Origin of the sequence: Rhizobium sp. PL01 (assembly GCF_033447125.1) — a bacterium.
Taxonomy (GTDB): Bacteria; Pseudomonadota; Alphaproteobacteria; order Rhizobiales; family Rhizobiaceae; genus Pararhizobium.
In genome coordinates this window covers 114,473-211,264 of record NZ_JAWQUM010000013.1, presented here as the reverse complement: position 1 = coordinate 211,264, position 96,792 = coordinate 114,473, and the positions used below count along the sequence as shown (strand labels likewise).

The window sequence follows — 96,792 nt, the reverse complement described above, 5'->3', positions numbered from 1 at the left end:
CTCGGGGGAAGGCAGCTACCCGGCAAGAGGAAACATAACTGTTCATTCGCTGTCAACGGCGGTTAATGCTGTCCGGGATTTGCTCAAATCGCCGTTTGCATAATCTAATTTATGGAACTTTTGGCATCATCCACCTTGGCTTTTGCGGGGCGAATATCTCTTCACATCACAATCTCCATTCAATTTTCAAAAGGCAAACTATCGCTGTAAAGGACAGATCTTCGCAAGGTCGTTGCGAATGGAAGTCGCGGCAACAGCGGCTTGCCCCATCGCATGGCAAATCTGATCGAGGCCAAGCACCAAATCGCCTGCAGCGTAAACGCCTTTGACCGTGGTCCTTTGATGTGAATCGACGACCGGGCATCCGTCGTTCGAAATACGTGCACCAACATCGATTGCGAGATCTGACTGGATCATCGTGCCAAGGGCAGGATAAAGGCTGGCGAAGGATCGGTTGCCCTCGGGAATGGAAACTTCTATTCGATCTGACCTAAGACTGTATCCGAGACAGGCACCATCAAGAAGTTCAATGCCTGCAGCCTTTGCTCGGGCACGCTGCATATGGTCGAGCTCGTGAGGGGCATCCGGGGAAATAAGTGTCAGGTTGGAAGTAAAACCTCTCAAAAATTCTGCTTCGCAAAGCCCATGTTCGCCGGTTCCAATCACACCGATCTGACGATCGGTAACCTCATATCCATCGCATACCGGACAGTAGCGCAAAAGACCGCGTGCCAAGGCTTCATCATGAATAGATTCAGACATTTTCGGGCGCTTGTTGACGACACCGGTGGCGAGCAGCACCGTTTTTGCGCGCCGTTCGCATCCTGCCGCACCTACCACCAGTAGCGGTCCAACTTCCAGCTTCAGCGACAACACTTTTCCGGCCTCAAAACTGGTACCGTATTGAAATGCCTGATCTCGCATACGCGACAAAAGTTCAATTCCGGCAATGCCTCTGGGAAATCCTGCATGATTATGGGTAACTGGGATCATGGCTGCGCGGCTTTTGCCACCGTCGATGACAAGAACCGAAAGGTGAAATCGCGCGAGATAGATTGCCGCGGTCAGTCCGGCTGGACCGGCGCCGATGACGATGCAGTCAAAAGCTCCAGCATTCTGTTTTATATTCATAGCAAACTTCCAGTTTAGGCCGTCCGAAGTCAGCCATACAAAAGAACAATCAAGCCGGCATGGTTTTGAGAGGCCAGCCGCAGGACCTAGTGGTTTGATCGAGACAAAGGAGTCCGATTTGGGATTCCAATTTTTGCATGAATGTGCGACGATCCTGCATGCGCACAGGTGTCACATTTGAGGTTTCCGCTGCCGACCGGGTTCGGCTGAACGCAATCGTTTCGGCAGGCAGCTCGCCGCAAAAGCATGTGTGGCGGGCGAAGATCATCTTGATGACCGACGAGGGCCTGGGAACGGTCTCGATCATGGAGGCGACGGCTAAGTCGAAGACCTGCGTCTGGCGTTGGCAGGAGCGCTTCATGACGGAAGGCGTAGACGGCCTTTTGCGCGACAAGAGCCGGCCGCCCGGCACTGCGCCGCTTGAGGTTGACCTTGTCGACCGGGTTGTTGCTCTGACGCAGGAGCCGCCCACGCAGGAAGCCACACACTGGACGGTTCGTGCGATGGCAAAGGCTGTGGGGATTGCGGCATCCTCAGTCGTCAAGATCTGGCATGAGCATGGTCTCGCACCCCATCGGTGGCGCAGCTTCAAACTATCGAACGACAAGGCTTTCGCCGAGAAGCTTCATGATGTGGTCGGTCTCTATGTCTCGCCGCCTGCCCATGCGATTGTCCTTTCCGTCGATGAAAAAAGTCAGATCCAGGCGCTGGATAGGACGCAGCCGGGTCTTCCCATGAAGAAGGGTCGTGCCGGCACGATGACCCATGATTACAAGCGCCACGGCACCACCACACTTTTCGCTGCCCTGAATGTTCTCGACGGCTCCGTCATCGGCCGCAACATGCAGCGCCACCGGCATCAGGAGTTCATCCGCTTCCTCAACACGATTGAGGCTCAGTTGCCGAAGGATAAGGCGGTTCACGTCATCCTGGACAACTACGCCACACACAAACAGCCCAAAGTCCGGGCCTGGTTGGCGCGGCACCCACGCTGGACCTTCCACTTCGTTCCGACATCATGTTCCTGGTTGAATGCCGTCGAGGGTTTCTTCGCAAAACTCACCCGCCGTCGGCTGAAGAACGGCGTCTTTCATTCGGTCGTTGATCTTCAGGCAGCCATTAACCGCTTTATCAAAGAGCACAACGAAGAGCCGAAGCCGTTCATCTGGAAAGCAGACCCTGACGACATCATCGCAGCCGTCAGACGAGGGCACCAAGTGTTGGAATCAAACCACTAGCGGGCTGAAAAGGGATCAGCCAACGCTGCCGCAGGACGACTTATAGGGTAGCTGATGTCCGATACACGTTGGGCAAGCTTGATGTCGCCATTCTGCTTTAGGAGCGTCCTGAAACTCGGATGCATCCCGCCGTCCTGGTACGCAAGCGGCTCCAACGATTTATTGGACAGAGAGTTGAAGGCATCCTCTTCCTTCTGACTTTTCGCAGCCACCAATAGGTCGGGCGCATCAATCCTCACCGGACACGTCGCCAACGGATTAGCTGGTTGTTGTCCGCCAAAATCGGCATTGAACACGTAGCGTTTTTCGCACACGGCGGCCTCTGGCTCACGCCTTGTTACATCGAAAATGTCAGAACCCTCCTTAAGGTTTTTCCAGAACGCCAGGTTTTCGTCGTCTCTGTGTGCCGCAAGGTTTCTCGGCGTCATATGGAAAGGAAACGCCTGAACCTGGACGGCCTTCTGCCCCCCTTTCAATGCTCTATCCATCACCGCGTAAATTTCCCCGACACCTTGGTCGGTCAAGGCAAAACAACCTGAGGATGAGCATGCGCCATGCACCATCAGGGCCTCTCCGGTATGGCCAAGCGCAGCTTCGAGCCGGTTAGGATATCCAAGATTGAAGGATAGATAGAATTGCGATTTTGGGTTCAAGCTGCCCTGGGTGACCCGGTAAAAACCTTCCGGCGCCTGACGATCACCCGTCTTGGTTTTAGGCCCGAGCTTCCCAGACCATCGACAGATGGGAAAAATCTTGAGAAGCGCGTATTTTCCACTTCCATCGATTTTCCAGACCTCAAGTTCACTTTCCATCTTGAAGATGCGGATCAAAACAGGGCTGTCCGGTTGCATTCCTTTTTTCCGCATATCAGCGAGAAGGTTAGCTGGAATTTCCTGAGAAGGCTGACCAAGATCGTCCAACGACATTTGAACGCAACCGCTGAGGCTCGCTGAAATCATCATGAAAACAACGACAGCGGTCAGCAATCCGCCGATCCTGTATGCCCTATTCGTAAACTTCGTAAATCGCACCTGCTGATGCCAGGATGCAAAGACAGACCCATGCAAGGCCATAATGTCCCTCTTCAAAAACCTAAAAATCCAAACGGAGATTTAAGCTCAAAGAATGGGAGGGCGTTGAGCAACAGACAATTGTTGACCGGGGAACGCGCGCGTCGATTCAGGAACAAAAAGGGCAGTCTCATCGTCATCGGCGCGTTGAGTAGAAAAAGCTACAAACAAGCCATCTGGCTGGCAATGATTGCCAGACCGACTTTCGCCACCTTTTGTATGATGGCGGGCTGCCTCCACCGAATTCTGATAAGCGATTGATGCATTCGGCCCAACATTCTGCCGTTCAAGTCCAATATCGCTGGCGTTGCATGGCACGTACAGTGCGGCAAAGAGCATGACAGCGATGATTGCTTTGATCAGTCCGCGCATCTGGTCCGTTGGAACAATAATGATTCACTCCAGTGACCATGAGCAAAAATGGGACGCGCGTCAATGCTACCAGAACCCAGCAATATTATCCTAGGACAGCAAATATTCTCATATACGACTTTACGGTATGCCTGTTCCAGACATCCACCCATCCTAGGATAGAAAGCACTCCCCTTTGAACGACAGCTGAAATCGCGTCTTATAGGAGCGACAAAAACATGTTCATCCAGCCTATCGATTACATTCTTTTCGGCTGGTTCGTCGGCACGGGTTTGAGTACGCTCTGCGTCGCGTGGGATCAGTTTCGAAACCACCCGGAGCCCACTGTCATGAAGTGTGGTTTCATCCCGCTTTATCTTGGCCCCGTGGGCTCCTACTCTACGCCCTTGCCGACAAGGGACCGGTGTCCGGGAACCCACAAACGCTTCATCAAACTCTTGTGGAAATAAGGCCACGCAACAAACAAGAACATTGAGGTGCAAGGCGCCGCCTTATGCCGTTGATCCATGTGCAAGCCTAGTTTTAAGCCGTTGAGCATCTGATAGCGCCTGCGAAAACCGGCCTTTTGATATTCTGGCGATCTTTAACTCATGTTTGGCCTTAGGCTTTGCGGCGCACTTGCAAGTATACCGAGTGCGATCCAGTTTTCCCCACAGCATAGACATCATATTCTGCTTTGGGGTCCTCTCCCATGCCAAGTGTACCCGCTGGCATGCCGGGAACTGCGATCCCCGCAATACCGGGCGCTTCCTTTAATATTTTCTCGACCGCCTCCAAAGGCACATGGCCTTCAATGAAGAAGGGGCCGATGACCGCGGTGTGGCAACCTTGCATCACGTCTGGAATGCCGTACTTCATCTTGATGGAGCTCAGGTCTTCCATATCCCGTATGGTGACCGCGAAGTCGGCATCCTTCATTGCCTGGGCCCAGGCATGGCAGCACCCGCAATTTGGGTCCTTGTAGACCGTCATTTCAAGCTGGGATGCCCGTGCCGGGGCGGTCTTCGTTGCAGCAAGGCTGGCGACTGCCGAGCAGAGGAATTGTCTCCGGTTCATACGATTTTTCCTTTCCGTAATGACAGCATATCTGGCTCGATTGCGTTCTGTGTCGATGAATTTTCATTCGAGAGTGTGGCGTTCGGCAGTCGCCAGCCTTTGACACTTCCGTAGACGGCCGGAATAACGACAAGCGTGAGAAGGGTCGATGATACCATACCGCCGATCATCGGCACGGCGATTCGTTGCATAATTTCGGAGCCGACACCCGTGCTCCAGAGGATCGGCACCAATCCCGCCATGATAGCGACGACGGTCATCATCTTTGGCCGAACACGTTCGACCGCCCCGACCATGATCGCCCTATTGAGGTCTTCTTTTTCGAATGTCCTGCCTTCGGCCACGCATTTCGCCCTCTCGTCCCTCAGAGCCTGGTCGAGGTAGATGAGCATGATCACCCCGGTCTCCGCGGCGACGCCGGCGAGCGCGATGAAGCCGACTGCGACGGCAACCGACGCGTTGAAGCCGAGCCACCACATCATCCAGATGCCGCCGACCAGCGCGAACGGCAGCGACAGCATGACGATCAGCGTCTCTGTTAGCGCCCTGAAGTTCAGGTACAGCAGCAGGAAAATCAGCGCGAGCGTCAGCGGAACGACGATCATCAGACGAGCCTTCGCCCGTTCGAGATATTCGAACTGGCCGCTCCATGCGACGGAATAACCCGCGGGCATCTCGACGCTTGCGGCGACGGCAGCCTGGGCTTCCGCTACGTAACCCCCGAGGTCGCGGTTGGCGATATCGACGAAGATGTAGACGGCAAGCTGGCCGTTCTCCGTCCGGATGGTCGTAGCACCGCGGGTGAGCTTGACCTCCGCGACTTCGCCCAGCGGAACTGTACCGCCGCCCGGCAGGGAGACCTGAACGTCGCGGGCGATGGATTGCGGGTCGCTGCGAAAGGCCCGCGGGTAACGGATGGCGACGCCATACCGCTCCCTGCCCTCGACTGTCGACGTGACAACCTCGGACCCCAGGGCCATCCCGATGACGTCCTGCACGTCGTCTATGGTGAGACCGTAGCGGCCGAGCGCGTTGCGGTCCGGGATGATGTCGAGATAGTAGCCGCCGATGACCCGTTCGGCGTAGGCGCTCGACGTTCCCGGAACCGCCTTCAGGACAGTCTCGATCTTCCTTGCGACCTTTTCCATCTCCTTGAGGTCGGTGCCATAGACCTTGACGCCTACCGGAGTTCTGATCCCTGTCGAGAGCATGTCGATGCGGGCGCGGATCGGCATGGTCCAGGCGTTTGAGACGCCGGGAAACTGCAGGGCAGCGTCCATCTCCTGCTTGAGGCTGTCGGAGGTGACGCCTGGCCGCCATTCGGATTTCGGCTTCAACGTGATGATGGTCTCAAACATTTCGGTGGGAGCCGGATCGGTTGCCGTCAACGCACGCCCCGCCTTGCCGAACACTGTCTCCACTTCCGGGAACGACTTGATGATGCGGTCCTGCGTCTGCATCAGTTCGGCGGCTTTGGTCACCGACAAGCCCGGAAGCGTCGTCGGCATGTACATCAGCGTACCCTCGTCGAGATTGGGCATGAACTCGCTGCCGATATGCTGGACGGGCCAGGCGGTAACCGCGAGAACCGCGACGGCTGCGAGGATCGTCAGGGTCTTGGCCTTCAGGACGCCCGCAATGACCGGACGGTATATCCAGATCAGCAGACGGTTGAGCGGGTTCTTGTGTTCCGGGACAATGCGGCCCCGGACAAATAGGATCATGAGTGCCGGCACAAGCGTGATGGACAGCAGCGCGGCCGCTGCCATCGCGAAGGTCTTGGTGAAGGCCAGCGGTCCGAACAGGCGTCCTTCCTGCGATTCCAGCGTGAAAATCGGCAGGAACGACACCGTGATAATCAGCAGGCTGAAGAACAGCGGCGGGCCGACTTCGCTTGCCGCTTCGATCAGGACTTCGGTTCGAGGCTTTCCCGGTGGCGCGCGCTCCAGATGCTTGTGGGCGTTTTCGATCATGACGATGGCGGCGTCGATCATCGCACCGATGGCGATGGCGATACCGCCGAGGCTCATGATGTTCGCCCCCAGGCCGAGCGCCCGCATCGCCATGAAGGCGATCAGGATGCCGATCGGCAGCATGATGATCGCCACCAGCGCGCTGCGCACATGCAGGAGGAAGGCAATCGTCACCAACGCGACGACGATCGATTCCTCGATCAGCGTGCCCTTCAGAGTCTCGATCGCCGCTTCGATGAGTTTCGAACGGTCGTAGACGGGAACGATCTCGGTTCCGGCAGGCAGGCTGCTCTGGATCGCCGCAAGGCTCTCCTTGGCGTTTTCGATGACAGTCAGAGCATTGGCTCCAACGCGTTGAAGGACGATGCCGCTTGCGACCTCGCCCTCGCCGTTCAGCTCGGTGATGCCGCGCCGCTCGTCCGGGACCAGCTCGACCCTCGCGACGTCCGACAGACGCAGCGGGATACCAGCATTCGTCTTCAGGACGATGTTCTCGATGTCCTTGATACCCTGCAGGTAGCCCTTGCCGCGCACCATGAACTCAAACTCGGAGATTTCCACGGTCCGGCCGCCGACGTCGCGGTTGCTGGAGCGCACGGCGTCGGCGATATCCGACAGCGAGACGTTCTGTGCCTTCAAGCGCGCGGGATCAACGACGATGGAATACTGCTTGACGAAGCCGCCGACACTGGCGACTTCCGCCACGCCATCGGACTTGGAGACGGCGAAGCGCACCACCCAGTCCTGAAGCGACCGAAGTTCGGCCAGCGACAGTTCCTTGGCGACAACGGCGTACTGGTAGACCCAGCCCACGCCGGTCGCATCCGGGCCGAGGCTCGGTGAAACACCGTCCGGCAGACGGCTTGCGGCCGCGTTCAGATATTCGAGCACGCGGCTGCGCGCCCAGTAGGGATCGGTGCCGTCCTCGAAGATCACATAGACGAACGAAACGCCGAAGAACGAGAAGCCGCGCACGACCTTCGACCTCGGCACGGTCAGCATCGACGTGGTCAACGGATAGGTGACCTGGTCCTCGACAACCTGCGGAGCCTGTCCCGGATAGTCGGTGAAGACGATGACCTGGACGTCGGACAGGTCAGGGATTGCATCAAGCGGCAAGGTGCGCAACGCATAGACGCCGCCCGCGATGGACAGCGCCGCGCCGAAAAAGACCAACAGGAGATTGCGGGCGGACCATGCGATGATATGCGCGATCATGGTTTCACCTCGTCGGTCGTCAGGGCGCTCAACGCGGCATTCAGGTTGCTTTCGGCGTCCAGCAGGAAGTTGGCGGAAACGACGACGCGGTCGCCTGTGGCGATGCCTTTGGTGATCTCGGTCATATCCTCGCCTCGAACGCCCAGTCCGACATCGATCGGTTCGAACCTGCCCTCGCCCTTGTCGAGGAAGACGATCTGGCGGTCGCCCGTATCGATGACCGAACTGTTGGGAACGGCGACGACCGGATTCCCGGCTCCGGCTTCGATCTCAACCTCTGCATACATGTTGGACATTAGTTGGCCGTCCGGATTTGGAAGCTCGATCCTCACCTTCGTGGTCCGGGTTTGCATCTGGATCTCAGGATAAATGAGGTCAACCGTTCCCTTGAACGTCGTGCCAGGCAGATTGCGAACGGCCACGGAGACGATAGCACCCTTGCGGACGGAGGCCAGCTCATATTCAGGAACGTCTGCGATCACCCAGACCTTCGAGATGTCGGCGATGCGAAAGAGAATGTCTCCAGCCTCGGCCATCATGCCACTCACGGCCATGCGCTCCAGCACGACCCCGTCCCGGGGCGAGGTGTAGGCGATGCTCTGGGGCACCTTCCGCTCAGTAGCGATGCTGGTGATCGTTGCCGTCGGCACGCCCAGATTCTTCAGCCGCAGAGCGGACCCGGTATAGGGGCCCAGCTTGCCGCCGTTGCGCATCTCGGTCGCGTATTCGGCCCCAGCAGTGGCGATCTCCTTCGAATAGAAGTGAAAGAGGTCTTCTCCCTTCGCGATCCGGTCGCCCGTGGTGACGTCTGAAACCTCCTCAACGAAGGCGTCCGCCCGCATAGAGACGATGCTGACCATGCGCTCATCGAGTGTGACGGTTCCGGGCACCCGGATTTTCCGGCTGACGCTCATCTTTTCGGCGAGCGCGGTCTTCACTCCCGTCCGCTGGAGTTTGCCGAGCGTAACCTCGACGGTGGAACTGTCGCTGACTTCGCCGTCATAGACAGGGAGATAGTCCATTCCCATGGAGTCCTTCTTCGGCACCTTGGAAGTGTCGGGAAGGCCCATGGGGTTGCGGTAGTACAGGACCTTCCGTTCGGGTGTAACGGCTGCCGTGCCGGCCTCAGGCGCGACTGAGCCGGTCGCACCGAGGCTGATCTCCTCGCTTCCCCGGACGGGCGTGAACGGCCGCCCGTCATCCGTGTTCGCCGGTTTGGCGGAGTATTCGGCCGCGCCGTCCGGGTGGCGATAGTAGATCACCGCTCCCGTCCCTTCGCGGCGCGGTTCCGCCTCTGCGGCCATCCCGGTGCCTTTGACGTATCGCTGCAAGTATGCACCGACATCGTTCTTTCCGGCCCAATAGCCTCCCCCGCCGACGATCGCGGCGAGGGAGAGCGTGGCAATGATGCGCGAGGTGCTCACGGGACAGCCTTGAAGACGACTTCGCCTTTGACCGTCTCAGGCTCACCCTGAACCTTGGCGGCGACCTGGAACCGCCATCCGCCTTCCATGGAAAGGTTCGTCGTGAAGGCGTAGACGCCCGGTTCAGCGGAGGTTGACGGGTCCACAGTCGTAGTCATCATCTCCATGCCTTCTGGAGCCATATCCATACGGGTGGTAAAGATGACTGCATCTGGGACCGTCTTGCCAGTTCGCTTATCGATCAGGCGGACGGATACTGATTGCCCAGCCCCCTGTTTGATGTCCGTCCTGACGGCCTGGAATTCGTAGTCCTGCGCTCCGGCGAAGGAAACGGTGGCGGTGCTGGACAGCATTGCGCCAGCAAGGAGCGCGATCCTCGCGTAAAATGTGGTCTGTTTCATGATTCAATGTCTCATCCTGACGGGTCTGCGACCTCGTCTTCAGTCAATATGGATCACCATCGGTACCGCGTGGATGCAACCTTGCGACCGTGCGGAATCGACGACGTGTTCGATGACCTGGGATCAGACTCTTGGAGGGCGCACTGGCGGATCAACCAGCGAGGAGACAAGCTCGGCATGTGGAGAAATAAGGAATCGATGGGCGGTCCACCCGACGTTCAACGACCACGAATGTGAGGTCGTCACCTGAGCGACGATCGCCGTCGTGCAGAGCACTGCAAGCGGGCAGGATTTGCTCCCGCAGTCAGGCTTGGTCGGTTGTTCGTCGGGACAGCACGGCATGTCGTCAGGCATATCCATGCCAGCCATACCGTCCATCGCGACAGGTCCCGAGGCGGCCATGACACTGTCAGCCGCCCCGATACTCATGGGACCGACGATGATCCCGAGCATGGCGGTCACGAACAGCAGTCGATGGATGACCTTCATGAACCTCATGGTGTTAGTCTGGCACGGAGCCACCTTCATTGGAAGACATCTCACGAAAAAGTGCAGTTGCTTGGTTCCTCGTGGGGAAACATGGTCGCAAATGGTTGATATTCCTTCGCGTGTACGGAAATGCAAAAAAACGTTATATTCTGACCGGGGCCCCTTGACCCTCCCATCGTTGGAAGCCCTACATTCATGGCAACACATCGAAAGGAGACAACAGATGTACGAGTTCGATATCCCCAACATGACATGCGGCCACTGCAAGGGTACCGTGGAGAAAGCTATCAAATCCGCCGACCCGAGCGCCGCTGCTACAATCGATCTAGCGTCAAGGAAGGCGAAGGTGGAGACAGCTCTTGATCCTTCCGTGATTGGCCAGGCGATTGAGAAAGCTGGTTATCCTGTGACTGTCAGCCGACTTTATTGAGCAAGGTGATGCCTCCGCTGACGAGCGAGGGCATCACCTGCTGCGATATATCCGTGAGTTTGCCATGGCAATTATGCGATGAAGTGGTATCTGCCTGGCCGAGCCATGCGGAAACGGCGAGTTTACCGGCTTGCTTCGGACAGGACTGAATGAATTCTTCGAGCTACCCGACGGTCAATTCATTATATGTCGATGTTGGACGCACGGCATCGCTGCCGTTGAGGTGTAACGGCGCGAGGTCGAAGCACAGAGGCTGGAACTGGAGCGTCCTTGCCTCTGTTATCGCCCACTTGGTTTTCGGTTGTATCGTTTTGACCATCATTCCCAGCGTGCGGAAATTTGTCCCACCGGATGACGAGGGTATCACCGTTGAAATGGTCTCACCGCAAAATGTGGACCTCGCGGTACAGCCGCCAATAGCCACCGAGCGCATTGGCCCTGTTGCGGAGGCCCCAGCTGTTCAGGCCGAGGAAACCAACAAGGCGAGTGCCGAAGAACTGCCGCCTATCGGAAAACGCGATGTCGAGCCCGCGCGAATGGTTGCTGCGAGCCAGCTGTATGCCGCCAAGATACTGGCGGCCCCAAGGAGCAAGAAGGTTCGAGAAGCTCTCCGCAAATTGGCGACCGAAGAGCATATGATTCAGCTGTGCAACATCGAAGCGATGGAGCAGGTCCATAGATGGAACAAAACGTTTCAACCGGACTATCTCGTGGCCTACGCGATGTCAGACCCGAAAATGGCAGCCACCGCAATTGACGCCGGCGGCGGTGCATTTCGAAGTAGAAGTCATTGGTACAACATCGGTTTCAAATGTGCCGTGACCGCCGACATCAGTAGGATTGTCTCGTTTGCGTTTTTGGTGGGTAGCGAAATCCCCAAGCAGGAATGGCGAGCCCACAATTTGGCTCCCGATGACGGACCGGACGACTAATACGCCGAGCGGACTCTTGCACACCGTTGGACATCGGTGTCGGTCGATTATTACAGCCTTCGCAGTGATGTTTAAGGACGCTGTCTGGAACCGGCTCGACCGAGCGCGAAAAACCCGGCTGCTGAGGCCGGGTTCTCGACTATAAGGGGCAGTTTGAACCCGCTAGTGCGTGGTGCTGTTGATCAGTGCGTCGATGAGCGCGATCTGTGAACGATTGCCGCGCTTGTATTCATTGATCAATATTTTCGCTTCGGTAGTCGCATCCTTGCGCAGAATGCGATGCTGAGTGCACCAAGCGTCAAGAACCGTCTGGAGCATATTAAGGTCTTTTGGCGGTATTGCGATATCGGATTTTTGCATCATTTCCCTCCCAAGAATTGACATCTTTTTTTGCGAAAAGCCGCCTCCCAACGGCATGCAACTTTAGTCTAAAGTATCAGGGGTTCAAGATGAAAATGTGACATTCTGGTTGAGGTACGCACCCGTTGTCTACCAGTGGTAATCGCCGCCCACGACCCCTTGTCGGCGAGATAAAACCCTGTGTTCTTGCATTTAATTCAACGAATTGCTGTTTCGCTATTGACCTTACCATCATGGGAAGGATTACTTATATGTGCAGTTCAATGAGGATAGTCCCATGACTGCATCATCAAAAATAGAAATCGCGGCCGCGACGCCGATAGCTGCGGACTTTGGTATCGAAGGGATGTCCTGCGCCTCCTGCGTCGTTCGCGTGGAAAAAGCGATTGCGGCCGTCCCTGGCGTTGCTTCGGCCAACGTGAACTTGGCTACGGAACGAGCAACCGTTCGCTTCACGGGAGCGCCGGATACCAATGGGGTACTCCGCGCAATCGAAAATGCCGGATACGAGCCCAAGATTGTCACCCAGGAACTCGGCATCGAAGGCATGACCTGTTCCTCGTGCGTGTCCCGCGTCGAGAAGGCTTTGAAAACCGTTCCAGGTGTGAAGGACGCCTCGGTCAACCTCGCGACCGAGAGGGCGACCGTCCGTATTGTCTCCGGGACTTCCGCACTCTCCCTGGAGGATGCCGTGCGCGCTGCGGGCTATGAGGTGCGCAGGATCACCACGGACCGCTCCACGGATAACAACGAGGATCGTCGAGACCGCGAGGCCAACCGCCTGAAGATGTCGCTGGCTCTGTCAGCCGCGCTGACGCTTCCCCTGTTTGTCCTCGAGATGGGGTCGCATTTCATCCCGGCCATCCATGACTGGATCATGGTGAACATCGGCATGGGCAACAACCTTGTCATCCAGTTCGTCCTCGCCACCATCGTCCTGTTCGGACCTGGCCTCCGCTTCTTCAGGAAGGGCGTTCCCAACCTGCTTCGTTGGACCCCCGACATGAATTCGCTGGTGGTGCTCGGCACCTCGGCCGCCTGGAGCTATTCGGTCGTCGCGACGTTCCTGCCGGGCGTGCTGCCTTCTGGCACGGCCAACGTCTACTACGAGGCGGCCGCCGTCATCGTCACGCTGATCCTGCTCGGCCGCTACCTCGAGGCGCGCGCCAAAGGCAAGACCAGCCAGGCGATCAAGCACCTCATCGGCCTGCAGGCGAAGACCGCGCACGTGAAGCGAGGCGAGGACTTCGTCGAGATCGAAATCGGGGACGTGGCCCTCGGCGATTTCGTCCGCATCCGCCCCGGCGAAAAAGTCCCGGTCGACGGCCGCGTCACCGACGGCACGTCCTACGTGGACGAGTCCATGATCACGGGCGAACCCGTTCCGGTTAAGAAATCCGCTGGCGCCGAGGTGATCGGCGGCACGATCAACAAGACCGGGTCATTCACCTTCGAGGCGACGAAGATCGGTTCGGACACGCTGCTCGCCCAGATCATCAAGATGGTCGAGGCCGCGCAAGGCTCCAAGCTACCGATTCAGGCGCTGGTCGACCGCGTGACAGGCTGGTTCGTGCCGGCCGTGATCGCAGCGGCAACCCTCACCTTCATGGCATGGCTTCTCTTCGGCCCCTCGCCTGCGCTGACCTTCGCGTTGGTCAATGCCGTGGCGGTGCTGATCATCGCCTGCCCCTGCGCTATGGGCCTGGCGACCCCGACATCCATCATGGTCGGCACGGGCCGCGCGGCCGAACTCGGCATCCTCTTCAGAAAGGGCGAAGCTCTCCAGACCCTGCGCGATGTCGACGTCGTGGCACTGGACAAGACCGGCACACTGACCAAGGGCAAGCCGGAATTGACAGACTTCGTTGTCAGCGCTGGCTTCGACCGTGCCGAAACGCTTCGACTTGTGGCCAGCCTGGAGACGCAGTCCGAGCACCCGATCGCCGAAGCCATCGTCGCCGCAGCGAAAGCCGATGGCCTTTCACTCCCCGACGTCTCGGATTTCGAGGCTTCGCCCGGCTACGGTGTCAGCGGTCGGATCGACGGTCGGTCGGTGCTAGTCGGCGCGGACAGGTCCATGACGAGGAGCGGAATCGATATCTCATCGTTCTCGGACCAGGCCGCCGCCCTGGGCAATGCGGGCAAGTCTCCGCTCTATGCCGCCATCGACGGCAGACTGGCCGCCATCATCGCCGTGTCCGATCCCGTCAAGGAAACGACGCCACAAGCGATCAAGGCTCTGCATGCGCTCGGCCTGAAGGTCGCTATGATCACGGGGGACAACAGGCGCACTGCGCAGGCGATCGCCCGCCAGCTCGGCATCGACGAGGTCGTCGCCGAAGTCCTGCCCGACGGCAAGGTCGAAGCGGTCCGCAAGCTGCGGAGCGGCGGGCGCAAGGTGGCTTTCATCGGCGACGGCATCAACGATGCACCCGCCCTGACAGAGGCCGACATCGGTCTTGCGGTCGGAACTGGAACAGACATCGCTATCGAGAGCGCCGACGTGGTGCTGATGTCGGGCGATCTCAACGGAGTGCCGCGAGCGATTGCCATCAGCAAGGCGACGATCCGCAACATCCGGCAGAACCTGTTCTGGGCCTTCGCCTACAACGTCAGCCTCGTTCCGGTGGCGGCGGGCGTCCTCTATCCAGTGAACGGCACGCTGCTGTCGCCGATCCTCGCCGCTGGCGCGATGGGCCTGTCCAGCGTGTTCGTGCTGGCCAACGCGCTGCGCCTGCGGCGCTTCAAGACAACCTGACGGAAGGAAACCACGATGAACATCGGTGAAGCATCCAAGGCCTCGGGCGTCTCGACCAAGATGATACGCTACTACGAGCAGATCAAATTGATCACGCCGGCGCACCGTACCGAGTCGAGTTACCGCACATATGGCGACAACGACGTTCATACGCTGCAATTCATTCGCCGTGCTCGCGACCTCGGGTTCTCGGTCGAACAAATGAAGACGCTGCTAGCCTTGTGGCGGGACCGTTCGCGAGCAAGTTCCGACGTCAAGGCGATCGCGCTTGAACACATCGCGGAACTCGAGCGCAAGGCTGCGGCGATTGCCGCGATGACAAAGACGCTCAAGCATTTGGCCAGTCACTGCCACGGCGACGAGCGGCCGGACTGCCCGATCATCGAAGGTTTCGCCGACACCCTGGAGGACAGCGGGACTGGCGTGCCGTCCAAGTTCGGCCTCGCCAACGTTGTCTAAATGAATTTGATCAGTCCGTCTTGACCCGGAACTTCGCGTGGCACGATGTGCAAGTTTGAAGCATCATGTGGAAAGCATGTTCTGCCGGCATCGATGCTGCATCTCTCGCTGCATCGACCTTTCTTGCGAACGGTCCGCCTCCCATGGCATCTCCCGTTTGCATCCGCATTCCGGGGCCGAGCGTGTCAGGATTTCGATCCGCTGCGACGGACAGGGCCGACGCGTAAATGCCAAGATCGTTTGCCAGCTTGTCGAACTGTTGGCGGTCGGTTTCAATGCTTGGGCTAGCTTTTGAGACAGCCGTGGTGCCGGAACCGTCGAACAGCGCCGACAGGGTAGCTCCCGAGTGAACCCGAATGGTCTCGGCGGCCGCTTTGAACGCTCTTGCGTCGTAGGGCGACGTGTCCTTGAACATGGCGTTGATGGACTTGGCGGCGTTTGCCATCGCCTTCATGCCGTCCTGTCTTTGGACAACGTTGCCGGGCGCGGCGGTCTGGGCGGTTGCTATGGAGATCGCCGTGGCGAATACGGCTATCGGAAGCACAAGAACGGCTAGTTTCTTCGCGCTCGCATTCATCCCCATGCTACACTCCATTTTCCCGGAGGCTGTTCCTCCCGCTTTTGACCATCCCGGCAGACGGACGCCCAACCTTCGGTGTCTGGAAACGTCCTCGCGTTTGATCAAGATCAACGCAACTCTTGCAACGGCACGGCACTGTGCTTGAATACGATAATAGGGTCCGAGCGAAAACATGTTCGCCGTAAGCCAAACCATTCGACGATACGTGAAAGAATTGCTGGCCGTTTTGGTCGCAATTATGTTCCTCGTTGCGCCGATGGCCGAGGCTGCTCCCGTTATTTGCGATAACGGCTCACCTCAAGTTGCACATATCGAAACGTCCATGGGCGACGTAGCTGGACAAGGTGATTTCCACCCTGCCGAGCAGAAGGGTTGCTGCAAAAACGTATGCAGCCTATGCAACGTCATTCTTCCGGCTTCGGACCCTGTTGTTTTTCACCTGGATTCTGGCGCTCAGCGATACTTTGATCCGCAGCAGTCCATCACCGGCCTCCGCTCCTCACCTGCTCTCGGCCCTCCCCGAACCATTGGTTGAATACCTCCGCTCAACGGCGGAATGATCGTCGGTTGCCTGCGATACCGCGCGGCGACCATTTCGGTGACAATTGCCGACACCTCGATACTGGGTCTCCTTGCAAAGTCTTGGGTCAGCCAGGTGGAACGTTCGGAATGAGACGAACCAATAGGGAACTAAATCCAATGGACGTTCAAAAGGGCCATAAAGGTCTCCACCACCATCATCACGGCCACGATGCTCAGGCCACGCTGGCAGCCGAAAAAAGTCCGGTCACCGATCAGACGGAAGGCGTGATTTACACTTGCCCTATGCACCCGCAGGTAAGGCAGATAGGGCCTGGAAACTGCCCAATCTGCGGGATGACGCTGGAACCGGAAGTGGTCACAGCAGAAACCGGACCCAGCGCGGAATATCTCGACATGAGACGCCGTTTTTGGATCGGGCTCGTTCTGTCCGTGCCTGTGCTCATGCTGGAGATGGGTGGCCACCTCACCAATCTCCACATGGTGCTTGGTGCGCAGACTTCGAACTGGATTCAGCTTGTTCTTGCTACACCTGTCGTCCTATGGGCAGGCTTTCCATTCTTCGAGCGAGCATGGAAGTCGCTCGTCACTATGCGCCTGAACATGTTCACATTGATAGCAATGGGGACCGGTGTCTCATGGATTTACAGCGTCGTTGCCACGCTTTCACCTAGTCTTTTTCCGGCGACTCTTCGCTCGGCGGACGGTTCTGTCGCCATCTACTTCGAGGCGGCCGCCGTCATCACGGTACTGGTGTTGCTTGGACAGGTGCTGGAACTGCAAGCACGTGAGCAGACCGGTGGTGCCATCCGTGCACTTCTTGACCTTGCTCCCAAGACGGCACGCCGGGTCCGCGATGGTGTCGATGAGGACATCGACCTGGAGATGGTTGTCGTCGGGGATCGGCTTCGGGTTCGCCCCGGTGAAAAGGTCCCAGTCGATGGCAGCCTTATCGAAGGTCGCAGTTCGGTTGATGAATCGATGATCACAGGCGAATCGATGCCCGTCACCAAAGAGGCCGGTGCAAAGCTGATCGGCGGCACGATGAACCAGACCGGTGGTTTCGTCATGGAGGCAGGAAAAGTTGGCCGAGACACAATGCTATCGCAGATCGTCCGGATGGTCGCAGATGCCCAGCGCTCGCGAGCACCGATCCAGCGCTTGGCCGACGAGGTGTCAGGTTGGTTCGTGCCTGTGGTGATCGGGATTGCCATCGTGGCATTCGCAGCGTGGATGATATGGGGACCAGAACCGCGCTTTGCCCACGGCCTTGTAGCCGCAGTCGCAGTGCTCATCATCGCATGCCCCTGCGCATTGGGTCTTGCGACCCCAATGTCGATCATGGTCGGCGTCGGCCGAGGTGCAGGTCTTGGTGTCCTGATCAAGAATGCCGAAGCGTTAGAGCATTTCGAGAAGATCGACACGCTGGTCGTCGACAAGACTGGAACCCTGACCGAGGGAAAACCCAAGGTAACGTCGATGGCGGCGATAAATGGGTTCACAGAATCCGAACTGCTGCGCCTGGCGGCAACACTGGAACGGGCGAGCGAGCATCCACTGGCAACCGCTATTGTCAACGCGGCGACGGAACGGCAGCTGGTTCTCGGCGTCGCGCTCGATTTCGATAGCCCGGTTGCGAAAGGGGTCACGGGAAGTGTCGACGGACGCAGGCTCATCATAGGCAGCCACCGCATCATGGAGGAAGCTCATATCGATGTCTCGGCTCTTATCAGCCAGGCCGAAGCGATGAGGGGTGAAGGCGCAACGGTAATCTTCATCGCGATAGACGGCCGGGTTGGAGGCCTCTTGGCGATCTCCGACCCGATCAAGACGACGACGCCAGATGCAGTTCAAGCTTTGCTAAAGGCTGGGGTCCGGGTCGTCATGCTGACGGGCGACAACAAGACGACGGCCGACGCAGTTGCGCGAAAACTCGGGATCACCGAGATCGAGGCTGAAATCCTGCCGGAAGACAAGAGCAAGATCGTCAAACGCTTGCGGGAAGAAGGCCGAATCGTTGCTATGGCTGGAGATGGAGTGAACGACGCCCCTGCCCTGGCTGCTGCAGATGTCGGAATTGCTATGGGAACCGGCACGGATGTCGCGATTGAGAGCGCAGGCGTTACTCTGCTCAAAGGCGATCTGCAAGGGATTGTGCGGGCTCGCCAACTGAGTCATGCGACAATGAACAATATCCGGCAGAACCTGTTCTTCGCCTTCATATATAATGCGGCTGGCGTCCCAATTGCCGCCGGAGTGCTCTACCCCTCGTTCGGACTTTTGCTGTCGCCGATCATAGCAGCGGCCGCCATGGCGCTCTCGTCAGTTAGCGTGATTGGCAACGCCCTGAGATTGAGGAGCGTACGGATATGAAATGGGATCGCAAATGGACGCTGATTGCTGCGTCACTGGGCGTCATTCTCGCCTTCTTCCTGCTGCGTGAGCACTGGGCGCATGCATTGGGTCTCGCCCCCTACATTCTCCTGTTAGCTTGCCCCGTCCTGCATCTATTCCATGGTCACGGTGGGCACGGTGGTCACGGCCGCAGCGACGACCGCGTAGGTAAGGATGAAACACGTTGATCTACACACGCTCGGCGCAGACAGATGTCGAGGTGACGACGTCGGCAGAACGGCTATTTGACTACATGGACGACCAGGCAAACCCCGGCACGCACATGGAGAGATCGTCGGCAATGATGTTGTGGGGGAGCATGGCATATGATTTTGACGAAGCTCGCGGCCGAAGTGTCGGCTCCGTAATCAAGATGACCGGAAAAGTAGCTGGTTTGAAACTATATGTGGAGGAAGTCGTCATTCAGCGGCAACCACCGTTTCTAAAATCATGGGAAACGGTAGGAGAGCCGCGCCTTCTCGTTATCGGAAGTTACCGGATGCGCTTCCAAATAGAGGATAACGGGCGTCTCTGCCGTCTCCACGTGTTTATCGATTACGACTATCCTACTTCCGTGGTTGGCCGGATCGCTGGGACCTTGCTAGGTGCAATCTACGCAAGATGGTGCGTCAAGCGGATGGCGGCGGCTGCAAAAGCAGCATTTTCGGCGAAACTCGGCCCGGACTGACGCAGCGGCAGTCGTGAGGGCGATGGGCGTATTAACGAGAGCGGCCTGCTTTGAGGAGAAGACGATGCTCGATAGACGTAAGTGGACACCTTCAGCACTGCTTCTGACGATGACTGCGATCATCGTGGTCGGCATCGGAATTTATTTTGTTCTCTTTCGCCCGCCGATGCTGCCCGAAGACGTGCGTTACATGCAGTTGACGGAAGCCGACCTGTTGGCGGTCGGGCCCAGCTTGAGAGATTGGCTTGGGTTTGTCTTTGCGGTCCTTGGAGGCTTCGCAATGGCGACGGGTATTCTTATGATCACGCTTGCCGCTGAAGCCTTCCGTTCGCGAGAGCCCATAGCAGTGTTCGGTGCCATCCTTGGAGGCGCGGCTTCGATTGGGACGATGACGGTTGTCAATTTCGCGATCAACTCCGACTTCAAGTGGGCACTGCTTGGTCTCTTCGCGCTTTGGGCCGCGAGTTTGATCACCTACTGGTTGGAAGGGGCAAAGGCTAACAACGCCTGATGACACAGGGTGTTGGTGGAGAGCACTCTCATCCGTGCTCTCCACCATCTTTTCAAGCCGCCATTTTTGTGCAGCTCTCCGCACAGCGACGGCAAGCCGCTACACACGACTCCATGTCCCCGACACGCTCACAATCCTCCGCGCACTGAGCGCAGATTTCGGCGCACTCTCGGCAGACGTGCTTGTGATGCTCTGAACCAATGAGCATGAAATGAGCCGAAGTTCGGCAGATTTCCGCGCAGGCCATCATGAGCTTGAAATGTTGCGGTTCGGTGTGCTTGCCGCCCATTTCCAGGCAGTGCCCCATGGCCATCGACAAGCACTCACGATAGCAAGCGAGACAATTGTCGATGCAGGCTTTCATTTCGTCTGAAAGGTGATGCATGCTCGTGCTCCCTTCCCTACTTCGCTTCCTTGTCGAGCCACTCATTCATCTCGGCGATTTCTTTGGTCTGCGCCTCGATGATCTTCTGGGCAGCCTTTTTGGCCCATTCGTTGTCACCATATTTCACCTCAACCTCGGACATGCTGATCGCGCCCATGTGATGGGCGATCATCCCGCAAACGAAGGCGACGTCGGCGTCCTTTTTCATCATGCCTTGCATCATGTTCATGTGCATCGACTTCATGCCTTCCATTGATGCCTTCTGATAGTCGGTCATCATGTCGCCCATGCCCATGTCACCGGACATCATATCCATCTTTGACATGTCCATCTCGGACTTGCACTTTTCCGGATAGGCCATCTCCGCGAAAGAGGCGGCAGGCATAATCACGAGTATTGAAAGAGCGCCTGCTGCAGCGAGCGAATATTTTACGAGAGTTTTCATCTCTATTCTCCTGTTTGGATTCACATATTTGGATTCAGCAAATCAGCTAAGGAGCTTTGGAGGGGGATGGAACGCACGCACGAGCAGGAACGGACTGGGTTCGTTCAGGATTGGCGTAGCAGGTCGGGGACCGACTGCACGGGCGTCCGCACACGGCGGCACTGCCAAAATCGGGCAGCAGTGCAGATTGGTGCAGCAACCGGCATGATGAACGGATGCTGGATTGCGGTGGCCGGGCTCGGTAATCGACGGGCAATTGTGATTGGCGCTGAATTGGCCAGCCGCCGCCGCGCCGTGGAGGTTCACCACCATGAGGCACAGGGCCGCAATTCGTGCCAGGCGGTAAAATGTTCTCAACAGAGGCATTGGAGACGCAATTCCTTTCGCCTTAAACGCGTCTTCCAGAAGAATGTTCCCGTCTCCGCTGGTTGATACCTCGGAACGCCAAGGCTGAGGTTGTCCCGAGCGTCAGCGCCGCGAGGACAAGATAGCGGCCGGTCTTTGCGACTGTAACGAGTATCAAGGAGGACCACAGGGGCTCACGCAACACTCCGGCTATCACCGTCAGCGCATCCCCGAACAGGGGCATCCAAGACAACAGCAGCGACCATCGGCCATACCGCCGATACCAACCACTGGCTCTTTCTAGCGAAGGCTTCTTCACTGGAAACCAAGCCCTGTCCTGAAAACGATCAATGAACCGGCCGAGAATCCAGTTGCACACTGCTCCCAGAATGTTTCCGACACTTGCGACGATGCGCAAGTAGTGCACAGAGAATTTGCCCGAAGCGAGGAGTCCAATGAGCACGGGCTCGGACTGAAATGGCAAAATCGTCGCTGCGCCGAAGGCGACCAGGAAAAGCCCGATATAGGCCGTTAAGCTACTCACTGAATGTAACCCGCATATCTCCCATAAATTCCACACTCCCCTTTAGAGCCCTGTTGACCTTGCCATCGTTGGAAGCTCTACAAGGTTTCTTCATGGTCCTTCGTTGGGATGGTTCCTTGTGCAGCGCCACATAATCGACGCGAATCATCGGCTAGATGAAGCTCGCAATTGACACCTTCAGGACTAATGGTAGTCCTCGGGCATGGGTATGTATCGAATCACATTGGCCAAAATGCTGGTTCTGCTTCGGTTGGTGATCATCGCATCACTGGCGGGATACTCGTTGCCCGCCGCTTCGGCAGCAATGCATGGGTCGATAGCGAGATCGACGGCTGTCCAACCTGACGACCACCACGAGATGACAAACGGCGACCACGTCCATGGAGACGAAAGCGCCTCTCCGGATGACATTCAAAAAATTGCGAAGCAGGAGTGTTGCAAAGACTTCTGCGTGAGTTTTGCGATTGTCGCGACCGCCGATGTGGACGGTGGCCCCGTCGAGATGGATTCCATCCGCAAATTCATCGACGACAATCGCGTCGTCGGAGAACTCGTGCCGCTGCATCGCCCCCCGAATATCTGAATAGGACACGCCCGTCCTTACGGGTCTGAACGTGCGTAGGTGGGTGTTATTGCCCGCTGCGCCGCTGCCATCTCCTATTCGGATTACACCATGAAACCTATATTTCTGGTGGTTGCCTTGCCGCTTATCGCAAGCGGTTGCGCTTCCACGTTGCTTCCTGAAGTCATTGCTTCGGGCGACCTTGCCGACCTCCCGGTCGACGTTCGCCCCGTTCATTACCAAAGCCCCGTTACGGGCTACACGCACCGCGCCCCGGTCAATCCCAAACCGTGGCGAAACCAGAACGACGCGCAGGCTCCAGACGGAGGCGCGTCATGAACGTTACGAAACTCAAGCTCGCGGCGACTGTGGCGCTCCCACTCATTCTCGGTGGATGCGTCTCGGCGGCGGAGTATTCCCAGAAGAACTCCGGATTCTCGTCCGTATCCAACAAAACCGCAGAAGCGACCGGAAAAGACACGGTCTGGATTCAGAACCGCCACGATGCCCAGGCCGTCTCGGGTCGGGTGAAGACGTTGCTGGCGAAGAAAAACGTCGACGTTGAGACAGCGGTGCAGATCGCCCTCCTCAATAACAAGGGCCTCCAGGCAGCCTATGCCGATCTCGGTGACTCTGCTGCGGATGCATGGCAGTCGACTATGCTCGTGAACCCCACAGTCGAAGTCGGATTGATCGGAATCGGCACACCCGGGCTTGAAGCATTCAAGACCGTCGAAGGCGTGATCGCCACCAACATCCTGGCCCTCGCCACGCATAAACGGAACGTGGGCATTGCCGAGACCGAGTTCCGCAAGGCCCAGCTCAATGCGGCCCTGCAAACCTTGCAACTCGCCGCTGATACCCGGCGGGCGTGGCTCAGTGCCGTTGCCTCTTGGGAAACAGTCGCCCAGCTCAACCAAGCGCAGGCGGCGGCAGACGCAGCTTCGGACCTTGCGCAAAAACTCGGCGAAACGGGTGCGCTGACCAAGGGCGGCCAGGCCCGTGAGCACGTGTTCTATGCCGAATTGGCAGGTCAGACCGCCAAGGCCCGGCTTGAAGCTCGCCTCGCGAAAGAAGAGCTGACACGGCTCATGGGACTTTGGGGATCGGACACCGACTACCAGATTCCCAATCGCCTGGCGCAGCTCCCGAAGGGTCTGATCAAACGAGACCTGATCGAGGCGGAAGCCCTGCAACGTCGCGTTGACCTGCAGATGGCCAAGCTCGATCTCGACGCCACGGCCAAGTCCTACAACCTCACCGAAGCAACGCGGTACGTGACCGATCTCGAAATCCTGACGGGGTTCGAGACAGAACGGGAACTGGAGGACGGGGAGAAGAAAGTCGACACGACCGGCAACGTCGCGCTGGAGTTCGTCATTCCGATCTTCGATTCCGGCAAGGCCCGAATGCGGAAAGGCGAGCTGGCCTACATGCGTGCCGCGAACCTGCTGGCGGAAAAGGCAGTGAACGTCCGCTCGGAGGCGCGGTCCGCTTACCAGGCCTATCGCTCGAACTACGATATCGCCCGACACTACCGCAACAGCGTCGTACCGTTGCGGACCAAGATCGAGGAAGAATCCCTCCTCACCTACAACGGCATGATCACCAACACGTTTGAACTGCTCGCCGACAGCCGGGAGAAGGTCAACTCGATCCTCCTGGCCGTCAACGCAAAACGCGATTTCTGGTTGGCCGAAGCCAATCTCGTGCCTGCCATTTATGGCGGCGGCGCGGGCGCAGCCGGTGGCGAAACGGAAGTCGCAGCGGCTGCCGAAAGCGGCGGCGGCGGTCACTAGGAAAGGACACGGACATGTTCAATAGAAGACAGATAATCGGCGCAAGCGCCGCTTTGGTATCGACCGCCGCCTGGGCAAAGACCTCCAATATGGGTCTGCCTGAGGCTGCGATCATGGAAACCGCCGAAACGCAGACGCCTGTACGCCCCTCCTCAGGACCGGATTACACGCCGGTCGTGACACTTAACGGGTGGACGCTACCCCATCGCATGAACAACGGCGTCAAGGAATTCCACCTTGTCGCCGAACCTGTCGAGCGCGAGATGGCGGAAGGCATGACCGCCCATCTCTGGGGTTACAACGGCCAGTCGCCGGGTCCGACCATCGAGGCGGTTGAAGGCGACCGAGTTCGCATCTTCGTGACCAACAAGCTGCCGGAACATACCACCATCCACTGGCACGGCATGATCCTGCCGTCGGGCATGGATGGGGTCGGCGGCCTGTCGCAACCGCACATCCCCGTCGGCAAGACCTTCGTCTACGAGTTCGACCTCGTGAAATCGGGCACCTTCATGTACCACCCGCATTCCGACGAGATGGTCCAAATGGCAATGGGCATGATGGGGATGTTCATCATCCATCCGAAGGACGAGAAGTTCATGCCGGTGGACCGGGATTTCGTGTTCCTGCTCAGCGCCTATGACATCGATCCCGGCACTTACGTTCCGCGCATCATGGAGATGACGGACTTCAACCTCTGGGCCTGGAACAGCCGCATCTTCCCAGACATCAGCCCGCTTGTGGTCTCCAAGGATGACAGGGTCAGGGTCCGGGTGGGCAATCTGACCATGACGAACCATCCGATCCACATGCACGGGTACGACTTCGAGGTCACTTGCACGGACGGGGGCTGGGTACGGCCGGAGGCTCGCTGGCCGGAGGTCAGCATCGACATCCCGGTCGGCGCGATGCGGGCCTACGAGTTCGATGCCAAATACGTCGGTGACTGGGCAATCCATTGCCACAAGTCGCACCATACGATGAACGCCATGGGACATGACATCCCGACCTTCATCGGTGTCGACAAGAAAGAAGTCGCGGAAAAGATCAGGAAACTACGTCCCGAATACATGCCGATGGGAACCGCTGGCATGGCCGACATGGGCGAGATGGAAATGGAAATTCCGGAGAACACCGTTCCGATGATGACCGGATGGGGTCCGCACGGTCCCATCGAAATGGGGGGCATGTTCTCCGTCGTCAAGGTCCGCGAGGGGATTGCGGCCGACGATTACACCGATCCCGGCTGGTACGAAAACCCACCCGGTACGCAGGCCTGGGAGTGGACGGGTGAGCTTCCCGACACAACCAAGGCGAAAGACGCAAAGACGCAGATCACCCCGAAACCCATGAAGCACGGTTGATCGTGAACTCTATCCCATCAAACAATCAAAGGACTGAATCATGAAGACTGCAATTCTCGCACTGTTCCTCGCGGCGCTCGCGTCTCCGGCCCTTGCCTCCGGTTCACACGCTGGTGGACACGGTGAAGCCATGGCTGTCGGCGAGCCCGGCAAGAAGGCGCAAGCCACCCAGACCATCCGCGTTTCCATGAAGGAGACGGACGACGGCAAGATGATCTTCACGCCGAACACCTTCAAGGTCCGCAAGGGTCAGACCATCGTCTTCTCCATCAAGAACGCGGGCGAGTTGGACCACGAGTTCGTCCTCGACCAGGAAGACAAGATCATGGAGCACAAGGCCGTGATGGAGAAGTTCCCGGAGATGGAACACGACGACCCTAACGCGATCCGTTTGGCCGCTGGAAAGTCCGGCGAGATCATCTGGAAGTTCACCAATGACGGCACGTTCAAGATCGCCTGCCTCGTTCCCGGTCACTACGACGCCGGGATGCATGGCGACGTGACCGTCGCCAAGAAGTGAGCCAACCCAAGGAGATAAGACAATGAGATCAGTTTTCACACTTGCAGCCACCGCCATGGTCGCAATCGCCCTCGCCTCCGGCGCTTTCGCGGCGGAATTCACCAAGGGCACCGTCAAGAAAGTCGACGCCAAGGCAAAGAAGGTCACCCTCATTCATGAGGAACTGAAGTCTTTGGAAATGCCTGCCATGACCATGGTGTTTCGCGTCAAGGACGATGCAATGCTTGAGAAGCTCAAGGAAGGCGCGAGCATCGAGTTCGTCGCCGAGCGCGTCGAGGGCAAGCTGACCGTCACGGAAATCAAGTAACGCGATCGGGCCGAGCCTTCCAAACGCTCGGCCCGCCCAACCTCATCCTCCGGATCGACAGCTGTCGATCGTGCCGACCTGGATTAATGAATCAAAAAACATCGCCCTTCAGCAACAGTGCGTCGACGCGGGAAATACGATCGGCCTCGCTGCGATTCGTCGTTCTTGCAATCCTGTTCGCCAACCTGGTGTTCGGCGACGACCTCGCCAGTTTTACGACCCATGTCATCGTGAGTCTGGTTTATTTGGTCGTGGGCATCGCATCCGTCGCGGCGGCTGTCTATTTCCCGAAACAGAAGCACCTCGGCACTACGTTCGTGATGCTCGATGCAGCACTCGTCGTGGTCGTTCTCTATGAACACATTCTGGCTAGTCCGATCACGGAAGACCACAATCTTACGACATCGAGCCTGGTCGTATCCTTCATCCTCCTGAACCACGTAGCCCTGAAGCTCGACCGGAGGCTGATCGTCTTGTTTTCGGCGATAGTGGTGTCGGCATGGGTACTGATGCTTGCCGTGATGGCGCTTCGTCACCACTCCAGTATCCCAGGGACAATGCTCTCTAACTTCTTCAATCAGGACCTCGGTCTGACGCTGAGTTTCGCTTTCACCGCGCTGGCCGTGTATCTGTTGGCTCGCGATCACGACCGCACCATGAGGCAGGCTTTGAGGATCGAGGAGAAGCGAATGAACCTGTCGCGCTTCTTCTCGCCGAGGGTAGTCGCCGATCTTCAAACCGCCAGCGCCACGCTAGACCTCGAGCGGCGGGACGCGGCGATCATGTTTGTAGACATCCGTGACTTCACGTCATATGCGGAAACTGCTTCCGCAGCCGAGCTTGCCCGCGTCCTCGGCGGGTATCGGCACATCGTCGCCGGCACTGTGTTCGCCTATGGCGGGACTGTGGACAAGTTCATCGGCGATGGCGTGATGGCGGTGTTCGGGCAACCGAGGCCGAAGGCGGACGATGCGCAGCGATCATTGGCGTGTGCGTTGGCTTTGACCGCGGCACTCGACGACTGGCGCAACGACAACATCGGCAAGGGTGGCCCCCGTTTGGATGTGGGGATCGGCTTGCACTATGGCACGGTTCTCGGCGGCGTTCTTGAAAGCGGCTTCCATGACGAGTTCACCGTGATCGGAGACGCCGTTAACGTCGCCCAACGCCTCGAGTCGCTGGCGAGTCTCTTGAAATCGCCACTCGTGGTTTCGGAGCGCATGATCGAAGAAGTCCCGAATATGTTTGGGGCCGATGAATGGGTGTACAGAAAGGGCGTCAATATCACCGGTAGGAAAGCGTCGCTCAACATCGCCTACATTCGTCGCGCTGCCGGTCTCGCATCGACTGCCGCCTATGAAACCGGGGATATACAGACCGATTTCCAGAGGTCTTCTTTCCAGTCGCTTCCGGCGACACCATTGGTTGGAACGTAAACCGCGCCACCAATGAAGACCTTGCCTGGGCCATCGCATTTCACACGGACGTCGTGGCTTCCCCGGTCGATGTACCTGACCGATCCCGCGCTATCGAATTCGGTCAGGCCGACGGTCACATCGAAGTCGTAGTCTCGGACAAGCGATGTCTGCAGCGATGTCACAGTTAGATTGACGGTAACGTCGTCCTGGAAATGCGAAACGTGAAATGGCGGCCGTTCTGCGGCCTGTGCCGCAAACACGGATGAGATAACTGCGGCAGGAAATAGGAAGATCGCACGGCTCCACATTGACCCCTCCCAAGGCAAGCGAAGAAAACAGTATAACACCAATCAAACGAGGCGACGTTATTTATAACAGATGTGCGAGCGGCGGTCGAAGATTTGCTATGCGCCGCAATTGGTCCGTCAGTTTGGATGTGACGAACGTCCACAGCTAGCCCGTGGTTGATTTCAACAATCGCGTGCCTCGGTACTCACCGCCAAAATCATTAAAGGTCAGGTCGGTGTTGTGCTTGCCAACGATTAATCTTGCCATCCAGTCGCCAAATTGGAGGATCCGCGACCGAAAACAAAGCAAACCAGATGCTCGACGAGCCCCTGTTTGTAGTCAGCACCAATGAATCCGGCATGTCATACTACCAGAACCGGGGCAAAGCCGCCGCCCGGCGTCCTGAAATTGGTAGTCTGGCCCTGGTAAAGCCGAGCGGCCGAGAGCAGCATCTTGCCATCGTAAGTATAGAGCCGCACGTCCATCTTGCGCGAAGCGGGTGCTCCATCGATCTCGATCATGCGGTGCCCGGGTGCGGCAAAGGCTTGAGCCACGTAGCCACCCCGGGCGATCTCGGCCCACACCCCTTTCGTCACCTTGTCGCCGCGGTAGACGGCCTTGCTGCCATGGCCCGAGAATGGCTTGAAGAACATGTCCTTTCGAGACCGCCAAAGAAAGTCCGCATTGTCGGGCGTGACCAGAACGGTCTGCGGAACACCGGCAAGACGCAAGCGCATATCTGCAGACAGGCCAACGGCTTCCAGCGCGGCCGGATCGGACAACAGTGTCAGATTGCGCTTGGCCGCAAGAAGCGCATAGTTATACGGACTGGGCGTAACCACCACCGAGCCGTCCCGATACGCCGCTCTGAGTGCTGCATGCTGCGGGCGGTCCAGCGCAAAATCGACCAGGCGATTATAGACGAGGTCGATCTCTTGGCCGGCGAGCCGGAGCCTGCCGCCATCATAGTGCAGTTCGCTCGCGTCGCCAATCACGGCGTCGATACCGTGCTTCAGCAACAATTGTCTGGCAAGCACGAATTCAGGATAGAGATATTGCTCCTCAGGCCGATCATCGACGATAGCGATTCTTCGTGGCGAACCGGCGCCGCGCTGGCGGCGCCATTCGTCACCGAACATGGCAACAACCCTGGTTTCGAAATCATCGTCGCTGGCGACTAGCAGCCCCTGTTCGAGTTCCGCGCAGCAGGCCTTCTGAGCTTTGGCCAGCAGCGCATTGAGGAACGCACCGCCGGCATTGGTGTTCACTTCGATCAGCTTGGGACCATCATTATCGAGATGGAAATCGTAGCCCATTAGCGCGCCAGCGGGGCCAAAATCCTGTTGCGCGATTTCGGGGGCCCAGGAGAGGACGGTGTCGCGGTAGCCCGGCAATTTTGTCGCTGCCTCAATGGCCTCCACAATCCCACCCATCTCTGCTATGGCGGACCTGGAGAGGAAGACCGGGACATTGGAAAACAGATGCGACCGGGACTTGATGAAAGCTTCATAGAAGCCGGTTTCGGCGGCCTCGTGATCCAGCGCCGCCCCAAGTGCGGCGCGGTCGAGGGTAATGCAGAAGCAATTCCGGTTAAACCGTTCTGTCGCGGAATGGCTGGCCTCTGCCAGACCGGGATCGTTGACGTTCATGTCTCGTCCTCGCCTGCTGTTGGCCATTCTCCTGAAGAGGAGCGGTGGCAACTTGTCGCATTAACTGCTTGCTGTCGAGACTCCGTGTCATCCAGCCGCGCGATGATACTCGTGAACTATTCCGAGCTTTACCGTTCAGAATGTCAAAACAGACATCCAATCAGGGCTCCAAACATCGCTTGGCTACTTACGTCGCTCCACGTGTTCTGACTTTGATTTGGATCAAAGTGGTTATCGTGATATGCCTTATACTATAAAAATGGAACACACGCTGACCCAACTCCGCGTCTTGCTCGCCGCGATCGTCCTGATCGCAGGCAGCCTGATGGTCAGCAGTTCACCTGGTCTTTCCGGACAAGCTTCCGGTATCGCTGTCAAATTCGGTGTTGCCTGTGACAGTACAGCGCACCCCGCCAGCGGTTCACACCAAGTGACAAACCGGGTTGCGGCAACGAACCAGGACAGCCAGCAAAACGGTTGCAGGCACGACTGCAGCATGAATTGCATGCCCTCGGCCGGATCAAGTTGTTGCGCTACGGCCGTTTCCCCAGCCAGGGGATGCAAGACTCTCGATCGGGAGGCAATCGCCGCATACGGCATCGTGGATGCCGAGCTCTTGGCAGCAGGCATCGATCCCGAGGCTCTTCTACGACCTCCACAAACTCCCTCCACAAACTTCGGCTGAAGGTGCGGTATCGCGGTTCTCGGATCCGTTTGGCTGACAGAACCAGTAGACTCGTCATTCCACCAATGACCCGCGAAGCGGCGCCTGGTTCGGCGAAGCGAGTTGCTCGCACACCGATCACCGGATGGGCGAACGGCCCGAATTACGGGCCAAATAAGGGGAGAAGTCCCAATGAATAAGCTTATTACACTGTCCGTCGGCATCGCAATGGGCATTACGCTCGCTCTTCTGAGCGTGTTGTGTGCTCTGACTTTCGCGCTTTGGCCGAACACTACACTCGATTTCTTCAGCGCGTTCACCCACGGGCTGGGTCATGGCGCGATCAAATCAACTGCGCCGATGAGCGCTGGTCGTGTTCTCGACGGCATTGTCGGCCTTGGACTCGTCGGCTTGATCGCGGGTGTGGTGTACGCCTCGATCTACAATGCCGTCGCCAGCGGGCGCCGATATTCCCAAGCAGCCGCCGGGAAGCAGCGCCCGCCAAGTTGAGGATCGCTTATGATACCTGCAGGCAATTCATGGACGTTTTCGTCGGTATTTTTCGCCGTGGCTGGCGTGATAGTCGCCAGGCCCCCGCGCACGAATCTCTATCAATTCTCCAGTGGAAGGAGCCCAATCTATGGACCCGCATACACAACATCCGGCTGATCACCCGGCCGGGCATGAGCCGGAGCGCGAACTTGAGCCAAGGCCGCGTGGGTTTTTGACTTCGAAGGCGGGGCTGGTCACGATTGCGTTCCTGCTGATCGCCGCCTTTTTCCTTCTCTCTGAGCACCGGGTGCATGCCCTCGGTGTCCTTCCCTTCCTGCTGCTGTTGGCCTGTCCTCTGCTGCACATGTTCATGCATGGTGGCCACAGGGGGCACGGCGGTCACGGAGGGCATAGCCAGCAAAAGGATACCGAGCCGAGCGCGCAAAACGGTTCGACACGCGGAAAGGGAGCATGACCATGGTCGAGCAATCTCAAGCCTATGGCCTCTGGGGCCTGGTCATCGTCAATTCGGCGGTTTTCATCGTGTTCGCCTTCAGCTTCTTCAAGCCGCGAACAGGCCGTGACTGGCGCTCCTTCGGTGCGTTCAGCGCCTTCTTGGTGGCGCTGTTCGCGGAGATGTATGGTTTTCCGCTGACGATCTATCTGCTTTCAGGTTGGCTGCAATCGCGGTTCCCCGGCATCGACTGGTTGTCGCATGATGCTGGTCATCTCCTGGAGATGATGTTCGGATGGCGGCTGAACCCGCATTTCGGCCCGTTCCACATTGCTAGTTTCATCCTGATTGGTGGCGGATTCGTGCTGATCTCGGCCGCATGGCGAATTCTCTACGAAGCACAGCGTCAAGGCCGCCTCGCGACTGGCGGCCCGTACCACTATGTCCGCCACCCGCAATATGTCGGCTTCGTTCTGGTCATGCTGGGCTTCCTGGTCCAGTGGCCGACATTGCTGACCCTTGCGATGTTCCCGATCCTGGTAGCGATGTATGTGCGGCTTTCCTTCGTGGAAGAGCACGAGGCAAGAAAGGAGTACGGCGAAGCATACGGCCGCTACGCCGCCCGGGTGCCAGCCTTCTTCCCGCATTTGAATAGGCTGTTCGGTGCTTCCGACAGACCCAGCACACATTGATCACCCTCACTGCGGCATCCTTGGCAAGGATGCCGCAGTGAGGGCACCTCTGCCAGGTCGAATGTTGGCCTTGTTGTCCTAAATGAAACCCTGAGTTCCGAGATTTCAGGAGCTCGAAACTGAAGGAGGCGATGATGAAGCGCCGAGATTTCCTTAAAAGCGCATTTACTGGCGCCGCAGTTCTTGCGGCGCCAGCGTTCTCGCTAAGGCCGACCTTCGCTGGTCAGTCGGGCGACCAAATGCGGCTTGGTATTATCCGCCGCACGATCGAGGTGAACGGCAAGGCTGCCAGCGTCTTCGGCCTCCAACGGGCCGACGGCACCCCGGGCCTCCGGTTGCGGGCGGGGGATGCCTTCAATGTCCTGCTCCGCAACGAGACTGCCGAGTCAACGATCATGCATTGGCACGGGCTGACGCCGCCCTGGGCGAGCGACGGCGTGCCGGACGCGCCGCTCCCGCTCATCGCCGCCGGAGCCGAACGTGGCTATAACTTTCCGGTCGGCAAGCCGGGCACCCATTGGATGCATGCCCACACCCTGCAGGAGCAGACCCTCCTTGCCGCCCCGCTGATCGTCGCCGATTCCAACGATGATGAAAGGGACGAGCAGGAGATTGTCATTCTCCTTCACGACTTCTCGTTCTCACCGCCGGAAGAACTGCTGGCAGCGTTGCAGGGCAAAAATATCGACGCCGCGATCCCGATGGACCATAGCGGGATGGGCATGGCGGGGGCGGAAACGGATGCGATGGCCGGGATGAACCACGGCGGTCAAGCCATGGCAATGGACATCAACGACATCGAATACGACGCCTATCTGGCGAATGATCGCACGCTGGACGATCCCGAGGTCGTCTCCATGGAGGCTGGCGGCCGCGCGCGGGTGCGTATCATCAACGGCGCGACCGCGACGGCGTTTACGATCGATTTCGGCGAACTCGAAGGCGAACTGATCGCTGTCGATGGTCAGGAGATAGAGCCGGTCAAAGGCCGTCGATTTCCGATGACGATGGGACAGCGCATCGACGTCCGGCTGCAACTGCCGAGCGAACCCCGCTCCTTCCCGATCCTGGCGCTGCGCGAGGGGAGCAGGGAAAGGACCGGAATCATCCTGCGCCCGGCCGGTTCGGCGGTGGCCAAGATCGCGACGGCGGGAGATGACGACGGCCCGGTCCTCGATTTGCTGCTTGAGGCGAAACTACGCGCCGTTGCGTCACTGCCATCCCGACCGGCGGACAAGACGTTCGACATGGCGTTAACTGGCGACATGGCCGCCTACCGCTGGGGGTTGAAGACGAATGAACCGATCCTGGTGGATGTGGGCGACCGCGTGGAAGTGACGCTGCGCAGCACCAGCATGATGGCGCATCCAATGCACCTGCACGGCCATCATTTCCAGGTAGTCGCGATCGATGGCCAGCGCTTCGCAGGAGCGATGAGAGATACCGTTCTGCTTCCTCCGATGCGCTCTGTGACGATCGCCGTCGATGCCGAAAATCCCGGCCAGTGGGCCTTCCACTGCCATCACCTCTACCACATGGCGACAGGGATGATGTCGACCTTCGGCTATCAGGCTTAGGATAATTGCAGTCGCCGTCATGTCCTGCGGCATAACGGATCCGCGGCGCGCTGCGCGGGAACCAAAGGAGACGAACGTGAAAAAGACAACGCTGGAAGTACGTGACCTATTTGGAATACTGGATTTCGCGGCGGTCGAAAAGCGTCTCGCCGCCTTACCGGGTGTGGCCAGCGTTGCCATGAACGCTGGCTCAACAAGCGCAACCATCGAATTCGACGAAGCGCGGACGAACACTGAGAGTCTGGCCCGCGAAATCGAGATTTGCGGGTTTCACTGCAGGGGCGAGACTGTGCCACGGCATCTCTGCTTGCCCGGCAGCACAACGGTTCCCCCCGGGCATCCGCGCGCGCCCTCAGGACACATGCACGGCCACGCGGAGCCCGCCGCCGCGATCCACGCGGCACCAGGCAAAGGGGAGGGAACGGCCGCAGCCGAGGTGCCCCGTGACGCTATCGCCCATGAGATGGGACACGGCGCCGGAATGGACATGCAGGACATGGTCAGTGACATGCGCAATCGCTTCTGGATCGCGGTCGCCTTCAGCTTGCCGATCTTCTTTTTCTCGCCGATGGGCATGGACTTCATTCAAGTCACACCACCATTCGGCCTGCGGCTCGACCTCGTCCTGTTCGTGCTGGCGAGCGGGGCAATCCTTTATCCGGTCTGGCCTTTCGTGGTCGCGGCTTACCGCTCACTTCGCAACGGTGTCGCTAATATGGCGGTGCTGGTTGTCCTCAGCGTGGGCGCTGGATACCTGTTCAGTGTCGGGTCGACCTTCATTTACGGCGGAGACCAGTTCTATGAAGCCTCGGCGATTCTGCTGGTCTTTATCCTTCTCGGCCATTGGCTTGAAATGCGCGCCAGGGCAGGCGCGTCTGCGGCGATCCGCGCGCTGATGAATCTGGCGCCTGCGACAGCAAATGTGTTTCGCGACGGTAAGGAGTTGGAAGTGCCGACGGCACAGATCGTGTCCGGCGACACGGTTGTGATCCGGCCGGGTAATAAAATCCCGGTCGACGGCACGGTGTTGGAAGGGGCATCGGCGGTCGACCAGTCAATGCTCACAGGCGAATCGATGCCGGTGGAAAAGAAAGTCGGCGATACGGTAATTGGAGCGACGATCAACAAGAGCGGCACGTTCCGTTATCAGGCGACAAAAGTCGGAGCGGATACGGCGCTCGCCCAGATTGTCAAGCTGGTCCAGGAAGCGCAGAATTCGAAGGCGCCGGCGCAGTTGCTGGCAGATCGCGCTGCGCAATGGCTGGTCCTGGCAGCGGTTGTCGTGGGTCTGCTCACTTTCGCCGTTTGGTATTGGTGGATCGGCGAGACCCTTCTATTCGCTATCAGCCTCATGATTACAGTTTTCGTGATCGCCTGCCCAGACGCGCTCGGGCTGGCCACCCCGATGGCAATCATGGTCGGCACAGGACTTGGCGCCGTGAACGGCATCCTGTTCAAGAACGCGTCGGCACTGGAGGACGCGACCAAGTTGAATGTCATCATTTTCGACAAGACCGGCACGCTGACGATGGGCAAGCCCGAAGTCGTGGACTTGGTGACGGCTGCGGGCGCTACGGAGGCTCAGTTGTTGTCCGCCGCAGCCGCCGTGGAAGCCGGATCGGATCATCCGTTGGCACAGGCAATCCTGCGCCGTGCGGCCGATGAGAAGGCCCCTAAGGCGACAGGTTTCAAGAATATCGAGGGCAAGGGCGCGCAGGCCGAGATCGACGGCAAGACAGCCTTCCTCGGCAACAAACTCCTGATGAGCGAGAACAAGATCGATCTCGGCGAACTTGGGGTCAGATCGACAGAAATGCAGGGCGCTGGACGGACGGTCGTACATCTCGCGGTCGATGGCAAGCTCATTGGCTTGATTGGCATCGCCGATGCGGTGCGACCATCGGCGATAGAAGCGGTCAAGGCGCTGCGGGGACGCGGCGTAGAGGTGTTTATGCTGACTGGCGACAACCAGGGCACCGCCGAGCGCATCGCCAAAAGCCTTGGGATCGACAGCGTGTTCGCCGACGTGCTGCCGGGCGATAAAGCAAGCAAGGTCAAGGAGCTTCAGGCTCAAGGCAAGAAGGTCGGCATGGTCGGCGACGGCGTCAACGACGCTCCCGCGTTGACGCAGGCCGATGTCGGCTTCGCCATAGGCGCTGGCACCGATGTCGCGATCGAGAGTGCCGATATCGTGCTGATGAAAAGCGACCCGTTCGATGTGGTCGGCGCCATCGAGCTGTCCCGTGCGACGTTGAGAAAGATGCATCAGAACCTTTACTGGGCAGTTGGGTACAACATTGTTGCTTTCCCGCTGGCAGCAGGCGTGCTCTTTCCGTTTTTGCTTAGCCCGACCATCGCAGCCGTGGCAATGTCCGGCAGTTCGGCTGTCGTGGCGATCAACGCCCTGATGTTAAAGCGGACCAGGTTAACGGGTCTCAAGGTTCGAGGCGATTACGAACCTGCTCCAGCGCTCAAACACGCGACGGCGACATCATGATCGGTCGTGTCTTATCTACAGGCATACCCCTGAGCACGATGGCTGTGTTGATGCTGTCAGTATTCACGGTGTCGATCGGCTATGGCGTTATATTGCCACTGCTGCCGTTTCTGATCGAGCGTCTGCTCGGCGCGAGTGGCGATGCTGCAGAGATTTCCCGCGCAACCGGCCTGCTCACCGGCCTGTACATGCTCTCGCTCTTTGTGTTTGCGCCGGTATGGGGACGCCTGTCTGACCGTTATGGACGCCGCATCATCCTTTTGATTGGACTCGTCGGCTTTAGCATCACAATGTTGATCTTCGCGTTCATCGAGAACTTGGTCGCCGTCTACGCCGAACGCTTCCTAAGTGGAATGTTTTCCGCAGCGGTCACCCCGGTTGCACTGGCCGTTATCGGGGATATTGCGGCGACCGAGGATGTGCGGGCGCGCCGCCTCACCTTCGTCAGCCTGGCGGGAATCAGTGGGTTTCTGCTCGGACCGATGCTGGGTGTGGGGGTTACGAGGGCCGCAGGCAGCTTGCTCCCTTTCTTCAGCGCGGACGGGGCATTAACCCTACCTCTCGCGGCAACAGCGATACTGGCGCTTCTCGTGGCATTTGCCACGGCAATAACAGTTCCAGGAACCAGACCGCGCGATGCCGCCGCCAAGCGTGGCCAACCTGCGTCCGAGACGCTGCCCCGCCTCATGCCCCGCCTGCTATTGCTGGCCTTCATCGTTGCGGCCGGGATCGGCGTATTCGAGGTCGGACTAGCGCTCCGCGGCAAACAGGAGTTGGGGCTGACCCAGTATCAGATCGCCATGATGTTCACTCTATGCAGCGTGGTAATGTTCGTGGTTCAAGCCATCGTATTCTCGCCTTTGATCAAGGCCGAGACGACGCGGTGGTTCATCGCTCCGGCGCTTAGCGTGCTGGCGGCCGGATTGTTCCTTGTTCCTCGTGCTTCCGACTTCACGCTGATGCTCGTGGTGATCGGCGCAGTGGCGGCCAGCGCCGGAATCCTATCGCCGATCCTGACGTATTGGATTTCGAACAGGGCCGGCGAGGCACAGGGCGCGCAACTGGGCAAGCAAACGGCTGCGGCGAGCCTCGGCGCGGCACTCGGTTCGGTCGCCGGTGGTCTTTTATTCGATGTGACTTGGCTCCCCGATGCCCCTTTCCTGCTCATGACTGTCCTCACCCTAGCAGGCATTCTCCTGAGCCTCAGCCTGCCGAAGTTGCTCGTTCGGTGTATCCATACGCTGAAGGCCGCGGAACTGCCGCGCGCGCGAATGTACGGGTTGATGTATGGTAAGGCTGTCGTTAGGCGATAGGCTGGACCTGCGCCTTTTCAGGCTCGCGGAGCCTTTTCCATTGCCACGGCAGCAGCTCATGCAGACGAGAGGCAGGGTGCTCGGCGATGCGGTCCAGCACGTCGGCGAGCCAAGCCTTTGGATCGATGTCGTTGAGGCGGCATGTTGTGATGAAGGTGAGCATGACGGCGGCACGATCTGCCCCACGCTGGGAACCGGCGAAGGTCCAGTTCCGACGACCAAGTGCTATGCCTCTCAGGGCTCGCTCGGCGGCATTGTTCGTGAGACAAATTCGGCCATCGTCAAGGAAACGGGCAAAACCATCCCATCGCTTCAGCATATAGTCGATGGGCCCGATCACCTCGGAGGATTTACTGAGCGTCGCACGCTCCCGTTTTAGCCACTCGTGCATGTCATCGAACAGCGGCTTGCTCTTCTCTTGCCTGACAGCCATTCGTTTTTCAGCACTCAGTCCGTTGATCTGGCGCTCGATCTCGAACAGCGCGTCGTAGCGTTGAACGGCCTCCAGGGCGATCGGCGAGATGGGCTTGCCCTTCCGCTTTCGGTCACGAGCACTCTTCTGGATATCGGCCAGCTCAAAGAATTTGCGTCGTGCATGCGCATGGCAAAAGGCAAAGGTGATGGGCACCGCTTTCGTTTCGGCAACACTGAGTGGCTCGAAGCCATTGTAGCAATCACTCTGCAGAATGCCACTATAGCTTGCCAGGTGCTTTTGCGGATGCTCGCCGCGCCGGTCACTTGAAGCGTAATATATTGCGGCTGGTGCTGCCTTGCCCCCGAAGGGCCGATCATCACATACATAGGTCCATATGCGCCCGGTCGTGCATTTGTCTTTGGCCTGGACGGGAATAGTCGTGTCGTCGCCATGAAGGCGCTCAGCCGCAAAGACATGAGATTCGATCAGATCAAAGACCGGCATAAGGGCCGCCGCCCCAAATCCAACCTGATCGGCTAGCGTCGAGGTCGAAAGCTCGATGCCCTCGGATTTGAACCGGGTGCTCTGGCGGTTGAGAGGGCTATGCATGCCGAACTTGTCGAAGAGGATTGTCGCCAGCAGATGAGGGCCGATAAAGCCGCGCGGCGTGGCATGGAACGGCGCTGGCGGCTGGCTAATCGCCTCGCAGTCACGGCAGGTAAACTTCTCCCGCACGGTCTCAATCACGATAAACCGACGCGGGATTTCTTCCAGCGTCTCGTTGACGTCCTCGCCCAGCTTCGACAGACGCTCCCCGCCGCAACATGCGCAGGTGGTCGGAGGATCGATGATCCGGCGCTCGCGCTCGACATTCTCCGGCCAGGGCTTTCGCACCGGCCGTTTGCGCGTGAACGAACGCACGTTAGAAGCCTTGGCGGCAGCCACTTGAGCTGCAACCTCATCCTCTGTTGCCGCCATCACCAGCTCTTCGAGCTGCAACTCCATCTGGTCGATCAGGCGCGCCGTGCGCTCGGATCGCTGGCCGCGCAGCTCGCGCCTCAGCTTCTCGATCGCCAGTTCCAGGCGGACGATCAGCGCCTCACTGTCCGACAGCATGGCTTGCGCAATGGCGGCGTGTGCCACCGCCGTATTGCGCTCAGCTGCAACGAGATCGCGCTCGGCCTGCAGCATCTCACGCTCGGAAAGCAGCGCCTGATAGGCGCTAGCAAGGTCCGCAGGAAGATCGATGCGCTTCGAACTCATAAAGCTATTCGATCATATTCCTTCAACATTTTCAATGGAATAATGCTATCCGACCCGCGTTGGACGATAGGTTTCCTGCGGATTGCGCCAGTCGATCCCGGACAACAAATAGGACAATTGCGCCGGTGAGATTGCGACTGCACCGCCCTCCACATTCGGCCAGATGAACCGACCCTTTTCCAGTCGACGGGTAAAAAGGCATGCCCCCAGGCCATCATGCCAGATGATCTTCAAGATATCAGATCGGCGGCCGCGAAAGACGAACAGATGTCCTGACAAAGGGTCATGCTTCAGAACCTCCTGTACTCGAAGTGCCAGAGAGGGAAAGCCGCAGCGCATGTCCGTATATCCCGTCGAAAGCCAGACCTTGACCGCAGTCCCCATCGGAAACGGGTTCACCGTAACGTCTCCAGTCCCCGCATGATCCGGATCAGAGCCTCCACGTCGACATCGCGGTCCACGATCACACGGTGGCCATTTGCGCTGACAACCTCAATCCGGCTTGTCTGCGGAAACGCTCCTGCTGCAGGCCCTATCTCTGGAACAAGCAGTGCCGGGATAAAACCCACGTCAGCCGAAGCTTCCAACTGCCACGCTCGTGCCAGCCGTCGCCATTCATATAATTGCGAACGTGAAATTCCATGTCGCCGCGCCGTCGTCGCACACAAGCCAGGTTCCAGATAGCTCTCGGCGACAATCTGCAGTTTCTTCTCTTTGCTAAACCGCCGCCGCCGGCCGTTATCGATAATCTCAAGCCGTTCCATTCCGCACTGTCCCTATTGACGTCAATACGGACAGTCAGTGCCAAATCTCATGATTTCTACAAGACGGCCTTGCCCGGACGGATACCGTTCGGTCGCCGCACACCGGAGCCGTCGATGATGGCACGATTGGGAAGCTCGCCTCTCCAGCCCCCAAAAAGACGGGAAGTTAGTAAGGCAGCGCGCGGCGGCCCCGCACTTGAACTGATGAACATTAGCGAGTTTTCTTGGTTGCCGAAAGCGACTGATCACGAAGTCCGCGTTGCGATCAAACAGGCGCGTCGGTGGCATACGAAGTTTCCTAATGCAGGAGCCACCATAGAAGCACTGATGGAGTTCCGTCTTCGGAAGAAGCTAAATGACCGCTGCAAGTAAGAGCCAACATTTCCACATTTTAGTTGGAGGGAGAACACAATGACCAAGAAAAGATGACACGTCTCATCCTGAGCGTCACGCTGTACCATGAACGGGTAGCATCAGTTCCTGACCAGGATGATTTAGCCAGCCGCCGTCGAATCCCGCCATGCACAGTCCAGTGCGGATATAAGGGCAAGCGCGCATTAGCCGCCACAACAGGCCACTGCGTTCGTTCTCGATCATGAGCACGATAGGGCCTTCATTCAAACCGAAGTGCCAAGACGAAACCCAATAGCCAAAGGTACTGTCGGGGGTCCCTGGGTGCGTAGGATTGAAAGCTGCTTTGAAGCCATATGCGTTGGACGCCTTTAGTTTGGCTTGGTGAATGCAGAAGCTTATCGCTGGCCGGACAATCTCCGGCGCAAACGGCAAAGAAGCGACGACTGACCACGGTGCGAGTGTGCCGTCATCAGGGCCGTACGGGACGCCACGCGCGACATAGTCTTCAAAGCGACGCTCGATACCGTTGAGCTTGAGTGAAGACGGGCCGGGGCCTTCGCTGGCAGTGATACCCCAACAATGTTCCCCATATCCCGCAAAGCCGAGTGGATTTTCAATGGCGTAGCGCTGCTGAACGAAGGTCGCGCGCCGACTGTTCTCGAAATAGTCGCTTGACTTTCCGCGCATGAATGAATCCCGAATGCCTCTAAAATCGATCCACACGTGCGAAAGCTGGTGGATGAACAATGGCCCCGCGTAAAGATACTCGTAGCCGTAGCAGCGCTCCCAACGGAAGGTAGCCGTCCAGGCCTTGTAGCTGCTTGGCGGGAGGGGATAAGTAGGCGAGCCTAGCCCAAGGACATAGAGTAAAAGTGCCTCGTCATAGCCTTCCCATCGGTGCTTAATAAATCCGCTCTCGGGCGTCCAGCCGTGTGTGACGGTTTCTCCTCCGTCCTGCGCCCACCGCCAATCGGTTCTGCTGTAAAGAGCATTCGCTAAGAGGCGTATCTCGGTTTCAGCATCGGTATTTGCGTCGAAAAAGGCTGCGGCGGCCAAAGCACCAGCTAACAGAAAGGTACTGTCAATGGTCGATACCTCACATCCCCATGCTCGCCGGCCCGATTGCATATCAAGAAAATGATAGTAGAAGCCATGATATCCAGTGGCGTCCGGTTCCTGTCCTTGTGCACTGTTCCAGAAAAAGCGTAGCGTAGCCAAGGTGCGTTCAATGCCGGCGCTCCGCGTCATGAACCCGCGCTTGATGCCAACAGGATAGCAGGCGAGCGCAAGACCGGTAGCAGCAATGCTTGCGGGCCAGTTCGCTTCAGTTTTGTCACGAATAAGACCATTTGTTGGATTCGCCTCATTGACGAAGTAATCGAATGTCTCTCGCTGCAACGTTTCTAGATCGTCGTACATCTCAGAGATGTTCACGATGTCACCTTCGGTTGGGTTTCGCCCTGTGGTGCTCCGTTTTCCAATGCGTCCTACACGCGATCAGAGAGTGTCAGGTGGTCGTACACACCATTGACACCCCTCACACCCTCAGCAACTACGCGCGGAAGGTCCCGTTCACTCTCTGAATTAACCACTCCCCATAAATGGACCATGCCGTCGGTAACCGTAATGGTCAGGTTGACGCCCGTTACGTCTGAGTTCTCTTTTAACCTTGTAAGAATGCTACGACGGATCGCATAGTCGCCTGGAGCCGTGTCGTCGAGCTTAGCCGTAATAAGAGCATTTAAGAGGTCAGCACGGCTAACGATGCCCACCAGATTATCTCCCCTCATCACTGGTACTCGCTTGATGTCGCGCTCCTCCATCAACGCCGCGATTTGAGTGAGCGAGGCTCCCTCGTCAACCTGAACCAGATTTGCGGTCATCACATCTGCCACTTTCCAGCTGTGACTTTTCACATAACTACGTGCCCTCTCCCCGTTGGTACCGAGGTGCTGATCATCCGGCGAAAGTGCGGGGAGACCGAGTTCCGATCGACGTAAGAAGTCGCCCTCGGTCACAATGCCAACCAAGCGTCCTTGATCATCAAGTACGGGTAAGCCGCTGATGTGGTGGTCCAGCATAATTTGCGCCGCATGGCTGACGCTGTGGTCCGGCGAAACGGTTACCACATCCACCGTCATAACATCCCTCGCTATCATCTGTCTTGATCCCATATGTTCAGTTGGAGTGCGACGTTGGGAGGATCCTACCACCTCCCGCCTCTGGCGTTGCACGAAATCCCGCAGTGGGACATCAAGCTGGGTGCGATCGGTCGCTTTTTACACTGACCGAACCGCATGATGATTTCGCGGCCGAGCCGACCTCGTTAAACGTCTCAGAAACAGCATGGCGCGTAGTATTGAACACTTATCCGCCTGCGCTATGAGATAGGCACGATCTTCAACGATCCGATGTTCTCGCCCCTCTTTCCGGCCTGCGGCCAGCCAGCCCAAAGCCTTCGGCGTCTGGCCACATCACGGTAATGCAATTGCCGAGGGTCTGTCGGATCGTCGAGCGGTTCGTAGCCGGACCGACTGGAGATACGCATTGGGCTTGGAACCGACGCACACGAGCCCGCTTGTAGTGCTTATATGCTGAGGCTGCATTCGGGAAGCGTCCACCAATATGTTGAGCTCGCGTATCTCGGTAACGCCGATCCCGCGAGATCGCCAATCACCCAGCCATCGACACGGGTTCGTCCACCCACTGCCAATCGCGGATTTCCGGCATGTCCTGGCCGTGCACGCGAATATATGCCCGGTGCTCAAGCAGTTTGCTGTCCATCACTTGCTTCAACCCGACGCGGACGCTTTTCAGTTCCGGCACCCAATCCAGCACGCTATGCACAATATGGTAACGGTCGAGACCGTTCAGCACAGTCATGTCGAAGGGCGTCGTCGTCGTGCCTTCCTCGTTGTAACCGCGCACATGGATGTTGTTATGATTGGTTCTGCGATAGGTGAGACGATGGATCGTCCAGGGATAGCCGTGGTAAGCGAAGATGACTGGCTTGTCGGTGGTAAACAGCGCGTCGAACTCCTTGTCTGAGAGGCCGTGCGGATGATGCTCTTTTGGCTGCAGCGTCATCAAATCCACGACGTTGATGACCCGGATGGCCAGATCCGGCGCAAGCTCCTTGAGGATCTGCACTGCGGCAAGCGTCTCCAGCGTGGGAACATCGCCGGCACACGCCAACACCACGTCGGGCTCGCTTCCGTTCTTCGTCGAAGCCCAGTCCCAGATGCCTATCCCCGCCCGGCAATGAACGATCGCCTTGTCCATGGACAGCCACTGCCAGGACGGTGGCTTGCCCGCGACGATGATGTTGATCCGATTCCACGTGCGCAGGACATGATCCGTCACGCAGAGCAGCGTGTTCGCATCCGGCGGCAGGTAGACGCGTACGATGTCAGCTTTTTTGTTGAGGGCGACATCGATAAAGCCCGGATCCTGATGGCTGAAACCATTGTGTTCCTGATGCCAGACATGGCTCGATAGAAGATAATTCAGCGACGAGATGGGTCTGCGCCATGGAATATCTTGGCACGCATCCAACCACTTCGCGTGCTGGTTGAACATCGAGTCGACGATGTGAATGAATGCCTCGTAACAGGAAAACAGCCCGTGCCGACCGGTGAGGAGGTAACCTTCCAGCCAGCCCTGACACGTGTGCTCCGACAGGATTTCCATAACTCTGCCGTTGCGGCCAAGATGTACGTCCTCCGGAAGGATCGTTTCCATCCACGCGCGTTCTGTCACTTGAAAGACATCCTGTAGCCGGTTCGACGCGGTCTCGTCAGGACCGACGATCCGGAAGTTCTTGGCAACTTCGTTAAGTTCCATCACGGCTCGCAGGAAATCGCCCATCGCTTTTGTCGATTCGGCTTTCATGGACCCCGGCTGCCCGGTTTCCACTGCGTGATCCTGCAATCCGGGGAGATTGAGAGATTTGCGCAAAAGACCACCATTGGTATGTGGGTTGGCGCTCATCCGGCGCAGGCCTTGCGGCGCCGTTTCCCGGATTGACGCCAAGGGAGCGCCTGCCGCGTCAAACAGCTCTTCGGGCCGGTAGCTTTTCAGCCATTCCTCCAAAAGCCTCAGATGCTCCGGATCTTTCGCGATCCCCGACAGCGGTACCTGATGCGACCGCCAGAACCCTTCGGTCTTCAGGCCATCAACCTGTTTCGGGCCAGTCCAGCCCTTCGGGCTGCGCAAGACGATCATCGGCCATTTGGGACGGGACGACTGTTCAGAGCCGCCCCGCGCGGTATTTTGAATGTCATGAATTTTGTCCATCGCCTGGTCGAGAACAACGGCCATTCGCTCATGCATCAGCGCAGGATCGTGCCCTTCGACAAAGAGCGGCTCATAGCCGTAGCCGATAAATAGCGCGCGCAGTTCGTCCTCGGGTATACGCGCCAGGATGGTGGGATTGGCGATCTTGTAGCCGTTTAAATGCAAAATCGGCAGAACGGCGCCGTCGCGCGCAGGGTTCAAGAATTTGTTCGAATGCCATGCGGCTGCCAGCGGCCCGGTTTCAGCTTCGCCATCGCCGACCACGCAGGCGACGAGGAGATCCGGATTGTCAAAAGCAGCGCCAAAGGCGTGTGAAAGTGCATAGCCGAGTTCGCCGCCCTCATGGATGGATCCGGGGACATCCGGCGCTGCATGGCTGGGTATTCCGCCCGGAAACGAAAACTGTCTGAATAGTTTTCGCATTCCCGCCTCATCGAGCGTGATGTCTGGATAGAGTTCGCTATACGTGCCTTCCAGATAGGTATTGGCGACCATTGCCGGGCCGCCATGGCCAGGCCCGCAGACGTAGACGACGTCCTCGTTGCGTGCTCGGATAATGCGGTTCAGATGTGCGTAGATGAAGCTCAAGCCTGGTGATGTACCCCAGTGGCCTAGGAGCCGTGGTTTGACATGATCGAGCCGAAGTGGTTCGCGCAACAGTGGGTTGTCCATCAAGTATATCTGGCCGATCGTCAGATAATTTGCAGCCCGCCAGTACGCGTCGATGTCGTGCAATTCGCGCTGCGAAAGACGTTTGGATTCAATAGATGCCGTCAGGGGATCGCTCATATTGGCTCCTGGCTTCGCAGACCTGATAATGTGCGTAGGGGCGATTTCGGCTGCGAAGTCGAAACACCGTTCTCGGCGTATCTATCGACGCTAACGCATCAAGCGCACCTTGGGTCCATTCGCGCAAGACGAATACTAAGTTGCAGACACAAAAACTTGCGACCAAGGGTCGCATTTCCGGCGACCGTCCCCTGCGTGCCTGTCGCATCGGCAAGGCGTAGATCCCTGCAATAGATCCGCTAATCTCTGTTCGTCACTGCGACGGCGCGAAGATCGGGAACGAGTGATCCTTCACCATTGACGCGTATATCGGCAGCGTTTGCCTCATCCGTATCGATATGCATCTCGGTTATGGCGTTGGCGCTGACGCGAATGAGCGTCTTGCCAAACACCAGCCCGCGCTCCTCATCGCCGATGTGAACGTCCACGAGCATGCCATCGACAAGGCCCAGGCGATCGGCATCATCCGGGTTGGTATGAATGTGCCGGGCGGCCACAATCAGTCCATCGGTATTGAGGTTCCCGACGGGCCCAATGAGGCGAACCATTGGCGTACCCTCGAGTTTGCCACTATCGCGAACGGGCGCATCAATGCCGAGTGCAAAACCATCCGTTCTTGAGATTTCGACCTGCGTCCGCAGACGCTCGGGGCCGAGGATGGCGACACGCTCCAGGCGACCTTTGGGTCCCTCCAGGACAACGCGCTCGCTGGCCCCCCATTGCCCGGGCTGGCGAAGAGGAACCGCGGGCGTCAATCGGTATCCGGCTCCAAACAAGGTCTCGACGGCTGCTCGGGACAGGTGAACGTGACGGGCCGATACCGCGACAGGGATCGGTTCGGGCACGGTTGCCTTTGGCGTCAATGCAGCGGCTGTCTCCCTGGCGATCATCAATTGCTCGGCAGTCTCGGTGACGATGACCCGCACCTCGCCGCCATAGGCCTGGATCTGCGGGGCAGCGTGATTGGCGAGGTCCACACATTGGTTTCGGTCGTGGTCGAGCCGCAGACCCATGAACTCCAGCCCATCGCAGATGCGCCGACGCATGGACGGGGAGTTCTCGCCGATGCCTCCGGTAAAGACGACCGCATCGAGGCCACCCATCGCCGCCGCATAAGCGCCAATGTATTTCCGGGCACGATAGGCAAACAGTTCGATGGCAAGCTGGGCATCGGTGTCACCTTTTCCGGCCCGCTCTTCGACATCGCGCATGTCGGATGAGCCTGTCAGTCCGATCAGCCCGCTCTGAGAATAAAGAGCGTGCTCTATCTCCGCTATGGAAAGGCCAAGTTGCCGCGACAGAAAGCCGAACAGGCCCGGGTCGACGTCGCCGGAGCGCGTTCCCATTACCAATCCCTCAAGCGGTGTCATGCCCATCGACGTGTCTATGCTCTCCCCACGGTTGACCGCGCACACACTGGCACCATTGCCAAGGTGCACGCTGACGATCTGCAGATCACGCAGCGGTTCGCCAATCTCCTCCGCGGCGCGCATAGCCACATACTTGTGTGAGGTGCCATGAAACCCAAACCGCCGCAGACCGGCATCACGCCAAGCCTTCGGCACGGCGTAAGTCGTTGCACGCGGCGGATTGGTGGCATGAAATGCGGTGTCGAAGACCGCGACCTGAGGAAGATTCGGCCAGACTTCCTTCGCAATGTGCACAGCCAGCAGATTTGCGGGATTGTGCAGCGGCGCCAACGGCGTCAGTGCGTCAATCGCCGTAATCGTTGCTTCATCAAGTACCACTGTGGTTTGGAACTTTGCGCCCCCGTGGACAATCCGGTGGCCGACCGCTTCCAGTTGGGTCACTTGATGGCTATCAAAAATTTGCGGAAGGGCAGTTAAGACAGCTGCAATGTCGCCAAATGGCGCTTCTCCGGTCTCTGCCACACCGTCCTTGGTGATCTTGTAGGAACAGCTCCCGGCCTCAAATTTCTCGTAGGTCGCTTTGAATATCTCGGCCGCCTTTTCTGCAATCTCGAAAACGCCGACCTTCAGGCTGGAACTGCCGCAGTTCAACACAAGAATTTTCACAACGCGCCTTTCGAACCAGTTCGGCTCCGCAGTGTCGGTGGGGTTTCCCGATCTCCAACCTAACATGGTCACGACCGCTGATTGCCGTCGTCACCTCTCCTGTCACGGTGTGAGGGCGACCGTCCGGCTGGAAGCAAACCCATAGCACACCTGATTGAAACTGCCGTGTTCAATCTACGCGAGGAATGAGGAGCCCTGGGCGACTTTGTTGGCTACAGTGGCAACGCGGAAGACGTGAGTTAAGTCCGCAGGGCAAGGATAATCTTTTGAACGAACAAAGTCGGTCTCCTTCACTTGATGATTATTCGCTATTGTCAGGCGAAGCTGTAGCGCGCGCGTTGGGCAGCAATGCCGAGGATGGCCTGAGCAGATCGGAGGCGGCGAGGCTCCTGACTGAATTTGGCCCCAATGAACTGCGGGCGGTATCGCCGATGCCCGCCTGGCGACGCGTATTTGGGCAATTTCGGGATCCGCTCGTTTATCTGCTGCTCGGCGCGATCGTTGTCGCCCTTGTGGCGTGGCTCATCGAAGGCCGAGAGGGTTTGCCGGTAGATGCGATTGTCATCGCCATAGTCGTCGTGGCCAATACCGTTCTCGGTTTCGTGCAGGAAGCCAGGGCCGCGAACGCCGTCGCTGCGCTGGCGCGGATGACGGCTGTGACTTCTTCAGTGCTGCGCGACGGGGAGCGAAGGCGCATCCCGAGCGCCGAGCTGGTCCCGGGCGACATCCTGCTGCTTGAAGAAGGCGACGCCGTTGGCGCCGATGGTCGGCTTCTGCTCTCGGCGAACCTTCGTGTGCAGGAAGCATCGCTCACCGGGGAAAGCGAGGCCGTTTTGAAAGACGCTGCCGCCCTGGACGAGCCCGCACCGCTCGCCGAGCGTTCCTGCATGGTGTTCAAGGGCACTGCGGTCGTTCAGGGGACCGGTCGCGCCGTCATCACCGCTACCGGCATGCAGACCGAGATGGGCGCTATCGCCACCATGCTCGACGCCACGGTGGAGCAGCCGACACCACTGCAGAAGGAGTTGGCGCTGATTGGACGCACACTCGGCATTGCCGTTGCCGTCGTCGCCGTCATCGTGGTCGCCACGGTGCTGCTGGTATCCGATATACAAAGCCCTTCCGAGGTCATCACCGTGCTGCTGCTGGGCGTATCGCTGGCAGTGGCGGCCGTGCCGGAAGGTCTTCCGGCAATCCTGTCTGTCGTACTGGCGCTTGGCGTCCAGCGCATGGCCAAACGCAACGCCATCGTCAAGACGCTCTCGTCGGTGGAGACCCTCGGCTCGGCATCCGTCATCTGCTCCGACAAGACCGGCACCCTCACTCGGTCCGAGATGACGATCGAGCGGATCATGACGGCGTCGGGCGGCAGCCGCGTTACGGGCGTTGGCTATGCGCCGCTAGGCCGCCTGGAGATCGAGGGCGGCGTTGCGCCCGAAGGAGCGCTTCGCGCCGAGCAGATCGTTGTCCTGAGCGGAGGCAGCCTGGCCGGCAATGACGGAAGACGGAGCCTGGGAGATCCAGGGCGATCCAACCGAAGCCGCGTTTCTTGTTGCGGAGCGCAAGCTCGGAGTGGAGGCCCGCCGCCAGCAACGCTTCGAGCGCATCGGCGAAATCCCGTTCAGCTCCGACCGCAAGATGATGTCGACTATCGAGCTCGACCACGAACATGGGGGCGAACGTATCCTCATCACCAAGGGCGCGCCCGACGTGTTGATGCAGCACTGCAATCGCATCCGAATTGGCATGGACGTTGCCCCGTTCGACGGGGCGCAGCGCGCGCGCGCACACGCCGATGTGGAGCGTCTGTCGGACGAGGCGCTGCGCACTTTGGCGGTCGCCTATCGGCCGCTGGAAGCAGATGAAGACCCGCAACCCAGCGAAACGCTGGAGCACGACCTGATTTTTGTCGGCACCGTGGGTATCATCGACCCGCCGCGCGAGGAAGCGGCAGTCGCGATTTTGGCTGCTCACCGCGCCGGCATCCGGGTCATGATGATCACTGGCGACCATCCACGCACCGCGGCGCGCATCGCAGCTTTGCTGGGCTTCGTCGAAAACGGGACGAAGGCGCTGACAGGAGCCGAACTGGACGCCATGGACGACGCGGGTTTCGCGGCTGCGGTTCGTAAGACCTCGGTCTATGCACGCGTCGCGCCCGTCCACAAGCTGCGCATCGTCGATGCGCTTCAGGCAGACGGCAACGTAGTCGCGATGACTGGTGATGGCGTCAACGATGCTCCGGCATTGAAGGCAGCGGATATCGGCGTTGCCATGGGGATCACCGGCACGGAGGTCACCAAGGAGGCGGCCAAGATGATACTGGCCGACGACAATTTCGCCACCATTGTCGAGGCGGTGCGCGAAGGGCGCGCCATCTTCGACAATATCCGCAAGTTCCTCCGCTATCTACTGTCGTCCAACATGGGCGAGGTTCTGACCGTGTTCCTCGGCGTTGTCGGAGCTGGCGTGATCGGGTTGGGTGACGTTGGCGGCGAGTTGGTGCTGCCGTTGCTGGCCACCTAGATCCTCTGGATCAATCTGATCACCGACTCTGGTCCCGCGCTTGCGATGGGCATCGACCCGGAAACCGACGATGTGATGGGGCGTCCACCTCGCAGGGCGAACGAGCGCGCCATCGACGCTCGCATGTGGCGAGGAGTGATCGCAATCGGCCTCGTGATGGCGCTAGCGACGCTTCTCACCATCGATCTTTACCTGCCGGGTGGGTTGATTGAAGGTTCGCAAAGTCTTGATCAGGCTCGAACTGCCGGGTTCACCGTCCTGGTTCTTGCTCAGCTGTTCAATTGCTTCAACGCACGTTCTGAAACTACCAGTGCTTTCCGCCATCTGTTTACGAATCGGTGGCTGTGGGCGGCCATTGGGCTATCAATCTTACTCCAGGTTGCGGTCGTCAACTTCGGACCATTGAATGAGGCGTTCGGGACAGTTCCTCTGCCCCTCGAACAGTGGCTCGTCTGTGTAGCCATCGGCAGCAGCGTCCTTTGGTCCGGCGAGGTCCGCAAATCGGTGCTTCGGCGTTGGGGCAGATGATACAGGCCACCTACCCCAGCCGCGCAACATCCCGACAAGCCAACAAGAAATCGTCGCCTTGCAAGGAATCGAACCGTCAACGACGCGATTTCAATCGAGTGGGATAACAATGGTCTACGGAAGCGGTGGTTTGCGGACGCCTACTCACCTTGCCCCAAGTTTCATAATTGTTCTTATTGAATGATATAGCATTACGATATTCGGTGTGGATAGTTATCGACCCGGCCTGACGAATGTCCGGGCAATATCGATGATGTCATCGCGTGTTGCTGTTGGGTCCTCCTTGTTCCAGGCAATGCCAAGGCCGATCTTGAAGTCCACCCCCCTCACCTTCTTGAGCTCGAAGTTACGGTTTGGAAGGTTCATCGTCCACTCCGGGGCAAAGCCAATGCCGAGACCCGCTGAGACCAGCGACACCAGTGAGAAGGTGTCGTCGCAGCTGTAGGCAATATTTTTAGTCAAATCATATTCCTCGAACTTTTCGGCGAAATACCGCTCGGTGTAGGAGAGGTTACGCCGAGAAAACGAGATGATTTTCTCATTCTTGAGATCATCAATGCTGAGCTCGTCACGCTTGGCAAGAGGACTTCCCTTGGTGACCGCCAGCAGATATCGCTCGTGGGCTATGGAAAAGAAGCGCAACGAACCGATGTTTTCCACCGGGCGAATGAAGCCAAGGTTAATTTGGCCGCTCTCGATATGGCGAATAATATCGTTGGTGGAGCCACTGCAGATATGCATACGGATATCGGGGAATTTCCTTGCAATACGGGCAAGGAAGGGCGGCAGCACGCCAATGGTTGCGGGATAAATGGTACCAATCCTGATCTCGGTGATCTTGCGTCCGGCAATCGAGCGCGTGATCTCCGTACTGAGATCAATTTCGCTCAGGATCCTAACCGCATGGCTATGGAACGCCGCGCCTGCCTTGGTGAGCTGCACCCGCCTTGTCGTGCGTGTAAGCAGCTGGCAGCCGAGCTCCCGCTCCAGCGATTGCACCTGGGTGCTCAGCGCCGGCTGGGCTATATTCACCCTCGCCGCTGCCCGGCCGAAGTGCAGCTCCTCGGCGACTGCGACGAAGTAGGAGAGTTGACGTAATTCCATGAGTGACCCATCCATCGCAGAAACCAACAGACCGCAATTTACATACTATAGTTGATAAACTTGAAGTATGTAAACTGCGATCTTTCCCGCATGGATATGCGCAAGCTCGTCGGTCGGAATTTTGCTCGCCTTCGTCGGGAACAAGGCCTGACTCAAGAGGACATTGAGATGCGATCCGGCTACAGTCAGCAATATCTGAGTGGATTGGAACGCGGACGACGCAACCCAACCGTGATTACATTATATGAACTGGCAAAAGCCCTAGGGGTAAGTCATGTGGAGCTTGTAACACCGGACAAGTGATCCATTGAGCTCCATCGCCTTGAGGGGATAAGAACCGGCGACCCTAATATTGAGTTGGCGACATTTGGGCTAGAGAAACTTAAATTGCCTATGCCCGCCAAAGCAGCGGCGCCTTGATATTTTGTCCCTTATAGGTTACATTGGCGAATGTTTACGATTAGGCGCACCCGCGATTATGCGGACTGGATCAAGAAGCTAAAAGACTTCCGCGCCCAAGCTCGAATTGCCGACCGTATTGACCGGCTGGCGGCAGGAAATCCTGGGGACGTAAAGCCGGTTGGAGACGGCGTGAGTGAACTCCGCGTCAACTATGGGCCTGGCTATCGGGTCTATTTCATCCGCGACGGATCAGTTGTCTATGTTCTTCTCTGCGGTGGCGACAAGAGTACCCAAGATAAAGACATTCGACTGGCCAAAAAGCTAGCGCAGCAATTGAAGGAGTAACGGCATGCCACTTGAGACATTTGAGTACGACTCCGCCGAATTCCTTGGGAGTGAGGAAGCGATTGCGGAATATCTTTTAGCTGCCAGCGAAGATGGCGATGCAAACCATATTGCCCGCGCCCTTGGTGTTGTTGCGCGCGCGCGCGGCATGTCTGATCTTTCTCGAAACACCGGGCTTACGCGACCTGCGCTCTACAGAGCATTGAGCGGGGACGGCAACCCTGAGTTCGGAACGATCGCAAAAGTAGCTGACGCACTTGGTTACAGGCTGAATCTGGTATTGAAATCCGATGACGCATCGACCGTCTCGCCAAAGTAAACGGCACATTCAAGTCTCAGCTAAACACCGCCACTGTTTTTTGCGTAACAAATCGAATAAACCCTTTTCTCACATTAGTATTTGAAGAGACACTAGCCGTTTTCCTCATATTTTCTCGATAAATCAGTTGCTTAGTTATATGTGGCGTAAGCATATTTATGGAACTTTTAAGCATTTATTATCCTACATTAGTACGCGCGATGAAAACAGATCAAGGTGCTGGCATTCATCGCGGAAAGACAAAGCAATCGCTGGATTATCCGCGCAAGCCATCAGCAAACCATGGTTGTCAATAGCGCGAGACGCGCTCGGTGCGGCTGAACTGGTTGCACCACCAGCGGCCTTGTGAGTTGGAAAATATTACGAGCCGGCGGCGGCTGTCGCAGCAGCGTCCTCGCTATCTTTCAATCGCTTCATGCGGCGTTTCAATTCAGTCGACAAATTCGTGCGGTGATAGGGCGACATTTTTCGCCAAGCTTTGATTTCATCCGTCGTCCGGGCGCAGCCCACGCACCATTTGTTGCGCGGATCGAAGTAGCACAGATCGGTGCAAGGCGACACATTCTTCATCATGGACCTTATTTGAGATAGGCACGAATGACGTCGATCAGTTCGGCTGCACCTTCGTCACGTTCTTTCTGAGCCAGACCTTCTGCGGCCAGGTGCATGAGGATATGGTCCTCGATGACTTCGCCCATTAATCCGTTGATAGCTCCACGAGCACCAGCGATCGTTTGCATGACCTCCACGCAACCCTTATCCTCTTCAAGCATCCGCTCGACACCTTCCATCTGACCGCGAATACGGCGTACGCGGTTGATCAATTTCTGCTTTTCGCGGATGGTATGGCTCATGCCGATGCTCCTTCTGTATTGATGTTTTTGGTCAGGCCGCGCGGGCTTCGACTTCCACCGTCACATGCGATAGATCGTGAATAGCCGCAAGCTTTGCGCGGTAATAGGACGGCGCATGTGGGTGATCAACAACGATCGACACAATGGCACCGTGATGACCTGGTCCTAGCTGCCAGATGTGAAGATCAACGATCTCCGCACCTTCCTTGACGAGAATTTCCTGAATCTCTTCTGGAAGATCTTCGCCTTCAGAAACGTAGTCGAGTAAGACACCGCCCGTATCCCGGATCAACCCCCACGACCAGCGCGCAATTACAAAAGCGCCGACAATGCCGATTGTTGGATCGAGCCAGAGCCATCCGTAGAAGCTCGCGAACACGAGCGCGCCGATCGCCAGGACGGAGGTTAGGGCATCGGCCAGCACATGCAAATAGGCGGCGCGAAGGTTCTGATCCTGCCCTACCTTTTGTTTGTGCTCGTGCCCATGGTCGTGCCCATGATGATGATCATCCTTGAGGAGCCATGCGCAGACAAGGTTTACAATCAGGCCAACAACAGCCACGATAATGGCTTCCTTGAAATTGATCGAGACGGGCGACTGGAAGCGCAGAAAGCTTTCCCAGCCGATCAGCAGCGCGATCAGTGCCAGCACCACGGCGCTGGCAAAGCCTGCAAGGTCGCCGAGCTTGCCGGTCCCAAAGGAAAAGCGGCGATTGTTGGCGTGCTTGCGAGCATAGAGATAGGCCAATGCCGCAATGAGCATGGCAGCGGCATGGGTGGACATATGCCAGCCGTCAGCCGTGAGAGCCATCGACCCGAACAGGTTTCCAGCGGCGATCTCCACCACCATCATGGTCGTGGTGATCGCAATCACCAGCCATGTGCGCCGCTCGTTCCGCTCGTGGTTGTCGCCCAGAAAAAGATGCTCATGAGCGGCGTTGAGAGTGCGACGATGGCTATGCTCGGGCGGATGGGGGTGGTCGTGCGTAGGCCCGTGTGATGAACTCATAATCCGAACTCCCTTTCGTATATTATAGGGGGATATACTATATGGCAGATAAACGCAATGGTGCGAAAAGTGAGTTAAATCAGCCAAAATCCTCGTGTGATGGTGGACACGCCGGCTCAAATTGCCATTCGCGCCTGCCTAACCCGACCCTTCATCTGTCGTTCCAGCACATACAGCCAACAAGGGTTCGGTCTCACAATCGCGCGGCTCGCCAATTCACGTTCTTGTATTCAGACAGAAATATACCGATCAAGATCTGAAACCGCCTCGCGATAATACTGGTGAAATTGGGCCACTTTGGCATCCCCTGCGGTCTTACGAGCCCAAGACTCCAGGACAGGCTGTTGTTTTCGCGCGAAATCCATAAGATTAAGCTCCTTGTTGTAACGCAGGAAGGAGACGAACCCGATGACGACGCGTCCAGCAAGCGGCGCTTGAGTCGCCTTGACGACACGTGTCGAGAAGACAGTATCGTGTTTGAACAATAATTCGACGTGCCGCCGAAGTGCCGGCGCTTGCTGCAACAGAGCATTCCTTTCCTCATCAAAATCGCCGCGATCGACTATCTTCTGATCGCGATAAACAACCGGCGCGTCCGCGCTCGTCTCACACTGCCAACCGGCGCGCGGGACGAGCATATCCCTTTGATGATCCTCGTCCTTATAAGCGTAAAAGGGCATGGCTTTGCAGCGTACGGGCTTGTCGATGTGTATCGAACAGAGGTTGTCTCCGGCGAGTTCCGGGCATGGCATCGATGTTGGAATGAAGGAAACAGGCGTGACAAGAAGCAGAGCCGTTTTCTTGGACGGGAGAACGACAGACGCTGAAATACTCCCAGCCGAACGGTAACCACGCGCACCAGGTTTAATCGGGGTGATCGCCATAGCCAGGGGAAATCTGTGAGCGCTTTTCAAAGCTTCATCCACTGTCAGCGGGAGCAAGCCATAGCAGCAGGCACCGCAAGCAGTGCATGAAAACCGCTGTTCAGTCATGCCTGTGCCCCGCAGCACTTCTTATACTTTTTTCCTGAGCCACAGCGGCAGGGCTCGTTGCGACCGATGTTTTCCACCCGCGCTGGTGGCGACTTGGGGTTGATCTCGCTGTCATGGTAGAGCCAGGTACCGTTTACGCTGCGGAAACTCGCCATTTCGACTTGGGAGAACTCGCGTTTCTTGTTTCGATAATGAAACGCGAAGGTGACCGTCCCAGCCGCATCCCCCTCTTGTCCACCCGTCGTATCGCGCACCTCAAAGCCAAGCCATTCGGTGCCGGGCAGCGACCGCTCCATATCCACACGGTTAAATGATTGGGAGGCCTCTTCAGTGATGGTTTGCTCGATGTAATCGAGATCGCCGAGGGTAAACGCTGTATAGCGTGATCGCATGAGAGCCTCAGCTGTCGGAGCGGTCTGCTGTCCGGCGATGTATGGATTGCAACAGGTTGTGAACTCCTCTGTTGAACCGCAGGGGCAGGCTTTGCTTGATAAGCTTTCGAAAACGTCTTGTGACATCGCCTATTGACCTTGGAAAAAGCTTGGCCTCGGGGAAATGCACAAGCCTGTGCAAATTCCTTGGCGTCGCCGTGGTTGCGTCGCTTTGCGACATGTTAATTTGAGCTTTTCAAATGACGGCATAACTGTCGGCTCCGGCCAGATGACATGCCGCCTCTCCGCCGTGAGGCACACGCCGTAGCGGAGGCTCTTCGATCCGGCAGACATCCACCGCCACGGGACAGCGGGTGCTGAAGCGGCAGCCGGGCGGCGGCGAGCTGGGACTGGGTGGATCGCCCGCAAGGATCACCCGCCGACGTGCCTGCTCAATTTTCGGATTCGGGGACGGAACCGCCGAAAGCAGCGCCTGGCTGTAGGGATGTGCCGGAGCGCGGAAAAGGGAACGTGTTTCGCCCGCTTCTGCAATCCGCCCAAGGTACATGACGGTAACGGCGGAGCAGATCTCTCTGATGATCGCGAGATCGTGCGCCACCATGACGATCGTCAGTCCGAGCTGTCCCTGAAGCTGCTTGAACAGGTTGACGATCTGTGCCCGTACGGAAACGTCAAGGGCGCTCAATGGTTCATCGCAGACAAGGATCGATGGACTCAACGCCAACGCCCTGGCGATCGAAACACGCTGGCGCTGACCGCCGGAGAGAGATCGCGGCATGCGGTCGAGAACCGTCTTGGGCAGGGACACGATATCGAGGAGCTCCGCGACCCGGCGATTGCGGTCGGCTGTGGTTCCTGAACGATGGATCAGCAGCGGCTCCTCGAGGGATTGCTTCACGTTTTGACGTCTGCTCAGAGACCCCAGGGGGTCCTGGAAGATGAACTGGATTTCACGGCTGAAAGATTTTCGGTCCGAAGACTGCCATTCTGAACGATCACGGCCCGCGATCCGCACGGTGCCTGCTGTCTCCTTCTGAAGTCCGACAATGGTGCGTGCCAGTGTGGTCTTACCACAACCGGACTCCCCGACGATCCCATGGAAGGTTCCGCGCGGAACCACGAGATCGATGCCGTCGACCGCTCTAACCGCACCGGAACCCGACTGGTTTGCAAAGTGAACCTTCAGGTCCTTCACTTCGATCGCTGCTGTTTCAGACATAGGCGACAAGCTCCGGTTGGCCAAGAACTATGGGACAGGCGACACGATGAGGTTCCCCATCGCCAAACACGGTCTCCAGCACCGGCCTACAGGTCTTGCACCGCGGAATGGAAACCGGACAGCGCGCCTCGAAGCGGCAACCCGTTTCTAGCGTGAGCTGGTTTGGCGGCATGCCGGGTATTTCGTGCGCCGGTCCTCGTTCATCGGACCTAAAGTCGGGTACCGACGCCAGGAGACCTCTCGTATAGGGATGGAGCGGCATGGTCAGGACGTCATCTGCCGACCCCTCTTCTGCCACCTGCCCCGCATAAAGTACGACGACCCTGTCCGCGATCGATGCGACGACGCCGATGTCATGCGTGATCAGGATGATCGCGATGCCGTCGTCCCGCTGGATCTGACGAAGCAGATCGAGGATCTGCGCCTGAACGGTCGCGTCGAGCGCCGTCGTCGGTTCGTCTGCAATCAGCACACGCGGCTTGCCTGCCAGAGCAAGGGCGATCATCACGCGCTGGAGCATGCCGCCGGACAGTTCATGCGGATAGCGGTTGTAGCGGTCTCCCGGGTCCGGTATGCCCGTGCGGGCGAGAAGCGATACGGCTTCGCGTTTGGCCTCGGCCCGTGATAGCCCAGCGAAGCGTTCCGCCTGTGAAGCGAGTTGCGGGCCTATCCTCAGCATCGGGTTGAGGGCACTCATCGGATCCTGGAATATGATGCCGAAGCCGCGACCCCGGAGCAGTGAAAGCTGGCGCGTCGTCATGCCAAGAAGATCGTTGCCATCGATGATCGCCGTTCCGCGCATATCGATAGCTATTCCCTCCGGAAGAAGACCGAGGGGGCCGAGCGTCATGACGGTCTTTCCCGATCCACTTTCCCCAACCACCGCGACGGTCTCGCCGGCGTTCACGGTGAAGGAAACACCGTCCACGGCGCGCACGGATGCGACGGGGGTGTGCAGATCGATGACTAGGTTTTCAACCGAATAGACCTGTTCCCGAGTCATACTGATTTCGCTCCCATTTCTGCCGCGTCACGTTGCCGTTCCTCAGCGGCACGGAGCGCTCGTCGCCGTCGGAGCAAGGTGCCGCGAACAGGCCGTGGCACCTTCTGCAATGCGAAGGCCTCACCCAGAAGATTGAAACTGACCACGACCAGGGTCAGCGCCAGTCCGGGATAGATCACGATCGCCGGGTACTCCTCGATGTAGCTCATGCCATCGACCAGCATCTGCCCCCATTCGGGCGTCGGAGGTGCTACGCCAAGACCCAGAAAGCTCAGCGTTGCGATGGCAAGGACCAGCGCGCCAGCGTCTGCGCTGGCATAGACGACGACCAAAGCCAGAACGTTCGGAAGGATATGCCGTCCGAAAATCCAGAGATGGCTGGCACCCATGACACGGGTCGCCTCGATATAGGGCTGTTGTAGTTCCGCCTTGACCACGGCCCGGCTCATGCGCGCGTAGTTCGCCCACCATGCGAGCGTGAGGGCCGTGATCATGGACCAGTAGCCCGTACCCAGGATTCCGATGAGGGCGAGCGCGATGACCAGACTGGGGAGCGCCAGGGCGATGTCGATCAGGCTGATCAGCACGAGTTCGATCCGACCGCCGATGTAGCCGGCGAGCGAACCGATCACGACACCGATCGCGAGCGCTGCGACCAGAACAATCGCCATCGCGACCAGCGACACCCGAGCGCCGCCAACGATCCGACTGAGCACGTCCCGGCCGAGATAGTCTGTGCCCAGCCAATGGCTCCAGGTCGGCGACTGGAGGGTAGCAGAATAGTCCTGTGCGCCTGAATCGTAGGGCACGAGGCTGGGTCCGAAACAAGCAACGAGGATAAAAAGAAGCACGGGCGTCAAGGCGAGCCAGGGCCAGCCTTTCGCGCTCTGAAGAAGGTTTGAAGTCATGGCTATGATCCTCTCACTCTGCGCATCCGCGGATCCGTCATGATGCAGATGATATCGACGAGGAAGTTCACGAAAACGAAGAAGACGACAAAGAGCAGCAGGACGGCCTGCATGCCGATGAAGTCACGAAAGCGGATAGCATCGATAAAGAAAGATCCGACACCACGCAGAGCAAATACTGTCTCCACCACGATCGATGCGATCATCATCAGTGTGAACTGGGCGCCGAAGGTCGTCAGAAAGGGGACCGCTATGTTCGGCATGGCCTCGCGGACCAGAACCTGAAAGCGGGTGTAGCCTTTGGCAAAACCAGTCGTCGCAAAGGGTCGCGACATCATTTCCTGCAGGTTGACCCGAACGACGCGGCTGAGCACGCAGCCGGGAAACAGAGCTATGGTCACCCAGGGAAGCAGCCAGGATGAGAAGCCGCTCGTTCCGAACGTCGGCACCCAGCCGAGCATGACTGAAAAGACGATGACCAGAAGGGCGGCGACGAAGAAGTTCGGGGTTGATGCACCCACAAGCGAGATGGCATGCAGGATTCGGTCAACCGGTCCACCATTGCTGACCGCGCCCGCCAAGCCGAGTGACAGCGATATCAGCAATGCCAAAACACCGCCGCCAGCGAGCAACGCGGCCGTGACGGGGATGCGGGATGGGAATTCCTGCGCGATTGGCTTGCCCGTACGCAAAGAAACGCCGAAGTCTCCAGTCGCCGCATCTGCCAGCCATCTGCTATAACGGATCGGCAGTGGGGCATTCAATCCGAGTTCGTCGCCGATCCTCTGGATCATCTGCGCATCCGCGCCGGGGCCGGCTGCGCGCTCCGCAATAAGGGCCGCAACATTGCCGGGTGCGGCCGCAACCAACATGAACGTCAGCGCGGACGCTCCCAGTGTCAGGAGACAGGCAAGCAGAAGCCTGCGCCATATCATCTGTTTCATCGAATCTGCCTTTGCCGTCTCATGCGCCCACCCTCGGTGGTAAACTGAAGGTGGGCGTCATGGCTGTGAGGAATGAAGGTAAGCACACGCTCGGGAACATGTGCTCATTTCCGGGCTATGCCTTGCGGGACATGGCCTTGAACGGCATGTCGTAGTCTGTGGCGGGCAGCGAGAAGTTCTCGATGTTCGCTCCATACGCCCACAGTCGTTGTGCGACAACGAGAGGACAGATCGCGGTGTTGTCTGCCAGCCAGTCGTAGATGGCCTGCATCTTCACGTTCCGCTCTGTCCCGCTTGCGCCCAGCGCCGTCTTCACGATGACGTCCAGAGCATCCGAGACGTAGATCTTGCCGTCCGGCCCGCTATCCGCCGTCGAGACGAAAGAGTTGCCAAGCGTTCCATGCGGATCGTAGGGCGCGCCGTAGGTGGTGAAGAAGGCAAGGTCGTATTCGAAAGCGGGACGGCGCTCATGCATCGTCGCATTGTCGACCGACGAGACCTTTACCTGGAAGCCAACCTCGGACAACTGGCCCTGGATCATCTCGGCGATGCGGCGCGAACCCGGCAGGGATTCATCCGACACAAGAAAGTCCAGGGACAGTGGCATACCGCTCTTCGACCATGCGTCGCCGCTTTCCGCCCAGCCGCCTTCCGTCAGGATGGATTTCGCTTTTGCGACGTCACGGGCGGGAACCAGATGGCGCGTTCCAGACGATGGCACGTTTGCCGGAAACAGATCGAAGGTGGGATCCGCAAACCCCTCGAACAGAACCTTTGCCATCGCGGCGCGGTCAATCGAGATTATGATGGCGTCCCGCACCGCCTTATCGGCGACCATCGGTGACTTTGGTGAGAAACCAAGCAGCATCGTGGCGGTGCCGGGTTCGGCCGCAACCTTCATGCCGTCGCTTTCCAGAGCACGGGCACGGCGCGGAGAAAGAGGCGCCACCCAGTCGCCACCGATGACGTCGAGATCGCCGGAGCGAAGACCATTTGCCCGCGCTAGTTCATCCGGAACGACCTTCAGCTCCATGCGGGAAAACAGTGGCTTTTCGCCCCAGTATTTGTCATTGCGCACGAGAACCGTTGCGGATGAATCGAAGCTCTCCACGATCCAGGGTCCGGTCCCGATCGGAGCCGTCTGCTTGCCTTCGGCATCGACGGCCTTGGGGGACAGGAAGCGGACGGGACGCACGATCGTGAATTCGAGAAGGGCTGCAGGAACCGGGCGCTTCAACTTAACAGTCAGTTTGGCCGGACCATCGGTCACGATGCTTTCGAACGCATCGGAGACGCCGATCCAGGAAAAGTCACTCTTGCCCATCCAGCGCTTCAGGTTCCATTCGGCCGACGTCGCATCGAATGGCGTCCCGTCGCTGAAGGTGACGCCTTCGCGTAGATCGAACGCAATCGATAGCTGGTCTTCGGAGACAGCCCATTTGGTGGCGAGACCGGGTTCAAGCTTGCCACCTTGGCCGTAGTGGATCAGCGCATCGAAAACGATGGTGTAAGCGCTGAGCGTGGAGACGTTTTGAAGAAGGTCGAGATCTCCCGTCTCGGCCGCGATTGCGATCTTCAAGGAGCCGTGCGTTTCGGAAAATGCGTTGAGTGGAAAGGCGCTAACAAAGGCCAATCCAGCGGTTCCGGCCAGAAATTTGCGTCGGTCGATCGTGATCATTTGAGTTCCCTTTATATTTGTTTTGACTGCGGTTGAGGTTCCGTGCGCAATCGCAGCAGTGGACTGCGCACGGCTTTCAAAACCTCAGCGTCGGGATAGCCGGCGCGGAGGCAGTTCGCGGCCGGCTACATCACCTTGGTGATGTCTGCGTAGGCTCCGGATGTTTTCAGAATGAGGGTGACGGCGGCGCCCGAACGATTGCGCCAGAACCAGCCATGCTTGCCATCGAATGCGGCTTCCAGTTCGCCGGATGCGCTCGGAACTGCCCTGCCCTTCTCATAGCTGACGGTTTCGCCACCCGTTCCGTCGGCGTGCATGTCGAAGTTTAAAGAGCCACCGTCGGCCGTCCATTCGTAGGCGGCCTTTGCGCTCTTCGACATGGTCATCTTGATCTCCGTCGCTTCACCCGGCTTCAGCGTCACGGACATCTCGTCCTCACGCATTTCCTGGGCGTGAGCGGTTCCAACGATGAACTCCCGGAACAGACGATCCATCAGGGTGGAGCCTTGCTGGGGTGTCGTGCTCGGCGTGGTCGTCGTCGCCGGCAGCTGCATATCCTGCGTCTTCTTGAGGTCGGCCTCTGCTTCTTCGGCAAGCTGGGTTTTGATCTGACCCATTTCGGTCAGACCGAGAACGCGACCTGTTCCCGTCGGATCGATGCCGTATTCCGACGGAAGGACGATGGTGACGAGAATTGCCGCCGCGGCGACGGCGGCGATAACAGTTGATTTCACCAGTTGTTTCGAGGACGGCAGATCGCCAAGTTTGGGAGCTTGAGAATTGAACATCTTTGCATTCCTTTCGATTTAGGCGACGAAGTAGCCGGTGAACTGATATCCGATCAGCACGAACCCGGCAGTCATCATGAGGACGTTGGCAGCATAGGCATGCCGGAGGAAGCTGGGAGTCTTCCGCCAGAAGCTCATGCCGATGAGGATGATCGCGAGCGCGATGAGCTGGCCGATCTCGACGCCGACATTGAAGGCGAGAAGATTGGGCACGAGCCCGTCCTGAGCGATCTCGTATTCGAGGATCTTGGTTGCCAGGCCAAGCCCATGGAAGAAGCCGAAGATCAGCGTTGCGAGCTTTGTGTCCGGCTGGTAGCCAAACCAGCGCTGGAAAGCACCGAGATTGTCGAGCGCCTTATAGACGACCGACAGTCCTATTATCGCATCGATCAGGTAGGAACTGACGTTCCAGCCGTAGTAGACGCCGAGAAGCATCGTGGTGGAATGACCGATGGCAAATAGGCTGACATAGATGCCGATGTGCTTCAGCCTGTAGAGAAAGAAGATCACCCCGAACAGGAACAGCAGGTGATCGTATCCGGTCACCATATGCTTTGCCCCGAGATAGACGAACGGGATCAGATTAACACCCGTGATCTCCTGTATGTATCCCTTGTCGCCTTCGGCGACGGCATGGGCCGCCGCGGTGCTGGCTAGTAGGCATAGAAGCACCACGGCGATGGCGATATGAAGTGCAAGCCGCAGAGGAAAATACCCTCTCCAGCCGCCTTCAAGCGGAAGTAAGTTCATGAAAATTGTCCGTCATTCAGATTTCGGAAAGCTGCCGAGGCAGCCGTTCAGATCCCGAATACCGAGCGTGGGGGACGGTCTATTCCACCGGGAATGCCATCTGCCAGGTTTTTGACCGGACGCAAAAAAACGGCCTCTGCCCTGCGGTAAAGGGAGATATCTGTAACACTCGGGAGACCTGCTTTCTCATGAGTATGATCCCCATGGTGGTGGGCCGTAGGCCCCTGGTCGCTCGAAACGTCAGCGGATGCGCCGTGGGTGTGGCCGGCGTCATCATGATCGTGCACGACACTCGACAGCTCCGCACTCGCAGACTGGTGCAGGCTCGGGGCATGATCGCTGGCAGGCCCTGAAAACGCGAATAAAAATACGGACACGGTCATCGCGAAGACGACCAGCAGTCGAGCAATCCTGTTTTCGAAGCGAACCATCATCGACAGAAGTGTTATCCAGGTTTCAATTAAAAGCAAACTAAGGGAAGCAGAAGTAACTTGACTATATCCCCTCCAGGGGGATAGCACTCAGACCATGACAGATCAAGCGCACATGCACGAAACCCACCCCGACATCATCAAGCGGCTGAAGCGGGCGGAGGGTCACCTTCGCAGTGTGATCGCAATGATCGAGGCGCACCGCCCCTGCGTCGATATCGCCCAGCAGCTTCATGCTGTCGAGAAGGCCGTCTGCCAAGCAAAGAAGACATTGATCCAGGACCATCTAGATCACTGCCTTGAGGATGCAGTCGGCGGCCTCGGCAGCGAGCAGCGTCGCACAATCGAAGAATTCAAGCAGATCACAAAATACTTGTAACGGTGGCATGCCCATGGACCAGTCATTTCTGCTCTCGATCATGGCGACAGGATTTATTGTCGCGTTCGCACACGCCGCGATACCGACCCACTGGCTGCCCTTTGTGCTGGCCGCACGCGGGCAACGCTGGTCCACGCCGAAGGCGCTCGCGGTCGTGGCCCTTTGCGGGCTTGGACACGTGCTGTTCACGACGGTTCTCGGAGTTCTGCTTGTTTGGCTCGGCATTGAAACCAGCAAATGGACAGGGGATATTTTCCCATGGATCGCCGGCGGTGCGCTCATTCTGTTCGGTCTATACTACCTCTCGCGACAATGGCGCGGACAGGGGCATGGGCATCACCATTTCGGCAAGGGGCACAGCCACGAAGGTGAACATGATCACGGACATGGTCATTCGCACGACGCGGGACATAGCCATGCTGTCGGTGGTCACGCCGGGCATGGTCACAACGAAGCAAAGCGTATCGACACTGGCCATGGCGTCCTGATCCTCGACATCTTCGAGGAAGGCGTTCCGCCCCGGTTCCGGGTAAAGCCCGAAGGCAACAGCATGCTGCTTCCTAAGTCAGGCACGCTGTCGGTGGAAACTGTCCGCCCGGACGGTGCACGCCAGACATTTTCCTTCATTGACCATGACGGCTTTCTGGAATCGATCGACGAGATCCCGGAGCCGCACGAATTTCACGCGATACTCACACTCTCGCACGGCAGCCACTCCCACGAACACAAGGTTGAATTCGAAGAGCAGGACAACTGCCCGAACGAGACCGTCGCGGCCACTTTCAGCCAGCCAGCTCTTGCCAGATCGGCGCCCACCAAATCGGATCGCGCAGTGATCCTCGGGCTGCTGACACTTTTGACGTTCTCGCCCTGCGAAGGTTTCCTTCCCGTTTATGTCTCCGGCATCGCCTTCGGTTGGTCCGGGTTCATCCTTCTCAGCGCAATTCTGGCATTTGCGACCATCACTGGCATGGTGGTCTTCACGTGGCTGACTCTGACCGGCATGGAGCGCCTGAAGCTCGGTTTTCTCGAACGCTACGAGAGCGGTATTCTGGGAACGATGATCTTGCTTCTAGGCATTGGCATCATCTTCTTCGGATTTTAGGCGCGCGAAAACGTCGTTCAGGTTGCTCTGCGGACGCAGAAATCATGCCATGTCATCACGAAGGACTCGATCGATCCGCAAATGCTCAACATTCTGACAAATACCACCTACCGCCATCTGTTCCTTGCTCAGGTCATCGCGCTTGTTGGAACAGGCCTCGCCACAGTGGCGTTGGGATTGCTTGCTTTTGATATCGCGGGGGCGGACGCCGGGGCCGTCCTTGGAACCGCGCTTGCGATCAAGATGATCGCCTATGTCGGCGTCGCCCCGATCGCCGCGGCATTCGCGGAACGCCTTCCAAGACGCACGATGCTTGTCAGCCTGGATCTTATCCGCGCGGCTGTAGCCTTGGCGCTGCCCTTCGTCACGCAGATCTGGGAAGTGTATCTCCTGATCTTCATCCTGCAGTCTGCCTCGGCTGCCTTCACCCCGACATTTCAGGCGACGATCCCTGACGTCTTGACGGAGGAGAAGGACTATACACGCGCGCTTTCCCTCTCTCGCCTTGCCTATGACCTGGAAAGCGTGGTGAGCCCGATGCTCGCTGCAGCTCTGCTAACGGTGATCAGCTTTCACAGCCTGTTCGCTGGAACGGTTGTCGGATTTCTGGCCTCGGCGGCGCTTGTCGTCTCCGTGTCGCTACCGACGCCGAAGGCGACCGAACGGCGCAGCATCTATGATCGGACGACACGCGGTCTTCGCATCTACCTTGCCACACCGCGCCTGCGAGGTCTGTTGTCCCTGAACGTAGCCGTCGCGGCTGCCAGCGCCATGGTGATCGTGAACACGGTCGTTCTGGTGCAGGCTGAGTTTGCATTGACACAGCGCGCGACGGCGCTGGCGCTGGCGGCATTTGGTGGAGGATCGATGCTTGCAGCATTGCTGCTTCCCCGGCTTCTCGACAAGGTCGCGGATCGCAAGGCCATGCTGGCTGGTACGACCGTGTTGGTTTTCGGTCTTACTCTTGGCGTCTTTGCGCGGAGCTATACATTGCTTCTGCCGATCTGGGTCGTGCTCGGCATCGGATACTCTCTGGCGCAGACGCCGTCCGGCCGGCTGTTGCGTCGTTCGTCACAGCCCGAAGATCGCCCAGCGCTTTTTGCAGCCCAATTTGCGCTGTCGCATGCCTGCTGGCTCGTGACATACCCCATCGCGGGCTGGCTCGGAGCGAAAGTCGGCTTGACGTTTACGTTCGCATCGCTCGCGATCATCGCCGCAGTCGCGCTTGTCGCTGCAACGCGCCTATGGCCTGCCAATGACCCGGATGAAATCGAACACATCCACGATTCGCTTGATCCCGACCATCCACACGTTGTGGGCGCTGAACCGGTTACGGGTGGCCACCGCCATGCCCATGCCTTCGTCATCGATAGCCATCATGTTGAATGGCCGCGTGTTGGATGACCGATCTCGCCGTCTATTTCGGGCTTTTTCTGACCGCGCTTGCTGCAGCCACGATCCTGCCGATGCAGTCCGAGGCAGTCCTGGTGGGGCTCCTCATATTGGACAGCCAACCCGTCTGGCTTTTAATCACCGTCGCAAGCGTCGGCAACGTCCTTGGGGCCGTCATCAACTGGGAGCTTGGCCGCGGCGTCGAGCGCTTACGAGGCAAAAAATGGTTTCCGGCGAGCGCGAAGACACTGGACCGGGCAGCTCTCTGGTATCGTCGCTATGGCAAGTGGTCACTCCTGTTTTGCTGGCTGCCGATCGTGGGTGATCCGCTTACGGTTGTCGCGGGCATCCTGAAAGAGCCATTCGGGACATTTCTGATCCTGGTCACCATCGCCAAGGTCGCACGCTATCTGGTCCTGACGGCGATTACACTCAGCTGGACGTAGCGTTTCAGTCGTGGCTCATATGCAAATGTCAGCCTGCGAAAAATCATTCATCCATGTCTTGCTCCTCTAGCCGCTAGAGGATGTAATGTACGCCAAGTGATGCGAGGGATGCCGGAGATGAGCAAGAAGGCAGTGCAGACAGGAGGGATAGTCTGATGCGCATGAGCCACCCTCACGACGAAAAAGGTGGCTATAGTCACCTCGGAGGTGATCGAAGCAGAGCTGGGAGTGCGGACGCCCGCTCAGAGCATGATCAGCGCCATGAAGGACATGACCACGCGCATGCCCCGACGAATTTCGGGAAGGCATTTGCAATCGGCATCATTCTCAACACGGTATTCGTTGCCATCGAGGCTGGATACGGACTGTACGCGAACTCGATGGCCCTTCTCGCCGATGCCGGGCACAATCTCTCCGACGTCCTCGGCCTGATCGTCGCATGGATCGCGGTTGCACTCGCCAAACGCAAGCCAACGGGAAAGTACACCTACGGACTCGGTGCGTCGTCGATCCTGGCAGCGTTGGCCAATGCGATGCTGCTGCTGGTGGCCGTAGGTGCGATTGCCTGGGAGGCCGTAGGCCGCTTCTGGGATCCCGCACCGGTCACGGGCGGAACGGTTATGATCGTTGCTGGGATTGGCATCCTGATTAACGGTGTCACGGCGTACCTCTTCTCCTCGGGCAGCAAAGGTGATCTGAACATCCGCGGCGCATATCTGCATATGGCAGCCGACGCCGCCGTGTCTGGTGGCGTGGTCGCCGCGGGCCTTTTCATCCTCCAGACGGGATGGGCATGGATCGATCCCGCCGTGAGCCTGGTCATCGTCGTGGTAATCCTGTGGAGTACCTGGGGTCTGTTAAAAGGCAGCGTGGCGATGTCGTTGAACGCCGTTCCGGACGGCATCGATGCCGCGGGCGTCCGAGACTATCTGGTTGGCCTACCCGGCGTCTCTGACCTGCACGACCTTCACATATGGCCGATGAGTACATCGGAAACGGCGCTGACGGCCCATCTGGTGGTGCCTGCTGGAACATCCGGTGACCAGTTTTTGGTTGACGCCCGCACGACACTGCTGGAGCGCTACCGGATCCATCACGCGACCCTGCAGGTCGAGGCCGGAAACATGGATTGCTCGCTCGCGCCCACCAATGTCGTTTGAAGTCCAAGCGGGTTCCCCATCTTCGATCGCAGAGCGCTGTGATGATCCGGCCGGCTCTCGACCTTGGATCTGGTGGAGGGTTCCTTATTGGAGTGACTCGATATCGCTTGGAAGACGCCGAATGAGGCAACACTGACAGCTGCCGCGCAGCGCACCGCATGGACGCCGCTTTTCGGCGCGTGGATAGTCGCCCTGCTTGCGACCCTTGGTAAGCTTTTCATCGGCGAAGTCATGGGCAGTTGCCCTGCGATCTCTGCTGACAACAGCCTGGTCATGCCGCACTCTCCGGTCCTGGGGCCGGACGCCGCCCCGGCCATGATCGTCGAGTTCTTCGATCCGTCCTGCGAGACGTGCAGCGCCTTCTATCTGATCGTGAAACAAATCATGGAAGCGTCGGGCGGCTCGTGTTGCGCAATAATCCGCTGCACGAAGGCTCCGGCCAGGCCGTCAGTATTCTAGAAGCCGCCAGGAAGCAGGACAAGTTCCAGCCGGTCCTTGAGGCTCTGTTTGCCAAACAGCTATTATAGGCCGTTCATGGTGCGCCAGACATCGAGAAGGCTTGGCAGATCGCTGCGGGCGCGGGTCTGGACCTTGAGGCCGCCCGCAAAGGCGCCAACACCCGCAAAGTGAACGCCTTGGTGGTGCAGGACGTCGCTGAAGTGAAGGCCAACCGCGTCGAGTAGACACCGACCATTTTTTGTGAACGGAAAGCCGCTGTCCGAGTTCAGCCCCCCAGCGCCTTTATGACCTGGTCAAGCCCGAAACGCAGACCACCAGGCCCGGCTCATGAACCACGCCTGCCAGTCGACATCTCAGCGACGAGCCGACTATTGCACAATGTATACCTTAGCGGATGGGGTATCACTGCGACGTGAGTGTCAATTTATCTCGCTATGCGTATAACAATGAGTGAAACCGTATGAGCGAGCGTCTATTCTGTGACTCTGAGAGCAACCATCATCTTTCTGGGAACCGCCGCCATAGCTTATGTCGCCATTGCGAGCGTATTCTTTATTCTCTGCAAAACGACGGGACATTTCTCGCTCGAAGCCGTGGCGGGGTTCACGGCGTCGGTGGTTCTCCCCATCGCCCTTGGCATTGAAGGAAGCCTTTGGCTGAAGGACCGGCGCTTTCGGTTTGGCCGACGGGCACATACCGTTGGTCACAAGCAGATGCCACCTTAAGATCGCCGCTGCAAGGTGAATGCTTTCAGGGCTTCCAGAGTTTCCGGGCTGACGTGGTGCTCGATGCCCTCCGCGTCGATTCGCGCCGTCTCGACGCTGACGCCGATCGAGCAGAGAAACGATTCCACGATCTGATGCCTCTCGCGGCTGACGCGCGCCAGTTCCTTGCCGATATCCGTGAGGAAAACACCCCTGTACGGACGCTGCTGGATATAGCCCTCCGCGATCAGCCGCTTCAACATTTTGGCGACTGTCGGCTGGGCGACGCCAAGGCGCTGAGCAATGTCGACCTGCCGCGCCTCACCCCCGTCGGCGAGAAGGTCGGCGATGAGTTCGACGTAATCCTCCACAAGCTCGGTGCGGCGATTGTGCCGTGCCTGCTTAAAACTCTCCATGTGAGCATCGGCTGCAACAAGCGAACTCTCGGTTTCGAGCAACTGTTTATGCTTCACGTTCAAATCAATTCCGCCAGCTCATAATTCAATCCTCGGCGGAGGATAACATAGCTAAGGCTATATGTTCAACTCTCGCTTGCTCTGGATGTCAAAGGCAGTCCTTGTCATTTTCGTTCAATAGAAATAATATAGCCATTGCTATACTCATAGTATGATGCTTTGTTTCATTTAAACTGCTAATTGGAGTATTTGCTAAAATGCTGAAGTGGGCGCAGACCGTTTTAAGCAGGCGAAGCCTATTGGGCGCAGGGGTCGCATCAATCGGGGCGTCTGCCATCTACGCCGGCAACACGGCGGCGCAGGACGCTGGTTCCGGCAATCATGCAGGAATGGATATGGGCAAGGGAACGGCAGCAACAAGCGATCCCGCCATCGTGCCGACCCACAAGGCCGCGCACGGCGCCATGATCACAGTCGGCACGGTCGACAACGTTCGCAACGGCTTCGATCCGATGGCTATGCTCACCGATTGGGAAACCGGAACCCTCAGCGATCTGCCGGACGGCCGCAGACTGCGTCGTTTCGAGATTACCGTAGAGGAAAAGGAAATAGAGATCGCGCCCGGCGTGATGTTTCCTGCATGGACCTATAATGGCCGTGTCCCAGGTCCGTCCATCCGCGCGACGGAAGGCGAGCGTCTGGAAATCAAGCTCATCAACAACGGTTCACATCCGCACTCGCTGCATTTCCACGGCATTCATGCCGCCCGGATGGACGGTGTACCCGGCGCAGGTGTCATCGGCCCCGGCGAAGAATTCGTCTACGAGTTCGACGCCAAACCTTTCGGCTGCCACCTTTACCACTGCCATGCCCTGCCGCTTACACGCCACATCCACAAAGGCATGTACGGTCTGTTCGTGATCGATCCCGATCCGATCCGCCACCCCGACCATCTCGACGTCGCCCAGTCGCGGCTGCTCGGGTCTCCGGAAAACGCGCGATGGCAGGAAATGGCGATGGTGATGAATGCCTTCGACACGAACTTCGATGGCGAAAACGAATTCTACGCCTGCAACACGGTCGCGCACTGTTATGCGAAGGAACCAATCAAGGTCGTGAAAGGCCGGCCGGTCCGCATCTATCTGGTTAATATCGTCGAATTCGACCCCATCAACTCTTTCCACCTGCATGCGAATTTCTTTGATTATTACGACCAGGGAACGACGCTGACACCGACGCTGAAGACGGTCGATCTCATCGTGCAATGTCAGGCACAGCGGGGCATTCTCGAATTCACCTTCGAGGAGCATGAGCCGGGGCTTTACATGTTCCATGCGCATCAATCGGAATTCACCGAACTGGGCTGGATGGGAATGTTCGACGTTGTGGAGGCCCTGACATGATTCACGAAAAGATTGATGCAGCCGCACCGGCTTCCGGCCTATCCCGTTATCTCTGGCTGTTGTTGCCTGTCACGGTTCTAGCCGTGGCGATCGTCTGGCTGCTTCAGACAAACCCGCTGCAAGGCTTCAACAATGGTGCGCCGCCCGTCGAAAACCTGACGATCGAACGTACGGTGATCAATCAGGATGGACTGCGGCTGCTCGTGCGCGCCGGCGGATCGGACCCCATGGTCGTCGCTCAAGTCCAGATCGACGCCGGATACTGGGAATTCACGCAAGAGCCCCAAGGCCCGATAGCCCGCGGCGACACGGCCTGGATCAGCATCCCCTACCCTTGGGTCCTCGGTGAAACGCACAATGTAACATTCGTAACAAATACGGGCGCGACCTTCGATCACCAGATCGCAGTCGCCGTTCCAACGCCTGTTGCTACGTCGGGCAGTTTGTGGTCGCAGGCCATTCTCGGGGTCTTCGTCGGGATCCTTCCCGTTGCGATCGGTTTGATGTGTTATCCGGCTCTGCGTGGCGCAGGCCAAGGAACGATGACGTTCCTGCTGGCATTGACCGTCGGACTTCTCGCATTCCTTCTGGTGGACACCCTCGTCGAAGCATTGGAATTCGCCAATGCGTCTGCGCCGATATTCCAAGGCAGTGTGATGGTCGTGCTGACGGCCGTGGCCAGCTTTCTGGTCCTGATGGCGATCGGGCGTCGGAGGGGCACCCCGACGGGACTGGCGCTCGCGACCTTCATTGCGCTTGGCATCGGCCTCCACAATTTCGGCGAAGGCCTCGCCATCGGAGCGGCCTTCGCAGCGGGGGCCGCGGGGTTGGGTACGTTCCTTGTTCTTGGGTTCACGTTACACAACATCACCGAGGGGATCGGCATCGCCGCTCCGATCCTGAAGATCAAGCCCAGCTTGTCTTCGTTTGTCGGTCTGGCCCTGCTCGCAGGAGGACCGGCAGTGATCGGGATCTGGGTGGGCAGCCTGGCCTACGCGCCGCAGTGGACGGCCATCGCCCTTGCCGTTGGCGCTGGCGCGATCGCGCAGGTGGTTGTCGAAGTCTGCGGGCTGATCGGCCGCTCGAACGGCCAGGGCGTAAAGTCGCTTCTTGCGCCTGCTTCCTTCGGCGGCCTGGCAGCAGGCGTCGCGTTCATGTACCTGACTGCGATGCTCGTCAAAATATGACAATCAGGGGCACAGTGGGCCAAACAACGAGTTCGCAGCTCCCGCAGGATAATCGACGACACGACGGGCCCTAGGATGGCTCCCGAGAATCTCCAAAGAGGCCGTCACCGGCGGTAGCCGGGGGCTTCCGTATCTCTGCTCCCAGCAGACGGGGCCTGCTGGACACCCCGATCTGTCGATGCTGAATCCGATGAGGGCGAAGGCGCGCTGCGCCTGTTGTGACGACAGCCCCATTTTTGGAATTTTCCTCTTGCACCTCTAGCCGCTAGAGCATGTATTCAATGCGTCATGACAGCAAGGAGCCGCTCATGACAACCAACGCAACGCAATCCCGTTACCGGATTGAAGGGATGGATTGCGCAAGCTGCGCATCGAAGATCGACACGGCCGTGCGACGCATGCCGGGTGTCTCGGAAGTTTCCGTGTCCGTCACCGCAGGCACCATGACAATCCACCATGACAACACAAGCGACCTCGACGCGATAGCGAAGAAAGTCAAAGGCCTTGGTTACTCGGTCGCGCCGCTGACAAGCGGGAGGGCGACAGCGCCGAACCGGACGGGCGGCGAACATGATCCCGGTGATCCCGCCGGCCACGATCACGACGACCACGACCACGACCATGCGGATCACAAGGGTGACGATCACGCGACACCAGCTCCTGCCGACAAGATGGAAGGGCTGCACGGCCATGACCACGGGCCGACGGACGGTTCCTGGTGGCGCAGCAAGAAGGGCAGACTGACGATCGCCTGTGGAGCGGCGTTGATCGCTGCCTATGCCATCGGGCAGTTCGTGCCTTCTATCGCGTCTTATGCGTTCATCGCCGCGATGCTGGTCGGACTGATCCCGATCGCACGCCGCGCCATCATGGCGGCGATGGCGGGGACGCCGTTCTCCATCGAGATGCTGATGACGATTGCAGCCGTTGGGGCCGTCTTCATCGACGCAGGCGAGGAAGCTGCCGCGGTAGTATTCCTCTTTCTGGTGGGGGAACTGCTTGAGGGCGTGGCTGCAAGAAGGGCGCGCGCGAGCATCCAGGCGCTGACGGCTCTGGTGCCGAAGACGGCTCTCCTTGAAGAAAACGGTCAGACCCGTGAGGTTCCGGCGGACAGCCTCGCTGTGGGTGCCATTATCCTCGTGCGCCCTGGCGACAGGATTCCTGCTGACGGGGTGATTGTGTCGGGAGAAGGTTCGATCGACGAATCACCGGTCACCGGAGAAAGCACCCCGGTGAGCAAAGGTGTCGGGGCCAATACGTTTGCCGGAACGGTCAATATCGACGCGGCATTGCGGCTGCGCGTCACCGCGGCCGCGTCCGACAATACGATCGCACGCGTGGTCAAACTGGTCGAGGAAGCCCAGGAATCCAAGGCACCCACGGAGCGGTTCATCGACCGCTTCTCCAAATACTATACGCCCGGCGTGGTCGTGGTTGCCGCTCTCGTCGCGATTATCCCGCCATTGCTCTTCGCAGGCCAGTGGGGTGAATGGGTCTACAAGGGTCTCGCGATCCTGCTGATCGGCTGCCCCTGCGCCCTCGTCATCTCGACGCCCGCTGCCATCGCTGCCTCGCTTTCGTCGGGCGCCCGTCGCGGGCTGCTCTTGAAGGGTGGCGCAGTGCTGGAGAATATCGGCAAAGTCACGGCGATAGCGCTCGACAAGACCGGAACGCTCACGGCAGGCAAGCCGAAGGTCACCGACATCATCGCGTTCGACCGCAACGAAGCGGATGTTCTGAAATATGCGTCTGCCCTCGAGACCGGTTCCAGCCACCCGCTGGCGATCGCCATTCTCGGAAAGGCAACGGACGAGAAAGTCGCGGTTCCTCAAGTCACCGATGCGAAGGCATTGGGTGGCAAGGGTGTGACGGCTTCGGTCGATGGCACCGAAGTCTTCCTTGGGTCGCCCAAGGCGGCTGGCGAACGTGTGCCGCTTCCTGCAGAACATCAGGCGCGCATCACGGCGCTCAATGACGAAGGCAAGACCGTTTCCGTGCTGATCATCGGCGACACGCTCGCCGGAGCGATCGCCATGCGCGACGAACCCCGTCCGGATGCTCTGGCAGGTCTCAAGGCGCTGACCGATGCTGGAATCAAGACAGTGATGCTGACGGGCGACAACACGCGCACGGCCACCGCCATCGGCAAACAGCTCGGCATCGAGGTTCGCGCCGAACTGATGCCGGAAGACAAGCAGCGCATCGTCGGCGAGCTTAAGGCGCAGGGCTTCATCGTCGCCAAGGTCGGCGACGGCATCAACGACGCACCCGCGCTTGCGGCAGCCGATGTCGGCATCGCCATGGGCGGAGGCACCGACGTCGCGTTGGAAACGGCAGATGCCGCCGTGCTGCACGGCCGCGTGGCGGATATCGCGGCGATGATCGATCTTTCCAAGCGCACGATGGCCAACATCCGGCAGAACATCACGATGTCGCTGGGACTGAAAGCAGTGTTCCTGGTGACGACCGTTATCGGCATCACTGGTCTGTGGCCAGCTATCCTTGCTGACACCGGAGCCACCGTGCTCGTGACCATGAACGCTTTGAGGCTGTTGCGGTCTCCGACGGCTTAGCGGCTGCGGTGGCCGCCGGACCCGATCGGAAAGTCCGATTGGTGGAGCGGGGAAGTGCGGCTGCAAGTCATTGCCGACCACTTCAAGTCCGGGCATTCGAAAGCGGGACGAGCCAGCGAGGGCTCGTCCCGCTTTCTGTTCCATGAGGCGTCCGCCGCCTTTTGGCGACCCGGACCCGCCTCACCGGCTCCGCCCCGGCGTCGTGGCGGCTGTTTGAAACCTTCGATGTTAACCGCGTCCACCGATGTTACCCGGACCTCGATTGACTCCTCCCATGCTGCGCCATTAACTGGGGACTTGCGATGTCAGGAATGCGGCCAATCGGGAATGCGGCGGTAGCACTCGCAGCGTTCGTGTTTTCGGCAGGCTCAGCCATCCCCGCGCCTTCGGTGGCATCGCTCTGGATGCAGACAGGCTCCATCACCTCCCAACCCATCGGTCACTACGAATTCTGCCAACAGAATGTGGACGAGTGCTCGATCAAGTCCAGATCCGGGCCGCCGCCGCGGGTCACCGAGCGGGGCTGGCAGGTTATCCGCGAGGTGAACTCGTCTGCCCCTCGACCTCGCGAGCGCTGCGGCTTTCGGCAAAAGTATAGGCTACCGCCGGCGGCGCCGGACCATTCCATGGGCGATCGTCGATCGCTTGTGCCCATAACTGGCAGATCTTGGTTCGTTTGCGCCCCGGATCGAGCCGCGGAAGTGGCGTCTCATCACAGAACACCCTCGGCTGCGAGCGGATGAAGGCGGTGAGCGCATCGTAGAGAAGCTCAAGCCACCAGGCGACCCGCGTGACCCAGGCGCCGAGATCGATGATCACGCCGCAGGAGGCAAGCATCTGGGCTTGACGGTGAAGCGGCAGATGCCATGCAAACTTCGAAACGGCGACATGGGCAGCGAATGCCGTCGTCACCATGCCACCATCCATCACGCGCCCCGGCGCGGGTGCTTGCACAACACCGTTTTCGCAGGCCCGGCATGCATAGCGTGGCCGGATCGTCCGTTTCACCTGAACGACGGCCGGCACGATATCGAGCGCCTCGCTGACATCCGTGCCGATGCAATGCCGTTCGAATGAGCAGCAGGGGCAGACCTTGCTCTCCGGCTCGATGACCTCGTCATAACGCGGAAGGTGCTTGGGTAAGTGGCCGATGTTGCGAGCCGGCGATCGCCGTGCCGGTGTTGTCCGCTCTGGCGAGGGGGCAACATCGTCATTAGCAGCTACGGGAATGTCGCTGAGGTCACCCAGGTCGAGCATAGCCTGTGTCGGATCGACCGTCGTCATCTTCTCCGACTTCGGGCCAAAAAGCTGGCCTTCGAGGAAGGCAACACGCACCTTGAGATCGGCATTCTCTTCGTCAAGCGAGAGAATGATCCGGGTCAGTTGCACGGCGTCCTGCGGTAAGGGATCGGGTCGAAGCGGCATGATAGATCCTACCATATAGCTGCGAATCTTCAAGCAAAACCAATAGGATCAACCTACTTTCGAGGGGCGTTTTACCGGGTTGTGCTTCATCCTCGTCCAGTCAATACCGGCCAGCAAAAGCGAGAACTCTTCGCGCGTCATCTGCATGGCGCCGTCGCGGATCGGTGGCCAAACGAACTTGCCCGCCTCAAGCCACTTCGTCGCCAGGATCATGCCGGATCCATCCCAATAAATGCAGCGAAGACGATCGAGGCGCTTTGCGCGGAACACGAACACATCGCCGCAATACGGATCAGCCGAAAGCGCTGACGCCACCAATGCAACCAGCCCATTCATGCCGCGCCGGAAGTCGATAGGCTGCGTCGCAACCATGATCTTCACACCGTTCGGTGACCCTCCGATCACCGGCGGCCTCGCAGTGCCGCCACCATCGCCTGCGCCAGCTCGGGCGCCACCGAGCCAATCACAGTCATTCGAGCCCCGGCAATCTCGATCTCAATTCGACCCGCGGCAACGGGGGCGACATTCGACGCCGGATCCTCGCAAGGTGTTCGCTCTCCAACAACCGTCACCGGCACGAACATAGCCTGCTGCGGGCAGGCTTTCGCAGATCGTCGAGAGATCAGCCCGGCCTCGCGGCGCCAGACATTCAGCAAGCCGCGATTGACGCCCCAGCGCCGGGCGACGGCCGAGATGTTCACGTCGGGTTCTGAACTCTCGGCAAGGATCCGCGCCTTCTCTTCGTCAGTCCAATTTCGCCGCTGGCGTCGCCCGGTGATCACCTCTATCCGCCGGTAGACCCCGTCATGCCTGGCTTCATCCATGGCTTCAAGCATGGCATCAGCACGATCTCCAACCATTCCGTTCCGCTCCTGTCGATGAAGGAGCACATCTCGCGGCCTTGGTCAGAAAAGGAAAGGTGGGCTGTTCGTCGCGCTCACGGAAAGGATACTGATCTCGTCCGGGTTCATACATCGCGGAAATTCTGGCTGAATGGCGATTTTGTTCACAACCTGGACACGAGTTTACAGCGGAGCGAGGAGCACGCCTCACCTGCTGCCGTTAATTTTTGCTTGCCAGTCACGCCTTCAGTGTACGCCATGTCGTTAGCGTTCATTCGCGTATCCCGAACCGGGATTGTAGCGAAACCTATCGGATGAACGATCTGTTCCGGCACAATTGAAATCAGCAGAACCGCTCCTTTGCCGTCGATGTCAACACCGCTTCTCCATCCCCGGAGCACGAAGCGTGACGCTGGGGATGAGGCTGTGCGCATCATTGAAAATGCTGGCGCTTTGCCTTCATGAAAAAGAGGCAACACAGGCAGATCGACTGCAGAGGATTTTGCGGTCAAAAAGGCAGACGCGCTCGTGAAATTTAGGGGTATTGAGCCAATCCACCCCTGAACAACCAGACGTTGGCGCAAATCTTCGACAGTGCCGGTCCACTGAACCATAAAGGGCTCTTCCCGCTCGCCCTCAAAGTCTGTCCGATAGAGCGGAAGCGTTTTCCAGCCATCCGCCAGCCAGGCCACGCGACTAAGGGTACGAACGGGCGGGTCCGACAGCGCATAGATTTCAAGTCCACGCGCGTGGGTCGTTACAGCATGCCATGTTCCAAAGGTCAGGATGACAGTTGCTGCAATGGCCAAAAGTCGGACGGGCTGAACTGTTGTGGTATAGGCTCGCCTGAACACCAGACCGTAAGCAGCGGCAATCCCGAAACCGAAAAGCAACCCGCCAACGACGTCCGATGGCCAATGGGCGGCCAGGTAAATTCGCGAAACCGCAATCATTCCGACCAAGCCGCCCAAGCCGCCGAGGATCCAGGCTCTCCAGGGCGCGCGAACAGGCATCGCCGTCATCCATCCGATGGTGCCGTAAAGCGCCGCTGCCATCGTGGCATGGCCACTTGGAAAGCTAAAAACCTGAACACCCTCGTAAAGCGCAATAGGCCGTGGGACACCCATCCATCCCTTGAGCAGCGATGAGAACGCGCTGGCAAGCAGCAACGTCAGCGCCATTCCGCCTGCAAGGCCCCATGCCCGCCGCCACACCAACCAGGCCAATACAGCGAGCGCTACGGCCGTTATCATGACTGTGTCGCCCAGGGACGTGATTATAACCATGATATGATCACCCCATGCTGTTCTTAGTCCTTGAACGAAATGGCTGATTGCAGCGTCGGATAGCGCGAGTGACCCGCGATCCGCTACTTCTTCGACAAGCATGATGAAAGCGGCAACCGCCAATCCAAGAAGGATACCCAAGGGGAGAATATTGCGGATATTCTGGGATGGCGACAAAACCTTGAGGGCAAACGCACGGGCTGCTGTCGGGGAGCGCCTCTCCAGCGACACAACGGCTCGCAACCGGATTCTTTCGATGAATGGCAGCAGGCGCAGCAACAAAAACCTTGCCATCCAACCGATTACCACAGCTCCCAATAGCAGGAGAATAATCGCGATGGCGAGGCGGCTGCTGATGTGATTGAGGAAACCCATCGATGCGCCAACCAGGGCGCCTGGCAGTATGTGTGCCGGCGCCCATGCGAGGGCAGAGGCTATATTCACAACATAGAAGCGTCTGGCTGGCATCCCGAGTGCACCAGCAATCAAAGGTATGACGGATCGCAAGACCGGGACAAAACGGCCAATCGCAACGCTTTTTCCGCCGTGTCGAGCAAAGAACGCTTCTCCTTTCGTCAGCATTTCGCGATTGCGTGAGAACGGCCAAACCTCGTGCAGCCGCCCGCGGTAACGCCCGCCAAGCCAGTATGAAAATCCATCTCCGGCGATTGCCCCAAGCGTCGCCCAAACGAGGATAGGCCATAATCCCAGATGGCCGAGTCCGACAATCGCTCCAACTCCGATTAAGATTGCCGTTCCAGGGATAATGGCCCCAATCAAGGCTATGGATTCAGATGCGGCAATCAGAAAAACAAGGATGCCAGCCAGATTTGGGTTCTGGGCGATGATGGTCGTGACGGACTGAATGTAACCGCTCATTCGCGTTCCCCTTGGAATGTCATCTCGATTTTTAATCCTGGCTGATTATCGCCAAGCCGAATATCGATGTTGTGCAACTGCGCGACCGCTGCAGCGAGCGCAAGACCAAGGCCATGCCCGGAAGTGCTGCGGCTATTTTCCATCCGATAAAAACGCCGGAATACAGCTGCCCGTGCTTCAACCGGGATGCCCGATCCGTTGTCGCTGACGTTGATGATCGGACACCCGCTTGCGTTCGTACCCAGCCCTATCTGCACGAGGGTTTGCGTCGGTGTATGCCTCAGAGCATTCTCGACCACATTGGCCAGCAATTGCGTGAGGAGTTCTCTGTCGCCGTCAATCCAGATATCCGGCGCAATTTTAGCGATGATCCGACGTCCCCCGTCCTCGGCAACTGCTGAAAAGACATCGGTTACCGTCTCACACAGGTCGGACAGATTGATTCTTGCGAAGGCAGCGCGTCGCGTGCCGGCTTCGATCTGGGCAATCCGCAAAAGGGCTGCAAACGTTGCAAGTATATCATCGGTTTCCAGAATGGCCCGATCAATGGCCACTTGGAACCCCCGAACATCCGCGGACTTCCGAAGCGCGAGATCGAGCCCCTGTCGCAGCCGGGCAAGCGGGGTACGAAGATCGTGAGCAATGTCGTTGGAGACCTGACGCATTGATTCCATGAGTGCCTGTATTTGCGTCAGCATCTCGTTGATATTCCCGGCAAGCCGGTCGAACTCGTCGTTTGAGCCTCGTAGGGGAATGCGTTCGCTTAGATATCCTTCAGCAAACCGAGACGTTGCTGTAGTGAAGGTTTCAACTCGACGCAAAAACGATCTGCTTAAGATAAGACCACCGAAAATAGACAAGACTACCGTGATTGCCGCCGCCCAGGCGAATGACACCAAAATAGCGCCTTTGAGTTCATCCTCTTCGCCGGATGGGTAGGCGACGACTATTGCACCCTTGCCTGGCATGGCAGTGCGCTTCGCCAAAAGCACTTCACCATCATCCCTTGGCTCCCGAATGCTCTGCCAGTCAGGACCACTTGGAGGGAAGGCAAGACGACCGGCGAGTAAACGCCCGCTCTCATCTAGGATCGCGTAAATCGGATCGCGGTCTTCGGAAGCCGGCCGTGATCTAACGAACGCGACGGCTGCAGGCAGGCCAGCCGATTGAACGATCTGGACCAGTCGTGCTGTCTCCGCGTCGATGACGCTACGAATCTGACTATTTGCGTAGTCCGCGAGGAGAAAAAAAACGATCGCGAAGAGAACTGCGGTCAGAAGCGCAAAAAAAGCTGACACCAGGATAGCCAAACGAAATGCGGTGGTCTGAAAGAGCCTAAGCTGGATCACGAAGGCAATATCCCGCACCGCGCACCGTTTGAATGAGGCTGTTGTCACAATCCTTGTCAATCTTCGATCGCAGCCGGCTGATATGTGTCTCAACGATATTGGTCTTCGGATCGAAGTGAAAGTCCCATACATTCTCGAGAAGCATGGTTCTTGTGACGATTTGGCCGGCATGGCGCATGAGATATTCCAACAATTTGAACTCACGCGGCTGAAGCGTGATCGGGCTTGATCCCCGCCGTACTGACCTTTTGATAAGGTCAATCTCAAGATCAGCAACGGTCAGAGCGGTATCAACCAAGGCGATCGGCGGACGCCGGCAAAGAGCGTCCATGCGTGCGACGAGTTCTGCGAATGCAAACGGTTTGATGAGATAGTCGTCGCCGCCGGCCTTTAATCCGTCTACGCGGTCATCAATACCGCCAAGGGTGGTAAGAAAAATAGCAGGTGTCATGACCCCTGCTCCGCGCAATGTCTTCACAATACCTATGCCGTCCAGACCGGGCAGCATCCTGTCTACCACGAGGCAATCGTAATCGCCGTCGGCTGCGAGAAACAAACCGTTTCGCCCATTCTCAGCATGATCGATGACCCATCCGGCCTCCTCGAGCCCACCAACGATATAGGCTGCCGTTTCTGTGTCGTCCTCGATCAACAAAGCTTTCATGGGGCATCCTTACGTATTATTTCGGCCCGCCGGACGATGACCGCCCCGCCGCATATGCGGCGGGCGGTCCTACTCGTTAGTTGGCGCCTTCGGCACCTTCGTTCATTTCCTGCGCCTCACCAGATTCCTGGTTTTCGCCGGCACCATTGTCACCTTCATCTTCGCCATCGGCTTCCTTCGCCATGGCCATCGCTTTGCCGGTCATGGCATCCACCGAGACCTTCTGCTCGCCATTGGGGCTGAGAAGCTCGATTTCATAGGCGAGCGAACCATTCTCGTCATCCAGCCCGGCATCAGCAGCCTTGCCGCCGAATTCCTTTTCAGCCGTTGCAATCGCTTCAGCCAAGGACACCTTCGCGCCATCCACAAGCGCGAGCTCGGAGGCGCCGGTCTGTCCGGCCTTGGTTGCCTGCGCGTTCGCAGTCTGAGTGAAAACCGTACCCAAAGCGCCGGCGGCAAGCAAGGCAGCGAGAGCAGCGGGAATGAGTTTGGACTTCGTCATATCAGTCTCCAGTGTTGGACGCACTGCACGATGCAGGGCGTTGAAGTGACCATAGCGATCCGTTCATTGCCGCTGTATTTCCTCAACTATACAGATTTGTCGTATTCGAAAATGTTATTGCCTCGGCAGGCAATCGCATCCTTGCCGGACAACAAAAGAAGCCGGACCGGGGACGCCGGTCCGGCCACAATCGGGCCGGGAGCTACGAATAAGCCCAATTGCAGATTGTCGATCAATCGGCGAGTTCCGCTCCACCTGCGTCCTTCTTGAAGGTGATCGAAACAGGCGCCTCGCCGTTGGCCGCGATCTGCAGCTGGAGTGTCTTCGGTGAAGGCGTCGTGTACAGCATGGAATTCTCGTTGGCACGGAAATGCGTTTGCGCGGCCGCCCAATCCGCGACACCTTCCAGATCGAAGTGCAAAGCTGTGGTTTGTCCGGCAGCAATCGTGAAACCTGACAGGTCGCGATAGATACTTTCCATCTTCGCGTTCGTATCGTCGGTCAGCGTCAGATACATCTTCAGGCCCTTGAGATCAGCCTTGCCGTCATTCGAGATGGCAATTTCCAGGTGATCGGAAACGTCCTTTTTCGTCGACGGATCGAAGTTGTCCTCGACCTTGGCAGAGACAATCCGGATCGTTGCCGGTGAGCCTGTCTGAACAATTGGGTTGCTGAGCTCTGTTGGCTTGGCGTCAGCTTTATCGTTCTGGCCGTCGCCGTCCGTATCCGCAATCAGAGGTTCGGTTCCGAGCAGTTTCTCGGCAATATTGGGGATGCCATCATTGTCGATATCGAGGGGGGCCGAGAGTGCAGGCACCGCAAAGGCTGTCAAACCGAGAACGAAGAGGCTCGATACGAACAGGTTGGTTTGCTTGACGTATGTCATGGTCAGTCCTTTTTGAGATTAGCGATGTTGAAGGGAAAGCATAAACAGGCCGGTGAGAAGGGCTATGAACTGGCCGACAAGCCATGCGGCATCGCTCCAGCGATCCCGCATGACGGTAACGAGTGGTTGGCCGTAGTAGATTTCCTTGATGCCAAGAGCTGCAAAGCTCCAGCGTTCAAGATGTTTTGCGGGAGACAGTTGTTCGATGCCGTCTCGGACCGTTTCGTAAGTCGCGAATGACGTCATGATCTGCTTTTCCTGCGGTTTGGCGATGCCGAGGGTGCGAAATACGCCGGCACCAACCTGATTGTCGGGATCGAGCGTATCGCCGATCTGCGGCACGATCAGAACAAGGACGAGCCAGATGGCGAAGGCTGCCATGATGGCGTGCGCCGGTCGGCGCATGTGGAGTGCCAGAAGCAAACCAAGAAGAAAAAATGAGCCTACATATATTGCCGCGGCGGCAAATGTGACCAGTATTCTGGCAATATCTGGCGCCGTAAGCCCGACCCCTCCGATTAGGGTAATTCCAGCTGCACCGACGCAAAACACAGCAGCCAGGATTGCGACCAGGACGGCCAGACTTCCGAGCGTTTTTCCAGCGAGCAGAACCCGAAACGATAGCGGACGGGTCAGGAGAAGACCGAGCGTGTTGCGACCGCGCTCGGAAGCCGCCGTGCGGTGCCCAAGGACGATACCGAGGATAGCGCCGATGATCTCCAAATACTCAATGAAACTGCGCAATAGCGCCAACGGTTTGAAAGCCGGTGGCGCAAGCGCGTCGGCGGATTTGCCAAGCGAGAGAAGCAAATCGCGCGAGGCAGCATAGTTGGCTACCTCCGCGTTCATAGCCACAGCACCAACAATCAGAGCAGTTGCACCGCAGAGTATGAGGAGCAGGCTGACGAGAGTGAAGAGTTTTCCCCGCGCGGCGTCGCGGATTTCCTTCTTCGCGATGGTAGTCAGTTGAAATGAAGTATCACTCATCCGTTTGACTCCGCGTGGGATCAAGGCGCAGCACGCCAAAGCAGGCGGCAGCAGCCAATAAAATGTTGGCAACGAAGAGGCTCGACAGACCAGCAACCGTTCCGAGCGCCGCACTATCGGCCGGCGCAAAGCCGAGTATGGACGCGGCGAGGTCGCGGTAGGTCGAGATCAACGAAACCGGAGCCAGTGCGGGGCCTGTCAGCGCGAAAAACCATCCTCCGGGCGGAGGCACCATTGCCTTGACAGGGTTCAACGCTGCCATCGGATTGATGTTTGAGGTAATCTGCGGAAGTACGAAGGTAAGTGTCAGCCAAACGGTGACAGGCACGAGCAACCCCATCGTTTCGGAGCGAAACAGACTGGCAGACGACATTGCAATCCAGCCAAACACCGTCAGCAACAAGGCCGACAAAGCGTAGAAGGACAGAAAGGCAATCCAGTCCTCGGTCGTTGGAGGAAGCGCCGGCAAAATTAAAAGAGTGATGGCGTTGGTGAGCGCTGCAATCAGTAGAATACAAGTGAGCATTACGACCAGCGCAAGCATCTTTCCCAGTGCATAGGCCACTCGGGAGATCGGCCGACTGGCCAGAAGAGGAAACACGCCGGATTTGCGATCCTCAACAATGATTTGATGTCCAAGAACAATGGCGACCAGAGCGCCGAGCAGTGAAACATAGGTGGTCATATTGCGCAGCATCGCCAGCGGTGATGTCTCATTGACCGGATTGGGAGGAATGGCCAAACCATCAGCCTGAAGCGCGATCGTTGCCTTGGTGTAGATTTGATTGATCGTGTTTGTCGCCGACCACCCCAGATAGGCCGAAAGCAGCACCATGGCCATAAACATCAGGGCCAACCACACGACGGTTCGGTCCCGGACGGCGTTGCTGATCGTTGCACGCGCTATGGTGCTTATTGCGACAGACGGCGGCATAGGTTCGCGCTGTGTCATGCCGCGATCTCGCTCTCAGGCGTCAAAGACAGATAGATGCTCTCCAATGCCGCGTCATCGCCAAAACGCTCCGTCACCGCCGCAATGGTATCGTGAAGAACAAGCCGTCCGTTGCTGAGAACGCCGATGGAGGTACACGTGCGCGACACCTCGCTGATCAGATGCGTGTTCATGAAGATGGTCGTGCCCTGCTCCCGATTGAGCCTGATGATCAGATCGCGCAGGGTTTTGATGCCGAGCGGATCAAGACCCGAGGTGGGCTCATCAAGGAAAAGGACTTTCGGCCGATGCAGCACTGCCTGTGCCAGGCCAATGCGCTGTCGTTGGCCCTTCGACATACTGCCGACCCGCTTCGGTCCAAGGTCTGTACAGTCCAAAAACGCCAGCGTCTCGCGAATATGCGGATCTGGATTGCGCAAACCCGATAGCCGACCGAGAAACCGGAGATTGTCGATCGCGCTCAGCGCCCCGTAGAGCTGCACGTTTTCCGGCACATAGCCGATATGGCGACGAGCGCCGATCGGGTTGGCAACGACATCAATACCGGAGACGAAAGCCCGCCCTGACGAGGGCTTCAAGAGTGTCGTGAGGATGTTCAGCGTCGTCGTCTTTCCTGCACCATTATGGCCGAGGAAACCGAAGACGCTGCCCTGCTCGACCTCGAGCGAGATGGACTTCAGGGCTTCATAGTTGTCGTAGCGTTTCGACAGTCTGTCGATCGTGATAGCGGGGATCATTGTTTTTCTCCTTTGGCAGCGGGAACGAGCATCGCTTTCAGAAGGCCGTCCTTGAGCCAGAATTGGTGAAAGAGTGCAGCGCCTGCGTGGAGAGCGATCAGTCCGATGAACACCGGCTTGGCCCAGGCATGGATATCGCCGAAGGGTCCGTCGGTGTAGAACCCGAGCAGACCAGTCACGGGAACCGCGATCAGGAGCGCGTAGAAGATCCAGTGGGTTATGCGCGAAGCAAACGACATCCAACCGGGGATTCCATCGGGACTCGAAGGCGCGCCGTGCGTCAGGCGGACGAACAAACGCAGGACGACAAGCACGAGGATTGCTGTACCGAACCAGTAATGCAGGCTGGCAATCGTCTGGTCGAAGGGTGAGGCAGCGCCGCCTTCAGCCATCGCATCGACGCTCGCAGTCATGCTTTCGCCAAAGATCAGCTGAACTGCGACAAGTGCGGCAATCAGCCAATGTAGCGTGATCTGTAGGCCGGAATAGCCACGCGCGCGCGTTACAGAGGTGTTGGTTGAATAGCTCATGGTCAATCGTTTCTCTGGCTCAGGATGTGGCGTAGAAAATTTCTCGTCCGCCCGGCTCCTGACCGGACGGATGTGGAATGGGTAGGATCACGCTTCGAAGGCTGTAATCTCGTCGGAACGGCGCCGGCTGAACGTCATGTAAAGGACGATGGCGACGATCGCTCCCAGGAACAGTGCGCTGGTTATGATCGTCCCGAATCCCAAACCACCGTATTCGACTGGTTGTGAGAGCAGATCGCCGAAGGACGCACCCAAAGGGCGGGTTAGGATGTAGGCAAGCCAGAACGACAGAATTGCATCGACTTTCAGGGCGAAATGAGCAAAGGCGATAGCAACGATGACGGCCGCAAAAATCATACCTGTTGTGAGATAGCCAAGATCGAAGTGCTCGGCGACAAGGTCACCGGCCGCCGTTCCCAACGCAAAGGTGAACAGGATCGCAAGCCAGTAGAAGGTCTCGCGGCGGGTCGTAAAGATCGCATGGATCGACAGCGTGCGCTCCGACGCGTACCAGAGGGCGAACGTGGCGAGGAGTGCTGCGCTGAAGGCGATTGTTGTCGTCGTGAGTGGAACTGCGAAGTTATCGACAAGATTATCGGTGATCAGCGTGCCAACAATGCTGATGAGAACGACTGCCAGCCAGTAGGCCCACGGCACGTACTTCTTCTGCGAAAATTGAAGGATGAGAGCGACAACCAGGACCGCGCTCATGATCACGGTCGTCGCTGTGAGACCCAGGCCAAGATTGACCGCGAGATAGTCGGCCGCCGTTTCACCCATGGTGACAGCCATCAGTTTGATCAACCAGAAATCGACCGTAACGTCGGGAACCCGGTTTTGCCCTATAGTCGTTGAATCATTTGCTGCCTGCAGCATGGCGCAATCTCCTGTCGCCTCGTTCGCAATGAGGGCGCGCCCGATCGGGCGCGCTGGTCGGCTCATAAAGATCGGCGAAATTTATTTGCCGAGCAGCTTCATCGCGTCACCGAAGAAGACGTCTGCACGCTTGTCGTCGTCGGCATTACACCGCTCGACACCCTTGGCCTCGAGGTCGGCGACTGCCTTGGCGTCAGCAGCACTCAACGTTGCGGCTGAAGTTGCCGTGCGCAACTCCTTCAGCATGTCTTCGCAAGGCGCAGGCGCTGCATAGGCCGATGACACAAAACTGGTGACCATTGTAATTGCAGCCGCAAGAAGTATCTTTTCCATTGGAATATCCCATCAGGTTCGGGCGGCGCCCCGACCCGGGTGCGTCAAGCCTCATGAACCTTTAAGGGCACAGACTTAGGACTGAATTAGAGGATCATCTTGGTTAGACGGTTGCGCTTGTGAAGACACTCGCGAACGTTAGGGTAACGATTAACCCCGACCGATCTTGCCTGTTAGAGATTTCCAAATGGACGCCGTATCGATCGGCCACGGTTCTGGCAATCGACAAACCAAGCCCACTGCCCTCCACTTCGGTATCGACCACACGATAGAAGCGATCAAAAACACGGGCTTTAAGGTCATCTGGAATGCCAGGCCCCGTGTCCGTTATCGTCAGCAAGGCTGTTTCGCCGCTACTGCAAACCGCAACATCGATTTCGCCACCCGGCATCGAATATTTGATTGCATTGTCGATAAGGCATTCGATCATCACGCGGAAATCGGTGGCATACCCCGAAACTTCGACCGCATCGGCACGGACAAAACCCAGATCGATGCCCCTGGCCTCCGCAAGAGGCGAAAAAGCAGCAGTTATTTCAAGCATCAGCGCACTGAGCGCGACACTGTCTTCGCGTGGCCGATGTTGTTCTGCTTCCTGACGGGCAAGGCGCAGTAGCTGATCCGTGACGATCACGGCACGGCGCACACCGCGCTCGAGATCGGCGAGACGCTCGCTGCCTTCCGGATCGGTCACCCGCGCCTTCAAGTTTCCGACTTGCAGACTGACGGCAGCAAGCGGTGTACGCAACTCGTGAGCAGCATCCGATAGGAAGGCCCTTTGTTTGTAAATTCGCTTGCAATAATGGCCCCCTGAGGGGGGATTTCGCGTCCAATATCCACCCCCTCTGACGATTTGTGTCAGCGTCCTTTCCTTTGGCCCCGATTGGCCGGGAAGGGCTTACGGGGATGATTTGCGTGGAAAAAATTGGTGACATCAGGCGTGCGTATTTCGAACAGGGGCGGACGATCAAGGAGATCGTTCGCACGCTGTCGGTTTCGCGCGAGACGGTCCGTAAGGTTGTACGAGGCGAGAAGACCGAGTTCAATTACGCTCGCGGTGTTCAGCCGACGCCGAAGCTTGGCGACTGGGTCAAGGATCTGACAACGATCCTTGAGAAGGAAGCGAAGCTACCGCGGCGTGAGCGCCGTTCGATACAACGGCTATTCGAGGAGTTGCGCGGACGCGGATATGATGGCGCGCATGACAGTGTGCATCGGTTCGCCAAGGCATGGCGTGACGAACGCGCTCGTGTCCCGGCGCATGCCTATGTGCCAATGAGCTTTGCGCCTGGTGAAGCCTACCAGTTCGACTGGAGCCACGAGACGATCACGCTTCAGGGTCTGCCTGTGACGGTCAAGGCAGCGCACATGAAGCTGTCGCACAGCCGCATGCCGTTCGTGCGGGTTTACTTTCGGGAGACACAGGAACTGGTGTTCGATGCTCATGACAAGGCGTTCCAGTTTTATGGCGGTGTCTGCCGGCGCGGCATCTACGACAATATGAAGACAGCGGTGGAGGCGATCTTCGTCGGCAAGGCGCGCCGATATAATGGCCGCTTTCTGCAAATGTGCTCGCATCATCTGGTCGAGCCTGTTGCGTGCACGCCGGCTTCGGGTTGGGAGAAGGGTCAGGTCGAGAACCAGGTCGGCAATCTGCGCGACCAGATGTTCCGGCCCAAGCCACGGGTAAAAAGTCTTGCCGAGTTGAATGCATGGCTGGAAGATCAGTGCATCGCCTACGCCAAGCGGACCCCGCATCCCGAGTTCAAGGATCGAATGATCTTCGACGTGTTCGAGGGGGAACGGGCGAGCCTGATGGGTCTGCGCGGTCCCTTCGACGGCTTTGTCGAGAAGGTTGTCAGGGCCAGTACCACGTGCCTGATCATGGCCGATCACAATCGCTACAGCGTCGATGCGCGGGCTGCAGGACGTATGGTGCTGGTGCGCTCGCATGCCGAACGCGTCGTCGTTCTTTTGGGTGAGGATGTCGTCGCGGATCATCCGCGATGCTTTCGGCGCGACCAGATCATCTACGATCCCTGGCATTACCTGCCGGTTTTGATGAAAAAGCCCGGAGCATTGCGCAATGGCGCACCCTTCAAGGACTGGGATTTACCACTCGCCCTGACCCAGGTACGGGCCAAACTGAAGAGCCATGCCGACGCTGACCGGCAGTTCGTCAAGGTCTTGAGTGCCGTGCTCGACCACGGCATTGCCGCAGTCGAGAGCGCTTGCACTGAGGCGTTGGAAGCCGGCGTCGCCAGCGGCGATGTGATCCTTGCCGTTCTGGCGCGCAGACAGCAGCCCACGCCGCCGCCCAGCGTCACGACACCGGATGCGCTGCGCCTGAAGATCGAACCTGTGGCCGATTGCGGCCGCTACGATGCCATAAGGAAGAGAGCCTGATGGAACGCCATGAGATTCTGGAGGCCATGAACGAGTTGAAGCTTTACGGCATGCGTGCCAGCTTCGACGAAATCGCCGGCAAGGGCCTTGCCCGGCGCGACGAACTTTATCCTCTCATCGCGAGTCTGATCCGCGCGGAGCGGACACACCGACAAGCCCGCTCCATCAGTTATCGCATGGCCGCAGCCAAGTTCCCGGTCCTCAAGGATATCGACAAGTTCGTCTTCGCCGATACGCCGGTCGATGAGGGGCTTGTTCGCGAACTTGCCTCTGGTGCGTTCCTCGATGCCAAGCGCAACGCGATATTTATTGGTGGGACGGGCACCGGAAAGACCCATTTGTGCATTGCTGTTGCATCAGCCGTTGTTCGCGCACGCGCCCGGGGCCGCTTCTTCAACCTCGTCGATCTGGTCAACCAGTTGGAGCAGGAAAAGGCCGCTGGTCGTAGCGGCCGGTTGTGCGAAAATCTGCTGCGCTACGATTTGATCGTTATCGACGAACTTGGATATCTGCCGTTCAGCCAGCATGGCGGCCAGCTCTTGTTCCATCTGATCAGCAAACTCTACGAAAACACCTCGCTGCTGATCACCACCAATCTCGCTTTTGCAGATTGGCCGAGCGTCTTTGGCGATGCCAAAATGACAACCGCTATGCTCGATCGCGTAACCCACCACTGCGACATTGTCGAAACCGGCAACCAGAGCTGGCGTTTTAAGAACCGCTCCTGAGCCCAACAGCATAGTCGTCAGACAGGGCTTCTGACAAACGCGCGCGACCCTGGCACGCCTTCGGTCGGGCTACGCCCTCCCTACGTCGTGCCAGGGTCGCACACAGCACCATACAGCACCGAACCGAGGTCAAACGTCACATTCCCATGCCGAAATGGGGGTCAATATTGGACGCGAAAAGGGGTCGTCCTTGGAAGCGATTTGACATTGCAGGGTGAGGTAATCACCGATGGTGTGATGTTTTCCTCCACTCTCGAGATAGCAATCGACGACGAGGACGCTTTTGATGAAAACTGCAATGCGGGATTTAGGACAAGGGATGAAGTGAGGGAGTGACGCCGGGAGTTGACGCCAGGAGCATATCCTCGAAACCGAGGAGCGGATCGGACCTTCGGTCTTTTCTTGAAATCAACAACGTATCGACCGTACCAAGTGGATGTACTGAGATATCCGCCGCCCAATGAAGCCCGTCAAGGACAGAGCGGGGTATGACCCCCACCGCGTTCCCCGCTGCGACGTGGGCGAGAATGGAGTGGTACGATGTCAATTCCACGGTCGGGACATCGGCAGCCAACCTCACCCAGCGCTCGGCGATACGTCGATACGTGCAGCCGGGTTCGAGCGCGGCCAAAGCCGTTGGTTGGATATCGCCTGCATCGCGGACCGGCGGATGATTTGGCGGCAGGATGAGAAGCAATTCCTCCTGATAAACCCGCGTTGCGTGAAGCGGCTGTTGTCCGCGGTCGGACATCGCCCATTCCAGCTGGTCCGCCGGCTGCGCGACCAACGCGCAGTCGAGTTCGTCGGCAATCACCGCCTTGGTCAATTCCTGCGTCGCGCCCAGCGTCAAGCGCAACGAAACCTGTGGCCAGGCCTCGTTGAAGCGCGCAAGCACTGGCGGCAGGCGGCTTGCTGCCGTGCTTTCCATCGTTCCGACCCGCAATGTTTCCAGCCTGTTTGCCTGCCTGAGCGCAAGCCGCGCCTCGGAGGCGAGTGTGACTATCCTTTTCGCATAGGCCACGAAGATATGGCCCTCGCGAGTTAGCGTCATCTTTTTTCCTTCCCGGCTGAACAGCAAGACGCCGAGCTGCTCCTCAAGCGACTGTAAACGCGTGCTCACATTCGAAGGCACACGACCAAGCTGTTTGGCAGCACGCGTCACACTCGCCTGTTCGGCAACGGTCAGGAAAATCTGCAGTGACGTCGGGTCCAAAACGATCTCCATTAAAGAATGACATTGATTTATTATTCTTCATAGACGAACATCAATCAAGGCGAAGGTAGGGCTCACGGCTATTCCAACAGAAAAGAAATGTTAGATGAGCGATAAAATCCAGAATGACATTCCTGGTGGCTTCTCATCACCGGCCTGCTCCATGCACGAAGTCGATCCTGCCTATATGGGGTTGGAAGGCAATTGGGCCGGCATCAAAGAATGGAGAACAGGAGAGCGCCGTCGGCTGATCGACCGCCGCAGTCTCCTCACCTCGCATGAGCGCGACAAGAAAACATCCGGGATCCAACGTCACCTTGATCGGCTTTTGCCGCACGTCACCGGGCGAAACATCAGCCTATACTGGCCATTTCTCGGAGAGCCGGACCTTCGCCGCTGGTTGGCCGCCGCGGCCGCTTGCGGCGCCACGTGCCTGTTGCCAGTGGTGAGTGAAAAGAACAAGCCCCTCACCTTCCGATCCTGGCGAGCCGGCGATGAGCTCATACGCGGCGTTCTCAATATTCCGGTTCCGCTTCACGGCGAGGAGCTTCAAGCCGAACTTGTCATTGCTCCGGTCGTCGGCTTTGACGCGTTATGTTACCGGCTTGGTTTCGGAGGCGGGTATTTTGACAGAACGTTAGCTGTACTAGACCCTAAACCTCTTGTGATCGGCGTGGGCTTCGATTTCCAGGAGATCGACACTATCCGCCCCCAACACCACGACATTCCGATGGATGCGATCGTCACGGACGGTGGAATTCGGTTTCGTGAGGGGAACGATGCACCCATCGTACAGATGTTCGGGAAGTAGCCGATGAACCACCTTCGGGCTGCTATCGTCGCCTTACGTCCGGCCGCAGCGATTGCCTAAAAGCGCAGGCACGTTGGCTTTGGCAACGGGTTTGTCAGGTTCAGTGCCCTTCCCGGTGTCCGTCAAAGATAGGACTGGATCAATGATGATGGACAATGAACGCCCAGGAAACATTTGGTTTGCATGGTACGCGTGGTATCCGGTTCTGCCGCGTGACGACACATTGTCCTGGCTTGAGATCGTGTATCGACGAAGAGGTTCGAACGGCCATTGGGAATACAGAACATTACGGCCTGCAGACGAACGGCATCTTGCTCAGGCCTGCATCCCGATATCTACAGGAGCATGAATCCCAACCATCGTCGAGAATTTGTAATTATCCGGCTGATTAAAGCCGATAACAGAGCCGTGACACGAAGGACAAACTTGATATCTCTGGGAAGATAAAGGCGCGATGCCGCTCGTGAACACCGCGCCAGTCAGGTTTTCTTCGCGGGGTCATCGAGCGCTGGATTGTAAAAGAGCGAAAGCGTGAGGCTTCTCGCGATGCGCTCTGCCGTCGTCATAAACCATGCCTTGGCTTGTTCGTTCGGAGCGACGTCGTCCAACGTTGCGGAAAAAAGCTCGAGCCATTTTGGGAAAAGCTCTGGTGTCAGATTCGGGACGGCCACATGTGCCTGAACCGGTTTTCCCCCGTAGGACCCATCGTGGAATGCCAAGGACGACCAAAAACTTTTCATCTTTCGTGTGTGCTCCGACCAACGCCCCGAAAGACGCGCGTCGAACACGGGACCGAGTTCGGGATGTTCCAGAACGCGCCCATAAAATGTATCGACCAAGCCGCTGATGAAAGCGCGATCGACGCCCATCGCTTTCATTTTCGCCTCTGCGCGGTGTTGGACATCCGCGACATGAGCGACGCGGCCTTGCAATTCATTTTCCATTTTCGTCACCATCGCAAAGCGTTGCAAGCACTGTATCTCTGCTCCACGCAATGCGCAAACAGAGCGCAGCGCCCTTTTGAGCTGCCATTATTCACGCGTTGGGCGTATCGATCGCCTGCCACTGAGGAATGTCATTTCCTCGTGTTGAACTTTGTTTTCAGTGTCGAGAATAGCGCGCCAGAGGCGATTTCCGAATCTTAGCGACAAACGCCTCGTCCCGGCGTGCTCATCCGAGCCTATTTCGACAGAGCTGGCGACAAGGCCGCGCTGGATATGGCGGCGGAATTCCGGCAGAGGCACTCCGAACCGCTCCGCCAGCTCGCTCGAATCCAGTGTGAAATCGCCATTCTCATTACTTTCGACAAACAAAATCAGCCCTCTTGTCATTCAAAAGCACCTCCACAAAAATCTATATATGAGAACGATATGCTCTTGTCATTCTTCTTTTGTGAATTACGATCAATTGATCGCGCATGTTTAAATGTGGCGTCGGCGGGCCAGTCGTCTCAATCCCAGCGCTTGCGCTGACAGTCGGGATGATTTTCGCGCAAACGCGAAACTGACGAGCACATACAACCAGGATCTATTTCGCATGACCGATTTAAAAACCATTGCCGCCGCCAATGGCATCGCCAATGACACTGCTTTCGGCGCCGTGACACCTCCCCTTTACTTATCCAGCAACTTCGAGTTTCGAAAATTCGAACACGCGCAGGATTACGAGTATTCCCGAACCTCCAACCCGACACGGGATTTGCTAGCCGATACATTGGCGAAGCTTGAAGGCGGAGCGGGAGCGGTCGTGACATCGTCCGGAATGGCGGCGCTAAATCTGATCCTCAGCCTCGTGAAGCCAGGAGATCGCGTCATAGCGCCTCACGATTGCTACGGCGGAACATACCGATTGCTTCGCACCTTGTCAGATAAAGGCCATTTCGTGGTCGAGTTCGTTGATCAGCAAGACAAGGATGCTGTGGCTGCGACCCTGAAACAGCGCGCCTCACTGGTGATGGTCGAAACGCCGAGCAACCCGTTGATGCGGGTGGTGGATATCAAAGCTATTGCAATGAAGGCCAAATTGGCAAAAGCTCGCCTGGTCGTTGACAACACATTCCTGTCACCTGCGCTGCAACAGCCCATTGCTCTCGGCGCCGATTTCGTCATCCACTCCACCACAAAGTATCTCAACGGTCATTCCGATGTCGTCGGGGGCGCGGTTATTGCCGCTAACTCCCGTGATGTTGACGAACTCAAGGCGTGGGCTAACCTCCTCGGTGTCACAGGATCGCCCTTCGATTCCTACCTGACCCTTCGGGGTATCCGCACGCTGTTCCCGCGCATTGAGCAGCAGCAAAAGACCGCCGCCGCCGTAGCGGAATTTCTCGATCGGCGGGCAGAGGTGAAAGCCGTTCACTACCCCGGACTGGCAAATCACCCGGGCCGTGAACTTGCACTTCGACAGCAGAGAGGTTTCGGCGCTATGCTGAGTTTCGAGCTGGAAGGCGGCCTTGACGCGGTGCGTGGTTTTGTAGCCGCATTGAAAGTCTTCACGCTCGCCGAGTCACTGGGCGGTGTGGAAAGTCTGATCGCGCACCCGACAACCATGACGCATGCCGGAATGAGCGAAGATGCGCGTTCGGCTGCAGGGATCAATGATAGTCTGCTACGGGTTTCGATCGGATTGGAAGCCGAAGAAGATCTGCTGTCGGATCTGGCATTCAGCCTAACTGCTGCGAGCAGCAATTCGGCTGGATGAGATCCTCACCTACACCTTCCCCCCGCATCAGATGTTGAAGCCTGCAAACGGGAACGAAAAGAAACAAATGCGCGGAAGAGCCGCCTGAACCGACCTGCCAGCCGTCCGTCGAGGCGTCATCGCCCCACTCGCCAGCTTTGGGCGGCGGTCTTTCGAATGCGTGTGGTACCACGGTGGCGAAATCCGGGAAGACTGACAGCTTGAGCTTTGCAGGCTGGACGCAAATTACTCGCGCATCGTGAGCGTAGACGGCATGCGTTTAGCGCACTGCGGCTCAGGGTGGTGTCAGGAACGTAGAAATGACAGTTAACGAATTCAATCCGCGTAAGAAGAAACCGATGATCGTCATCAGCGCTGTTGATGAAAGCCGGTTGGGTGGACTTGCGGCAACCGTCTCCACCCGGATGCCGGATCTTTCAGGCGAGCTTCTCGCTGAATTGGAGAGGGCAAAGATCATCCCGCATCATTCGATGCCCGAAAAGATCGTTCGAATGGGCTCAACCCTGGAGTACACCTCTGACGATAGCCAGAAACGGCAGGTTACTCTGGTTTACCCAGGCGATGCAGATATTGCCCTTGGCAAAATCTCAATTCTTGCGCCGATCGGTACGGCCATGATCGGGCTCTCCCAAGTGCAATCGATTGAATGGGCCGCGCGCGACGGGCGACGGCATCTCCTGAGGGTCATCACCGTCTCCAATGAAGTCGAGGCGGTAAACTAGCAGGGCTGGCGCCATCATGATTGCAAATCCTCAGATAGGGCACTGGGCGATCCCACTGGCGGCGGGTTCGCGCGGCCAGCACTACAGTGCCTGGGTCTTGGCCGCGCTAGTAAGACCCACTCCAATTCTGGATTTCGCTGCACAGCTCCATTTGATGGCGCCAGAAAATGAGAAAGCTGCTTTGGCGAAGGTTCCCACTATATATTAGCGTTAAAGCTTAGCAAGGGCCGCTTGGATGCGTTCACCGGCCTTCTTAGGGAACTTTGCGGTCTTGACTGCTTCGAGGTTAACGGCCGGATCACCCACGATAACTACAGCTGCCATGCCCATGGAGTAATGCGGAGTACATTTGATCACGTAGGTGCCGGCAATGGTAAACGTCACCTTGGCTGTTTCATTAACTTTACTCTTGAACGCTTCCGCACCTGCAGGAAGCATACCCTTAACGGTCTCGGCATTGTGGCTCTTGTCGGTCGGGATGAAGGAGACCGTATCGCCGGGACTGATTTTGCTTAAGACCGGTTCGAACACCATGACTCCGTCTGGGCCCTTGTTGAGCATGTGGACTTCAAAGTCAGCGGCAAGCGCCGTCGTTGTCAGAGCGGCCAGCAGGGCTAAACTCGTGAGGCATGTGTAAGCAAAACGCATTTCAATTCTCCTTGAAGACAGAAGACCTGTCCGGTGGTTGTTGAGATGAAGTTATGCTGATTGAACTAGCGCCTCATTGACATAACGCAAATAGATTCATCGAAAATACTTCTTTAAGCCAGAATAATTGAAATGCTTTTCTATTCTCGGTCGCCATCAGCCAATTGCGAGAGCCTCGTGGGGTCGAGAACGAGCAATTTTTGCCGCCCGCCTTCAACGAGACCTTTCGTTTCCCAGGCACTGAGAATGCGAGAAACGGTGTGCAATGTCGTTCCGGTCATTTCGGCGATGTCTTGACGGGAGATCTGAAAATCGATGCGGATACCGTTATCTTCTTTCTTGCCGGCCTGCTTTATCAGGCGAAGAACAACGTGTGCGACACGGCGTTCCACCTCCTGGGTCGACATTTCGCGAATGCGGGTATGGGCTTCCTCCAGCCGTTGGCCGATTGTCTTCATTGCACCGATCGCCAGTGCCGGATTCTGCTCAACGAAAAGCTGCCACATGTCGGTCATCCAGACGAGCACAACGCTTTCTGCCGCAGCGATCGCCGTTCCGGGGTAGTCATCGCGCTGCAGCGCCTTGGCAAAACCGAACAAGTCTCCGGGATGCACCATACGGACAATAATCTGCTGACCGTCCGC

96 protein-coding genes and 4 pseudogenes (1 of these 100 running past the window's edge) are annotated in these 96,792 nt (G+C 58.0%); 45 read left to right on the top strand and 55 right to left on the bottom strand.

Going from position 1 to position 96,792, the window contains the following annotated elements; all coding sequences use genetic code 11:
• Positions 1-198: 198 nt before the first annotated feature.
• Positions 199-1,131: an NAD(P)/FAD-dependent oxidoreductase gene (locus tag R6X40_RS26725; RefSeq protein WP_318417639.1), complete on the bottom strand. Its 933-nt coding sequence runs from the start codon at positions 1,129-1,131 to the stop codon at positions 199-201.
• A gap of 158 nt (positions 1,132-1,289) precedes the next feature.
• On the opposite strand from R6X40_RS26725, the gene R6X40_RS26720 reads away from it, so the two are divergent.
• A complete protein-coding gene (locus R6X40_RS26720; RefSeq protein ID WP_318417637.1) occupies positions 1,290-2,369 on the top strand; it encodes an IS630-like element IS870 family transposase in 1,080 nt (359 codons plus the stop codon).
• Here the strand turns inward: R6X40_RS26720 and R6X40_RS26715 are convergent.
• The 7 genes from R6X40_RS26715 to R6X40_RS26685 form a co-directional block, all read right to left on the bottom strand.
• Positions 2,366-3,331 (bottom strand): murein L,D-transpeptidase family protein, encoded by a 966-nt coding sequence (locus tag R6X40_RS26715; RefSeq protein WP_318417661.1) that lies wholly within the window; start codon positions 3,329-3,331, stop codon positions 2,366-2,368. The two genes, R6X40_RS26720 and R6X40_RS26715, sit on opposite strands and share 4 nt — an antisense overlap.
• A 156-nt stretch (positions 3,332-3,487) precedes the next feature.
• The gene (locus R6X40_RS26710) at positions 3,488-3,811 is read right to left on the bottom strand and encodes a hypothetical protein (RefSeq protein ID WP_318417635.1); all 324 of its coding nucleotides are present in this window, start codon (positions 3,809-3,811) and stop codon (positions 3,488-3,490) included.
• Between the two features lie 600 nt (positions 3,812-4,411).
• A complete protein-coding gene (locus R6X40_RS26705; protein ID WP_318417633.1) occupies positions 4,412-4,867 on the bottom strand; it encodes a DUF411 domain-containing protein in 456 nt (151 codons plus the stop codon).
• A complete protein-coding gene (locus R6X40_RS26700; RefSeq protein ID WP_318417632.1) occupies positions 4,864-8,058 on the bottom strand; it encodes a CusA/CzcA family heavy metal efflux RND transporter in 3,195 nt (1,064 codons plus the stop codon). The genes R6X40_RS26705 and R6X40_RS26700 overlap by 4 nt, the downstream gene beginning before the upstream one ends.
• Positions 8,055-9,482, bottom strand: a complete 1,428-nt coding sequence (locus R6X40_RS26695) for an efflux RND transporter periplasmic adaptor subunit (RefSeq protein ID WP_318417630.1) — start codon at positions 9,480-9,482, stop codon at positions 8,055-8,057. The genes R6X40_RS26700 and R6X40_RS26695 overlap by 4 nt, the downstream gene beginning before the upstream one ends.
• A complete protein-coding gene (locus tag R6X40_RS26690) occupies positions 9,479-9,883 on the bottom strand; it encodes a FixH family protein (RefSeq protein WP_318417628.1) in 405 nt (134 codons plus the stop codon). The genes R6X40_RS26695 and R6X40_RS26690 overlap by 4 nt, the downstream gene beginning before the upstream one ends.
• A 123-nt stretch (positions 9,884-10,006) precedes the next feature.
• Entirely contained in the window at positions 10,007-10,381 is a 375-nt protein-coding gene (locus R6X40_RS26685) for a hypothetical protein (protein WP_318417626.1), read from the bottom strand.
• A gap of 214 nt (positions 10,382-10,595) precedes the next feature.
• Between R6X40_RS26685 and R6X40_RS26680 the strand changes: the two genes are divergently transcribed.
• Both R6X40_RS26680 and R6X40_RS26675 read left to right on the top strand, forming a co-directional pair.
• Entirely contained in the window at positions 10,596-10,802 is a 207-nt protein-coding gene (locus R6X40_RS26680) for a heavy-metal-associated domain-containing protein (protein WP_318417624.1), read from the top strand.
• A 149-nt stretch (positions 10,803-10,951) separates the two neighbouring features.
• Positions 10,952-11,734 (top strand): DUF930 domain-containing protein, encoded by a 783-nt coding sequence (locus tag R6X40_RS26675; protein ID WP_318417623.1) that lies wholly within the window; start codon positions 10,952-10,954, stop codon positions 11,732-11,734.
• Positions 11,735-11,896: 162 nt separating this feature from the next.
• Here the strand turns inward: R6X40_RS26675 and R6X40_RS26670 are convergent, their stop codons facing one another.
• Complete coding sequence (locus R6X40_RS26670; protein WP_318417622.1) at positions 11,897-12,097, bottom strand: hypothetical protein; 201 nt, start codon at positions 12,095-12,097, stop codon at positions 11,897-11,899.
• A gap of 274 nt (positions 12,098-12,371) precedes the next feature.
• Between R6X40_RS26670 and R6X40_RS26665 the strand changes: the two genes are divergently transcribed.
• Together R6X40_RS26665 and cueR are read left to right on the top strand one after the other, a co-directional pair.
• Complete coding sequence (locus R6X40_RS26665) at positions 12,372-14,852, top strand: heavy metal translocating P-type ATPase (protein ID WP_318417621.1); 2,481 nt, start codon at positions 12,372-12,374, stop codon at positions 14,850-14,852.
• 15 nt (positions 14,853-14,867) lie between these two features.
• Positions 14,868-15,311, top strand: coding sequence for a Cu(I)-responsive transcriptional regulator (gene cueR, locus R6X40_RS26660; protein ID WP_318417620.1), 444 nt, complete (start codon positions 14,868-14,870; stop codon positions 15,309-15,311).
• 10 nt (positions 15,312-15,321) lie between these two features.
• Here the strand turns inward: cueR and R6X40_RS26655 are convergent, their stop codons facing one another.
• On the bottom strand, positions 15,322-15,906 hold the full coding sequence (locus tag R6X40_RS26655; protein WP_412178471.1) for a c-type cytochrome: 585 nt from the start codon (positions 15,904-15,906) through the stop codon (positions 15,322-15,324).
• A gap of 157 nt (positions 15,907-16,063) precedes the next feature.
• Here R6X40_RS26655 and R6X40_RS26650 point away from each other — a divergent pair, with 157 nt between their 5' ends.
• The 5 genes from R6X40_RS26650 (at position 16,064) to R6X40_RS26630 (ending at position 20,024) form a co-directional block, all read left to right on the top strand.
• Complete coding sequence (locus R6X40_RS26650; protein WP_318417618.1) at positions 16,064-16,426, top strand: hypothetical protein; 363 nt, start codon at positions 16,064-16,066, stop codon at positions 16,424-16,426.
• Positions 16,427-16,590: 164 nt separating this feature from the next.
• Positions 16,591-18,804, top strand: a complete 2,214-nt coding sequence (locus tag R6X40_RS26645) for a copper-translocating P-type ATPase (RefSeq protein WP_318417617.1) — start codon at positions 16,591-16,593, stop codon at positions 18,802-18,804.
• On the top strand, positions 18,801-19,013 hold the full coding sequence (locus R6X40_RS26640; protein ID WP_318417616.1) for a DUF2933 domain-containing protein: 213 nt from the start codon (positions 18,801-18,803) through the stop codon (positions 19,011-19,013). The genes R6X40_RS26645 and R6X40_RS26640 overlap by 4 nt, the downstream gene beginning before the upstream one ends.
• Positions 19,010-19,513 (top strand): SRPBCC family protein, encoded by a 504-nt coding sequence (locus R6X40_RS26635; RefSeq protein ID WP_318417614.1) that lies wholly within the window; start codon positions 19,010-19,012, stop codon positions 19,511-19,513. Before R6X40_RS26640 ends, R6X40_RS26635 begins: the two co-directional genes overlap by 4 nt.
• A 64-nt stretch (positions 19,514-19,577) precedes the next feature.
• Entirely contained in the window at positions 19,578-20,024 is a 447-nt protein-coding gene (locus R6X40_RS26630; RefSeq protein WP_318417612.1) for a hypothetical protein, read from the top strand.
• A 52-nt stretch (positions 20,025-20,076) separates the two neighbouring features.
• Here the strand turns inward: R6X40_RS26630 and R6X40_RS26625 are convergent, their stop codons facing one another.
• The 3 genes from R6X40_RS26625 to R6X40_RS26615 form a co-directional block, all read right to left on the bottom strand.
• On the bottom strand, positions 20,077-20,409 hold the full coding sequence (locus R6X40_RS26625; RefSeq protein WP_065280323.1) for a four-helix bundle copper-binding protein: 333 nt from the start codon (positions 20,407-20,409) through the stop codon (positions 20,077-20,079).
• A gap of 16 nt (positions 20,410-20,425) precedes the next feature.
• Positions 20,426-20,854: a DUF305 domain-containing protein gene (locus tag R6X40_RS26620; RefSeq protein ID WP_318417609.1), complete on the bottom strand. Its 429-nt coding sequence runs from the start codon at positions 20,852-20,854 to the stop codon at positions 20,426-20,428.
• A gap of 388 nt (positions 20,855-21,242) precedes the next feature.
• Entirely contained in the window at positions 21,243-21,743 is a 501-nt protein-coding gene (locus tag R6X40_RS26615; protein WP_318417607.1) for a YqaA family protein, read from the bottom strand.
• A 202-nt stretch (positions 21,744-21,945) separates the two neighbouring features.
• On the opposite strand from R6X40_RS26615, the gene R6X40_RS26610 reads away from it, so the two are divergent.
• From R6X40_RS26610 to R6X40_RS26580, 7 genes are all read left to right on the top strand, one after another.
• Positions 21,946-22,326, top strand: a complete 381-nt coding sequence (locus R6X40_RS26610; protein WP_318417606.1) for a hypothetical protein — start codon at positions 21,946-21,948, stop codon at positions 22,324-22,326.
• 90 nt (positions 22,327-22,416) lie between these two features.
• A complete protein-coding gene (locus R6X40_RS26605; protein ID WP_318417605.1) occupies positions 22,417-22,644 on the top strand; it encodes a hypothetical protein in 228 nt (75 codons plus the stop codon).
• Entirely contained in the window at positions 22,641-24,104 is a 1,464-nt protein-coding gene (locus tag R6X40_RS26600; protein ID WP_318417603.1) for a TolC family protein, read from the top strand. Before R6X40_RS26605 ends, R6X40_RS26600 begins: the two co-directional genes overlap by 4 nt.
• Positions 24,105-24,118: 14 nt before the next feature.
• A complete protein-coding gene (locus tag R6X40_RS26595) occupies positions 24,119-25,468 on the top strand; it encodes a copper oxidase (RefSeq protein ID WP_318417601.1) in 1,350 nt (449 codons plus the stop codon).
• Positions 25,469-25,508: 40 nt separating this feature from the next.
• Entirely contained in the window at positions 25,509-25,988 is a 480-nt protein-coding gene (locus R6X40_RS26590; RefSeq protein ID WP_318417599.1) for a plastocyanin/azurin family copper-binding protein, read from the top strand.
• A gap of 22 nt (positions 25,989-26,010) precedes the next feature.
• Complete coding sequence (locus tag R6X40_RS26585; RefSeq protein ID WP_062583458.1) at positions 26,011-26,295, top strand: copper-binding protein; 285 nt, start codon at positions 26,011-26,013, stop codon at positions 26,293-26,295.
• A gap of 86 nt (positions 26,296-26,381) precedes the next feature.
• Complete coding sequence (locus tag R6X40_RS26580) at positions 26,382-27,731, top strand: adenylate/guanylate cyclase domain-containing protein (RefSeq protein ID WP_318417596.1); 1,350 nt, start codon at positions 26,382-26,384, stop codon at positions 27,729-27,731.
• Positions 27,732-28,363: 632 nt separating this feature from the next.
• Here R6X40_RS26580 and R6X40_RS26575 read toward each other — a convergent pair.
• Positions 28,364-29,650 carry a hypothetical protein gene (locus R6X40_RS26575; RefSeq protein ID WP_318417595.1) on the bottom strand — a complete coding sequence of 429 codons (1,287 nt, stop codon included), beginning with the start codon at positions 29,648-29,650 and terminating at the stop codon, positions 28,364-28,366.
• A gap of 856 nt (positions 29,651-30,506) precedes the next feature.
• Here R6X40_RS26575 and R6X40_RS26570 point away from each other — a divergent pair.
• From R6X40_RS26570 to R6X40_RS26545, 6 genes are all read left to right on the top strand, one after another.
• Complete coding sequence (locus R6X40_RS26570) at positions 30,507-30,824, top strand: DUF5676 family membrane protein (RefSeq protein WP_318417593.1); 318 nt, start codon at positions 30,507-30,509, stop codon at positions 30,822-30,824.
• 130 nt (positions 30,825-30,954) lie between these two features.
• Positions 30,955-31,281 (top strand): DUF2933 domain-containing protein, encoded by a 327-nt coding sequence (locus tag R6X40_RS26565; RefSeq protein ID WP_318417592.1) that lies wholly within the window; start codon positions 30,955-30,957, stop codon positions 31,279-31,281.
• Positions 31,282-31,283: 2 nt separating this feature from the next.
• Complete coding sequence (locus R6X40_RS26560) at positions 31,284-31,952, top strand: isoprenylcysteine carboxylmethyltransferase family protein (protein ID WP_318417657.1); 669 nt, start codon at positions 31,284-31,286, stop codon at positions 31,950-31,952.
• 134 nt (positions 31,953-32,086) lie between these two features.
• Positions 32,087-33,529 (top strand): multicopper oxidase family protein, encoded by a 1,443-nt coding sequence (locus R6X40_RS26555; protein WP_318417656.1) that lies wholly within the window; start codon positions 32,087-32,089, stop codon positions 33,527-33,529.
• A 76-nt stretch (positions 33,530-33,605) separates the two neighbouring features.
• A complete protein-coding gene (locus tag R6X40_RS26550; RefSeq protein WP_318417590.1) occupies positions 33,606-36,026 on the top strand; it encodes a heavy metal translocating P-type ATPase in 2,421 nt (806 codons plus the stop codon).
• Positions 36,023-37,339, top strand: a complete 1,317-nt coding sequence (locus R6X40_RS26545; protein ID WP_318417588.1) for an MFS transporter — start codon at positions 36,023-36,025, stop codon at positions 37,337-37,339. The genes R6X40_RS26550 and R6X40_RS26545 overlap by 4 nt, the downstream gene beginning before the upstream one ends.
• Here the strand turns inward: R6X40_RS26545 and tnpC are convergent.
• From tnpC to R6X40_RS26510, 7 genes are all read right to left on the bottom strand, one after another.
• Positions 37,329-39,017, bottom strand: coding sequence for an IS66 family transposase (gene tnpC / locus R6X40_RS26540; protein ID WP_318417587.1), 1,689 nt, complete (start codon positions 39,015-39,017; stop codon positions 37,329-37,331). The genes R6X40_RS26545 and tnpC overlap by 11 nt on opposite strands.
• Positions 39,018-39,062: 45 nt before the next feature.
• Positions 39,063-39,416 carry an IS66 family insertion sequence element accessory protein TnpB gene (gene tnpB, locus R6X40_RS26535; RefSeq protein WP_318417585.1) on the bottom strand — a complete coding sequence of 118 codons (354 nt, stop codon included), beginning with the start codon at positions 39,414-39,416 and terminating at the stop codon, positions 39,063-39,065.
• Positions 39,413-39,781 carry an IS66-like element accessory protein TnpA gene (gene tnpA, locus R6X40_RS26530; protein ID WP_318417584.1) on the bottom strand — a complete coding sequence of 123 codons (369 nt, stop codon included), beginning with the start codon at positions 39,779-39,781 and terminating at the stop codon, positions 39,413-39,415. Before tnpA (R6X40_RS26530) ends, tnpB (R6X40_RS26535) begins: the two co-directional genes overlap by 4 nt.
• Before the next feature lie 447 nt (positions 39,782-40,228).
• On the bottom strand, positions 40,229-41,554 hold the full coding sequence (locus tag R6X40_RS26525; RefSeq protein WP_318417654.1) for a glucoamylase family protein: 1,326 nt from the start codon (positions 41,552-41,554) through the stop codon (positions 40,229-40,231).
• A 68-nt stretch (positions 41,555-41,622) separates the two neighbouring features.
• Complete coding sequence (locus R6X40_RS26520; RefSeq protein ID WP_318417583.1) at positions 41,623-42,294, bottom strand: CBS domain-containing protein; 672 nt, start codon at positions 42,292-42,294, stop codon at positions 41,623-41,625.
• Between the two features lie 514 nt (positions 42,295-42,808).
• Positions 42,809-45,220, bottom strand: coding sequence for a phosphoketolase family protein (locus R6X40_RS26515; RefSeq protein ID WP_318417581.1), 2,412 nt, complete (start codon positions 45,218-45,220; stop codon positions 42,809-42,811).
• Positions 45,221-45,459: 239 nt separating this feature from the next.
• Positions 45,460-47,256 (bottom strand): acetate/propionate family kinase, encoded by a 1,797-nt coding sequence (locus R6X40_RS26510; RefSeq protein ID WP_318417580.1) that lies wholly within the window; start codon positions 47,254-47,256, stop codon positions 45,460-45,462.
• A gap of 185 nt (positions 47,257-47,441) precedes the next feature.
• On the opposite strand from R6X40_RS26510, the pseudogene R6X40_RS26505 reads away from it, so the two are divergent.
• The 4 genes and pseudogenes from R6X40_RS26505 to R6X40_RS26490 form a co-directional block, all read left to right on the top strand.
• Positions 47,442-48,557, top strand: a pseudogene (locus R6X40_RS26505) (HAD-IC family P-type ATPase); the annotation flags it as partial.
• Between the two features lie 193 nt (positions 48,558-48,750).
• Positions 48,751-48,933, top strand: a pseudogene (locus R6X40_RS26500) (hypothetical protein); the annotation flags it as partial.
• Between the two features lie 69 nt (positions 48,934-49,002).
• A complete protein-coding gene (locus R6X40_RS26495; protein ID WP_318417653.1) occupies positions 49,003-49,782 on the top strand; it encodes an HAD-IC family P-type ATPase in 780 nt (259 codons plus the stop codon).
• Between the two features lie 45 nt (positions 49,783-49,827).
• Positions 49,828-50,310, top strand: a complete 483-nt coding sequence (locus R6X40_RS26490; protein ID WP_318417579.1) for a cation-translocating P-type ATPase C-terminal domain-containing protein — start codon at positions 49,828-49,830, stop codon at positions 50,308-50,310.
• Positions 50,311-50,523: 213 nt separating this feature from the next.
• On the opposite strand, the gene R6X40_RS26485 is transcribed toward R6X40_RS26490, so the two are convergent.
• Positions 50,524-51,414: a LysR family transcriptional regulator gene (locus R6X40_RS26485; protein WP_318417577.1), complete on the bottom strand. Its 891-nt coding sequence runs from the start codon at positions 51,412-51,414 to the stop codon at positions 50,524-50,526.
• A gap of 90 nt (positions 51,415-51,504) precedes the next feature.
• Between R6X40_RS26485 and R6X40_RS26480 the strand changes: the two genes are divergently transcribed.
• The 3 genes from R6X40_RS26480 (at position 51,505) to R6X40_RS26470 (ending at position 52,480) form a co-directional block, all read left to right on the top strand.
• Positions 51,505-51,717: a helix-turn-helix transcriptional regulator gene (locus R6X40_RS26480; protein WP_318417576.1), complete on the top strand. Its 213-nt coding sequence runs from the start codon at positions 51,505-51,507 to the stop codon at positions 51,715-51,717.
• 147 nt (positions 51,718-51,864) lie between these two features.
• Positions 51,865-52,161 (top strand): type II toxin-antitoxin system RelE/ParE family toxin, encoded by a 297-nt coding sequence (locus R6X40_RS26475; protein ID WP_318417574.1) that lies wholly within the window; start codon positions 51,865-51,867, stop codon positions 52,159-52,161.
• A gap of 4 nt (positions 52,162-52,165) precedes the next feature.
• The gene (locus R6X40_RS26470) at positions 52,166-52,480 is read left to right on the top strand and encodes an addiction module antidote protein (protein WP_318417573.1); all 315 of its coding nucleotides are present in this window, start codon (positions 52,166-52,168) and stop codon (positions 52,478-52,480) included.
• A 360-nt stretch (positions 52,481-52,840) separates the two neighbouring features.
• On the opposite strand, the gene R6X40_RS26465 is transcribed toward R6X40_RS26470, so the two are convergent.
• The 12 genes from R6X40_RS26465 to R6X40_RS26410 all read right to left on the bottom strand — a co-directional run bounded on the left by R6X40_RS26465 (position 52,841) and on the right by R6X40_RS26410 (position 63,017).
• Positions 52,841-53,053: a DUF1289 domain-containing protein gene (locus tag R6X40_RS26465; RefSeq protein WP_318417572.1), complete on the bottom strand. Its 213-nt coding sequence runs from the start codon at positions 53,051-53,053 to the stop codon at positions 52,841-52,843.
• A gap of 5 nt (positions 53,054-53,058) precedes the next feature.
• Positions 53,059-53,334, bottom strand: coding sequence for a metal/formaldehyde-sensitive transcriptional repressor (locus tag R6X40_RS26460; RefSeq protein WP_318417571.1), 276 nt, complete (start codon positions 53,332-53,334; stop codon positions 53,059-53,061).
• A 31-nt stretch (positions 53,335-53,365) separates the two neighbouring features.
• The gene (gene dmeF / locus R6X40_RS26455) at positions 53,366-54,343 is read right to left on the bottom strand and encodes a CDF family Co(II)/Ni(II) efflux transporter DmeF (protein WP_412178470.1); all 978 of its coding nucleotides are present in this window, start codon (positions 54,341-54,343) and stop codon (positions 53,366-53,368) included.
• Between the two features lie 230 nt (positions 54,344-54,573).
• On the bottom strand, positions 54,574-55,335 hold the full coding sequence (locus R6X40_RS26450) for a YkgJ family cysteine cluster protein (protein ID WP_318417568.1): 762 nt from the start codon (positions 55,333-55,335) through the stop codon (positions 54,574-54,576).
• The gene (locus R6X40_RS26445) at positions 55,332-55,853 is read right to left on the bottom strand and encodes a YchJ family protein (RefSeq protein ID WP_318417567.1); all 522 of its coding nucleotides are present in this window, start codon (positions 55,851-55,853) and stop codon (positions 55,332-55,334) included. The genes R6X40_RS26450 and R6X40_RS26445 overlap by 4 nt, the downstream gene beginning before the upstream one ends.
• 109 nt (positions 55,854-55,962) lie before the next feature.
• Complete coding sequence (locus R6X40_RS26440; protein WP_318417565.1) at positions 55,963-56,946, bottom strand: ABC transporter ATP-binding protein; 984 nt, start codon at positions 56,944-56,946, stop codon at positions 55,963-55,965.
• Positions 56,939-57,949 (bottom strand): ABC transporter ATP-binding protein, encoded by a 1,011-nt coding sequence (locus R6X40_RS26435; protein WP_318417563.1) that lies wholly within the window; start codon positions 57,947-57,949, stop codon positions 56,939-56,941. Before R6X40_RS26435 ends, R6X40_RS26440 begins: the two co-directional genes overlap by 8 nt.
• A complete protein-coding gene (locus tag R6X40_RS26430; protein ID WP_318417562.1) occupies positions 57,946-58,857 on the bottom strand; it encodes an ABC transporter permease in 912 nt (303 codons plus the stop codon). Before R6X40_RS26430 ends, R6X40_RS26435 begins: the two co-directional genes overlap by 4 nt.
• A gap of 2 nt (positions 58,858-58,859) precedes the next feature.
• Positions 58,860-59,801, bottom strand: a complete 942-nt coding sequence (locus R6X40_RS26425) for an ABC transporter permease (protein WP_318417561.1) — start codon at positions 59,799-59,801, stop codon at positions 58,860-58,862.
• A gap of 115 nt (positions 59,802-59,916) precedes the next feature.
• Positions 59,917-61,479 (bottom strand): ABC transporter substrate-binding protein, encoded by a 1,563-nt coding sequence (locus tag R6X40_RS26420; protein WP_318417559.1) that lies wholly within the window; start codon positions 61,477-61,479, stop codon positions 59,917-59,919.
• 125 nt (positions 61,480-61,604) lie between these two features.
• Positions 61,605-62,267, bottom strand: a complete 663-nt coding sequence (locus R6X40_RS26415; RefSeq protein ID WP_318417557.1) for a transmembrane anchor protein — start codon at positions 62,265-62,267, stop codon at positions 61,605-61,607.
• Between the two features lie 18 nt (positions 62,268-62,285).
• On the bottom strand, positions 62,286-63,017 hold the full coding sequence (locus tag R6X40_RS26410; RefSeq protein WP_318417556.1) for a HupE/UreJ family protein: 732 nt from the start codon (positions 63,015-63,017) through the stop codon (positions 62,286-62,288).
• Between the two features lie 528 nt (positions 63,018-63,545).
• Between R6X40_RS26410 and R6X40_RS26405 the strand changes: the two genes are divergently transcribed.
• The 6 genes from R6X40_RS26405 to R6X40_RS31695 all read left to right on the top strand — a co-directional run bounded on the left by R6X40_RS26405 (position 63,546) and on the right by R6X40_RS31695 (position 68,389).
• On the top strand, positions 63,546-63,827 hold the full coding sequence (locus R6X40_RS26405; RefSeq protein WP_318417554.1) for a metal-sensing transcriptional repressor: 282 nt from the start codon (positions 63,546-63,548) through the stop codon (positions 63,825-63,827).
• Between the two features lie 13 nt (positions 63,828-63,840).
• Positions 63,841-64,932 (top strand): hypothetical protein, encoded by a 1,092-nt coding sequence (locus tag R6X40_RS26400; RefSeq protein WP_318417553.1) that lies wholly within the window; start codon positions 63,841-63,843, stop codon positions 64,930-64,932.
• Between the two features lie 81 nt (positions 64,933-65,013).
• A complete protein-coding gene (locus tag R6X40_RS26395; RefSeq protein ID WP_318417551.1) occupies positions 65,014-66,336 on the top strand; it encodes an MFS transporter in 1,323 nt (440 codons plus the stop codon).
• Positions 66,333-66,770, top strand: coding sequence for a YqaA family protein (locus R6X40_RS26390; RefSeq protein ID WP_318417549.1), 438 nt, complete (start codon positions 66,333-66,335; stop codon positions 66,768-66,770). Before R6X40_RS26395 ends, R6X40_RS26390 begins: the two co-directional genes overlap by 4 nt.
• A gap of 161 nt (positions 66,771-66,931) precedes the next feature.
• Positions 66,932-67,930, top strand: coding sequence for a cation diffusion facilitator family transporter (locus tag R6X40_RS26385; protein WP_412178469.1), 999 nt, complete (start codon positions 66,932-66,934; stop codon positions 67,928-67,930).
• 231 nt (positions 67,931-68,161) lie between these two features.
• On the top strand, positions 68,162-68,389 hold the full coding sequence (locus R6X40_RS31695) for a thioredoxin domain-containing protein (RefSeq protein ID WP_412178465.1): 228 nt from the start codon (positions 68,162-68,164) through the stop codon (positions 68,387-68,389).
• A gap of 721 nt (positions 68,390-69,110) precedes the next feature.
• Here the strand turns inward: R6X40_RS31695 and mntR are convergent.
• Complete coding sequence (mntR, locus tag R6X40_RS26380; protein WP_412178464.1) at positions 69,111-69,566, bottom strand: manganese-binding transcriptional regulator MntR; 456 nt, start codon at positions 69,564-69,566, stop codon at positions 69,111-69,113.
• Positions 69,567-69,766: 200 nt separating this feature from the next.
• Here mntR and R6X40_RS26375 point away from each other — a divergent pair, with 200 nt between their 5' ends.
• From R6X40_RS26375 to R6X40_RS26360, 4 genes and pseudogenes are all read left to right on the top strand, one after another.
• Entirely contained in the window at positions 69,767-70,912 is a 1,146-nt protein-coding gene (locus R6X40_RS26375; RefSeq protein WP_318417545.1) for a multicopper oxidase domain-containing protein, read from the top strand.
• Entirely contained in the window at positions 70,909-72,099 is a 1,191-nt protein-coding gene (locus R6X40_RS26370; RefSeq protein ID WP_318417544.1) for a metal transporter, read from the top strand. The genes R6X40_RS26375 and R6X40_RS26370 overlap by 4 nt, the downstream gene beginning before the upstream one ends.
• A gap of 308 nt (positions 72,100-72,407) precedes the next feature.
• Complete coding sequence (locus R6X40_RS26365; RefSeq protein WP_318417542.1) at positions 72,408-74,672, top strand: heavy metal translocating P-type ATPase; 2,265 nt, start codon at positions 72,408-72,410, stop codon at positions 74,670-74,672.
• Between the two features lie 302 nt (positions 74,673-74,974).
• Positions 74,975-75,166 (top strand): annotated as a pseudogene (locus tag R6X40_RS26360) (transglutaminase); the annotation flags it as partial.
• Between the two features lie 49 nt (positions 75,167-75,215).
• Here the strand turns inward: R6X40_RS26360 and R6X40_RS26355 are convergent.
• From R6X40_RS26355 to R6X40_RS26285, 15 genes and pseudogenes are all read right to left on the bottom strand, one after another.
• A pseudogene (locus R6X40_RS26355) lies at positions 75,216-76,097 on the bottom strand (transposase); the annotation flags it as partial.
• A gap of 48 nt (positions 76,098-76,145) precedes the next feature.
• The gene (gene tnpB, locus R6X40_RS26350) at positions 76,146-76,502 is read right to left on the bottom strand and encodes an IS66 family insertion sequence element accessory protein TnpB (protein ID WP_318417540.1); all 357 of its coding nucleotides are present in this window, start codon (positions 76,500-76,502) and stop codon (positions 76,146-76,148) included.
• Positions 76,499-76,957, bottom strand: coding sequence for an IS66-like element accessory protein TnpA (gene tnpA / locus R6X40_RS26345; protein WP_318417538.1), 459 nt, complete (start codon positions 76,955-76,957; stop codon positions 76,499-76,501). Before tnpA (R6X40_RS26345) ends, tnpB (R6X40_RS26350) begins: the two co-directional genes overlap by 4 nt.
• 146 nt (positions 76,958-77,103) lie before the next feature.
• The gene (locus tag R6X40_RS26340) at positions 77,104-79,104 is read right to left on the bottom strand and encodes a bifunctional DedA family/phosphatase PAP2 family protein (protein ID WP_318417537.1); all 2,001 of its coding nucleotides are present in this window, start codon (positions 79,102-79,104) and stop codon (positions 77,104-77,106) included.
• A complete protein-coding gene (locus R6X40_RS26335; RefSeq protein WP_318417536.1) occupies positions 79,101-80,453 on the bottom strand; it encodes a sensor histidine kinase in 1,353 nt (450 codons plus the stop codon). The genes R6X40_RS26340 and R6X40_RS26335 overlap by 4 nt, the downstream gene beginning before the upstream one ends.
• The gene (locus R6X40_RS26330; RefSeq protein WP_318417534.1) at positions 80,440-81,117 is read right to left on the bottom strand and encodes a response regulator transcription factor; all 678 of its coding nucleotides are present in this window, start codon (positions 81,115-81,117) and stop codon (positions 80,440-80,442) included. Before R6X40_RS26330 ends, R6X40_RS26335 begins: the two co-directional genes overlap by 14 nt.
• 76 nt (positions 81,118-81,193) lie before the next feature.
• Positions 81,194-81,619, bottom strand: coding sequence for a PepSY domain-containing protein (locus R6X40_RS26325; RefSeq protein WP_318417533.1), 426 nt, complete (start codon positions 81,617-81,619; stop codon positions 81,194-81,196).
• Positions 81,620-81,851: 232 nt separating this feature from the next.
• Positions 81,852-82,505: a hypothetical protein gene (locus tag R6X40_RS26320; protein ID WP_318417531.1), complete on the bottom strand. Its 654-nt coding sequence runs from the start codon at positions 82,503-82,505 to the stop codon at positions 81,852-81,854.
• 18 nt (positions 82,506-82,523) lie between these two features.
• Complete coding sequence (locus tag R6X40_RS26315) at positions 82,524-83,492, bottom strand: ABC transporter permease (protein WP_318417530.1); 969 nt, start codon at positions 83,490-83,492, stop codon at positions 82,524-82,526.
• A complete protein-coding gene (locus tag R6X40_RS26310; RefSeq protein WP_318417528.1) occupies positions 83,485-84,444 on the bottom strand; it encodes an ABC transporter permease in 960 nt (319 codons plus the stop codon). Before R6X40_RS26310 ends, R6X40_RS26315 begins: the two co-directional genes overlap by 8 nt.
• On the bottom strand, positions 84,441-85,181 hold the full coding sequence (locus R6X40_RS26305; protein WP_318417526.1) for an ABC transporter ATP-binding protein: 741 nt from the start codon (positions 85,179-85,181) through the stop codon (positions 84,441-84,443). The genes R6X40_RS26310 and R6X40_RS26305 overlap by 4 nt, the downstream gene beginning before the upstream one ends.
• A complete protein-coding gene (locus tag R6X40_RS26300) occupies positions 85,178-85,711 on the bottom strand; it encodes a cytochrome b (RefSeq protein ID WP_318417524.1) in 534 nt (177 codons plus the stop codon). Before R6X40_RS26300 ends, R6X40_RS26305 begins: the two co-directional genes overlap by 4 nt.
• An 87-nt stretch (positions 85,712-85,798) precedes the next feature.
• Positions 85,799-86,587 (bottom strand): hypothetical protein, encoded by a 789-nt coding sequence (locus R6X40_RS26295; protein ID WP_318417523.1) that lies wholly within the window; start codon positions 86,585-86,587, stop codon positions 85,799-85,801.
• Positions 86,588-86,668: 81 nt separating this feature from the next.
• The gene (locus R6X40_RS26290; RefSeq protein ID WP_318417521.1) at positions 86,669-86,920 is read right to left on the bottom strand and encodes a hypothetical protein; all 252 of its coding nucleotides are present in this window, start codon (positions 86,918-86,920) and stop codon (positions 86,669-86,671) included.
• Between the two features lie 103 nt (positions 86,921-87,023).
• Positions 87,024-87,710 (bottom strand): HAMP domain-containing sensor histidine kinase, encoded by a 687-nt coding sequence (locus tag R6X40_RS26285; RefSeq protein ID WP_318417652.1) that lies wholly within the window; start codon positions 87,708-87,710, stop codon positions 87,024-87,026.
• A gap of 116 nt (positions 87,711-87,826) precedes the next feature.
• Between R6X40_RS26285 and istA the strand changes: the two genes are divergently transcribed.
• Together istA and istB are read left to right on the top strand one after the other, a co-directional pair.
• On the top strand, positions 87,827-89,326 hold the full coding sequence (istA, locus tag R6X40_RS26280; RefSeq protein ID WP_318417519.1) for an IS21 family transposase: 1,500 nt from the start codon (positions 87,827-87,829) through the stop codon (positions 89,324-89,326).
• Complete coding sequence (gene istB, locus R6X40_RS26275) at positions 89,326-90,054, top strand: IS21-like element helper ATPase IstB (RefSeq protein ID WP_318417518.1); 729 nt, start codon at positions 89,326-89,328, stop codon at positions 90,052-90,054. The genes istA and istB overlap by 1 nt, the downstream gene beginning before the upstream one ends.
• 307 nt (positions 90,055-90,361) lie before the next feature.
• Here istB and R6X40_RS26270 read toward each other — a convergent pair whose 3' ends face one another.
• Complete coding sequence (locus R6X40_RS26270) at positions 90,362-91,267, bottom strand: LysR substrate-binding domain-containing protein (RefSeq protein WP_318417517.1); 906 nt, start codon at positions 91,265-91,267, stop codon at positions 90,362-90,364.
• A gap of 106 nt (positions 91,268-91,373) precedes the next feature.
• Between R6X40_RS26270 and R6X40_RS26265 the strand changes: the two genes are divergently transcribed.
• Positions 91,374-92,078 carry a 5-formyltetrahydrofolate cyclo-ligase gene (locus R6X40_RS26265; RefSeq protein ID WP_318417515.1) on the top strand — a complete coding sequence of 235 codons (705 nt, stop codon included), beginning with the start codon at positions 91,374-91,376 and terminating at the stop codon, positions 92,076-92,078.
• A gap of 479 nt (positions 92,079-92,557) precedes the next feature.
• Here R6X40_RS26265 and R6X40_RS26255 read toward each other — a convergent pair whose 3' ends face one another.
• Together R6X40_RS26255 and R6X40_RS26250 are read right to left on the bottom strand one after the other, a co-directional pair.
• Entirely contained in the window at positions 92,558-93,022 is a 465-nt protein-coding gene (locus tag R6X40_RS26255) for a truncated hemoglobin (RefSeq protein ID WP_318417514.1), read from the bottom strand.
• Positions 93,023-93,109: 87 nt separating this feature from the next.
• The gene (locus R6X40_RS26250; RefSeq protein WP_318417649.1) at positions 93,110-93,391 is read right to left on the bottom strand and encodes a DUF6522 family protein; all 282 of its coding nucleotides are present in this window, start codon (positions 93,389-93,391) and stop codon (positions 93,110-93,112) included.
• A gap of 223 nt (positions 93,392-93,614) precedes the next feature.
• Between R6X40_RS26250 and metB the strand changes: the two genes are divergently transcribed.
• Both metB and rnk read left to right on the top strand, forming a co-directional pair.
• The gene (gene metB, locus R6X40_RS26245) at positions 93,615-94,778 is read left to right on the top strand and encodes a cystathionine gamma-synthase (RefSeq protein WP_318417513.1); all 1,164 of its coding nucleotides are present in this window, start codon (positions 93,615-93,617) and stop codon (positions 94,776-94,778) included.
• A 299-nt stretch (positions 94,779-95,077) separates the two neighbouring features.
• A complete protein-coding gene (rnk, locus tag R6X40_RS26240; RefSeq protein ID WP_318417511.1) occupies positions 95,078-95,500 on the top strand; it encodes a nucleoside diphosphate kinase regulator in 423 nt (140 codons plus the stop codon).
• A gap of 210 nt (positions 95,501-95,710) precedes the next feature.
• Here the strand turns inward: rnk and R6X40_RS26235 are convergent, their stop codons facing one another.
• The gene (locus R6X40_RS26235) at positions 95,711-96,148 is read right to left on the bottom strand and encodes a pseudoazurin (RefSeq protein ID WP_318417510.1); all 438 of its coding nucleotides are present in this window, start codon (positions 96,146-96,148) and stop codon (positions 95,711-95,713) included.
• Between the two features lie 140 nt (positions 96,149-96,288).
• Positions 96,289-96,792, bottom strand: partial view of a Crp/Fnr family transcriptional regulator gene (locus tag R6X40_RS26230; RefSeq protein ID WP_318417508.1) — the 3' portion only. It continues 192 nt past the right edge of the window; only the last 504 of its 696 coding nucleotides appear in the window; its start codon lies off the right edge, out of view; the stop codon is at positions 96,289-96,291.

Coding starts and splice junctions, on each gene's coding strand:
- R6X40_RS26705 (WP_318417633.1), bottom strand. CDS start 4,867: ATGAACCGGAGACAATTCCTCTGCTCGGCAGTCGCCAGCCTTGCTGCA.
- istB (WP_318417518.1), top strand. CDS start 89,326: ATGGAACGCCATGAGATTCTGGAGGCCATGAACGAGTTGAAGCTTTAC.
- R6X40_RS26390 (WP_318417549.1), top strand. CDS start 66,333: ATGACCGATCTCGCCGTCTATTTCGGGCTTTTTCTGACCGCGCTTGCT.
- R6X40_RS26580 (WP_318417596.1), top strand. CDS start 26,382: ATGAATCAAAAAACATCGCCCTTCAGCAACAGTGCGTCGACGCGGGAA.
- R6X40_RS26640 (WP_318417616.1), top strand. CDS start 18,801: ATGAAATGGGATCGCAAATGGACGCTGATTGCTGCGTCACTGGGCGTC.
- R6X40_RS26365 (WP_318417542.1), top strand. CDS start 72,408: ATGACAACCAACGCAACGCAATCCCGTTACCGGATTGAAGGGATGGAT.
- R6X40_RS26710 (WP_318417635.1), bottom strand. CDS start 3,811: ATGCGCGGACTGATCAAAGCAATCATCGCTGTCATGCTCTTTGCCGCA.
- R6X40_RS26655 (WP_412178471.1), bottom strand. CDS start 15,906: ATGGAGTGTAGCATGGGGATGAATGCGAGCGCGAAGAAACTAGCCGTT.
- R6X40_RS26650 (WP_318417618.1), top strand. CDS start 16,064: ATGTTCGCCGTAAGCCAAACCATTCGACGATACGTGAAAGAATTGCTG.
- R6X40_RS26290 (WP_318417521.1), bottom strand. CDS start 86,920: ATGGAAAAGATACTTCTTGCGGCTGCAATTACAATGGTCACCAGTTTT.
- R6X40_RS26425 (WP_318417561.1), bottom strand. CDS start 59,801: ATGAAACAGATGATATGGCGCAGGCTTCTGCTTGCCTGTCTCCTGACA.
- R6X40_RS26620 (WP_318417609.1), bottom strand. CDS start 20,854: ATGAAAACTCTCGTAAAATATTCGCTCGCTGCAGCAGGCGCTCTTTCA.
- R6X40_RS26395 (WP_318417551.1), top strand. CDS start 65,014: ATGCTCAACATTCTGACAAATACCACCTACCGCCATCTGTTCCTTGCT.
- R6X40_RS26265 (WP_318417515.1), top strand. CDS start 91,374: ATGAGCGATAAAATCCAGAATGACATTCCTGGTGGCTTCTCATCACCG.
- R6X40_RS26450 (WP_318417568.1), bottom strand. CDS start 55,335: ATGACTGAACAGCGGTTTTCATGCACTGCTTGCGGTGCCTGCTGCTAT.
- R6X40_RS26520 (WP_318417583.1), bottom strand. CDS start 42,294: ATGATAGCGAGGGATGTTATGACGGTGGATGTGGTAACCGTTTCGCCG.
- R6X40_RS26255 (WP_318417514.1), bottom strand. CDS start 93,022: ATGGAAAATGAATTGCAAGGCCGCGTCGCTCATGTCGCGGATGTCCAA.
- R6X40_RS26295 (WP_318417523.1), bottom strand. CDS start 86,587: ATGCTGCAGGCAGCAAATGATTCAACGACTATAGGGCAAAACCGGGTT.
- R6X40_RS26490 (WP_318417579.1), top strand. CDS start 49,828: ATGGGCATCGACCCGGAAACCGACGATGTGATGGGGCGTCCACCTCGC.
- R6X40_RS26495 (WP_318417653.1), top strand. CDS start 49,003: ATGGACGTTGCCCCGTTCGACGGGGCGCAGCGCGCGCGCGCACACGCC.
- R6X40_RS26420 (WP_318417559.1), bottom strand. CDS start 61,479: ATGATCACGATCGACCGACGCAAATTTCTGGCCGGAACCGCTGGATTG.
- R6X40_RS26685 (WP_318417626.1), bottom strand. CDS start 10,381: ATGAGGTTCATGAAGGTCATCCATCGACTGCTGTTCGTGACCGCCATG.
- dmeF (WP_412178470.1), bottom strand. CDS start 54,343: ATGAGTTCATCACACGGGCCTACGCACGACCACCCCCATCCGCCCGAG.
- R6X40_RS26690 (WP_318417628.1), bottom strand. CDS start 9,883: ATGAAACAGACCACATTTTACGCGAGGATCGCGCTCCTTGCTGGCGCA.
- istA (WP_318417519.1), top strand. CDS start 87,827: ATGATTTGCGTGGAAAAAATTGGTGACATCAGGCGTGCGTATTTCGAA.
- R6X40_RS26665 (WP_318417621.1), top strand. CDS start 12,372: ATGACTGCATCATCAAAAATAGAAATCGCGGCCGCGACGCCGATAGCT.
- R6X40_RS26560 (WP_318417657.1), top strand. CDS start 31,284: ATGGTCGAGCAATCTCAAGCCTATGGCCTCTGGGGCCTGGTCATCGTC.
- R6X40_RS26645 (WP_318417617.1), top strand. CDS start 16,591: ATGGACGTTCAAAAGGGCCATAAAGGTCTCCACCACCATCATCACGGC.
- R6X40_RS26400 (WP_318417553.1), top strand. CDS start 63,841: ATGGACCAGTCATTTCTGCTCTCGATCATGGCGACAGGATTTATTGTC.
- R6X40_RS26720 (WP_318417637.1), top strand. CDS start 1,290: ATGCGCACAGGTGTCACATTTGAGGTTTCCGCTGCCGACCGGGTTCGG.
- cueR (WP_318417620.1), top strand. CDS start 14,868: ATGAACATCGGTGAAGCATCCAAGGCCTCGGGCGTCTCGACCAAGATG.
- R6X40_RS26430 (WP_318417562.1), bottom strand. CDS start 58,857: ATGACTTCAAACCTTCTTCAGAGCGCGAAAGGCTGGCCCTGGCTCGCC.
- R6X40_RS26625 (WP_065280323.1), bottom strand. CDS start 20,409: ATGCATCACCTTTCAGACGAAATGAAAGCCTGCATCGACAATTGTCTC.
- R6X40_RS26610 (WP_318417606.1), top strand. CDS start 21,946: ATGGGTATGTATCGAATCACATTGGCCAAAATGCTGGTTCTGCTTCGG.
- R6X40_RS26235 (WP_318417510.1), bottom strand. CDS start 96,148: ATGCGTTTTGCTTACACATGCCTCACGAGTTTAGCCCTGCTGGCCGCT.
- R6X40_RS26405 (WP_318417554.1), top strand. CDS start 63,546: ATGACAGATCAAGCGCACATGCACGAAACCCACCCCGACATCATCAAG.
- metB (WP_318417513.1), top strand. CDS start 93,615: ATGACCGATTTAAAAACCATTGCCGCCGCCAATGGCATCGCCAATGAC.
- R6X40_RS26485 (WP_318417577.1), bottom strand. CDS start 51,414: ATGGAATTACGTCAACTCTCCTACTTCGTCGCAGTCGCCGAGGAGCTG.
- R6X40_RS26570 (WP_318417593.1), top strand. CDS start 30,507: ATGAATAAGCTTATTACACTGTCCGTCGGCATCGCAATGGGCATTACG.
- R6X40_RS26515 (WP_318417581.1), bottom strand. CDS start 45,220: ATGAGCGATCCCCTGACGGCATCTATTGAATCCAAACGTCTTTCGCAG.
- R6X40_RS26440 (WP_318417565.1), bottom strand. CDS start 56,946: ATGTCTGAAACAGCAGCGATCGAAGTGAAGGACCTGAAGGTTCACTTT.
- R6X40_RS26410 (WP_318417556.1), bottom strand. CDS start 63,017: ATGAACTTACTTCCGCTTGAAGGCGGCTGGAGAGGGTATTTTCCTCTG.
- R6X40_RS26675 (WP_318417623.1), top strand. CDS start 10,952: ATGAATTCTTCGAGCTACCCGACGGTCAATTCATTATATGTCGATGTT.
- R6X40_RS26300 (WP_318417524.1), bottom strand. CDS start 85,711: ATGAGCTATTCAACCAACACCTCTGTAACGCGCGCGCGTGGCTATTCC.
- R6X40_RS26575 (WP_318417595.1), bottom strand. CDS start 29,650: ATGAACGTCAACGATCCCGGTCTGGCAGAGGCCAGCCATTCCGCGACA.
- R6X40_RS26565 (WP_318417592.1), top strand. CDS start 30,955: ATGGACCCGCATACACAACATCCGGCTGATCACCCGGCCGGGCATGAG.
- R6X40_RS26315 (WP_318417530.1), bottom strand. CDS start 83,492: ATGAGTGATACTTCATTTCAACTGACTACCATCGCGAAGAAGGAAATC.
- R6X40_RS26670 (WP_318417622.1), bottom strand. CDS start 12,097: ATGATGCAAAAATCCGATATCGCAATACCGCCAAAAGACCTTAATATG.
- R6X40_RS26700 (WP_318417632.1), bottom strand. CDS start 8,058: ATGATCGCGCATATCATCGCATGGTCCGCCCGCAATCTCCTGTTGGTC.
- R6X40_RS26320 (WP_318417531.1), bottom strand. CDS start 82,505: ATGACATACGTCAAGCAAACCAACCTGTTCGTATCGAGCCTCTTCGTT.
- R6X40_RS26680 (WP_318417624.1), top strand. CDS start 10,596: ATGTACGAGTTCGATATCCCCAACATGACATGCGGCCACTGCAAGGGT.
- tnpA (WP_318417584.1), bottom strand. CDS start 39,781: ATGGAACGGCTTGAGATTATCGATAACGGCCGGCGGCGGCGGTTTAGC.
- R6X40_RS26310 (WP_318417528.1), bottom strand. CDS start 84,444: ATGACACAGCGCGAACCTATGCCGCCGTCTGTCGCAATAAGCACCATA.
- R6X40_RS26480 (WP_318417576.1), top strand. CDS start 51,505: ATGGATATGCGCAAGCTCGTCGGTCGGAATTTTGCTCGCCTTCGTCGG.
- R6X40_RS26590 (WP_318417599.1), top strand. CDS start 25,509: ATGAAGACTGCAATTCTCGCACTGTTCCTCGCGGCGCTCGCGTCTCCG.
- R6X40_RS26385 (WP_412178469.1), top strand. CDS start 66,932: ATGAGCCACCCTCACGACGAAAAAGGTGGCTATAGTCACCTCGGAGGT.
- tnpC (WP_318417587.1), bottom strand. CDS start 39,017: ATGAGTTCGAAGCGCATCGATCTTCCTGCGGACCTTGCTAGCGCCTAT.
- R6X40_RS26445 (WP_318417567.1), bottom strand. CDS start 55,853: ATGTCACAAGACGTTTTCGAAAGCTTATCAAGCAAAGCCTGCCCCTGC.
- R6X40_RS26555 (WP_318417656.1), top strand. CDS start 32,087: ATGAAGCGCCGAGATTTCCTTAAAAGCGCATTTACTGGCGCCGCAGTT.
- tnpA (WP_318417538.1), bottom strand. CDS start 76,957: ATGGTTGGAGATCGTGCTGATGCCATGCTTGAAGCCATGGATGAAGCC.
- R6X40_RS26585 (WP_062583458.1), top strand. CDS start 26,011: ATGAGATCAGTTTTCACACTTGCAGCCACCGCCATGGTCGCAATCGCC.
- R6X40_RS31695 (WP_412178465.1), top strand. CDS start 68,162: ATGGGCAGTTGCCCTGCGATCTCTGCTGACAACAGCCTGGTCATGCCG.
- R6X40_RS26330 (WP_318417534.1), bottom strand. CDS start 81,117: ATGAAAGCTTTGTTGATCGAGGACGACACAGAAACGGCAGCCTATATC.
- R6X40_RS26715 (WP_318417661.1), bottom strand. CDS start 3,331: ATGATGATTTCAGCGAGCCTCAGCGGTTGCGTTCAAATGTCGTTGGAC.
- R6X40_RS26600 (WP_318417603.1), top strand. CDS start 22,641: ATGAACGTTACGAAACTCAAGCTCGCGGCGACTGTGGCGCTCCCACTC.
- R6X40_RS26725 (WP_318417639.1), bottom strand. CDS start 1,131: ATGAATATAAAACAGAATGCTGGAGCTTTTGACTGCATCGTCATCGGC.
- R6X40_RS26465 (WP_318417572.1), bottom strand. CDS start 53,053: ATGATGAAGAATGTGTCGCCTTGCACCGATCTGTGCTACTTCGATCCG.
- R6X40_RS26305 (WP_318417526.1), bottom strand. CDS start 85,181: ATGATCCCCGCTATCACGATCGACAGACTGTCGAAACGCTACGACAAC.
- R6X40_RS26630 (WP_318417612.1), top strand. CDS start 19,578: ATGCTCGATAGACGTAAGTGGACACCTTCAGCACTGCTTCTGACGATG.
- R6X40_RS26595 (WP_318417601.1), top strand. CDS start 24,119: ATGTTCAATAGAAGACAGATAATCGGCGCAAGCGCCGCTTTGGTATCG.
- R6X40_RS26470 (WP_318417573.1), top strand. CDS start 52,166: ATGCCACTTGAGACATTTGAGTACGACTCCGCCGAATTCCTTGGGAGT.
- R6X40_RS26325 (WP_318417533.1), bottom strand. CDS start 81,619: ATGACGAAGTCCAAACTCATTCCCGCTGCTCTCGCTGCCTTGCTTGCC.
- R6X40_RS26435 (WP_318417563.1), bottom strand. CDS start 57,949: ATGACTCGGGAACAGGTCTATTCGGTTGAAAACCTAGTCATCGATCTG.
- R6X40_RS26460 (WP_318417571.1), bottom strand. CDS start 53,334: ATGAGCCATACCATCCGCGAAAAGCAGAAATTGATCAACCGCGTACGC.
- R6X40_RS26475 (WP_318417574.1), top strand. CDS start 51,865: ATGTTTACGATTAGGCGCACCCGCGATTATGCGGACTGGATCAAGAAG.
- R6X40_RS26340 (WP_318417537.1), bottom strand. CDS start 79,104: ATGAGCGGTTACATTCAGTCCGTCACGACCATCATCGCCCAGAACCCA.
- R6X40_RS26525 (WP_318417654.1), bottom strand. CDS start 41,554: ATGTACGACGATCTAGAAACGTTGCAGCGAGAGACATTCGATTACTTC.
- R6X40_RS26415 (WP_318417557.1), bottom strand. CDS start 62,267: ATGTTCAATTCTCAAGCTCCCAAACTTGGCGATCTGCCGTCCTCGAAA.
- R6X40_RS26370 (WP_318417544.1), top strand. CDS start 70,909: ATGATTCACGAAAAGATTGATGCAGCCGCACCGGCTTCCGGCCTATCC.
- rnk (WP_318417511.1), top strand. CDS start 95,078: ATGACAGTTAACGAATTCAATCCGCGTAAGAAGAAACCGATGATCGTC.
- R6X40_RS26605 (WP_318417605.1), top strand. CDS start 22,417: ATGAAACCTATATTTCTGGTGGTTGCCTTGCCGCTTATCGCAAGCGGT.
- R6X40_RS26375 (WP_318417545.1), top strand. CDS start 69,767: ATGCTGAAGTGGGCGCAGACCGTTTTAAGCAGGCGAAGCCTATTGGGC.
- R6X40_RS26545 (WP_318417588.1), top strand. CDS start 36,023: ATGATCGGTCGTGTCTTATCTACAGGCATACCCCTGAGCACGATGGCT.